Origin of the sequence: Gluconacetobacter diazotrophicus PA1 5, from assembly GCF_000067045.1 — a bacterium.
Taxonomy (GTDB): domain Bacteria; phylum Pseudomonadota; class Alphaproteobacteria; order Acetobacterales; family Acetobacteraceae; genus Gluconacetobacter; species Gluconacetobacter diazotrophicus.
In genome coordinates this window covers 3,582,331-3,692,550 of record NC_010125.1, presented here as the reverse complement: position 1 = coordinate 3,692,550, position 110,220 = coordinate 3,582,331, and the positions used below count along the sequence as shown (strand labels likewise).

113 protein-coding genes, 2 tRNA genes and 5 pseudogenes (2 of these 120 cut by a window edge) are annotated in these 110,220 nt (G+C 67.1%); 65 read left to right on the top strand and 55 right to left on the bottom strand.

Annotated elements, in window-relative coordinates; translation table 11 throughout:
* The 17 genes from GDI_RS17065 to GDI_RS16990 all read right to left on the bottom strand — a co-directional run.
* Positions 1–387: the start of a hypothetical protein gene (locus tag GDI_RS17065; RefSeq protein WP_012228296.1), read on the bottom strand. It extends 831 nt beyond the left edge of the window; 387 of the gene's 1,218 nt are visible here — the first part of the coding sequence; its start codon is at positions 385–387; its stop codon lies beyond the left edge, outside the window.
* Positions 380–2,953, bottom strand: coding sequence for a hypothetical protein (locus tag GDI_RS17060; protein ID WP_041249574.1), 2,574 nt, complete (start codon positions 2,951–2,953; stop codon positions 380–382). Before GDI_RS17060 ends, GDI_RS17065 begins: the two co-directional genes overlap by 8 nt.
* Entirely contained in the window at positions 2,953–5,190 is a 2,238-nt protein-coding gene (locus GDI_RS18675) for a hypothetical protein (protein ID WP_157871076.1), read from the bottom strand. The genes GDI_RS17060 and GDI_RS18675 overlap by 1 nt, the downstream gene beginning before the upstream one ends.
* A gap of 383 nt (positions 5,191–5,573) precedes the next feature.
* Complete coding sequence (locus GDI_RS17050; RefSeq protein WP_157871075.1) at positions 5,574–5,861, bottom strand: hypothetical protein; 288 nt, start codon at positions 5,859–5,861, stop codon at positions 5,574–5,576.
* A 66-nt stretch (positions 5,862–5,927) separates the two neighbouring features.
* Entirely contained in the window at positions 5,928–6,725 is a 798-nt protein-coding gene (locus GDI_RS17045) for a hypothetical protein (protein ID WP_012228286.1), read from the bottom strand.
* The gene (locus tag GDI_RS17040; RefSeq protein WP_157871074.1) at positions 6,722–7,366 is read right to left on the bottom strand and encodes a hypothetical protein; all 645 of its coding nucleotides are present in this window, start codon (positions 7,364–7,366) and stop codon (positions 6,722–6,724) included. The genes GDI_RS17045 and GDI_RS17040 overlap by 4 nt, the downstream gene beginning before the upstream one ends.
* Positions 7,367–7,660: 294 nt before the next feature.
* Entirely contained in the window at positions 7,661–10,189 is a 2,529-nt protein-coding gene (locus tag GDI_RS17035) for a DUF927 domain-containing protein (RefSeq protein WP_012228284.1), read from the bottom strand.
* A complete protein-coding gene (locus GDI_RS17030) occupies positions 10,186–10,500 on the bottom strand; it encodes a hypothetical protein (RefSeq protein WP_012228283.1) in 315 nt (104 codons plus the stop codon). The genes GDI_RS17035 and GDI_RS17030 overlap by 4 nt, the downstream gene beginning before the upstream one ends.
* Complete coding sequence (locus GDI_RS18670; RefSeq protein ID WP_012228282.1) at positions 10,497–11,366, bottom strand: hypothetical protein; 870 nt, start codon at positions 11,364–11,366, stop codon at positions 10,497–10,499. The genes GDI_RS17030 and GDI_RS18670 overlap by 4 nt, the downstream gene beginning before the upstream one ends.
* Positions 11,363–11,695 carry a hypothetical protein gene (locus tag GDI_RS17020; protein ID WP_041249572.1) on the bottom strand — a complete coding sequence of 111 codons (333 nt, stop codon included), beginning with the start codon at positions 11,693–11,695 and terminating at the stop codon, positions 11,363–11,365. The genes GDI_RS18670 and GDI_RS17020 overlap by 4 nt, the downstream gene beginning before the upstream one ends.
* A gap of 333 nt (positions 11,696–12,028) precedes the next feature.
* Positions 12,029–12,286, bottom strand: a complete 258-nt coding sequence (locus tag GDI_RS17015) for a helix-turn-helix transcriptional regulator (RefSeq protein ID WP_041249571.1) — start codon at positions 12,284–12,286, stop codon at positions 12,029–12,031.
* Positions 12,287–12,698: 412 nt separating this feature from the next.
* Positions 12,699–12,914, bottom strand: a complete 216-nt coding sequence (locus tag GDI_RS17010) for a hypothetical protein (RefSeq protein WP_012228279.1) — start codon at positions 12,912–12,914, stop codon at positions 12,699–12,701.
* Positions 12,911–13,111, bottom strand: a complete 201-nt coding sequence (locus tag GDI_RS17005) for a helix-turn-helix domain-containing protein (protein ID WP_012228278.1) — start codon at positions 13,109–13,111, stop codon at positions 12,911–12,913. Before GDI_RS17005 ends, GDI_RS17010 begins: the two co-directional genes overlap by 4 nt.
* The gene (locus tag GDI_RS17000) at positions 13,111–13,380 is read right to left on the bottom strand and encodes a hypothetical protein (RefSeq protein ID WP_157871073.1); all 270 of its coding nucleotides are present in this window, start codon (positions 13,378–13,380) and stop codon (positions 13,111–13,113) included. The genes GDI_RS17005 and GDI_RS17000 overlap by 1 nt, the downstream gene beginning before the upstream one ends.
* Positions 13,377–13,505, bottom strand: coding sequence for a hypothetical protein (locus GDI_RS20520; RefSeq protein WP_269446537.1), 129 nt, complete (start codon positions 13,503–13,505; stop codon positions 13,377–13,379). Before GDI_RS20520 ends, GDI_RS17000 begins: the two co-directional genes overlap by 4 nt.
* On the bottom strand, positions 13,502–13,777 hold the full coding sequence (locus GDI_RS16995) for a hypothetical protein (protein WP_041249569.1): 276 nt from the start codon (positions 13,775–13,777) through the stop codon (positions 13,502–13,504). Before GDI_RS16995 ends, GDI_RS20520 begins: the two co-directional genes overlap by 4 nt.
* On the bottom strand, positions 13,774–14,001 hold the full coding sequence (locus tag GDI_RS16990) for a hypothetical protein (RefSeq protein WP_012228275.1): 228 nt from the start codon (positions 13,999–14,001) through the stop codon (positions 13,774–13,776). The genes GDI_RS16995 and GDI_RS16990 overlap by 4 nt, the downstream gene beginning before the upstream one ends.
* A 357-nt stretch (positions 14,002–14,358) precedes the next feature.
* On the opposite strand from GDI_RS16990, the gene GDI_RS16985 reads away from it, so the two are divergent.
* Both GDI_RS16985 and GDI_RS19875 read left to right on the top strand, forming a co-directional pair.
* Positions 14,359–14,571 (top strand): helix-turn-helix domain-containing protein, encoded by a 213-nt coding sequence (locus tag GDI_RS16985; RefSeq protein ID WP_041249568.1) that lies wholly within the window; start codon positions 14,359–14,361, stop codon positions 14,569–14,571.
* Positions 14,568–14,837, top strand: a complete 270-nt coding sequence (locus tag GDI_RS19875) for a hypothetical protein (RefSeq protein WP_012228272.1) — start codon at positions 14,568–14,570, stop codon at positions 14,835–14,837. The genes GDI_RS16985 and GDI_RS19875 overlap by 4 nt, the downstream gene beginning before the upstream one ends.
* A gap of 821 nt (positions 14,838–15,658) precedes the next feature.
* Here GDI_RS19875 and GDI_RS16980 read toward each other — a convergent pair.
* The 3 genes from GDI_RS16980 to GDI_RS16970 form a co-directional block, all read right to left on the bottom strand.
* Entirely contained in the window at positions 15,659–16,441 is a 783-nt protein-coding gene (locus GDI_RS16980; protein ID WP_041249567.1) for a hypothetical protein, read from the bottom strand.
* Positions 16,442–16,867: 426 nt separating this feature from the next.
* Entirely contained in the window at positions 16,868–17,881 is a 1,014-nt protein-coding gene (locus GDI_RS16975) for a hypothetical protein (RefSeq protein ID WP_041249894.1), read from the bottom strand.
* A 579-nt stretch (positions 17,882–18,460) separates the two neighbouring features.
* Entirely contained in the window at positions 18,461–19,690 is a 1,230-nt protein-coding gene (locus GDI_RS16970) for a tyrosine-type recombinase/integrase (protein WP_012228256.1), read from the bottom strand.
* A gap of 286 nt (positions 19,691–19,976) precedes the next feature.
* On the opposite strand from GDI_RS16970, the gene GDI_RS16965 reads away from it, so the two are divergent.
* Positions 19,977–21,266, top strand: a complete 1,290-nt coding sequence (locus GDI_RS16965; RefSeq protein WP_231854149.1) for a tyrosine-type recombinase/integrase — start codon at positions 19,977–19,979, stop codon at positions 21,264–21,266.
* Here GDI_RS16965 and GDI_RS20665 read toward each other — a convergent pair.
* Positions 21,214–21,393 (bottom strand): annotated as a pseudogene (locus GDI_RS20665) (helix-turn-helix transcriptional regulator); the annotation flags it as partial. The gene GDI_RS16965 and the pseudogene GDI_RS20665 sit on opposite strands and share 53 nt — an antisense overlap.
* 100 nt (positions 21,394–21,493) lie before the next feature.
* Here GDI_RS20665 and GDI_RS16960 point away from each other — a divergent pair.
* A pseudogene (locus GDI_RS16960) lies at positions 21,494–22,551 on the top strand (IS481-like element ISGdi10 family transposase).
* Positions 22,552–22,667: 116 nt separating this feature from the next.
* On the opposite strand, the gene GDI_RS16955 reads toward GDI_RS16960, so the two are convergent.
* The 6 genes and pseudogenes from GDI_RS16955 to istA form a co-directional block, all read right to left on the bottom strand.
* Positions 22,668–22,910 (bottom strand): hypothetical protein, encoded by a 243-nt coding sequence (locus GDI_RS16955; RefSeq protein WP_157871072.1) that lies wholly within the window; start codon positions 22,908–22,910, stop codon positions 22,668–22,670.
* A complete protein-coding gene (locus GDI_RS16950) occupies positions 22,903–23,565 on the bottom strand; it encodes a hypothetical protein (RefSeq protein ID WP_041249565.1) in 663 nt (220 codons plus the stop codon). Before GDI_RS16950 ends, GDI_RS16955 begins: the two co-directional genes overlap by 8 nt.
* Complete coding sequence (locus tag GDI_RS16945; protein WP_157871071.1) at positions 23,562–24,029, bottom strand: hypothetical protein; 468 nt, start codon at positions 24,027–24,029, stop codon at positions 23,562–23,564. Before GDI_RS16945 ends, GDI_RS16950 begins: the two co-directional genes overlap by 4 nt.
* A gap of 5 nt (positions 24,030–24,034) precedes the next feature.
* Positions 24,035–25,099, bottom strand: a complete 1,065-nt coding sequence (locus GDI_RS16940; protein ID WP_012228247.1) for a DNA cytosine methyltransferase — start codon at positions 25,097–25,099, stop codon at positions 24,035–24,037.
* A gap of 89 nt (positions 25,100–25,188) precedes the next feature.
* A pseudogene (gene istB / locus GDI_RS16935) lies at positions 25,189–25,967 on the bottom strand (IS21-like element ISGdi17 family helper ATPase IstB).
* A pseudogene (gene istA / locus GDI_RS16930) lies at positions 25,957–27,475 on the bottom strand (IS21-like element ISGdi17 family transposase). The pseudogenes istB and istA overlap by 11 nt, the downstream one beginning before the upstream one ends.
* 113 nt (positions 27,476–27,588) lie before the next feature.
* Here istA and GDI_RS16925 point away from each other — a divergent pair.
* A complete protein-coding gene (locus GDI_RS16925) occupies positions 27,589–27,951 on the top strand; it encodes a hypothetical protein (protein WP_041249563.1) in 363 nt (120 codons plus the stop codon).
* 19 nt (positions 27,952–27,970) lie between these two features.
* Here the strand turns inward: GDI_RS16925 and GDI_RS16920 are convergent, their stop codons facing one another.
* Positions 27,971–28,276, bottom strand: coding sequence for a BrnA antitoxin family protein (locus tag GDI_RS16920; protein ID WP_041249562.1), 306 nt, complete (start codon positions 28,274–28,276; stop codon positions 27,971–27,973).
* Complete coding sequence (locus GDI_RS16915; RefSeq protein ID WP_041249561.1) at positions 28,254–28,520, bottom strand: BrnT family toxin; 267 nt, start codon at positions 28,518–28,520, stop codon at positions 28,254–28,256. The genes GDI_RS16920 and GDI_RS16915 overlap by 23 nt, the downstream gene beginning before the upstream one ends.
* 71 nt (positions 28,521–28,591) lie before the next feature.
* On the opposite strand from GDI_RS16915, the gene GDI_RS16910 reads away from it, so the two are divergent.
* The 19 genes and pseudogenes from GDI_RS16910 to GDI_RS16825 all read left to right on the top strand — a co-directional run bounded on the left by GDI_RS16910 (position 28,592) and on the right by GDI_RS16825 (position 42,367).
* Complete coding sequence (locus tag GDI_RS16910) at positions 28,592–29,899, top strand: DNA circularization protein (RefSeq protein ID WP_012228236.1); 1,308 nt, start codon at positions 28,592–28,594, stop codon at positions 29,897–29,899.
* Between the two features lie 62 nt (positions 29,900–29,961).
* Positions 29,962–31,164 (top strand): phage baseplate assembly protein, encoded by a 1,203-nt coding sequence (locus tag GDI_RS16905; protein WP_012228234.1) that lies wholly within the window; start codon positions 29,962–29,964, stop codon positions 31,162–31,164.
* A complete protein-coding gene (locus GDI_RS16900) occupies positions 31,161–31,673 on the top strand; it encodes a phage baseplate assembly protein (protein ID WP_012228232.1) in 513 nt (170 codons plus the stop codon). Before GDI_RS16905 ends, GDI_RS16900 begins: the two co-directional genes overlap by 4 nt.
* Before the next feature lie 11 nt (positions 31,674–31,684).
* Positions 31,685–32,185 (top strand): phage GP46 family protein, encoded by a 501-nt coding sequence (locus GDI_RS16895; protein ID WP_012228230.1) that lies wholly within the window; start codon positions 31,685–31,687, stop codon positions 32,183–32,185.
* Between the two features lie 21 nt (positions 32,186–32,206).
* The gene (locus GDI_RS16890; protein ID WP_050935084.1) at positions 32,207–32,914 is read left to right on the top strand and encodes a baseplate J/gp47 family protein; all 708 of its coding nucleotides are present in this window, start codon (positions 32,207–32,209) and stop codon (positions 32,912–32,914) included.
* A 15-nt stretch (positions 32,915–32,929) separates the two neighbouring features.
* Positions 32,930–33,916: pseudogene (locus GDI_RS16885) on the top strand (IS481-like element ISGdi9 family transposase); the annotation flags it as partial.
* A gap of 9 nt (positions 33,917–33,925) precedes the next feature.
* Positions 33,926–34,387, top strand: coding sequence for a baseplate J/gp47 family protein (locus GDI_RS19870; RefSeq protein WP_157871070.1), 462 nt, complete (start codon positions 33,926–33,928; stop codon positions 34,385–34,387).
* 3 nt (positions 34,388–34,390) lie between these two features.
* Complete coding sequence (locus GDI_RS16880; protein WP_012228225.1) at positions 34,391–35,038, top strand: YmfQ family protein; 648 nt, start codon at positions 34,391–34,393, stop codon at positions 35,036–35,038.
* Between the two features lie 10 nt (positions 35,039–35,048).
* Positions 35,049–36,065 (top strand): glycine-rich domain-containing protein, encoded by a 1,017-nt coding sequence (locus GDI_RS20395; protein WP_012228223.1) that lies wholly within the window; start codon positions 35,049–35,051, stop codon positions 36,063–36,065.
* Between the two features lie 17 nt (positions 36,066–36,082).
* Complete coding sequence (locus GDI_RS16870) at positions 36,083–37,993, top strand: glycosyl hydrolase family 28-related protein (RefSeq protein ID WP_041249560.1); 1,911 nt, start codon at positions 36,083–36,085, stop codon at positions 37,991–37,993.
* Between the two features lie 57 nt (positions 37,994–38,050).
* Positions 38,051–38,320, top strand: coding sequence for a hypothetical protein (locus tag GDI_RS16865; protein WP_041249559.1), 270 nt, complete (start codon positions 38,051–38,053; stop codon positions 38,318–38,320).
* Positions 38,317–38,808, top strand: coding sequence for a hypothetical protein (locus GDI_RS16860; protein WP_012228217.1), 492 nt, complete (start codon positions 38,317–38,319; stop codon positions 38,806–38,808). The genes GDI_RS16865 and GDI_RS16860 overlap by 4 nt, the downstream gene beginning before the upstream one ends.
* Positions 38,805–39,176 (top strand): hypothetical protein, encoded by a 372-nt coding sequence (locus GDI_RS16855; protein ID WP_012228215.1) that lies wholly within the window; start codon positions 38,805–38,807, stop codon positions 39,174–39,176. Before GDI_RS16860 ends, GDI_RS16855 begins: the two co-directional genes overlap by 4 nt.
* 78 nt (positions 39,177–39,254) lie before the next feature.
* Positions 39,255–39,548, top strand: coding sequence for a hypothetical protein (locus GDI_RS16850; RefSeq protein ID WP_012228213.1), 294 nt, complete (start codon positions 39,255–39,257; stop codon positions 39,546–39,548).
* A gap of 81 nt (positions 39,549–39,629) precedes the next feature.
* Positions 39,630–40,145, top strand: coding sequence for a hypothetical protein (locus tag GDI_RS16845; RefSeq protein WP_041249558.1), 516 nt, complete (start codon positions 39,630–39,632; stop codon positions 40,143–40,145).
* 79 nt (positions 40,146–40,224) lie between these two features.
* The gene (locus GDI_RS16840; RefSeq protein WP_012228209.1) at positions 40,225–40,791 is read left to right on the top strand and encodes a hypothetical protein; all 567 of its coding nucleotides are present in this window, start codon (positions 40,225–40,227) and stop codon (positions 40,789–40,791) included.
* 39 nt (positions 40,792–40,830) lie between these two features.
* The gene (locus GDI_RS16835) at positions 40,831–41,076 is read left to right on the top strand and encodes a hypothetical protein (protein WP_041249557.1); all 246 of its coding nucleotides are present in this window, start codon (positions 40,831–40,833) and stop codon (positions 41,074–41,076) included.
* Positions 41,073–41,600 (top strand): hypothetical protein, encoded by a 528-nt coding sequence (locus GDI_RS16830; protein WP_041249556.1) that lies wholly within the window; start codon positions 41,073–41,075, stop codon positions 41,598–41,600. Before GDI_RS16835 ends, GDI_RS16830 begins: the two co-directional genes overlap by 4 nt.
* The gene (locus GDI_RS16825) at positions 41,597–42,367 is read left to right on the top strand and encodes a hypothetical protein (RefSeq protein ID WP_012228206.1); all 771 of its coding nucleotides are present in this window, start codon (positions 41,597–41,599) and stop codon (positions 42,365–42,367) included. The genes GDI_RS16830 and GDI_RS16825 overlap by 4 nt, the downstream gene beginning before the upstream one ends.
* 285 nt (positions 42,368–42,652) lie before the next feature.
* On the opposite strand, the gene GDI_RS16820 is transcribed toward GDI_RS16825, so the two are convergent.
* Both GDI_RS16820 and GDI_RS16815 read right to left on the bottom strand, forming a co-directional pair.
* Complete coding sequence (locus GDI_RS16820) at positions 42,653–42,976, bottom strand: hypothetical protein (RefSeq protein WP_012228205.1); 324 nt, start codon at positions 42,974–42,976, stop codon at positions 42,653–42,655.
* Positions 42,977–43,032: 56 nt separating this feature from the next.
* Entirely contained in the window at positions 43,033–43,500 is a 468-nt protein-coding gene (locus GDI_RS16815) for a hypothetical protein (protein ID WP_012554535.1), read from the bottom strand.
* Between the two features lie 265 nt (positions 43,501–43,765).
* On the opposite strand from GDI_RS16815, the gene GDI_RS16810 reads away from it, so the two are divergent.
* Both GDI_RS16810 and GDI_RS16805 read left to right on the top strand, forming a co-directional pair.
* Positions 43,766–44,893 (top strand): hypothetical protein, encoded by a 1,128-nt coding sequence (locus GDI_RS16810; protein WP_012228201.1) that lies wholly within the window; start codon positions 43,766–43,768, stop codon positions 44,891–44,893.
* Complete coding sequence (locus GDI_RS16805; RefSeq protein WP_041249555.1) at positions 44,886–45,119, top strand: hypothetical protein; 234 nt, start codon at positions 44,886–44,888, stop codon at positions 45,117–45,119. The genes GDI_RS16810 and GDI_RS16805 overlap by 8 nt, the downstream gene beginning before the upstream one ends.
* A gap of 52 nt (positions 45,120–45,171) precedes the next feature.
* On the opposite strand, the gene GDI_RS16800 is transcribed toward GDI_RS16805, so the two are convergent.
* Positions 45,172–45,363 (bottom strand): hypothetical protein, encoded by a 192-nt coding sequence (locus tag GDI_RS16800; protein WP_012228196.1) that lies wholly within the window; start codon positions 45,361–45,363, stop codon positions 45,172–45,174.
* A gap of 186 nt (positions 45,364–45,549) precedes the next feature.
* On the opposite strand from GDI_RS16800, the gene GDI_RS20515 reads away from it, so the two are divergent.
* The 4 genes from GDI_RS20515 to GDI_RS16790 all read left to right on the top strand — a co-directional run bounded on the left by GDI_RS20515 (position 45,550) and on the right by GDI_RS16790 (position 46,903).
* Entirely contained in the window at positions 45,550–45,681 is a 132-nt protein-coding gene (locus tag GDI_RS20515; RefSeq protein WP_012554538.1) for a hypothetical protein, read from the top strand.
* Between the two features lie 17 nt (positions 45,682–45,698).
* The gene (locus tag GDI_RS20100; protein WP_012228192.1) at positions 45,699–45,836 is read left to right on the top strand and encodes a hypothetical protein; all 138 of its coding nucleotides are present in this window, start codon (positions 45,699–45,701) and stop codon (positions 45,834–45,836) included.
* A 14-nt stretch (positions 45,837–45,850) separates the two neighbouring features.
* Positions 45,851–46,570 carry an SH3 domain-containing protein gene (locus tag GDI_RS20510; RefSeq protein ID WP_012228190.1) on the top strand — a complete coding sequence of 240 codons (720 nt, stop codon included), beginning with the start codon at positions 45,851–45,853 and terminating at the stop codon, positions 46,568–46,570.
* A 93-nt stretch (positions 46,571–46,663) separates the two neighbouring features.
* A complete protein-coding gene (locus GDI_RS16790; RefSeq protein WP_012228188.1) occupies positions 46,664–46,903 on the top strand; it encodes a hypothetical protein in 240 nt (79 codons plus the stop codon).
* A 27-nt stretch (positions 46,904–46,930) separates the two neighbouring features.
* On the opposite strand, the gene GDI_RS16785 is transcribed toward GDI_RS16790, so the two are convergent.
* Positions 46,931–47,209: a hypothetical protein gene (locus GDI_RS16785; RefSeq protein WP_012554541.1), complete on the bottom strand. Its 279-nt coding sequence runs from the start codon at positions 47,207–47,209 to the stop codon at positions 46,931–46,933.
* A gap of 131 nt (positions 47,210–47,340) precedes the next feature.
* Here GDI_RS16785 and GDI_RS16780 point away from each other — a divergent pair, with 131 nt between their 5' ends.
* Positions 47,341–47,646 (top strand): hypothetical protein, encoded by a 306-nt coding sequence (locus GDI_RS16780; RefSeq protein ID WP_012228183.1) that lies wholly within the window; start codon positions 47,341–47,343, stop codon positions 47,644–47,646.
* A 118-nt stretch (positions 47,647–47,764) separates the two neighbouring features.
* The gene (locus GDI_RS20095; RefSeq protein ID WP_173363388.1) at positions 47,765–47,932 is read left to right on the top strand and encodes a hypothetical protein; all 168 of its coding nucleotides are present in this window, start codon (positions 47,765–47,767) and stop codon (positions 47,930–47,932) included.
* A gap of 25 nt (positions 47,933–47,957) precedes the next feature.
* On the opposite strand, the gene GDI_RS16775 is transcribed toward GDI_RS20095, so the two are convergent.
* Both GDI_RS16775 and GDI_RS16770 read right to left on the bottom strand, forming a co-directional pair.
* Positions 47,958–48,034: transfer RNA gene (locus tag GDI_RS16775), tRNA-Arg, on the bottom strand.
* Positions 48,035–48,101: 67 nt separating this feature from the next.
* Positions 48,102–49,211, bottom strand: a complete 1,110-nt coding sequence (locus tag GDI_RS16770) for an alpha/beta fold hydrolase (RefSeq protein WP_041249554.1) — start codon at positions 49,209–49,211, stop codon at positions 48,102–48,104.
* 58 nt (positions 49,212–49,269) lie between these two features.
* Here GDI_RS16770 and GDI_RS16765 point away from each other — a divergent pair, with 58 nt between their 5' ends.
* From GDI_RS16765 to GDI_RS16705, 13 genes are all read left to right on the top strand, one after another.
* Entirely contained in the window at positions 49,270–49,506 is a 237-nt protein-coding gene (locus GDI_RS16765; RefSeq protein ID WP_012228172.1) for a zinc-finger domain-containing protein, read from the top strand.
* A 9-nt stretch (positions 49,507–49,515) separates the two neighbouring features.
* Entirely contained in the window at positions 49,516–52,347 is a 2,832-nt protein-coding gene (gene polA / locus GDI_RS16760; protein ID WP_012228171.1) for a DNA polymerase I, read from the top strand.
* Positions 52,347–52,958, top strand: coding sequence for an SCO family protein (locus tag GDI_RS16755; protein ID WP_012228170.1), 612 nt, complete (start codon positions 52,347–52,349; stop codon positions 52,956–52,958). Before polA ends, GDI_RS16755 begins: the two co-directional genes overlap by 1 nt.
* Positions 52,958–54,649 (top strand): ABC transporter substrate-binding protein, encoded by a 1,692-nt coding sequence (locus GDI_RS16750; RefSeq protein ID WP_012228169.1) that lies wholly within the window; start codon positions 52,958–52,960, stop codon positions 54,647–54,649. The genes GDI_RS16755 and GDI_RS16750 overlap by 1 nt, the downstream gene beginning before the upstream one ends.
* Positions 54,646–55,659 carry an ABC transporter permease gene (locus tag GDI_RS16745; protein ID WP_012228168.1) on the top strand — a complete coding sequence of 338 codons (1,014 nt, stop codon included), beginning with the start codon at positions 54,646–54,648 and terminating at the stop codon, positions 55,657–55,659. The genes GDI_RS16750 and GDI_RS16745 overlap by 4 nt, the downstream gene beginning before the upstream one ends.
* Entirely contained in the window at positions 55,656–56,636 is a 981-nt protein-coding gene (locus tag GDI_RS16740; RefSeq protein ID WP_012228167.1) for an ABC transporter permease, read from the top strand. The genes GDI_RS16745 and GDI_RS16740 overlap by 4 nt, the downstream gene beginning before the upstream one ends.
* Positions 56,626–57,651, top strand: coding sequence for an ABC transporter ATP-binding protein (locus GDI_RS16735; RefSeq protein ID WP_041249553.1), 1,026 nt, complete (start codon positions 56,626–56,628; stop codon positions 57,649–57,651). Before GDI_RS16740 ends, GDI_RS16735 begins: the two co-directional genes overlap by 11 nt.
* Positions 57,648–58,619: an ABC transporter ATP-binding protein gene (locus tag GDI_RS16730; protein ID WP_012228165.1), complete on the top strand. Its 972-nt coding sequence runs from the start codon at positions 57,648–57,650 to the stop codon at positions 58,617–58,619. The genes GDI_RS16735 and GDI_RS16730 overlap by 4 nt, the downstream gene beginning before the upstream one ends.
* Before the next feature lie 220 nt (positions 58,620–58,839).
* Positions 58,840–60,771 (top strand): cellulose biosynthesis cyclic di-GMP-binding regulatory protein BcsB, encoded by a 1,932-nt coding sequence (locus GDI_RS16725; protein ID WP_012228164.1) that lies wholly within the window; start codon positions 58,840–58,842, stop codon positions 60,769–60,771.
* Positions 60,761–61,636: a hypothetical protein gene (locus tag GDI_RS16720; RefSeq protein WP_012554619.1), complete on the top strand. Its 876-nt coding sequence runs from the start codon at positions 60,761–60,763 to the stop codon at positions 61,634–61,636. The genes GDI_RS16725 and GDI_RS16720 overlap by 11 nt, the downstream gene beginning before the upstream one ends.
* A gap of 19 nt (positions 61,637–61,655) precedes the next feature.
* Positions 61,656–63,524 carry a glycosyltransferase family 2 protein gene (locus GDI_RS16715; protein ID WP_012228162.1) on the top strand — a complete coding sequence of 623 codons (1,869 nt, stop codon included), beginning with the start codon at positions 61,656–61,658 and terminating at the stop codon, positions 63,522–63,524.
* Positions 63,521–64,975: a hypothetical protein gene (locus tag GDI_RS16710; protein WP_012228161.1), complete on the top strand. Its 1,455-nt coding sequence runs from the start codon at positions 63,521–63,523 to the stop codon at positions 64,973–64,975. Before GDI_RS16715 ends, GDI_RS16710 begins: the two co-directional genes overlap by 4 nt.
* Positions 64,957–65,937 carry a glycoside hydrolase family 113 gene (locus GDI_RS16705; RefSeq protein WP_041249551.1) on the top strand — a complete coding sequence of 327 codons (981 nt, stop codon included), beginning with the start codon at positions 64,957–64,959 and terminating at the stop codon, positions 65,935–65,937. The genes GDI_RS16710 and GDI_RS16705 overlap by 19 nt, the downstream gene beginning before the upstream one ends.
* An 84-nt stretch (positions 65,938–66,021) precedes the next feature.
* On the opposite strand, the gene GDI_RS16700 is transcribed toward GDI_RS16705, so the two are convergent.
* Positions 66,022–66,486, bottom strand: coding sequence for a hypothetical protein (locus GDI_RS16700; protein WP_041249550.1), 465 nt, complete (start codon positions 66,484–66,486; stop codon positions 66,022–66,024).
* On the opposite strand from GDI_RS16700, the gene GDI_RS16695 reads away from it, so the two are divergent.
* A complete protein-coding gene (locus GDI_RS16695; RefSeq protein ID WP_012228158.1) occupies positions 66,452–67,579 on the top strand; it encodes an SDR family oxidoreductase in 1,128 nt (375 codons plus the stop codon). The genes GDI_RS16700 and GDI_RS16695 overlap by 35 nt on opposite strands.
* Positions 67,576–68,745: a zinc-dependent alcohol dehydrogenase gene (locus GDI_RS16690; protein ID WP_012228157.1), complete on the top strand. Its 1,170-nt coding sequence runs from the start codon at positions 67,576–67,578 to the stop codon at positions 68,743–68,745. Before GDI_RS16695 ends, GDI_RS16690 begins: the two co-directional genes overlap by 4 nt.
* 25 nt (positions 68,746–68,770) lie before the next feature.
* Here the strand turns inward: GDI_RS16690 and GDI_RS20090 are convergent, their stop codons facing one another.
* The 3 genes from GDI_RS20090 to purD form a co-directional block, all read right to left on the bottom strand.
* Positions 68,771–68,938 (bottom strand): hypothetical protein, encoded by a 168-nt coding sequence (locus tag GDI_RS20090; RefSeq protein ID WP_173363387.1) that lies wholly within the window; start codon positions 68,936–68,938, stop codon positions 68,771–68,773.
* 89 nt (positions 68,939–69,027) lie between these two features.
* Entirely contained in the window at positions 69,028–69,534 is a 507-nt protein-coding gene (locus tag GDI_RS16680) for a YciE/YciF ferroxidase family protein (RefSeq protein ID WP_012228155.1), read from the bottom strand.
* Positions 69,535–69,828: 294 nt separating this feature from the next.
* Positions 69,829–71,109, bottom strand: a complete 1,281-nt coding sequence (gene purD, locus GDI_RS16675) for a phosphoribosylamine--glycine ligase (RefSeq protein WP_041249549.1) — start codon at positions 71,107–71,109, stop codon at positions 69,829–69,831.
* A gap of 81 nt (positions 71,110–71,190) precedes the next feature.
* Here purD and xseA point away from each other — a divergent pair, with 81 nt between their 5' ends.
* The 3 genes from xseA to GDI_RS16660 all read left to right on the top strand — a co-directional run bounded on the left by xseA (position 71,191) and on the right by GDI_RS16660 (position 73,690).
* Complete coding sequence (xseA, locus tag GDI_RS16670; protein ID WP_012554629.1) at positions 71,191–72,651, top strand: exodeoxyribonuclease VII large subunit; 1,461 nt, start codon at positions 71,191–71,193, stop codon at positions 72,649–72,651.
* A 13-nt stretch (positions 72,652–72,664) separates the two neighbouring features.
* The gene (locus GDI_RS16665; RefSeq protein ID WP_012228152.1) at positions 72,665–73,060 is read left to right on the top strand and encodes a BA14K family protein; all 396 of its coding nucleotides are present in this window, start codon (positions 72,665–72,667) and stop codon (positions 73,058–73,060) included.
* Between the two features lie 156 nt (positions 73,061–73,216).
* Complete coding sequence (locus GDI_RS16660) at positions 73,217–73,690, top strand: helix-turn-helix domain-containing protein (protein ID WP_012554630.1); 474 nt, start codon at positions 73,217–73,219, stop codon at positions 73,688–73,690.
* 111 nt (positions 73,691–73,801) lie between these two features.
* Here the strand turns inward: GDI_RS16660 and GDI_RS16655 are convergent, their stop codons facing one another.
* Positions 73,802–74,200: a hypothetical protein gene (locus GDI_RS16655; protein ID WP_012554631.1), complete on the bottom strand. Its 399-nt coding sequence runs from the start codon at positions 74,198–74,200 to the stop codon at positions 73,802–73,804.
* Between the two features lie 144 nt (positions 74,201–74,344).
* On the opposite strand from GDI_RS16655, the gene GDI_RS16650 reads away from it, so the two are divergent.
* Positions 74,345–75,178 carry an OmpH family outer membrane protein gene (locus GDI_RS16650; protein WP_231854146.1) on the top strand — a complete coding sequence of 278 codons (834 nt, stop codon included), beginning with the start codon at positions 74,345–74,347 and terminating at the stop codon, positions 75,176–75,178.
* A gap of 46 nt (positions 75,179–75,224) precedes the next feature.
* Here the strand turns inward: GDI_RS16650 and GDI_RS16645 are convergent, their stop codons facing one another.
* A complete protein-coding gene (locus GDI_RS16645; RefSeq protein WP_012554633.1) occupies positions 75,225–76,697 on the bottom strand; it encodes a carbohydrate porin in 1,473 nt (490 codons plus the stop codon).
* A 207-nt stretch (positions 76,698–76,904) separates the two neighbouring features.
* Between GDI_RS16645 and GDI_RS16640 the strand changes: the two genes are divergently transcribed.
* A complete protein-coding gene (locus tag GDI_RS16640; RefSeq protein WP_012228147.1) occupies positions 76,905–77,474 on the top strand; it encodes a DsbA family protein in 570 nt (189 codons plus the stop codon).
* On the opposite strand, the gene lepB is transcribed toward GDI_RS16640, so the two are convergent.
* On the bottom strand, positions 77,475–78,212 hold the full coding sequence (lepB, locus tag GDI_RS16635; RefSeq protein WP_012228146.1) for a signal peptidase I: 738 nt from the start codon (positions 78,210–78,212) through the stop codon (positions 77,475–77,477).
* 185 nt (positions 78,213–78,397) lie between these two features.
* Here lepB and GDI_RS16630 point away from each other — a divergent pair, with 185 nt between their 5' ends.
* The gene (locus GDI_RS16630; protein ID WP_012554634.1) at positions 78,398–79,171 is read left to right on the top strand and encodes an MgtC/SapB family protein; all 774 of its coding nucleotides are present in this window, start codon (positions 78,398–78,400) and stop codon (positions 79,169–79,171) included.
* Positions 79,172–79,200: 29 nt separating this feature from the next.
* Here the strand turns inward: GDI_RS16630 and GDI_RS16625 are convergent, their stop codons facing one another.
* The 9 genes from GDI_RS16625 to metH all read right to left on the bottom strand — a co-directional run bounded on the left by GDI_RS16625 (position 79,201) and on the right by metH (position 93,086).
* Positions 79,201–79,665 (bottom strand): hypothetical protein, encoded by a 465-nt coding sequence (locus GDI_RS16625; RefSeq protein ID WP_012554635.1) that lies wholly within the window; start codon positions 79,663–79,665, stop codon positions 79,201–79,203.
* An 84-nt stretch (positions 79,666–79,749) separates the two neighbouring features.
* Positions 79,750–80,379: an invasion associated locus B family protein gene (locus GDI_RS16620; RefSeq protein ID WP_231854145.1), complete on the bottom strand. Its 630-nt coding sequence runs from the start codon at positions 80,377–80,379 to the stop codon at positions 79,750–79,752.
* A 91-nt stretch (positions 80,380–80,470) separates the two neighbouring features.
* A complete protein-coding gene (locus GDI_RS20505) occupies positions 80,471–85,087 on the bottom strand; it encodes an autotransporter domain-containing protein (RefSeq protein ID WP_050935081.1) in 4,617 nt (1,538 codons plus the stop codon).
* Between the two features lie 381 nt (positions 85,088–85,468).
* Positions 85,469–85,969, bottom strand: a complete 501-nt coding sequence (gene ybaK, locus GDI_RS16610; RefSeq protein WP_012228141.1) for a Cys-tRNA(Pro) deacylase — start codon at positions 85,967–85,969, stop codon at positions 85,469–85,471.
* Between the two features lie 31 nt (positions 85,970–86,000).
* Positions 86,001–86,720: an SDR family NAD(P)-dependent oxidoreductase gene (locus GDI_RS16605; RefSeq protein ID WP_012228140.1), complete on the bottom strand. Its 720-nt coding sequence runs from the start codon at positions 86,718–86,720 to the stop codon at positions 86,001–86,003.
* Positions 86,717–88,177 (bottom strand): amidophosphoribosyltransferase, encoded by a 1,461-nt coding sequence (gene purF / locus GDI_RS16600; protein WP_173363425.1) that lies wholly within the window; start codon positions 88,175–88,177, stop codon positions 86,717–86,719. Before purF ends, GDI_RS16605 begins: the two co-directional genes overlap by 4 nt.
* A gap of 169 nt (positions 88,178–88,346) precedes the next feature.
* On the bottom strand, positions 88,347–88,895 hold the full coding sequence (locus tag GDI_RS16595) for a CvpA family protein (protein ID WP_012228138.1): 549 nt from the start codon (positions 88,893–88,895) through the stop codon (positions 88,347–88,349).
* Positions 88,896–89,062: 167 nt separating this feature from the next.
* Complete coding sequence (locus tag GDI_RS16590; protein WP_012228137.1) at positions 89,063–89,509, bottom strand: phosphoribosyl-ATP pyrophosphatase; 447 nt, start codon at positions 89,507–89,509, stop codon at positions 89,063–89,065.
* Positions 89,510–89,579: 70 nt separating this feature from the next.
* Entirely contained in the window at positions 89,580–93,086 is a 3,507-nt protein-coding gene (gene metH, locus GDI_RS16585; RefSeq protein ID WP_012228136.1) for a methionine synthase, read from the bottom strand.
* A gap of 217 nt (positions 93,087–93,303) precedes the next feature.
* Here metH and GDI_RS16580 point away from each other — a divergent pair, with 217 nt between their 5' ends.
* From GDI_RS16580 to GDI_RS16545, 9 genes are all read left to right on the top strand, one after another.
* Positions 93,304–93,681 carry a hypothetical protein gene (locus tag GDI_RS16580; protein ID WP_041249548.1) on the top strand — a complete coding sequence of 126 codons (378 nt, stop codon included), beginning with the start codon at positions 93,304–93,306 and terminating at the stop codon, positions 93,679–93,681.
* 60 nt (positions 93,682–93,741) lie between these two features.
* A complete protein-coding gene (locus tag GDI_RS16575; RefSeq protein ID WP_012228133.1) occupies positions 93,742–95,967 on the top strand; it encodes a peptidase domain-containing ABC transporter in 2,226 nt (741 codons plus the stop codon).
* Positions 95,964–97,403: an HlyD family type I secretion periplasmic adaptor subunit gene (locus GDI_RS16570; protein ID WP_012228132.1), complete on the top strand. Its 1,440-nt coding sequence runs from the start codon at positions 95,964–95,966 to the stop codon at positions 97,401–97,403. Before GDI_RS16575 ends, GDI_RS16570 begins: the two co-directional genes overlap by 4 nt.
* A gap of 99 nt (positions 97,404–97,502) precedes the next feature.
* Positions 97,503–99,284, top strand: coding sequence for a tetratricopeptide repeat protein (locus GDI_RS16565; protein ID WP_012228131.1), 1,782 nt, complete (start codon positions 97,503–97,505; stop codon positions 99,282–99,284).
* A gap of 3 nt (positions 99,285–99,287) precedes the next feature.
* Positions 99,288–99,932: a tetratricopeptide repeat protein gene (locus GDI_RS20365; RefSeq protein ID WP_231854144.1), complete on the top strand. Its 645-nt coding sequence runs from the start codon at positions 99,288–99,290 to the stop codon at positions 99,930–99,932.
* Positions 99,929–102,514 carry a glycosyltransferase gene (locus tag GDI_RS16560; RefSeq protein ID WP_012228129.1) on the top strand — a complete coding sequence of 862 codons (2,586 nt, stop codon included), beginning with the start codon at positions 99,929–99,931 and terminating at the stop codon, positions 102,512–102,514. Before GDI_RS20365 ends, GDI_RS16560 begins: the two co-directional genes overlap by 4 nt.
* Before the next feature lie 39 nt (positions 102,515–102,553).
* Complete coding sequence (locus GDI_RS16555) at positions 102,554–103,675, top strand: hypothetical protein (protein WP_012228128.1); 1,122 nt, start codon at positions 102,554–102,556, stop codon at positions 103,673–103,675.
* 23 nt (positions 103,676–103,698) lie between these two features.
* On the top strand, positions 103,699–104,976 hold the full coding sequence (locus GDI_RS16550) for a glycosyltransferase family 4 protein (protein ID WP_012228127.1): 1,278 nt from the start codon (positions 103,699–103,701) through the stop codon (positions 104,974–104,976).
* An 8-nt stretch (positions 104,977–104,984) separates the two neighbouring features.
* A complete protein-coding gene (locus tag GDI_RS16545; protein WP_041249546.1) occupies positions 104,985–105,323 on the top strand; it encodes a YnfA family protein in 339 nt (112 codons plus the stop codon).
* 38 nt (positions 105,324–105,361) lie between these two features.
* Here the strand turns inward: GDI_RS16545 and ppa are convergent, their stop codons facing one another.
* The gene (gene ppa / locus GDI_RS16540) at positions 105,362–105,886 is read right to left on the bottom strand and encodes an inorganic diphosphatase (protein WP_012228125.1); all 525 of its coding nucleotides are present in this window, start codon (positions 105,884–105,886) and stop codon (positions 105,362–105,364) included.
* A 127-nt stretch (positions 105,887–106,013) separates the two neighbouring features.
* On the opposite strand from ppa, the gene GDI_RS16535 reads away from it, so the two are divergent.
* From GDI_RS16535 to GDI_RS16525, 3 genes are all read left to right on the top strand, one after another.
* Positions 106,014–106,087 (top strand) — tRNA-Ile (locus tag GDI_RS16535).
* 87 nt (positions 106,088–106,174) lie between these two features.
* Positions 106,175–107,854, top strand: a complete 1,680-nt coding sequence (gene ettA, locus GDI_RS16530; RefSeq protein ID WP_041249545.1) for an energy-dependent translational throttle protein EttA — start codon at positions 106,175–106,177, stop codon at positions 107,852–107,854.
* Between the two features lie 163 nt (positions 107,855–108,017).
* Complete coding sequence (locus GDI_RS16525; protein ID WP_012554648.1) at positions 108,018–108,578, top strand: GNAT family N-acetyltransferase; 561 nt, start codon at positions 108,018–108,020, stop codon at positions 108,576–108,578.
* Positions 108,579–108,584: 6 nt separating this feature from the next.
* Here the strand turns inward: GDI_RS16525 and cowN are convergent, their stop codons facing one another.
* The 3 genes from cowN to GDI_RS16510 all read right to left on the bottom strand — a co-directional run.
* Positions 108,585–108,860, bottom strand: a complete 276-nt coding sequence (cowN, locus tag GDI_RS16520) for a N(2)-fixation sustaining protein CowN (RefSeq protein WP_012228122.1) — start codon at positions 108,858–108,860, stop codon at positions 108,585–108,587.
* Between the two features lie 93 nt (positions 108,861–108,953).
* A complete protein-coding gene (locus GDI_RS16515; RefSeq protein WP_041249544.1) occupies positions 108,954–109,628 on the bottom strand; it encodes a Crp/Fnr family transcriptional regulator in 675 nt (224 codons plus the stop codon).
* Positions 109,629–109,703: 75 nt separating this feature from the next.
* Positions 109,704–110,220, bottom strand: the 3' portion of a protein-coding gene (locus GDI_RS16510; protein WP_041249543.1) for a YqgE/AlgH family protein. The gene runs 68 nt beyond the window's last position; only the last 517 of its 585 coding nucleotides appear in the window; its start codon lies off the right edge, out of view; its stop codon occupies positions 109,704–109,706.

The window sequence follows — 110,220 nt, the reverse complement described above, 5'->3', positions numbered from 1 at the left end:
CACCTGCTTCGCAAGCTCCGGCACCTTGGCCAGCGCCGGGCCATATTTCTTCTTCCAGCCCTGGAAGGCCGCCTCACTCCACTCGCCCCCCTTCAGGGCGTCCTGGCGCAATGTGCTGGCCGCGAAGTCCCTGAGCACTTCCCGCGCCGCCGGCGTGCTGCCGGTGTTCTTCAGGTAGGACTGGACGGCCTCGCCGCCCTTCGGGCCCGTGGTCCAGCTATGCGTGGCGATATCCGCATAGGAGCCGAAGCTGCTCAGCGGATACCGCGCCTCCAGATCCCGGCGCCGCGTCTGGGCCGCATCCAGTTCCGCCTGCGCACGCCCCAGCGTCTCGAACCGGGCCCGCAGGTCGGGGAACTTGTCCAGGATCGGCCTGTAATCAGCCATCCATTTCCGATACTGGGGCCGCGCTCAGGGTTCCGTCCTTCTCGGCTGCCAGGCGCAGGGAATAGGCAGGCCCTTCCCCCAGCACCTGCTGCGCCGCCTCGACCGATTTCGTCGCCCTGATCAGGCTGTCAGCCGCTTCGGCGCCGGCCGGCCCTTTGACGAACAGCGCGGCCGGCACCGCGCTGGACGCCAGGCGGAAACCATCATTGGGGCCGGAGGCCATCACCCTGCCGACGGCGCCCTCGCGGAACGGGATCACATTGTTCCGGTAGAACACATTCGCCCGGCGCAGTGCCAGCCGGGCGGCCTCGTTGAAATTGGCCCGAAGCTGCGGCTGATCGGTCATCTGCGCCACCGCCGCCGCTGCGGCCGGCGTCGTGCCGTGGATCGCCTCATGCGCTCCTACGGCGGCGGCTTGACCTTCCCCTCCGCCAGAAGCTTCCGATAGGCCTTGATCTCCCTGAGCAGCACCAGATCCCCAAGCCTGCGGTACTTCCTCTCCAGATCCCGCAGGAAGGATTCGTGATCCCATCCTGGCAGCCCGCGCGTTCGGATTGCCGCTGCCAGCGATTCCCCCGGCGGCAGGGACGACGTCAGTTTGGAGTGGTGCGGCGGTTCGTCCTGCGGCATTGCGAGCGTCAGTATCTCCCTGAAGGTGCCCCATGATAGAATCCTCGGGCGCCATCCGACCAGAGGCCACTGCCTCGGCATCACTGGCCGCCCGTTCGCCGGCTGCATCGCTCAGCGTCCCATGGATCGCGTCCTGCAGCATCGACATCCGGCGATAGGCCGGCGCTTCCACCCCCTCGCTGTCCCGGATGGTGCGCAACGCATGGCCGACATTGCTCGCCAGTTCCCGCACCCGCTTGAACGGAAAGACCCCGCTGGCGACGGCAGCGCCGGCGAGGGGCGCATGTTCCGGTGCCGACAGTTCGCCGCCCAGCCCGATTTCCTCGTCCTTGATCTGCCTTGCCATCCTGCCGATCGCCGAGGCGTCCAGCATCAGCTTTCCCTCGGGATCGATCGCGTCATAGATCTGCTTTGCCTGTGCCTTCAGATCCTGCCTCTGCCCGACCATCGGGTCGCGCTGCTGACGCCCGAACGCCTGCACATCGGTCGTGTCCGGATTACCACCGACCGCATCCAGCCCCTGTCCGACACCCTCGCGCGCCGCGGCGATCTCGGCATCGCTCTTCGCGAAGGCGGGCGCAAAATGGCTGGCAATATGCTCCTGCATCGCCTGGCCATAGTTCATCGGCTGATCGGTACCCCCGATCTTGTCCCGGGCGGCCTCTGCCGTGCCCTGCGCATCGGCTGCCTCGTCGTCGCCCTGGCGGTGCAGCGCATCCAGCCGCGACCGCACGAAATCCCGCATGGCATTCCCGGCATCGGCCGGTGCCAGCCCATTCAGTGTGTCGCCGATCGCGGTGTTGTTCCGGGCCTCAGCATCCGTGAACGCGGCCCGTCCGTAATCCAGGCCGCGCAGCTTGCGCTCATAGGCCAGGGCAGCCGTGTTTCCGGTCACCTGTCCCGTCGTCGGCATCGCGCCGGGCAGAGGGCTGGGCTGCTCGGGAATCGCGTCGGCCAGTTCCGCCGGAGACTTCCCCGCCTTGGCGGCATATTCCCGCGCGGCGGTCTGCATCACCCACGGGCTGGCGGTGCGCGGCGCGCCATCGGGCCCGGCGCTGACCGGCAGCCCAGTCGCGGGGTCAACGATCGGCTCCCTGCGCGTGAGCGGCGTTCCCTCCATCGCCAGTCGCCCGGCATCGGAAACGGCGCGCCCCACGCCATGCGATGCAGCGATACCGCCAGCCCCCGCACCGACGCCGGCGGCCTGCCCGACCATTTCCGCTGTTGGGCGCCAGATCGAGGATTCGGGGACTGCCTGGTCGGCCACATGACCACCGGCCATCCCGGCCGCGCCGGCGACAGCATCGCCCAACGCCCCTCGCACGCCGGCCCCGGGCCCGAGCAATGCGGCGCCCGTCGCCGCCCGCGTGAGGTCCCGCGCCATCGCCGCGCCGCCTGTCGAAGGTGACACCTGATCGGGCGTGGGCGCGCCAATCGCACGCGCGCCGGCATTCACCGCCCGCGTGCCAACCTGGTCGCCGCCGTCATCCAGAAGCTCGGCACGCTCCTGCGGCGTGAACGCCTTGCCGCCGAAGTGTGGGGCCACCAGATCATGCGCCAGCACCCCGACAGTCGCCAGGGGGCGCCCGATCAGGTTCCCGAACGGATCGGACAGCACGTTCAGGGCGTCGCCCGCTCCTTCGACCATGCCCACGGCGATGTTCTTTCCGGTTCCGGATGGTGCAGCAGCAGGGGCGGACGCCTGGGGCGCCGATGTCGTTGCCGCTGAGGCATGCGCGCCGCTGCCGTACTGCCGGTCCAGCGCCATCATCTGCGCGCCAAAGACCGGGTCAGCCCAGCCGGAAAGGTCTTCTGTGCCACTCGTGGGCGTGGAGACCGCGGTGGGGACAGGCGCGGCCGCATCCGATGCTGTCGCCGGGGATGGGCCGGCACCATATTTCTGGTCGAGCGCCAGGATATCATCATACCAGGGCATCAGCGCGTTCTCCAGTTGAGGGTGCCATTGTCGCCGATCTGTTGGGCCTGCCCGACGATCGACCGCCATTCCTGTCGTCCTTCCGGGGTGGCGGTCAGGCGCTGGGCAAATGATGCGCGCTGGTCAGGCGACATGTGCCGCAGCATGAACGGCACTACCGAGACGGCGGTGTTCCAGTCGCTGTCGAAATCATCCGACTTTCCGGTGAATTTCGATGCCGCGCGCTCCTTCGCCATCAGCCAGTCGTTCATGCCCTGCATCTGCGAGAACATGTCACGAAGGGCCGTAGGCGACATCGAGGCGTTGGGGCTGCCACTTTCCATCGCTTGCGTGATGTGGAAGCCACCAGCCTGATTGTTCATATGAACCGCTGCTGAAAGAACCTGTTTCTCGTTCTTGACGAAATCCTGATAGCGACCGAGGCCGGGGTCAGGCTTGCCATACCCCAGGCGCTGGGAAATATCGTCCAGCACCGCATTCATCTTCCCGACAGACGCCGCGTTCGGCCCTGATGTCCAGCCAGGCATTTCGTCCTTCATCTGATCGATGAGGAAGTTCTGGCTCTGCGCCGCCTTGGACTGCTTCGTCAGGTCAGACCGGTAATCCTTCATCAAGCCGATATCCGCGTCATTCTGCGCCTTGGTCCGGGCTGTCGCGATCTCCAGGTCCTTCTGCGCCTGCGGCGTAAGCTGCGGCATCCCGGCAATCCCCGGCATCGCGGCGCCGCCATCCTGCCCGGCGGCCGCCGCCTGATCGGGACTTCCGGCCGGGCCACCCGACGGCTGCTGGCCAGGCGCCTGCACCATCATGAATCGGCGGCCGGCATCGCCAACGATGCCCCCGACCGTCAGGCTGGCCAGCGCCGGGTTCTTCTGTGCTGCCGCCGGCAGCACCTGCTGCAACGTCAGGCCCGGATTCTGCTGCGAGGCGCGCAGGATCGCGGCCGCGCCATCGGCGCCATAGCGATGGGCCAGCGCCAGGGTGGGCGCGTTCGCCGGCACGCCAAGCTCGGAAAACCGCTGAGAATTGCGGCCGGCGCGGGCCTCGATCATCTGACCGCTGATCTGCGGATCGGTCCGTAGGGCCGCGATCTCGGCATCCGTCTTGCCCTTCGCCAGATCGGGCCGCATTTCGCGGACATCCTGAATCCAGCCTGCCCGCGTGAACTGACCATTGCCGACCGCCGTTGATGTCGAGGTTCCCCCGGGCCCGCTTGTGTTGGCCTGAGCCGGATTGCCCCCGGCATTCTCCCACCCGGTGATCGCTGCCGAATATGACGGCGCGGCGCCGGGTTGCCCGCGCAGATAATCGGCCGCCTGGCTCTTGGTCATGGTCTGCGGCGAATAGGTGCCGTCCTTGTTCTTCACGGTCAGGGAGGTGGTATCCAGGTCCCCCCGCGCCCGCGCTTCCGCTCCGGCCACCGTACCCTTCTGCGCCGCCTGGGCCGCGACGATGTCCGGCGCTGCCACGGGCGTTCCGGTCGTTGTGTCCTCGCGCATCCCATCGCGGGTCAGGCCCGCGCTATACGACAGCGCGGAATCGGGCCCGGCGTAAGACTTCAGGATCATCGCCCGGTATTCCGGTCGATTATAGAGCCGTTCCCCCATGGATGGAGAGATGTCACCGGCCTTCACTCCGTCAGCGATCGCGGCGTTCCAGGCGCCATCCGTATTGGCCTGTGCCGCCCGCTGATAATTGCGGTGATCGCGCGCGGTGCCGGCGTCGTTCAAGGCTTTCCCGAAGTCTGCCTGCGACATGGCGCCCCAGTACTGGTCTTGCGGCAGGGACAAGCCATCGACCTCTCGGCCGCCATAGCTGGGGAAATGAACCGTTCCGGCAGGCCCGATCATGACGCCATTGTCATCCGCCTTGGCGCCGACCATGCCCAGAGGATTGCCAGTGTAGGACGAACCGGGCTGCTGTCCCGACTGCGCCCCTGGAGCGCCTTGCTGTGCAGCCACCTGCGCCAGGGGATTTTGCCCAGCCCCTTGGGGAGCGCCGGCCTGTGGTGCATAGGACGCCAGCGCATTCGGCTGCGATGCGCCCTGCATCCCAGGAACCGCCATGGCCTGCTGGCGGGCTGCGAGCATCAGCATGTTCTGCTGATTCGCGATCTGCTTGGCCGCCGTCTCCTGGTTCGACTGCCTGATGGCTGCCGCCGCAGTCTCTGCCTCATTGTTGGCCTTGATGACCGGCATGGGGTCATAGACGTAAGCTTCGAAGGGATTATCAGACATCGCAGTCATTCACCTTTGGTGTGGGCGTTAGGAATCAGGAAATGCAGATAGGCATAGTCTGCCAGGGCGTTTCGTCCCGCATGGCGTGGCCTCCGGGCATCAGGGAAATTCTTGCCGACATCATGGATTTGGTGAGGGGACGAAACCGCGCAACCCGATGATTCCTGCAACAAGCGCGCCGTTTCGGGTGAAATCGGCCGGCTGAGGGAAAGTCGAGGTCTATTGGCGAATTTCTGAACGGACATGGCACCTGTTCTCGCGCACGAATCCCGCCATGGGATTCCGTGTTCGGATGATGGGCGGTGCCTATGCCCAATATAAACAATCTAACTGAAAAATAGAAAATTTCAAGTTGAATGCTCTATATTGCACAAACTATTGGGTCAGGCACTGCCCATCCCTGGCAATGCCCTTTGCATGAGATATCTCCATCGTCTCATGGCAGACACCGAAATGAGATATTCCCTATATTCCGCGAACTGCTGAGGCTGCCGTTGCCCCAAGAAAAATCCCCTTTCGATCGCGGCCTCTCTGGTCAGGCCATGGCTAAACATTTCGAATGAAAAACTCAGCGCAATACATTTTTCTGCAAAATCAGCACCGACCTTTTCTGCCTCCGCAATGCTGTCAGGACTCATTCCATCGGGTCGTGTCATAATGATATTGAGCATCGTCATTCTCCTGCGAGGCTTTTATTTGGTCAGAACACTGCTTCCGGCGAGAGCCACGCTCTCCACTCACCCGGCCACCGCCTTACCCTTCAGCCGGAACCAATGCCGGATTGCAGCGTCCATCGTCACGTCCGCCCTGGCCTTGGCCACAGGCTCGCTCTCGCCCCTGCCGGTCCAGACAGTCAGTGCGATCGTCAGGGCGGCAATCATCCCATGTTGGAACTGGTCATCGGAGCTGCTCTTGCTCTGGTGGTAATCGGCCAACATCACGCCCAGCGTATCAGGGGTGACAGTGGCAAGATCTGGGCCGCGACCCTCGCCAGCGTAGATCTCGTTCAGGCGGGCGAAGGCTCCTTCGGCGGCGCGCCTGGCGTTTTCCTTGCCGTCCTCGTCGGTCATGGCGCCTTGGTCGACCATCGCGGCGATGAAGCTTCCGACCCGTTCGGTAATGCGGTGAATGGCGACGCCCAGCGGCAGCCGGTATTCCCGGCACATGTCGGCCATCATGAATCCGATGCCTTCCATGTTCACGCAGGTCTGGTCATCGATCCGCGTTTTGTATTCCGGCGGCATCGTGGCCCAGATCTTCTCAGCCGCGACCTCCGGGCCGATATCCTTGGGACGATGGTCCATCACCGGCCAGTCGTGAATGGCGCTGATGCGCTGGCAGAACTGGCGGGCGTGCAGTTCGTCCATTGCGCAGGCCAGCGGGCAATCCGTGCCGTCCCTGAAGATGACGCTGGGCAGGAACCTGCCATCAATCGGGCGCGCCCACAGGCAACGAACGGCGTCGGGCGCCAGCGCGGCGGGGTCGGCGACGATACCAGGAATGGCGTTGGCGGTACGGTAGGGCTGATTCGTCATGCTCGGAATTCCAGGTTCTGATGTGATGGTTCGGACGTGATGGTCGAGATTTCCGGTAGAGGCGGGTGGCAGTTCCGGCAGCGCCATCCCTGGGGATCGACTGCCTCGCGCCACCAGGTCGTGCCCCGGCAACAACGGCAGACAGTGCCATCCGGCACCGGCAATCCGTCCGGATCGACCCATGGCGGCGAGCGCAGGTGTGAGCGCGCTTCGATCAAGAATGGTGTGACGTCGATCCGCTCCGCCTCGTGAGGCGACAGGAGGTGAAGACGGCCTTCCACGTCCGACCAGGCGACGCGCCATCCGTGCTCCAGACTGTCGGCGGCGATCGCGACGTCCCGGCGGCACAGCGCCAGCCGTTGTGGAAACTCCGCCTCGATCGCCTCGGGCGTCAGCTTGCCCGACAAGCGGGGGCGGCCTGCATCGACCAGAACCCGCACCCCGTAATGGGCTGCCTCGGCCAGCAGCGCGTATGCCGGACTTCTCAGGGCGGCGCGGCGTTCGTCGTCCGTCACCGCCGACAGGTCGATGGGATCAGCGGAGGGTATCGGTGCTGGAGCGGAGGCAGCCGGCGCGGTGTCGTGGGACACCACGACAGGCTCCGGATCGGACGCCCAGCGCTGGAGGTTTGGGCTCACCATGAGCCGATTCCCCACCGGGTATCATGAAAAGCGGTGTAACCGGTGTAACCGGTGTAACCAGCGCAGAAAACCGCCGATTTTTCGGTTACACCGGACAGAAGGATGGGTGTAACCGGTGTAACCACCACCTTGGGATGGCTGGCCCCGGTTGCACCGGTTACACGTCGCCCTCTACGAGGTGTAACCGGTTCCATATCAGAAAAATGGCAGTTTTCTGCGACCTTCGCGCGCTGGTTACACCGGTTACACCGGTTACACCCAAAAATGACATGACCCGGCGTGGGCGCGGCGATCTCACGCATCGTCGCCTCCCATGATGCTGCCGCTCACCACATAGGCGCGGGACGGCCCTTCGCCGGGGATTTTCACGACACGCGCCCCCTTGCCGTCACTTCCCGGGGTCAGATAACCGGCATCACGCAGCACCTTGGCGACGTTCGCGGCATCCAATCCCTTGCAGACTTCCGTCTTCCACATCACCGGTAGGATCAGGTATTCCCAGCGCCCTCCATCCTGGGTGGTCACACGCCGCTTGAAGCCCGCGCGGTTGATGGTCCGGACCCGATCGTCCGTCCGGTCATCCCCTGTGGTGGGATCGGGAGTCAGGTTGGTGAACCGGCTTTCGCCATGCTGCTCAATGAAGGCACGGACCTGCTCGATCGCCTTCACGTCTTCGCTGGCCCCGACGCTGCCACGCTCGGACAGCCACGCCTGGAAGCACACGCCGGCAGCCTTCATGGCTTCACCCCGCGCCCAAGGCAGCACGCGATAGTCGGTCGCGATCTCGCCCGCCGCGGCAATCAGGGCGAACCGGGCCGCGACACTGCGCACCTGCCCATCGACATTGCCGGCCGGGACATACGCTTCTTCGAACCGCGACCGGATGGCACGGATCACCGCTTCCAGTGCTTTCGGATCGGCGGCCCGGTCCCGCACCAGCGCGTCGAGGAAGTGCCGCGATGCCACCCCATAGAAGGTGCGGGACGCCACCCGAAGATGGTCCGCCAACGCGCCGGCCGAGCGCATGCCGTGCAGTTGCTCGAAGGCGCCCATGCCCGCGCCCGCATCGGCGGGAACATTGACCAGGCGCACCTCCTGGCCCGCCATGGCGCGCTTGCCGGCCTCGCCCATCTTGGCGGCCAGCGTGACCTCGCCGGTCGAAAGGAACAGAACTCGCCATGTCTTGCGCGCCCGGGCATCGCCATTCCGCCCAGCGCGCTGCTTGCCGGTATTGTTCGCCAGCATGTAGGCGATCTCGCCCACCTCGCGCGGTTCGGCCTGGCCCATCTCGTCCAGGATCAGGACCGTGTCGGAGGTCTCGCTGGCGATGCCTTCCAGCCCGTTGGCGGTGCCGCGCCATGCCCGGATCTGGCCGTCACGATCACCCTTGCCCCACACGCTGCCCGCCACGAACGCGGCCGTGCTTTTGCCGGACTGGGACTTGCCGACAAGATGAATGCCACCCGACTGCTCCCCCATGATGTCGAGCAACGGACCAGCGAAGGCGGCCGACAAGAACAGGGCCAGCCGGCTGTTGCCCACCGCATAGGCTGCCACCTGCTTCTGCCAGTCCGCAAGCGTACCGCCGGGCGTGAACTCGCGCCCGACAGTGGCCCGGCTGGACTGGAACACGACCGAGCGTCGGCCGCCGCCGATGGTGAAGCCACCCGGCAGGATGAAGGCGTGCCCGTCGTCGGTTCGGTGCCAGCCCGCCCGATCGACACACCTCAGTCGGATTATTGTGCGGACTGAAGCAATGAGCTGACGAAGAAGACGTGTCGCAGCAATTGAACAATTCAGACCGGCATCTTCCAGATCGCCGGCGATATCTTTTCCTTCTCCGTGGACCATCCTCTTTGGGATCGACCACTCATGCATCCTTCCGTCTCTATCCCACCAACGGATCAATAAGCCCCAGCCGAATCCATCTCCGTCGTTTGTTTCAGCAATAATTTCGAAATATTCCGATATCCAGATGTCCGGCTTAATATCCTCCCCTGTCTGTTCCGGCCGGTAATAGAGGCCGTTCGATTTCATCAGATAGCCTTTGGGCATCGTGACATTCGGAGCAGCAACCTGTGCCCGGTTCAGTGCGGTCAGCAGCGGCTCGGGGTCCTCACTCCATGAGGCGATCCCCTCCGGCACATCGTCAGCCACATCCCAGCCATCCGGCAGTCCGGGCGGTAGCTGTACCTGTTTGATGACGCGCGCACCGACTTCACGCAGCGCCGCGACGACGGAGTCCGCATAGGCCAAGCCTGGCTTGTCGTTGTCCGGCCAGATCGTCACCTCGCGCCCGGCCAGCGGTGCCCAGTCATTGTTGCCGACCGCCTTTCCACCGCCCTGTGACGTCATCACCACATAGTCGGGAAACAGGCGCTGGGCCGCGTCCGCCGTCTTCTCGCCCTCGACCAGCAGCACGGATGCATCAGGCTGGGCCGCCAGCCGATCCAGACCGTATAGCGGCAGAGGCTTGGCCGCCTGTTTCCAATGCCAGCCGGTGATATCCCGACGTTGGCCCGTCCGATCGATCCAGACCCGACGTCCATAGGTCAGCGGCAGGATGTCCTTCCCACCGTCCTCACGATCCACGCGGAACCGGGCGCAAAGCGGCCGGCCCTCTTCGTCGCGATAGACCCATATGGCCGAGGCCCCGCGCGGCAACTCCGGCTCGGACGGTGCCGGGGAAATCGGCTCCCAAACCTCATCCTTGCCGCCAGCGGACGCTGCATTCCGCCGCTCAGTCGGGGTCAGTGGCTGGAACGGGTCAGCAGGAATTCCTGCCGGCAGGGTGACTGGCGCATTGGGTGGCACCGCGTTCATGCCTCACCTCCCAGGCCAAGCATGACGGCCAGCCGCTGGGCGGCTTCCCCCTGCTTCAGGTCGAACAGATAGGCAGCCAGGGACACGGGATCGCCACCGCGATCGCCGGTCGCGAAGTCGGACCAACGGCAGTTATTCATGTTGACCTTGAAAGAGCCGGGCGAGCGGTCGCCGCGGCGAGGATTGCGCGCCACCCACTCGTGGCCCTGGCGCCGGCCGTCGGGCAGCCAACGTGCCAGAAGGGACGGCAGCACGGAAACGGCGGCGCGGTTGATGTGGTCGAAGTCGAGGCGGGGAGTGGAGGCGCTCATTCCAGGCCTCCCATCGCCTGCCGCACCAGGACGTCGGTCGCGAAATAGGTCAGCCGGTCTGCGCCGGCCTTCATGGCCGTTCTGGCACGCGACGCCGGGCTTTCCTTCCGGGCCTCCTGCGCAGCCTGATACTTGTAGTAATCGAGAATATCGTCGGCCAAACGCGAAAGGGCCTCGTTCAGGGTGACGTTGCCCCGTCGCACTTCGTCCGCCATAGACCGGCCAAGGTCTTCGTCTGTTTCGAGGGCATCGACCGCATCCATTTCGGTCAGCCAGAAAACTGCAGCCTCGCGAACCCGAGCTAGCCACGGCGCCACATAATGAGGCTGGATCACGCCACACGCTCGAAAGATGCTCTCAATGTGTGTCAGAGCCGGGCCGAGGGCATCGACCAATTGCGCGAGAGATCGATCTTCTCCGAGGACGTCATTGGCGATATTAATGCCCAGGGCGACGAGATTGAGGCGAAAGCGATCAATCCTTTCATCATAGGACCAAGGGTCGCCCGGAAGATCCGCATCAAGCTCGGACGGCTCGATATCGACGGTGGCTTCTGCCTGTGACATGATCTGCCGACGGGGGCGCGCCATGTCCCGGACTGTGCTGTCATGGATCGCCGCCCACCGATGGCAGGTCTGCCGCGCCGCCTCCAGCGATGACACAGGCCCAATCTTTGACCAGGTGTCGTCGAAGAAGACTACGCAAGGCGCATAGACCGGCCCGTCGTCACTTTCCATTTCCAACACCCAGAGATGCGAAACTACGCCCCAGTGGATGATCCCCTCGGGGACGATATCCGACGGCGCCTCTTTCCCGCTGGCCAAGTAGGGCATCGGCAGCTTTGTCTGGAGGACGTTGTCCATCATGCGCGCCCCGGCACATGGCCGCCCCCACGATAGAGTTCCTCCAGGCGAAACTCGCCGCCGGCCAGGGCATCGCGCATGATCTGATGCGCCTCGGCACGGCCAGCCTGCCCCGTGACGAACGCGGCATAGAGAAGCTGGGCCGCGCAACCGATCACATGACGACGCGCCTCTGTCCGGCTCATTCCGGCGGCGTACGCCACATTGGCGAAAATCACGCCGGTATCATGGCAGGTAACAAAGGGGCGGCCGTCGATCTCTGTCCGACGCTCGGACCCGATCGAAGCCATAGCCTCCCCGATCGAAACGTCCGTGAGATTGCGATTTTTCATCGTCCGGCCCTCCGATCCATCGCAGCCACGGCCGCGGACACGGAACTGAACACCACCGGCAGGCGGCACCCAGGCATCAGCAGCGCGGCGCGCGGCTCACCGTCAGGGCGGCAGGCATCGGACAGGAGGATCAGGCGGGGCATACGCCCCACACTGCGGACGCAACTCGGGCGCCCGCGCTCATTCAAGCTCGGCATTGGATATTCTCCATATGCCAGCCGCGATTACCGGTAGACAGCAGACCCGAAAATGACGTAGAAAATGGACGTTCCAGCCATTTTCCACGCCTTTCGGATCGCCGGTCTGCCTAACCGCAGGCTGGCGTTTTCCGTTTCAGGCGCGCGATTTGGACACGCGCGGCAGGCTGTCGAAATAGGCCTCGACACTGGCGATCCGCACCCGCGTTGCCGATCCGAACTTCACAGCCTCGAACTTGCCCTCGTTCATCAGACGATAGAACATGGTGTTACCCATTCCGAAACGACGTTGAATTTCCTTCGGACTGGCGAAAATCTCATTGTGATGCTGGACGACTTCACGAAGATCGGCGCGCGCATCATCGTGCAGGTTCGTTACGGCGGTATTCTGCATGTTGCAGGTCCTATACTGGCGAATGCGGCATGCTCCAGGCGCGCAAAAGACAAGCGCCCACAGCACGACATCGCATTCGCAATGGCGGAAATCGGGCGCGTGAATGCACTCCGATTGTGGATTGAATTTTTGCCTGTATTGACGCGATGCCTATGCGCCGGATCGATCGGGCGTTGCCTTTGCCCGCAGGCCTGCCCTCTAGTGACCCGGTCGATGCCTATGACCTGTCTGCTAGTGGCGTATCCACGGGGGCGATGCTTACGCCCATTCGCGTGAAAACCTATGAATGAATCATACTGTCCCGTCGATGTTCCGCGCAATACCGCATGCGGAAAATTTTTACTTGGCCACATAATGGCCGCCCCTGCGCCGCCTGTGCCCGGATCAACTGGGCCGCCGTCGTTGAACCGCTTCACGACAACATCTCCTCAATCGCCGCCACGCGCCGCTCGATCTCGTCCCCGACCCACTCCATGGCCATCGCATAGGTATCGGTATTGACCTGGCCGCCCCGCAGCGCCGCCCGACTTGTGCCGATCATCAGAACCGACAGCATGGAAAGGTCGCGTGTCTGTTGGGTGATTGCAGCGATGCGATCAGGCGTCGCCACGGGAAGCTTGCGACTCATGACCAGTCCTCCTGCTGTTGATGCTGACGGGTCACCCGGAAAGCCGGGAGACCCAATACCTCCTGCCAGTAACGGGAGCATGTGACGCGCGGCAGGCCGAGCCGCGCGCCGATTTCCTTCCAGGTGCGTCCGGCCTCGCGCAGCCGGATCAGTTCCTTGACCTGCGCTTCGGGCCAGACTTTGCGGGGGCGGCCCATCAGGCCGCCCTCTCGTCGCGCAGCAGCATGGCTTCGAGGATCTCCAGCCGCTCAAGCTGGCGCTTCGCGAGCCACTTGATGGCTTCCGGTTCACTGTCCTCGGGCTGCCGATCCCCACAATTCAGCATCACCATCAGCTCGGAGATGCGTCGGGCGTCCTGCGCCAGGATGACCTTGTCGCGCAGGGCGTCGAGGATATCCCGCTCTTGCTCCGTGACCTTTCGGTCATGCCCCCGATTGAGGATGAACGCGCGCATTCCCTCGTTCATAGCGCGCCCTCCCGTCGGGCCAGACGCACCGCCAGCCGGCCGAGCGCTTGCCCGACGCGGATAGTCCAGGCAGACAGCGGGATCAGGATGAATAGCGCTGCCTGGCGCATGAGGGAGCGGCTCATGCCGCACCGCCTTTCCGCAGGGCAGCGGCATCCTTGTCGGCGTTCTGAGCGATCCGCTCGGCATAGGCTGCCATCCACTGAACCGCGCCGATCCAGTCCGAGACCATTTCCTCGGTAGGGGTGCGCACCAGATCCATGTCGCGGCCAATCGCAAGGGCGACGTCGCGCAGGTCGCGCGTGTGGATAGCCTGCCATTCGAGGGCGTAAGGATGGGCCAGGACGTCCTTCGCTCCGTTGGCGGCGCTCAGGCGGTGGTCGATCGTCCGTTTCATCGTGACCACTCCCCCGACAGGTCTGCGGCGTCGGTGATTTCCCCTGACAGCCGAAAGAGTTCCTCCCCAGCCTGCTGCATGGCGAAACCGAGATGAGACAGCCGCTCCTGCGTCGCCTCGAAGCAGGTCTGCCCGGCCGCGTTTCCGGCCCAGATCAGGAGTGTCGCAAGGTTCTGAACCCTGAATCCGGCGGCCGCGATGGCGCCCATGCGCTCGGGGCTCATCGGCCGCCCTCCGCCAGCACCAGCGGCGCATGAGCGGGCCGGGCCGTGTGGGTAGCCAGCGTTTCCGGCTGGGCGAAACCTGCCAGCGCGACGAAAAAGAGGATCGCCATTGCAACCGAGGTCCCGGTTGCGCGTACGAGTGTCCATGCCCACGATCGTGGGTGCGTGCTATAGGCACGATCAGCCATTGCCTGCTCCTGGTGTGAGCGGTTGTGGTTAGGCCGGATTGGAAGGCTCCTACCCCTTCCGTCCGGCCGCCTTGTCACAAGGTGACAAGGTCGCGTCAATGTGCCACCCTTCTTCTTGAAGTCAATAACTTTGTCACAGGGTGACACTTTGAACGCTGCACAATGCAGGATGGCGCGGGCAGCACTGCAGATTAGCGTCCGCGATTTGGCTGCCGCAGCGGAGGTATCGCCAACCACGATCACCCGCCTTGAGCGCGGCGAATCCCTCTATCTCAGAACCATCGACGCGGTCCGCGCAGCTTTAGAAGTGGCGGGCATAGAATTTATTGCCGAAAACGGCGGCGGGGCTGGGGTAAGGCTGAAAAAGGAGATCACGACGTGACCGAGAATGTTCCGAGGGAACTGAAAGCCCTTCTTCGTGAGAATTTTTTGGCAACGAGCCACCCTCGCAAATCAAGCACCAAGTCCATTCGTTCAAAGATGCATCTTGATAGAATATATCCAACAGGAGGAAATGAGATATTTATAGAATTTTCGAATGGGCCTGATAAACATCGTGGGAATTCAATAATAATATGCCTATCGGAGAAATTTATTTCTTCTGAAACGGCCATTATTGATTTTCACAAAAATAAAAACATTACTTGAAAAATAAATACGCAATAAAACATTAAACTGTCATAAAGCGCCATGATATGATTTTACTCGTCGGTCCAAATGGGGAAATTTTCTATCCGAACAGCAAAGAGTTTCTTAACTATGTCGGATAGTTTGGCCATGATATTGATTTAATCTCTTACGCGATCAAAAATCTTGGATTTGCTGCCACAGCGACATTCCCACGCTATACACGCATCCGTTTCCAGCCAACGCTGTTTCCGAAACAATGCCTCCAAACAATACTCGAGCTTATCCTTTATCAAGGGACGCCGAACATCGTCCTCGAACGCGTTGGCACGCTGTATGCTCCGCTGGAGGTAATAAGAAATCTCAATGATGCCGTCGCTCGTCTGAATGCGCTCCAAGTCGCAACACCGAACGAAAACGCGGCGCCCGGAACACCCAACATCATCGGCCTGTCCCTGGACCGACTTCAAGATCCCAAGCGTGCCAATATGCGAATGGCATTTGAGATTTGGAAAGAAGCAAGGCGATATGTCACAACGCGGAACATCGGCGGGATTTCCGACAACCCCGCGTTTGGAGGTGGGGCAGTGGCGTGGATGCCAGGACGTGATCGATGCCTGATCGAGTCATGGCCGCAGACCTACAGCCTATACAGCGATTCTCCATATGAAAATCTCATTGGTCGCGACGTCAGAGACCTGCCTGACGCTGCCTATATCCTGCCGACCACGCGCAGCTATTTTGCCGCCGCCCATGATCAAGTCCCGCGTTTAGAACTCATCGAGGCGCTGATGACGCGCCTCGATGGTTCCCAGTTTTGGTGTCGCTATGAGCGGCTGGTTTTACCGTGGCGCACCAGCGCGGAGGATGTTTTCGTCTGCTCTGTACCGTTGGTCAGGTTGGTTCGGAGCCGCTAGATTTTTCAGCACATGATTGGTCAGGACATCCGGTGTTTCCCAACTAAGAAGGCATTCGAAGGTGCGCCACGCTCCGAGGATTTTCATGCCTGGCTGCACGGGAGGATTTCCATATAGCGGCAGCAGGGTGCGCGCCAATGGCCCAGCCTCGATCATGCCAATGGCGAAGTCGGGGTTCCATGCAGCCAGTGAAATGCTTCGCATCATGGCGACGGTCAGGATAGGCAACCGCTTGCGTCGAAGGCTGGGGTGGCACCAAAGGCCACCAGCGAATACGACGCGCCCATTGATTTCAGAAGCCATTGGGGCCTCGGCAACCCATTTCTCGTTCGGGTCCATCTGCGTTTCTGGATCGCGATAGGCAAATCGCCCTGATTCCCACTCCGCCTGCAGTGTGCTCGTCGGCCAATCATAGCGGCGCAGAATCAATGTCACCACCGGCTCTCCGCTGGCTTGGCCCTCGATATAGATGACGTTGTCTCGGTTGATATCTGACAATTCCGGGTCATAAATCGGCGACAGCGGCTCCCACGTGTCCTGATGTCGCCGATTTACTTCGACCAAGCGGTCGAAATCACGCCCCATGTGCCATGATATGCCCAGTCGGCGCGCAGACTCGGCAAGTTGAAGGAAATATCGGCCGATTTCCATCTTGGGGCCGTGGTTGATCTCAATCGCGTCCAGGAATGGACGGAGTTGCGTTCCCATATAAATAGCATCCCTCTTGGGCGAGATTGCCCGAGGAATTTATTACTTATTTCCTAAAATAATGATTTGATCTGGTTAATTTGTTCTTTTATTATTATGTACTATGCACACACATACGATATAATTAGTTAACATTTAGTAAATGTAGATATTTTTAAAATAATAATCTGGTCGATATTTATGTATTAAGATGTCCGGATTGGAAATAGTATTTATATATATACCAATTAGGACATGTAATTTATTTGTTTGTTATACAGACCTCTGTCCGCATGGAGACCGCTTCAGCCCAAGAATCCGTCACCACCGGTCTCACGGTGCCCCACTGCTTTAACCCTGGTGCGGCCGGACCGACCAGAAAATGCAATGTCGGACGCGCTTGGCGCCAGTAGCTGTATGAGAGTTGCGATCACGCCGCCATTCCGCTCAGGCTGCCCTCCGCTTCCGCGCCGCCATCACGGTGGCAGGGGAGACGCCGGCCATGGCTGCAATGGCGCGTAAGGACAGGCGCTGCCCCTCGGGCGTGTTCAGGATGCGCTCCACCGCCGCCCGGCGCTGGGATGCCGTGTTCAGATTGAACGGGCGGCCATCGCCGCCGGCCGGGCCATCAGGGGCCGCGCGTCCCTTAAAGTCTATGCGGCAGGAATCTGCCTCTTGGGCGGTCTTTGTTCCATTGCCAGATTTCCCGGCATGGGCGGCCTGTAGCCGCTCAAGATCAGCCAGCACGGCCTCAGTGGCATCATAGGTGCCTTGGCTGTCTACCTGAAAGCGCAGCCGGGTGATCACGTCAGACAGGTTACGGGCCGGCAAGTCTTTGTTCACCATGTCGCCCAGCGCCCACCGGCGAAAGTCCGCGCCCTGGCTCAGGTATTCACGCTGCCTGTTCCCGTCCGCCGTGTTGCGGTCGTCCTGTAGGCGTTCCCATGCCTCAAGCTCGGCCAGAGCATCGGGGATCGTCGTCGGCCATGGCTTTGCGTTGCCCAACGCGGTGCGGACGCGCGACGTGGGGCCGAAAAGCTCGCCATCGAACGTATCCGCATTGTCGCCGCCGCGCTTCTCGCGGAAGGGCTCGATAGCATCGTCGAAGGCCCGCTCGTCCGGCGTGGGGGCAAAAACGGCTTCTTCCGACCCATACCGGACGATGACTTCCGCGATCTCGACGGCATGTTCGGCCATCCACCGACGGCATTTGGCCCGTTCCTGCGCGGCATAGGCCCGCACATGGGCCGGATTGCTCATGTTGTAGAAGGTGAAGCCGCCAGCACCAGGCTCGGGGCCTGCCAGACCCGCGATCAGGTCCGGCACGTCCTCAAGCGCATAGCCGTGCGGTTCGATCATAGCCGCCGCCCTGGCGCGCGCCGCCTGCGCCTCCCCTCCGGCTCCGCGCTCGGCCAGCGCCCAGACCTTCGCAAGCGTTTCGATGTTCAGTGCCGCCGCCATGCCCATGCTCCCTGTTCAAATTGAACATAGCAGAAGCCGGAGGGGCCGTCAGTCCACTGAGAGTCGGGTTTCCTCTGTCCGACCTGTCCGACCCGATTTTGTCCTGTGGCGTTCAGCCGATCCCGGCCCGATGTCTTGGGGTGGCCGTTCATCCAGGGCCCGAGTGTACGGGTGGTGCTGAGCCCGAGCGAAATATCCCAGCCCGCACCCAAAAAACGGCAGTCTTCTGCGGGTTCTACGGCGGGCGAGCGCGTGTACGCCCGCCGGGTCCGAACTTGGACAAATCAGGTAGGGGGCGCCCCAAAAGTGGCGGTATTCTGCGGATGATACCTCGGATTCGCTCTGCCGGGCGGCGGGGGGCTTTCTGCTGCTCCCAGCAAGGTGGAGCACGCGGAACACCGAAAAGATGACAGGTCCGCACAGCAAGCGGTCGGTTACACCGGTTACACCGCCCATATCGATAGGTGTAACCGGCACCACCCTCAGAAAAATGGCAGCATCCCGCCATTCGGAGCGTCCCGTTACACCGGTTACACCGGTTACACCGGAAAAAAGTATGTCCCCGTCGATTCCCGGCCCTTACGACTGCCGGTCAGCTTCGCCGTTGCCCGCTGCCAGCACCCAGCGCGCCCAATCCTCCATCATCTGCCGGCGCTTCTCGAACAGGTCGCCGCGGCGATAGGCTGCCTCGACCTTGTCGCCGATCGCGTGCGCCAGGGCCATCTCGGCCACCTCGCGGGGATAGTCGGTTTCCTCGGCTGCCCAGTCGCGGAAGGTGGATCGCAGGCCATGGACGGTGACGGCCTTTGTCCCGGCCGCCAGGTGAAGGGCCTTGGACAGCGCGACATCGGACAGAGTCTTGCCGCGCTTCTGGCCCGGGAACACGAAGTCGGCGCCCTTCGGATCTCGCAGCGGTTCGACCTCTCTCAAGATCGCCAGCGCGGATCCAGACATCGGCACGCGATGCTCCTGCCCGGCCTTCATCTTGTGCGCCGGCACGATCCAGATGCCGGCCTTCATGTCGATTTCCGACCAGACGGCCGATCGGACCTCTCCAGATCGGGAAGCCGTCAGGCAGGCGAAGCGGACGGCCTTGGCAGCAACGCCCTGGGATGCGCCCAGGGCGGCCGTCACCTTGCCGATGTCCTTCCGATCAACAGCCGCATGGTGCTCGACCTTCGCGACGGCCGAGGGCTTCGGCAGGATCGCCGCCAGGTGCCCCTTCCACCGAGCCGGATTGTCGCCGTCACGCCAGCCATGTGTCCGGGCATAGTCCAGCACGCGCTCAAGGCGCCCGCGCAGCCGGTCGGCGGTTTCGGTCTTCGTGGTCCAGATTGGCCGCAGCACGGCCAGCACGTCGTCGGTGTCGATCCCGACCACGGCCTTGTCTCCACAGAGCGGGAATACCAGCCGCTCGAACGAACTGATCCAGATATTCGCAGCCCGCGGGTCACGCCAGCCCGGGGTCTGTTCCTCGATGTAGCGAGTGGCAGCCGTCTGTAGAGTCACGCCGCTTTCTTTCTTGCGTTCGGCCAGGTCACGGTCCCGCTGCACAATCGGGTCGATGCCGTCCATCAACAGATGGCGGCCGTCAGCCGCGAGACGCCGGGCCTGCGCGAGGCTGACGTCCTGGACCGGTCCTAGGCCCATTTCGCGGCGCTTGCCGGTCGTCGGGCTGGTGTAGCGGAACGTCCAGACCTTCGATCCACCCTTCGCGACCACCCAGAGATTGCCGCCGTCTGCGAGCGCCCCATCCTTGAGGGCGCCGACCTGACGGACGGTTAGACGATGCGGCGCGACCCGACTCATAACCTTCGCTATCCCTCTTGCTATCCCTCTTAGAAACCGGGCTTACCGGGAACAGATGCGAACGCCCGCGAACAGGCGCTTCCCTATATCTATGTGAAACACAGACTTTTTGGGATGGTCAAGGACACACAGGAACGTGAGTTAGGTGGAAACCCCCTCCACCAATTCTCCATATCAAACAATCGCATAACGTCTCTCAGGGCTGGTTTTCCGCGCCCTGTTGCGTCATTCTTCATCTCACTTGTTCTCGTTTTGTCTCACGTTGTCTCATCGGATTGTGGGCATCGTGTGGGCATCGTCGAGGGTGGAATGTGGGCATCGGAGAATCGGCGTGCTGACAGATACTCAGGCTCGGGCGGCGAAGCCTCGTCAGAAGGGATACAGGCTGCCGGATCAGGGCGGCCTGTTCCTGTTTGTGACCCCTGCTGGCGGGAAGATCTGGCGGCTGCGCTATCGGCAGGCGGGGCGGGAACAGACCCTGACGTTCGGTGCTTATCCGGAGATGTCCCTGGCTGACGCGCGCGAGGCCGCGGTGATGGCCAGGCGGCGCATTCGCGCCAACGAACCCGCCGCTATGGTGGCCCCAGCCGGGGCCGTGCCGGCGCCGGCGTTCGAGCTTGTGGCTCGCGAATGGCATGAGAACCGGCGCGACCTGTGGACGGCGCAATATGCCCTGGACGTCATACGAAGCCTGGAGCGCGATGTGTTCCCCGCGATCGGACGCCTGCCGATCGCTACGCTGACGCCGACTGCCGTTCTGGACGTGCTGCGGGCCATACAGGAACGAGGGGCGATCGAGACGGCCCATCGCGTCCGCCAGAGGATCAGCGATGTGTTCGTCTATGCGATCGCGTCTGGGATAGCGACATCGGATCCTGCGGCCATTATTGCATCCGCATTGCGGCCCGTGGTGCGCGGCAGGCAGCCGGCGATCACCAGCCTGCCTAAGGCCCGCGACATGATCCAGGCTGTCGAGCGCGAAGACGCCCACCCCGTGACCCTGTTGGCCTTGCGCCTGCTTTATCTGACCGCCGTACGGCCCGGCGAACTACGGGCGGCCAGGTGGTGCGAGTTCGAGGGGCTGGATGGCGAGCGGCCGATCTGGGTGATCCCCGCTGCCCGGATGAAAATGAAGCGGGAGCATCTGGTGCCACTGTCCCGTCAGGCAGTCGAGGTTATCGACGCCCTGCGCCCATTCAGTGCGCGGTGGCCGCATTTGTTCCCCAACACGCGGCGTCCGGCCCAGATCATCAGCGAAAACGCGCTTGGCTATCTGCTGAATCGGGCAGGCTTTCATCATCGCCATGTTCCGCACGGGTTCCGGTCCACGTTTTCGACCGTGATGAACGAGGAATATCCGGACGACCGGCACATCATCGACGCGATGCTGGCGCATGTGCCGCCGAACCAGACGGAAGGGGCGTATAACCGGGCGCTCTACCTGGCGCGGCGGCGCGAGCTGGCGCAGATCTGGGCCGACCTGATCCTGGCTGGGCAGGTCGGCCTGGATGATTTGACCGCGTCTAGGCGCAAAGAGGGGCGCCCTGAGGCCTATCGTGAGAGCCGGCCTGCGTAGCCGGGTCATGCTGCCGCAGCCAGTTCTGGATTGTGCTGTTGCGCCAGCGTATGCTGCCGCTGCCAAGCTTGAGCGGTCGGGGCATGTGGCCGGCACGCATGTAACGATAGATTGTCGGGCGGCTGAACTGTAGAAGTCTCGACTAAATCTGACGGATGGTGTCTGCTGAAGCTCAACCAGGGCTCGGGGGCAGACAGGCCGGACCCGCCGCATCGGAGGATATCCTCATGACCCGTGACCAGAAGATCATCCGCGCCAAAGTTGGCCTGCTGGAACTATCGAAGCAACTGGGCAACGTCTCCCAGGCCTGCAAGATGATGGGGTATTCGCGCGACAGCTTCTACCGCTTCAAGGAGCTCTACGACAAAGGCGGCGAAATCGCGCTCCAGGAACTCTCCCGCCGCAAACCCTTGCTGAAAAACCGCGTCGAGCCGGCGGTTGAGGAAGCAGTGGTCGCGATCGCCATCGAACAACCGGCCTGGGGCCAGGCCCGCGTGGCCAACGAACTGCTCAAGCGCGGCGTCACCGTCTCTCCTTTCGGGGTGCTCAGCATCTGGCGTGCGCCACGACTCGCTACATGAAGCTCCGGCTCAAGGCGCTCGAAGCCAAGATGGCCCAGGAACGGCTGATCCTCACCGAAAGCCAGCTTGCGGCCCTGGAGAAAGCCAAGGCCGACAAGGAGGCCTGGGGCGAGTTCGAGACCGAATGTCCCGGCTATTGCGGCGCCCAGGATACCTTCTATGTCGGCACCCTGAAGGGCGTCGGTCGCGTCTACCAGCAGACCTTCGTCGATACCTACAGCAAGGTCGGCTTCGCCAAGCTCTATGACCGCAAGACCCCGGTTACCGCTGCCGACCTGCTCAACGACCGCGTCATCCCCTTCTTCGAGCTGCACGATCTCCCGCTCCAGCGCGTGCTGACCGACCGGGGCACCGAATTCTGCGGCTCTCATGACCGCCATGAATACGAACTCTATCTGGCGGTGGAGAACATCGACCATACCCGCACCAAGGCGCGCAGCCCGCAGACCAACGGCATCGTCGAGCGCTTCCACAAGACCATGCTCGACGAGTTCTATCGTGTCACTTTTCGCCGCAAGATCTACGACAGCATCCACGAACTCCAGGCAGACCTCGACGAATGGATGGATGACTTCAACCGCAATCGCACCCACCAGGGACGATACTGCTTCGGCAAAACCCCGATGCAAACCTTCCTTGACGCAGCCCACCACGCCCGCGAAAAAGATATCGGGCGCCACGTCGAACACCACATGAACGCGTAGCATCCACGCCGGCCACTTCAAGCCGTCCGTCAGATTAAGTGCAAACTTCTACAGCTGAACCCGGTAATCTCGATTACCTCGCGCATCGTCAGCAGGTGGTCAATCGGATCGGGCATTCATGCCTCCTTCAACATCGTAGATTGGGCCGGGGTCGTCAGATACCCGGTCAGCTCCAACACGCGCTTGCCATCGACCGTGACCAGGCGACCGACATGCGCGATCGCGCAGGCGCCCCCGTCCTCTCGCGTGGCCCCGACATAGCCCCCCTTCCCGTCCCCATAGAGGCGCGTCTTGTAGGCTTCCTTCCCGATTGTCAGGTCCGAAAGGCAGGAATGGGAGAGCATCGGGTGATCAGCCATCGTCCCGGCCCTCCGGTGCACACTCGCGCCACCCGGGCCGGACCGTGTCCAGCGCTGCCACCAGCGCGTCCATCTCGGGCCACGGCTCGAACGCAAGCGGATCGCCTCCCGCCAGCTCGGCCTCGACGCCACGCTCGGACCGGGCAACCGCGATCGCGGCCGAGATGACGGACTGCGCCTGGTGCCGGCCGATGGTGATGCCGGCCTCGCGGCAGTCCAGGCGCTCGATCTCGGCCTGAAGGTCGGCGATCCGTTCGAGAAAAGCCGTGCTCGCTGCCCGACTCGCCGCTCGATATGCAGCGAGTTGCGTGCCTGTCCGGACGACTTCTTTTCCCTGTTCCGCGATCAGCTTATCGCGACTAGCGATCTGGGCTTCGGCGTCGGTGCGGCGGACGACAGCATCTGGCCATGCGTCTGCGCGGCGCTGGTAGATGTTTCGCATCGGCCACATGGCGCCGTTCTGGAAAATATCGCCCGGTGCCACATAGCCGACTGTCGCCAAGTCACCCGCTTCGACGCGCGTGCCGATGGCGCGGATGGCAGCCTCTGTATCGGCCTTGACCGACGGAGGTGTTCCAGTCTGGGCCACCACAATGGCGCGTTCCTGCTCATCCGTCAGCGGTAACCTCACCAGGTATTGTGTCGACTTGATCATGCGCAATACTCCGGCACCAAGCTCATAGCGATCTGCTTTCCACGATCCGTCATGATGAAATAGGTCATCCCATCCTCCCATTTATCTTGGGAATTGGGTGTCATCAGTCCACGCTGGGCCAGGGCGCACAGGACAGGATCGTTGCGACTGGTATAAAAATAATCTCGGTATCCGGCTTTCGTCGGATCGTTTCCGTTCGCGCCAAAAGCATGCAGGAGACAGTGGATTTCGGCATCGGACATTTCGTCCGCCATCGGGTCGCGCGCGGGCAGATGCACATCGGACGCTTTCTGTCGCCGGACGGTTATGTGCACGACAGAGACATCTTCGGCCCGATAAAATGCCATCATTCGCGCCTTCCCGGCAGTCGGGGCGAAATAGGTCTCTGTATGGTCATATCCGCGCACCGACACATTCCACGCCTTCCGAAGGCGTGTCGCTGGCGAAGAGTTGGTATCACTCATCATCATCACTCCGCAGCGATCACCGTCGCCCGATCGAGGGCGGTGACACGGTTTGCGTGGGCCAGCAGGGTGGCCATTCGTTTGGGGACGCTGTTGCCGATCAGGCGCATGCTTTCGGACTTGGTCAGCCGCCGGCGCTTGCCATCGATCTCGATCCATTCCGGCAGCGTCAGTTCATGCGCAGCGGCCGCCTCGGACGGTGCCAGCATCCGCATCAGGATGTCGGACAGCGCGTGCGGCTCGCCCCGGAACTGGACGGTGACGACGCCGAACCGCGCGAGCGTGGTCAGGGAGTGCAGCGGATCATCCGCGCCCTGGGCGACGCCGCCCTGCCCGTAATATTTGGTCAGGAACGCCGCGACGGCCGCGATATGGTTACCGCCGGCGGACAGGGTCGGCACCGGCTCACGAATATCGGCCGCCGTGCTGGTGCCGCGCAGCTTCGCTAGGCTGGCCGCCGCGACATATTTCTGCGTGCCGCGCGTGACCAGTGTCGAAAGCGGCTGGTCCATGCCGGCGCCGATCACGCCCTCGGCCACGGTGAAATTGTGCTGGACCATCCAGGCGGCGACCACAGAATGGTGCTGGATCTGCGTCTGAGTGCCCAGCGGCTGGGCCAGGTCCTGCCCTACGCTATTGCCGCGCCGCTCCTCCACGAACGACGGCACCACGACTGCAAACCCGCCGCCACGCTCTGTCGTGATCGTCCGGAGCGGCTCCAGGCCATCATGCGCCGTGATATTCGATGAATGGCAGACCGGGATGATGAACGGCCGGGGAGATTCCAGCACGAATTTCCGCAGGCCGACCGCGATCCGGTGATTGGTATTCGCGGCCAGTGGCTTGGCCCGGTCGAAAATCGACTGCATTGGGATCGACCAGTCGATGATCGTATGCGCCCCGACCCACGGCCGCAGACCCCGGGCCTTCGCCTGGTCCGCCGGCGCATGCGTCTGCTCGGGCCATTCGATCGGCTGGCCATCCCGCCGGGCAACCGCAAACCAGCGCCGACGGCTGGTCGGAATGCCGTGATCGGCGCAGCAGATATCTCGGTCCTGGTAATCCCCCATCAGTGTTAATTTCTGCTGAGATTTGACCCTGGGTTTTCATCGAGAACTGACCCGGCCTTTGGTTATCTCTGCTATGTTTTATGGGCTGGTCAAGCGGTTGCCTTTTCCTTCCGGTTCCTGGGGGCGGCGGAGCTTGCGCGGAACCGGTAGCTGTCATTTCCGGTTTCGAGGATATGACAGTGGTGGGTAAGGCGATCGAGCAGGGCTGTCGTCATTTTGGGATCACCGAAGACTTCGCCCCATTCGCTGAAGCTCAGATTGGTGGTGATGATGACGCTGGTGCGCTCGTAGAGACGGCTGAGGAGATGGAACAGCAGGGCACCGCCTGATGCGCTGAACGGCAAATAGCCAAGTTCGTCCAGGATCACGAGATCGAGGCGCAGGAGACGTTCCGCGATCTGTCCTGCGCGATTGGCGGTTTTTTCCTGTTCGAGGGCGTTGACGAGGTCGACCGTGGACCAGAACCGTATCTTCTTGCGGTGATGTTCGATCGCCTGCACGGCAAGTGCGGTGGCCAGATGGGTCTTGCCGGTTCCTGGTCCACCAATGAGGACGACGTTGTCGGCACGGTCGATGAAATCCCCGGCATGGAGTTGACGGACCATGGCCTCGTTGACCTCGGCGGCCGAGAAATCGAACCCTGCCAAATCTTTGTAGGCCGGGAACCTGGCAGTCTTGGTTTGATAGGCGATGGAGCGCACCTCTCGCTCGGCGAGTTCCGCCTTCAAAAGCTGGGAGAGGACGGGGATGGCGGCCTCGAATGCCGGCGCACCTGTTCGGTCAGTTCGGCCGTGGCCTGGGCCATGCCATACATCCGCAGGCCGCGCAGCATGACGACGAGGGCACCGGCCGCGGGATCATGACGCATGACGGGCCTCCCCGCGCAGGGCGTCATACCGTCCGGTATCGGCCTGAGGCTCGCGTTCGAGCACCAATGCCTGCGGCGCGTCGAGCCTGGGTGCTCCTGTTTTCTTGGCGTCCGTCAGACGATGCAACGTATTGAGGACGTGTGTCTTGGTGGCTACTCCCTCCTCGAGCGCGAGTTCAACCGCGCAAAGCACGGCCTGCTCATCATGCTGCAGCACCAGGGCGAGGATCTCGACCATTTCCCGGTCGCCGCCCGTGCGCCGGAGGAGGTGCGTCTGCAGCGTCCGGAACGCCTCGGGCAATTCAGAGAAGGGTGCGCCATTGCGCAAGGCCCCGGGTTTGCGCTGGAGCACCGCCAAGTAATGCCGCCAGTCATAGATCGTGCGACCGGGCACGCCGTGGGACCGCTCGACGATCCGGGGATGTTCGCATAGGATCCGCCCCTCGGCCGCGATCACCAACCGGTCGGGATAGACGCGCAGGCTGACCGGCCGATTGGCAAAAGAGGCGGGCACACTGTAGCGGTTGCTTTCGAACTGCACGAGGCAAGTCGGCGAAACCCGTTTGGTATGTTCGACGAACCCGTCGAACGGGCGCCCTGGAACCATCAGGTGAGGCACTTCCGCCGCATGGGCCTCGGCGAGGCTGCCGGGCAATTCGACATGCCTCAAGATAGTCCAACGTTCCCGGCAACGCGCCTCGAGCCAGACGTTCAGGGAGGCCAGATCAGGAAAATGCGGCATCTCCTGCCAGATCTGCCGCCGGGCGTCCTGGACGGTCTTCTCGATTTGACCTTTCTCCCAACCCGCTGCCGGATTGCAGAACTCCGCCTCGAACAGATAATGGCTCACCAGGGCCGAAAAACGCAGATTGACCTGGCGGACCTTGCCGGGCCCAACCCGGTCCACGGCGGTTTTCATATTGTCAAAAATACCTCGACGCGGCACCCCGCCCAAAACGCGAAAGGCTTCCGTCAGCGCGTCGAACAGCATCTCGTGAGTCTGGAGCGGATACGCCCGCAGAATGAAGGCCCGGCTGTAGGACAGCTTGGTGTGGGCGACCTGCAGCTTGACGCGCCGCCCCCCGATCACCGCCCAGTCCTCTCCCCAGTCGAACTGGAAGGCCTCTCCGGGTTGAAAGCGCAACGGAACGAACACGCCGCGTCCCGTCGTCTGCCGCGCCCTTTGCTGTTCCGCCTTCCGTTCGGATAAGCCGCAACCGTCCAAACGATCCGTCATAACCCGGCGCTACAAGATCCACATGCAGGCGCCGCCCCGTGCGGCGCTGCTTGCGCGACTTTGACGTCTCCAGAGCAAGCCAGGTCGCCAGTTTCTCCGCAAACGGGTCCAGCCGGCTCGGACGCTCGGCAACCTTGAACTGCGGCTCAACCGTCTCCGCCCGGAGATACTTGCGGATCGTGTTGCGCGACAATCGCGTCCGACGCTCAATCTCGCGGATCGGTACATGATCCCGGTAATGCCACCGCCGGATCACACTCAACAATTCCATGCTGATCACTCCTTTAACCCCCGGACAGTTGCTCCGGGGAAGTGTCAGACACGGGTCAATTCTCAATGAAAATTTCCGCCCCTACAGGGTCAGTTCTCGCTGGAAATCAACAAATGACGGACCAGCAAAGGCTGGAGGTTCTGGGCTACGCCCACAACCAAGGCGCCGGGGCGGCGCTGACGTTCCTCAGGACCGGGAAGGTCGGTTCTGATGCGAATGGCACGCCGGGAACAGCCTATTCCGACCTGATCGCCAGAAATTTTGCGGCGTCCGCACCGCCCGTCACTGTCCCGTCAGGAAACGTCAACGGGCCGCCGCCGGACGCGGGGCGGCAGCAGGTGGACGTCGTGATCCGTCACGAGAACGCCCCGCCGGGATCGACGGTCCGTGCGGAATCCAGAGGCCCCGGGCTGCGCGTGTCGTCCGTCACGCAAAGCCGGGCGATGACTCCGGAATTGTCCGGGGCAGGGCTATGACGCAGTCCTGACGGTGCGCTCAGGCTTTTCGAAGCGCCTCATTGATGCGCGTCTGCCAGCCTGGTCCGCCAGAACGGAACTTGTCCAGCACGTCAGAGTCAAGGCGCAGCGAAACGGATATTTTCTTCCCGGGGTCACGCGGCCGGCCGACAGGCCGCTGGACCATGCCGGCTTCCATCCTGGCCGCAAGGGCGGGAAGGGCATCGGTGAAGCGGCGGCCCTGGGCAAGTTGTTCGTCCGTAGCCTCGGGCGCATCCGGGTCCGCGGCCATCATCGCCTGGACCTGATCTTCCGTGAGGTCCTTAAGAGATTTCAGCTTCTTCATAACGCTTCCGCTCCTTCCGGCTCGCGGGCCGCATCGAAATCACCGATATCGCCTCGGTGCCCAGTTCGACGAACACCACGGCAATCGTCCCGTCGAGAAAGGGCCCGATGGCCATAAGGCGATCATTCTTGGCCGGAACCACGACCGAAGACATGAAAAACGAGACGGTCAGGTCGGCGAAATCCAGACCCCGTTCCTCCAGGGTTTTCAGCCGCTTCGGTTCGTCCCACGTGATCACCAGCATGGTTTATGTATATACAAAAATTAGGAACGGCGCAAGCGGCGATCGCCCTGCGGTGTCGGGAAGGATCATGAATGTCCGGTGCCCTATCATCCCTGGTCAGCACGGCGGCCGAATATCTGCAATGCTCGTTCCGTGGCGTCCCGTTCGCGGTCGTAGGAAGCGGGGGGCAGCCGGGGCGGAAATTCGCGGTTCATGACTATCCCTACCGCGACACGCCCTGGGCGGAGGATCTGGGGCGCAAGGGACGGCTCTATCGCGTCCGGGGCTTCGTCACCGGCGCGTTGGCGGCGACCCAGCGCGACCTTCTGGTCCGCGCGGTGGAGACCAAGGGCCCGGGACTGCTGCTGCATCCGTCGATCGGCGCGGTGCAGGCTGCGTGCCTGCGCTTCGAATGGCGGGAGCGGGACGGCTATTCCGGGGTGATCGACCTGGAATTCGAGTTCCTGGAGCAAAAAGACTACCTCGGCGGGCTGGTCCTGACGGCATTGCACGCCGCGATCGGGGTGGCGACGCTGGCGTTCAATGCCGCATCGTCGTCCGATTACGGCAATGCCACCGCGGCGCCCATGGCGGTCGGCGCCTCGGTCGTGGGCGCGGCGGTGGACACGGCCACCAGCTGGGCGGCCGGCGCGGTCGCGGCCCTGTCCTCGCCCGCTGCCTTCGGGGCGTCGGTGGCGACGGTGCCCGGCAATAACGGGCGCTATGCCAGCCTGAATGCCGGCACGGTCGACCCGTCGGCCACGGTGTCCACCGCTCTGGCGGCCCTGGGCACCAGCCAGCAGACGCTGGCGGCCACGGCGGCGGCGATCGCGGACCAGGCCAGCGCCAGCACGCTGGCCGCCGCCATCCTGGCGGTGCCGGAGGCCCTGCGCTCCGCCATCCCGGACCCGGGCACCCAGATCGCGCTGCTGATGCAGCTGACGTCGTACGGCCCGTCAGTGCTGGCGTCGTCGGCGCCGATCGGCGCGGCGATTGCCACGGTGCAGACGGCCACGGCGGCCCTGTGCCGTCAGGGGGCACTGCTGTCGATCGCGACAGCCTGTTCCGACTGGCAGCCGACATCGTCCAACCAGGCCGAGGCCCTGCGCCAGCAGGTCGGCATCCTGCTGGATAACGAGGCCACGATCGCCGCCGACGCCGGATATGACGCCACCTGGCAGGCCCTGCGCGCATTGCGCGCCGATGTATTGCAGGACCTCGCGCAGCGGGCCAGCCAGTTGCCCGACATCATCACGGTGACGCGCAACGCCCCGCTGCCCGCCCTGGTGCTGGCCCAGCAGGTCTATGCCGACGCCACGCGCGCCCCGGATCTGATCCAGCGGGCCAACCCGATTCATCCGGCCTTCATGCCGACCAGTTTTGATGCGTTGTCCAGCTGACCGGATGAATTACGCGGCGATCCGTTGCGGAACCAGCAGGTCGAATTTTGAAGGGCCATCCCATGGCAGGAACCACGTCATCCGTCGGCAATGAGACACTGGTCGTTGTGGGCACGGGCAATATCCAGAATGAGGCTGCGCTGGCGGTCCGGGGCGTCAAGATCACCGGCTGGACCGAGGTGCAGATCCGCTGCGGCGTGGAGACCATGCCCTGGTCGGCCGACCTGATCGCGACCGAGTGGCAGCCGGACCGCGCGACCGAGGTCACGATCAACGAGGGCGATGCGTGCCAGATCCTGATCGGCAGCGACCCGGTCATCACCGGCTATGTGATCACGGTGGACCGCGAGATGACGCTGGACAGCCATTCTGTCCACGTCGCCGTGGCGTCGAAATCGATCGACCTGGTGGAATCCGCGGCCGAGATCGCGACGTATCAGCTCAACAGCATGAACGCGCTGGCCATCATCCGGAAGCTGGCGGCGACCGCCGGCATCTCGGTCTATCCGGTGAATGGCGCAGGCAACGTCGATATCCAGATCTTCTCGATCATCCTGTCGGAAACGGCACACGAGGCGATCGAGCGGGTGTGCCGTCTGGCCAACTGCCTGTTCTATGACCGCCCGGACGGGAATATCACGCTGGCGCCCGTCGGCACGACAGTCATCCAGGGCGCATTCGCCCAGGGCCGGAATGTCGAGGCCGCGCGGGTGCGCGCCAGCCAGGCGGGGCGCTTCGCGTCGATCCAGGCGATCATTCAGGGCACGATATTCCTGACGCAGCCGCCGACCAGCAGTGATTATGTCAGCGAATTTGTGGCCAAGACCAAGCCGGTCAATGCCATTGCTTACGATCAGGGCGTCACCAATACCCGCCCCTGGCGCAAGATGCTGCTGCCAGTCGAAGGCGGCGACGACGCGAATTACGATTACGCCAAGCGTCGCGTGCAGTGGGAATCTAACCGCCGCTACGGGCGGTCACAGGTCATCGAACTGACCTGCGACAGCTGGCGCGACAGTAGCGGGGCCCTGTGGTCGCCGAACACGGTCGCACAGGTCAGTCTAAAGGCCCTCAAGCGTGACGGGATCGAATGGCTGATCGTGGAACTGGTCTTCCGCCGCGATGAAGGCGGCACGCATTGCGATGTGACCCTGATGCCGCCCCAGGCCATGACGCCCGAGCCCATCCTGCTGCCGCTCATGCAGAACGAGGCGAACCGCGCCATCACCAGCAACGACGCGGCGCCGTTGCCGGGGGGCAGGTGACCGCGCCTCTGCGGCGCCTGGGCCAGCGTATCCTGATGGCGCTGGGCATCGCGCGCCAGCTGGCCGATACCGACGAAAGCCTGACCGTCTCGCGCCTGCAGGTGGTGCTGCCGGGTGGCGAAATCCGGTCGGACGTCCCGCTGATGCAGGACTACGGGCTGGCCAGCCGTCCGGTGCCGGGATCGGATATCGTCGTGATCTTCCAGGGGGGCGACCGGACGCGCGGCGTCGCCGTCGCCAGTGGGGACCAGCGCAACCGGCCGGATTATCTCCAGGGCGGCGACGTGGCTCTCTACCACCCCGGGACCGGGTCGCGGATCTGGATGAAGGCGGACGGATCGATCCAGATCGACCCGGCCGGCGGCAAGGGCACGATCAGCGGCGACTGGACCTTCTCCGGTACGATCACGGCGGCCGATGTCATCGCCAACGGCATCCATCTGACGGATCACAAACATAGCGGCGTGCAACAGGGCAATGACCAGACCGGCGGCCCTGTCGCCACCTGACGGGTAGACGCATGGACATCGCAATATCATGGGACCCGACCACGGGAACCGGAGACTGGTCGATCGTGGGCGGCGACCTGGCGCTGGGCGACGACCTGACATCGGCGGTGATGATCTCGATCTTCACCGACCGCGTCGCGCCGGCCCAGCCCGACACGACCGATGTCGCGGTCGGTATCACCGCTCCATCCGGGCCGACCGGCAGCGCGCAGGACGATCGGCGCGGCTGGTGGGGTGATGCCTTCGCCGACGTGCCGATCGGCTCGCGCCTGTGGGAACTGGCACGGGCCGTGAAGGCCGGCGCGACGGCGATCCCGGCAGAGGTCAAGGCCGTCCTGGCCGAGGCCCTGCAATGGATGGTCGACGACGGCGTCGCGTCGTCCGTGGTCGTCGATGCGTGGTGGGACCCGGCGAACCGGCAGGCCATCGCATTCAGCGTGACGGTGACCGAGGCCACGTCCTCGACACCGATCACATTCCGTTTTTCCTGGTCGTGGCAGGAACTGTCGTAAATGCCTTATGCACGTCCTACCTTGACCCAACTGCGGCAGCAGGCGGTGCAGGATGTCGTCAATGGCGGCATTCCCGGCGTCGTGGCCCTGCTGCGCTTCTCGGTTCTCTATGTGCTGTGCATGGTGCTGGCCGGCCTGGCATGGCTGCACTACGGCTATATCGACTGGGTGTCGCTCCAGTCCGTGCCCTGGACGGCCGAGGATGAATTCCTCGCCGGATGGGCGGCGCTCAAGAACGTCTTCCTCAAGCCCGCGACGGCCGCGTCGGGCCCGGTGTCGTTCACGGCGAGCGGCACGTCGATTATCCCGGCCGGTACGTCGATCACCCTGACCGGCGGCTATGTCGCCACCACGACGGCCGACAGCGTCACGGCCAATGGCACGACGGTGGCCAACGCCACCATGACCACAACCGGCGCGGCGGGAAACCTGCCGGCCGGCACGATCGCGACCCTCAGCAGCCCGGTGCCCGGGATCCAGACATCCGGTGTCGTCACGACCTCGTGGACCGGCGGCGCCGACATCGAGGACCAGACCTCGTTCCGCAGCCGCATGATTGCGGCCTACCAGGCGGGCGGCACGAACGGCAAGGTGGCGGATTATATCGGCTGGGCAACAGATGTGCCCGGCGTCACGCGGGCGTGGGTCACGCCCAATGGCTTCGGGGCGGGCACGGTGGTGCTCTACATGTTTGGTCCCGGGATTTGGTGGTGCATTATTTTCACATGAGTGGAAGGATGCGCTATGGGCCAGGTTCACCACGGAAGCGCCACGACGACAGCGGCAGTCCGTCGAGCGATACAACATAGTCAAGAGAGCCTGAGGGTTCTGGCGAAACGCTACGGGATCAACCCGAAGACGGTCGCCAAATGGAAGGGGCGGACCGATACGTCGGATCGACGCACCGGTCCGAAGGTCGCATCCTCAACCATCCTGTCGACCGAAGAAGAAGCGATCGTTGTGGCCTTCCGTCGCCATACCCTGCTGCCTCTTGATGATTGCCTTTATGCGCTTCAGGCGACGATCCCGCATCTGACGCGATCTTCCCTGCACCGTTGTTTTCAGCGCCATGGGATCAGCCGCCTGCCCGAGACCGAAGGCGACAAACCGAAACGGTCGAAGTTCAAGAGTTATCCGATCGGCTATTTTCACATCGACATTGCTGAAGTCCGCACTGAAATGGGGCGCCTTTATCTTCTGGTGGCGATCGACCGGACCTCGAAATTCGCTTTTGTCCAATTGCACGAGAAAGCGACACGTCGCGTTGCCGGTGACTTCCTGCGTGCTCTGGCCGCTGCGGTTCCCTACCGCATCCATACCGTGCTGACCGATAACGGCACGCATTTTACCGATCCGGCCGGCAATGGATGGACACCCGAAGACATCAAGGCCATGCGGGCGGATGGTGTCCTGTTCCGGTGCCACTCTTTTGAACTGGCCTGTGCTGATCTCGATATCGAGCATCGACTGACAAAGCCGCGACATCCCTGGACGAATGGCCAGGTCGAGAGGATGAACCGCACGATCAAGGACGCCACCGTCAAGCGCTTCTACTACGAAACACATGACCAGTTGCGTCAACACCTCGCCGACTTCGTTACCGCCTACAATTTCGCCCGCAGGCTCAAGACCCTGCGCGGCCTCACTCCATATGAATTCATTTGTCAGCAGTGGGAAAAAGAACCATCACGGTTCATACATAATCCGCACCACCAAATCCCGGGACCAAACATCTACATCATGCTGGACGAGGCCGAGGCTGAATATGGCGGCTTCCCACAGGGCACGAACGGGGCTGCGCCGTCCGACCCGCGCTACGCGGCCGCCACGGGCGACCAGGTGACGGTCGCCAACGCGATCGTCACCGAGCAGACCGTGACCGCCCTGGTGATCGTCTGCGCGCCGGTCGCCCAGCCGACGCCCTTCACCGTCACGGACCTGGGCACCGCGAACACGGCGGCCAACCAGGCAGCCATCACCGAGGCCCTGCAGGACATGTTCACCCGCCTGTCCTCGCCGGCGGGAACATGGCAGGCGCCCGGGGCGGCGGTACTGAACGGAACCATCCACCCGAATATGTGGGAGGAGGCGATCGGCGCGCTTGGCCTGCCCACCTTCACTGTCGCCTCGCCGTCGGGCCCCGTCGTCGGGGCCACGAACGGCGCCATGCCCACGCTGGGCCCCATCAGCTTCGCGTCGTGAGCCATGGCCGCACCCTCCTTTTCGCTGTCGGATTTCCGATCCGCGCTCCTCCGCCTGCTGCCCACCGGACCGATCTGGTCCCGCGAGCCGGGTAGTCTGCCTTACTTGATCGCCGCCGTCTGGGCCCCGACATTCCAGCGCAATGGCGACCGGGCGAGCAACCTGCTGGCCGACGCCTTTCCGTCCACGGCGGTCGAGCTGCTGCCGGAATGGGAATCCACGCTCGGCCTGCCGGACCCGTGCGCCGGGACCAGCCCGACAATCGAACAGCGCCAGGCGCAGGTCGTCGCGCGCCTGACCGATAACGGCGGATCGTCGATTGCCTATTACACGGCGCTGGCGAAATCGCTTGGCTACGACATCACCATTACGCAGTACGTCCCCAGCCGGTTCGGAAAGACGTTCGGCGGCACATTCGGCGGTGACGCCTGGGCCTACGCCTGGAAGATCAGCGCTCCACAATTCACCATCCAGCAACGGCAGTTCGGAAACGCCTTCGGCGAGCCCTACGCGACATGGGGTAACACCGTCCTGCAATGCGAAATCCGCACCCGCGCGCCCGCGCACACCGTCCTCCTGTGGGATTATGGCGGCCAGGGTAATCCGGCGGTTCTGGGAACTTTCGAAATCGACTTCAACACGCTGGAATGATAGGACTCGCATGCAACTGATCATCGCACCGAACACGGTGGCGAAGGCCAATCGGGACATCATGCCCACGACCGGCACGCCCGGCTGGGCCACCGATGGGAATCCCGCGCTCGGCATCCCGGCAACGGGCGACCTGGCCTGCCATTACAACATGATGATGGCGGAGGTGATGCAGCCGATCCTGGACGCCGGCATGGATCTGGACGCCACAAACTGGGGGCAGCTATCAGCTGCGATCCAGGCGTTTGTCGCAAAGGAGACGCAGCGCGCCACCACGGTCGAGAGCAACCTGCAATCGGGCAAGGCGGCGGCGACGGACCTGCAAAGCGAGGTCACGCGAGCGGAACAGGCGGAGACGGCTCTGGCGGCGTCGATCCAGGACGCGTCCGGCCCCTGGAACACGGCGACCGCCAGCGCAACGGTGGCGGCGCCCGCCTGGGCGACCCGCCTGGAACTCTGGATGACCGGCGGCGGCGGCGGCGGTGCAGGCTGCCAGGGCACGTCGACCAGTGGCGCGATATCCGGCGCCGGGGGTGGATCTGCGGCAACCGTGTACGCGATGCTATCGGTCGCGAGCGGGGCGTCGGTCGCGCTGTCCGTTGGCGCCGGAGGGGCCGGAGGCATCGGCACGGCGGCCGCTGCGGCAGGAGGGGCCAGCGCCGTCGTGGTGAGCGGCACTACCCTTGCCACGGCGAACGGGGGTGGCGGGGCAAGCTGGTATTCCGCCAATGGATCGGCTGGGGCATCCGGCGGAGATTACGCCTCGGAGGCATCGGCCGGTGTCCTGCAGATCACCCAGATCAAGGGGGGCAGCGGCGGTGACGGGCAGGGACAGAATTACGTCTTCGCCGGGAACGGCGCGGCCTCTCATTGGGGCGGCGGTGGCCGTGCGGGGGCAGGCGGCGGCATTGCCGGCGTGGCCTGGGGGGCCGGCGGTGGGGGTGCGTACGACGTGTCCGGTTCGGGCACCGTATATTCGGGGGGCGCCGGTGCCGGCGGCGCCATCATGTATCGGTTCCTGCCATGAGAAAGAATATCGTCCTGATGCGTGTCCTGCCCATCCTCCTCTGCGTGGCCGCCCTGCTGCCGGTGCGCGCGCCTGCCCAATCGACCGTGCCGCAATTTTCGCCCGGCCAGATCCTGACCGCCGCCCAGCTGACGGCCATGCAGCAAGCCAAGGTCGATGTCGCGGGCGGGTCGTCCACCGGCCAGAAGCTGACGACGCCGTCGGTGACCGGCGGGATGCTGGACGGGGCACAGACGGTTAACGGCATTGTCGCCAGCACCCAGTCCCGCACGCTGGCCGCGCATCTCGGCGATGTGGTCAACGTGCTGGATTATGGCGCGGACAATACCGGCGCGACCGACGCGGTCGGCGCGATCAATCAGGCGATCGCGACCGGGCGGAATGTGTATATCCCGCAGGGCAGATATACGATCACGGCCGGCTGGATCGACATGACGACGCCGGGCCAGCGCGTCTATTGCGACGGCCCGCAGACGACGCTGACCGTCGCGCGGGCGGGCTATGCGCCGTCACCGGCCCTGGTCATCGAGGCCGGCGCCGTCGGCGCTGAATTTCTCGGCTGCACCATCGACCACAACGGCGCGCAGTTTCTTGGGACCGGGCCCTTTGTTCCCCTCGCCTGGAACAACACCACGAACGGCACGCACACCAATGACGGCCTGGGAATCGCGGTGCTGGTCATGGCGGATTACGCCCGCTTCGAGGGTGCGGTGACGCGCGGCTGGGACACCTGCATCGGGCTGGGCCGGTTCGATTTCCAGACCGGCCAGCAAACCGCGTCGCCCGCGCCGAAAAGCCCCGTGGTGACGCACGCCTACACGTCGTATTGCGGCATCGGATCGCACAGCTACACCCCGATTTTCCGCCAGGGACCCGGGGTCGACGTGCTGACGGCCACCGGGGCGATCGTCTCCGACAGCGTGGACTACATGTCGTATGGCGGGTTCTGGATCGACACCTCCGGCGGGGCCAACGCGCAATTCGTCAATCTGACGTCGTGGTATGCCCAGCGCTCGCCGACGCTGTTCACGGGCGGCTGGGGATATACCCCCGGGGGCGTGGCATTCTATCTGTCCGGCAGTAATGAGGCGTTCGACGGATCGACAGGACCGCTGCTGGCAGGCTCGTCCTGCACGAACTGCACCGCCATCCAGCCGCAGATGCAGGGCCTGGTCACCGATCTGCACTCCAACGGGCTGACGATCACCAATTTCCATGTCTCGCGATCCGGCATGCAGTGCATCTGGCAAAAATCGGGCCACACCGTTTACAACAACGTGCAGTGCGATACGCCGAATTACCTGGCAGGCCAGACAATCGCCGCAGGCGAGACACCGGCCCCGCAGGTCGCGGCGGTCCAGATCGACGCCAGCAACACCAGTGACGTCACTGCCCCCGATATCCTCCACACACTGGCCGAATTCCACGCCCTGTCGGTCACGTCGGCGGGATCGCCCTCCTATATCTACACCTTGTCTTTGGGATCATACGGCAACAACCCGGCCGTGAAGCTGAACGGTGTCAGCCTGACGCCCGGCACGGCCGGCACGTTTTACCGCGGGGCCGGCGCGCTCAGCATCCTGGACCCGTCGCTCTATGCCGCCTCGTCCCTGGTCAGCAGCTCGACAGCCCCTGTCATCGCCAGCGGGTTCGGAACGGGGCCGACGCTTCAGACAAACGGATCGGCCGCGTTCTCGGTCACGGTCGGCACGTCACCGGGATCGTCGGGCGTCCTGACGCTGCCGGCGGCCTACCACGGCTGGGTCTGCGACGCGGCGGATATCACCACGCAATCGGCCACGGTGTTTCAGACCCGGCAGACCGGATCGACGACGACGACCGTGGCGCTGGCCAATTTCACCACGTCCGGGGCCCAGGCACCGTGGCTTGCAGGGGATACCCTGTTGGTCAAGTGTTCGGGATATTGATGACCCCCGACCAGACACCATGGCCGCCTCCGGGCGGCTTTTTTTTTGGAGGGCCGGATGGCCGACGAGACTGCCGATTACATCCGGCGGCCCGAATACGAGGCACTGCGCGACGACGTGCGCGATATCGACCGCCAGATCGCCATCCTGAAAAACGAGGTCAGCAGCACCAAGGCGGACCTGCAGGACCTCAAGCAGGGGCTGCGGGACCTGCTGGCCGAGGTCAAGAAAGGCCAGTCCCTGCGCGGCGTCGTCAGCGGCGGATGGGCGGCTCTCGGCACCGGGTTCGCCCTTGGCCTGGCCAAGCTCCTGAAGCTGGAATCATGACCGGCCTGATCAGCGACCTCAAGGCTCGCATCATCCTGCCTGTCCTGACAGCATTGGCATTGCCCGGTGATCCGGTCGCGCGCCTGCAGCTGGCGACCGGTATCGGCAATGCCGAGACCGGATACCGGACCAAGGTGCAGTCCGGCGGTCCGGCCCTCGGGTTCTGGCAGGCCGAACCCGCCACCCACGACGATGTCTGGCTCCGGTCTCTGCCGGCCCACCCGGATATTGGGAGGGTCCTGCTCGGCTACCTGCCGGCGCGGTTCGGCGGCCGACCGATCGGCGCCGCCGAGGCGATGGTCGAATGCGATGCCTATGCGGCCGGCGTGGCGGCGGTCGTGTTCTTCCGCAGCCCTGTCCCGCTGCCGCCGCGCGACGATCCCGTCGCACAATGCGCGGCCTGGAAGCGTGGCTACAACACCGCGCTGGGCGCCGGCGCGGTCGACCGCGCCCATATCGCACTCTTTCAGCAGGCGATCGATGCATGACCGATCCGGCTTCCTTCCTGGTGACCGTATGGTCGCTGGTCGCACCGATGCTGCCCGAACGCTGGCAGCAGGCGATTCCGCTGCTCGTGGGCGCGTGCTGCTTCGGCGCGGGCGTGATCCTTCAGTTTTGGACCCCCGCCGCGGGCTCGCGTCTGGCGTGGCTGTGGCGGCTTCTGACCTGGCTCAATGCCGCCCGGGGCCGCAACGCCCCGGTCATCCAGCCCGGCATCAAAAGCCTGGCGATCCCCGCCGATGCCGATCGTGGCGTCCTGGCGGCCCGGATCGGCCTGGACCCGGACCGGGCCAACCCTCGCCGGCTGCTGCGGACGCATGGGGTTCCCGGCCTGCCGCCGCCCGATCCTGGCTGACTGCGCGGATCCGGCGCGCACCCCTCGTTTCCTCAACCCGCACCGCCCCCTGGGCGGTGTTTTCATACGGAGGCCCCTATGGCCGATCTGAGTTCCGTCTCCACTCTGGAGACCCTGATTTCCGAAATCGCCGGCAAGAGCGAAAGCGCCGCCGTCAAGGCCGACATCGCCATCGCCGGCACGGCCGTGTCCCTGCTGGCGCAGACGCTGGTCCCGCGCCTGGACCCGGCGCTGGATCTGGCGTTCGTGGATGCCGCGCTGACCAAGGTGTTCGCGGGCCTGGCCGACCTGAAGGCGGCGCTCGCCTCGACTGCCGCGCCTTCGGCGGCACCGGCTGAAACCGACCCGGCCACTCCGGCGCCGACGGCCTGACGGCTTCCTGCCGTCCAACCCGAAATCTTTCTCGATCTGTCACCCAGGCGCCGTGTGGCGCCTTTTTTAGGACCTGAACACATGACCTGTATCTTTCGTAGTCTCGCCGCCGCCCTCCTCGCCGTGGGCGTGTCCGTCCCGGTCGTCGCCTGCACCACGACCGGCGGCACCGCCACCATCAGCACCGCCGAACTGAGCGCCGATGCCGGCGCGATCGCGTACGCCGCGCAGGCGATCGAAGCGATCCCCACGCTGTCCTCGCACCTCAGCACGGACCAGGTCGCGCAGGTGAATGACGCGCTGGCCCAGATCAAGACCATCACCGCGCAGATCAGCGCGGCGTCGGGCGGCACGATCGACATCAACACCGGTAAGGGCTGGGCATCGTCGCTGGCCACCGAATTCCAGGTGGTCCTGACCGTCGCCGGCACGGTCGCCTCGACGCTGGATCCCGCCGTCGCCGGCTACATCAAGACGGCCGAACAGATCATCCCGCTGATCGAGGCGGCCGCCGGTCTGACGCCGGCGACTGTCTCCCTGGTGGCCACCGCGCCGTCGGCTCCCGCCATCCGCGCCGATCTCTATCGCGGCATCTGACCGGCCCGGCGGCGCATCCTGTGGTGCGCCGCCGGTAACGGGCTGATCTGGCGCCACAAATCACTCGGGAAAAATTAACATGTCGAATCTCTCCCGCCGTTGCCTCCTGCGCGGTGCGTCCGCGCTCGTCGGCGCCGGCGCCCTGGGTGCGTGTACGGTCACGACCCGGAACGGTGTCACCACGATTGCGATCAACGTGACTGAATTCACCGCCGACGCGACGGTTGCACTGAATGTGGTCAAGACGGTGCTTGGCTTCACCGGCGTCCCTTCGGCCGTGGTGACGGCAACGAACGCGGCCATTGCCGCGATCGAGGGCGGTCTGGCCGCGCTCAAGACGACGGCGGGGGCGTCCGTGACCCTGACGTTCGATTCGACCAGCGTGCCCGGCGCCGTGTCGAGCCTGATCGCGGATATTCGCCTGGGGGCGTCCGACATCTCGGCGGCCGCCGCGCTGGAAGGCTCCGCCATCGGTACCGTTCTTGCGGCGGAGATTTCGAGTGTATCAGCCGACGTGGCCAGGATCGCCAGTCTGCTGCAGGGCATCGTCACCGCGACGGTCGGCATCTCCCTCGCGCCCGAGGACGCCGCGCGCGACCGGGTGGCCCGGATTGCTGCCATCAAGATGCGGCATGGGATCGCGTAGCGCCATCTTCCCCACCAGAAACAAATTTGGAGAAATACCATGACCACCACCGTTACCGCGAAATTCCGCTGCGATAACATCGAGAAAACGGAATATAGCACTAACGTATATATGTCTCCGGACTGCTCCGGGAACTATTTCGAACCGAACGTCGATCACCCGAACAAGTCATTCTGGGAGGCCACGCCTTCAGGCAGCTTGTTCATGTGTATCACCAATAAGGAGGCTGCAGCAGCCTTCGAGTGTGGCGCAATCTACACGCTGACGTTCGAAAAAGACGAATGACGGCGCGCATACGTCTCTACCGGCCGGACGATCTGTTCGGCCGGGCCATCTGCTGGCGCCTCGAATCGCAGTGGTCGCATGCGACGATCGAGTTCGACGGGACGATCTACAGCGCTACGGCACCACGGATCGTCGCAGTGCCATTGGACGATCCGTCATTCGGCCTGCCGCCCCGGTCCGGTGAGGTATTCGACGTGCGGCTGTCCGCGGCCGAGGCTGCTCAAGCCCTGGCCTACTGCCGATCGATGGTCGGCAGTGGGTACGACGTCCTGGCCATGCTGGGTTGGGCGTTCCGGGTGCGCGGGCTGCAATCCAGGCATCGTGTCTACTGCTTCGAGCTGGTCTACGACGGCCTGGCCGCCGCCGGCGTCTTCCCCGCCAGCAAACGTTTGCTGACCGGCGACCAGCTGCTGGTCGACCTGTTCGAGGCCGGCCGGGTCGAGCGCCTGCCCGGCGGCACGCACGCCCGCGCCGCCATGCAACGCCAGCCCGCCATCGTGCGGGCCCCGAGGATCACGATATGACTGCCCGCAAGCTCGGTTGTCTCCCCGCCGCAACGCGCCCTGGCCAGCCCGTCTTGACTGGGCTGCGCATGATGGCTCGGCAGTCGCCCCCGCGCCTGATCCGCGATCACATCGACCCGGCGCCGCTGATGCTGGGCAATGACGTCCTGGGCGACTGCACGGCCGCCGGGATCGGCAACCACATCCGCGCGACGGCGGCGCTGGCCGGCTACCAGGTCGCGGTGCGGGCCGAGGACGCCGAGGCGTTCTATACGGCCTCGACCGGTTATGTCCCGGGCGATCCGTCCACCGACCAGGGCGGCGTGGAAGTCGATGTCCTGACCCATGCCGCACGCAATGGTTACGCGCTGGCCGACCAGACGCTGTATCCGGTGTGGGGCTCGGCCGATCCGGAAGACCTGAACGGGCTGCGCAACATCATGGCCGGGCTGGGCGCGGCGTATCTGGGGGTGCAGCTCGCGCTGGCCGACCAGCCGGAGGACGGGGTGTGGGATACGACCACGCCGGGCGACCAGACGCCCGGATCGTGGGGCGGGCATTGCCTGCTGGCCTGGGCCTATGACGGGACGGCCGAGGATTCACTGGTGTCGCTGCTAACCTGGGGCGGCATTCGCAAGGCGACCTGGCGCTGGGTGCGGTCGCGAATCATGGAGTGCCATGGGCTGGCCTGGCGGCAATTGATGCCGGCCGGCGGCCTGGCGCCGGCCGGCGAGGACTGGGACGCGCTGGTGGGGGCTAACCGAGATTATCTGACTATGGCAATCTAGCGGCCACGACCTTTCGGCACCTCTGAAGGTAGGTCGGATCGCGTTGCTTCTCGATGCTATAGATTAACTTATTGTAACAAGAGTGTGGGTATCTATGGGGGCATCACCACAATCATGCGCCCATAATATCTAATAATATCATAAAAATAACCTTCACTTGTGAGGGAAACCCCCTCCACCAATTCTCCCGATCAATCAGTATCATGACGTTTCACGCGGCTGGTTTTCCGCCTGCGTACGCCATTCTCCGTCTCGCATTCCGAATGAGGTCCCGCCCTCGACGCGTCAGATGACCTCGTAGGCGAAGAAGGTCGAGATCAGCGCGATCGCGATCAGGCCCAGCAGGAAGCATATGTCGGCCGCGGCTTCGCACAGGGGGCTCAGGCGTGGGCGGTTGGGGTGGCGCATCGCGATATAGGACCACAGCGCGCTGGCGAGGAACAGCAGCGAGGTCAGGGCGGCGTATTCGTCGACATGCGAGGGACCGGTGCGGGCCTCGACGATCTTGACCAGGCCGATCAGCGTCACGCAGACGCCGATCATCGTTCCCGCGCTCGGCAGGATGTGGTGCGACAGCGTGCGCCTCTGGGTGGCCGGCGGGTCGTTCATGGTCTCGCCCTCTTTTGCCCGGTCCTGGTCGTGGGGTCTGGCCGCCGCGGCGGACCTTATTCGGCGATCCCCTCCTTCTTCTTCTCGCGTTCGGCCCCGATGCTGATCCGCTGGAAGGCGGCCAGGGCGAGGACGATGATCGTCGCGACGACCAGCAGCGATGCCGGATACAGGATATCCACGGGGTGCTTGTTGCTGGCTTCGAACACGCCGACCAGGCCTTCGATGAAGACGGCGATCACGATGGTGGTGATGAACTTGGTCAGGCTTGCGCGGGCCTGGCTGAGGCTCTGCTTTCCCCGGGCCTCGATCACTTCCTCTTCGACGAAATACTTGGCGACGTCGAAGACCGCGACCGAAATGACGACGTAGCTGATGGCTTGCAATACCGCGTCCCGCCCGTCATGCCACGATCGTCCAAGGGTCGCGAGCAGGTCGAACATACCGAACGCGATGAGGAGGAGTGCCAGAAGCATCAGCATGATACTGGCAAAGGCGAAGGCCAGGCGTGACAGATGTTGCATGTCGGGGATGATTTCTCCTCTTTTCCCATGCTGGAGGCGGAATGCGGAGCGGCCTGACGTGCCGGCCATCCGTCGTCAACGCGTCGGGCGCCGGGAAGGTTTCTGATGCGCGACCCAACGGTTCCCGATGGACCGGAGAGGTTTTGAAACAGTCTTTCACACGCATGGGCTTGCCCCATCGGGAAAGGCGGGGATATCTGTCCGCACGGATAAGGATGCGACGCCCCGTCGGGACGGCGTGTCGGGGCGACGACGGGAATGATACGTGACAGGTGATGTCATCGGCCGGGCACGCGCGTGGTGGCCTGGCCTGCGGCGGGACGGTGCGGTGTGGATTGTTCCGCTGCACGTGCTGCTGCTTCTGATTCTTGCAGTACAGGCCTGGCCCCAGGGTGGCGTGGCGAATGCGATGTGCCACTGGGACTGTGCCTGGTACGAGCAGATCGCCCGGCAGGGATACGATGTGCCGCCGCGCGTCGGTCCGGCGGATTTCGGCCAGGCCGCCTGGGCGTTCTTTCCGCTTTATCCGCTGATGCTGCGCGGGGTGATGGGTGCGACCGGGCTGGGGGCGCACGGGGCGGGATTCGCGATCAATGCGGTGCTGTTTCCCGTACTGGTGCTGCTGGCGGCGTCCTATATGCGCGGGCGGGTCGGCGACGGCGGGGCGGACGGCCTGTTTCGTATCGTAACCTTCATGGTCCTGCCGACAGGTTTCTGGTACCGCCTGCCTTATACCGAATGCCTGTACGGGGTCCTGCTGCTGGGCTGCGTGATGGCGATGGCGCGGGGGTGGACGATGGGGGCGGCCCTGCTGGCCTGCGCCCTGTGCCTGACGCGGCCGACGGGCCTGTTCTGCGTCATCATCGCCGGGGCCTGCCACGCGCTGGCGCCGTGCCCGGACGGGAAGGCCGACCGGCCCACCCGGCTGGTCGAGGGCGCGGTTGTCGTTCTGGCGGGGGCCGTGGGGCTGGCCCTGTTCATCTTCTTCCTCGACGCTTTGGTGGGGGACGGCCTGGCGTTCGCGCATGCGCAGGTGGCCTGGGGCCATCAGGCACGCCTGCCGATCCTGTGGATATGGAAGGGCTTCACCCACACCCGGACGCTGCATCTGAGCATTGCGGCGCTCCTGGAAATCGCGTTGATCGCCTGGGGGTTCAGGATCGGCTGGAGGATGGAGAGCAGCCTGCTGCTGGTGACGTTCCTGCTGGCCTGCAGCACGAGCGTGATGTCCATCCACCGTATCGTCCTGGCCAACCCGTTCGCCAACATGCTGATCGTGCTGCTGGCCTGCCGGGCGCCGCCGTCCTGGCGGCCCAGGCTGATCCTGCTCTGCCTCGGGCTGGATGCCACCCTTGCCGAGGCCTGGATGCATGGGGGCCGCTTCATTGGCTGACCGGCGCGGCAAGGCGTCCGAAGGGCGACCGGGGAATTGGCGGTCCGGACGGCTGCGCCTGCTGGGGCTGGCCGTCTTCGGTGTGTTCTGCGCGATGATCGACATGGCGGGGGTGTGGCGAGCCGGGCATCCGCACGTCAGCGATGCCTATCGTCGCCTCTATCTGGTGCCGGGCGGGATCGTGAACGGTGCGACCCGCACGGGGGCCCCGCCCCGCTGGCCGTGAAGCGCGGGGAGCCCGTAACCGGGCTCCCCGCATCCGGCCGTGGAGGGTGAGGTCAGCCCGCGGCAGCCGAGGGGGCAGGGCATTTCGTGAATTTACCCTTGGCGTCGCGGCACTTCGTGGGGGCCGGCTTGGGGCAGGTCGTGAACTTGCCCTTGGCGTCGCGGCACGGCGCGGCCGAGGCGGGGGTGGCCATGCCGGCCAGGACGACGACGGACAGGGCGGACAGGAACAGGCGGACGCGCATCGGGACCGAATCCTTTGCAGGGGTGGACGTCCAGCATGCCAGTCCCGGCCCGTGCCGGACAAGGGGCGACGAGGGGGCGGCAAGGGAAGGCGGATCGTGCGGATGTGATCGCGCGGCGGTCCTTGCCGCCGGGTCGGGGGTGCCTATGTGCTGGGGGTGAAAACCGCTTCGGAAGAAGGGGCATCCATGAACCACATGACCGCACCCAGACCATCCCCGCCCGGCCATTCGATCGGCTACTGGGCCGTCATGGTCGCCGGCATCACCATCATCGTCGCGCTGTACGCCGGTATCCTGGTCTTCGGACAGGCCTGGTAACAGGCAGGAGGGCCGCCATGTCCGGCCACACAACCGGTGCGCCCCGGGATTATGACCTGTTCTACTGGATGGTCGCGTTCGCCGCCGCCGTGGCGTGGGTCACGCTTTATGCGCTGTGCGTCGCCATCCTGTTTCACGTGCATCTGCTTCTGTAGGATCGGTGGTCCGGATGACGAAAGGCAGGAAGGTCTCGCGGGTGCTGCTGATCCCCGCGGCCCTGGCGCTGACCATCGGCGTGGCGGTGCCGGCCCTGGCCGCGCCAGGGGTGGTGGTGGGCGGCACCGACATCTTCGCCGGGCCGTCGCCCGCCTATCCCGTCGTGGGGTCGCTGCCGCCCGGCACGCCGGTCGAAATCTTCGGCTGCGAGTCCGGCTGGGGATGGTGCGACGTGGCCGAAGGGCCCTATCGCGGCTGGGTGCCGGCCGGTCAGGTGCAGGTCGTGTATAACGGCGTGGCGGGGCCGTTGAGCCAGTATGGCCCCATGGTGGGGCTGCCGCTGGTCGGCTTTGCCTTCGGCAATTACTGGGGCGCGCATTATCGCAACCGTCCGTGGTTCGCGACGCAGGATCGCTGGGGCGGCGGCGGGCGGCGGCCCGGCTTTGTCGGACCTGTCCGGGGCCCCGGAGGCGGTGGAATCGGCAGGCCCGAGGGCGGGCCTGGAAATAGGGGCGGAGGTGGCCGCTCCTGGCAGGGCGGTCCGCGCGGTGGCGAAATGCGCGGGGGCGGCATTCCCGGCGGGCAGCATGGCGCCCCGGGCGGGGGTGCGCCGCGCGGTGGGCCGCCGCATGCCCCCGGAGGAGGGGGCCGTGGCGGGGCCCCCGGCGGGGGGCATGGAGGTGGCGGTCATGAAGGCGGGCATGGCGGTGGCCACGACAACCATCGCGGCTAGCATTCTCCGGCCAGTGTTCTCCCGTCCGTGTGTCGGAACTTTGCTGACGTCCACGGGTTCCGTGTGGGATCCCTGCGATGGAGGGCCAGGTCCATGACTCATGCTGCTGGAATTATCGGCCACATTCTGGTCAATGAATGGATGACCGGCAGGGTGCACCCCGGCGCGGGGGGCCATGGCGCGGAAGCGGGGCAGCGCGGGAGCGGACCCGATGCCCTGGGCCTGCGTCCCGTCTGGTCGGTGCGGCTGGGCGGCCGGGTGCCGTCATGGCCGGGCTATGTCGCCTCGGTCCGCCATATGTCGCGGCGTGTGGTGTTTCGACGGCATCGGTGACGAAGCCCCGGAACGGCATGTGCCGGCTCAGTGCAGCGGCACGCCCGCCGTCGCCAGAAGCGCGTGAAGCAGGATCAGGATCAGCACCAGGCTGATCAGGACGGAAAACGCGCCGCCGAAGACCCGAAAGGCCGCGACGATCATCCCGACCAGCAGGATGACCAGCAGGGCGGTCTGCAATTCCCCGACGATGCCCATGCTGGCCAGGATCTGGCGGGCCATATGTTCGATCGTCGCGATCGCGGTGACGATCAGGCCGAACAGGCCCAGCGCGATGCCGGTGACGAGGGCGATGGCACGATCCATGCGAGGGTCCTTACGGAAGAGATGACGCATGATACGCGTACGTCCGGCGACCTGTCGCGTCCCTGTTGCGGTTGCCCGCCGCTTGGCTGGATAATGGCCCTGCAGTTCGCGGCGCGAGGGGAGAAAGCGGGATGGCCGTCTACATGATCACGTACGACCTGAAGGCGTTCGAAAAGAGGAATTACACCGGCCTGTACGACGCCATAAAAGGATACGAGCACTGGTGCCGTCCCTTCGAAGCGGTCTGGTTCGTGGACACGGTCACGAAAAGCGAGGCGGATATCTCGATGGAGTTGAAGCCCCACCTGCAGAGCGAAAACGGCGATACGCTTCTGGTGATCCGGGTCATCCAGGAGCGCTCGGGCTATTACAGCGCGAAATGCGTGGACTGGATGCAGTCCGATTCGCGGACGTGGCGGACGCCTGCCGTCAGGTAGGACGGACCCCCGCCACGCCCTTGCCCGGCGGGGGTACCGGGTCCTTCGTGACGGCAGTTTGTCGAAGCGATTGAACTTGCAGGGAATCATCGCGTTATCCTCAAAACAGGAGAACGAGATGAAGAGAATTGTTTTGGGCGCCGTGCTGCTGGCGATGGTCTCCGGCACGCTTGCGGCCTGCGAGCAGCACCGGACGTTCGGACAGAAGGTCCAGGATACGCTCGACCCGCCCAAGGGCCCGGGTGAACGGGCAGGACGATCGATCGATCGCGCGACCGGAAATTGAAGATGGCGCCATGATGATGGGAGAATGGCGGACTCGAAAGGATTCGAACCTTCGACCTTCGCCTTCGGAGGGCGACGCTCTATCCAGCTGAGCTACGAGTCCAGTGACGCCTCCATACCCTGAACGGCCAGAAGACGCCAGCCCCGTGGCGGGATTTATTTGGCCAGGATTATTTGGCCAGACTGTCCAGTGGGGCGAGCAGCAGGGGCGGGGCGTCGCTGCCGTCATGGGGCTGGGCGGACCATGTGGCGGCGGCTAGGTCGCCGCCCGAGGGCAGGGGCTGGTCGGGCGCGGTGATCCAGTCCGCCACGTCGCCGATCACCGCGTCGCGGCTGCGGCCGCGCATCAGCAGATGATAGCCGCCGGGCACGTAGTCCCGCCGCACGCCCGGGGGCAGGCGGCGCCACAGGTCGGCCATCGCCTGGGGCGGGACCAGCTGGTCGTGGCCGCCATAGACCACCAGCGCCGGGCCGCGCAGGCGCGGGGCGTCGTCCGCCGCGTGCCGCATCAGCGCCGCCAGGCCGGACAGGGCGCGCATCCGGGTCGCGCGCAGGGTCAGCGGGTCGTAATACAGCCGCCGCATCGCAGCCAGATCGTCGCCCGCGACGACATGCACGGGCAGTTCGTGCCCGGTCATGCGCCAGTCCGGGGCGGTTGCGGCCAGCAGCCGCAGCACGGTCTCGGCTTCCGGGCCCAGTTTCCACGCCGCCGGGGCCAGCAGGATGGTGCCGGCAATGGGTGGCGTTCCGGGCGGGGCATCGGGCTGGGCCATCAGGCAGGTCAGCACCGCGCCGCCCATGCTCTCGCCCATCAGGTAGAGCGGCACGCCCGGGTGGCGCCGGGCGATGATCCGGGCTTCGTCGCCCGCGTCGCGCACCATCTGCCCGGCCCCCGCCCAGCCGCCGCGATCGCGCATGCCGCCGAAGCCGCGCAGGTCGGGGGCGTAGAGCGTGATGCCGCGCGCGGCCAGGGCCGGAGCCGGGATTTCCCAGGCGTCGCGGCTGTCGTCGAATCCATGCAGCGCCAGCACCACGGCGCGTGGGTGCCCGCCCGCGGCCGGCCACATGCGCGTGGGCACGCGCGTGCCGTCGGGCAGGGTCAGGGTCAGGTCCGGGGGCACCAGCCGGCCGTCCGCCGCCCAGGCCGGCGGCGGGCGCGGGATCGGCGGATCGTGCAGCGCGCATCCCCCCGCCAGGGCGGCGGGGAGCAGGGCCATGAGGAGGCGACAGCGCAGGCGTGAGAGGCGACGGTTTGAAAGCACGGCAATCCTGCGTATCATCGCGCGTCATTCCTGGCCACCGGCCGATACGGCCACAGTACGACGCGGAGCGCACATCATGCAGGCCCAGACCCAGACCACGCAGCCCCATCCCCAATACCCGACGCCGCACCCCCGCCTGGGCCATGTCGAAACGGTCATCGTCCAGTCGCGCGTCCTGTCCTGCGACGGGGGGCTGGGGGCACTGGGCCATCCGCGCGTCTGGCTGCGCATTGCCGATCATCAGACGTTCTGCCCCTATTGCTCGCGCCTGTTCGTGCTGAACCCGGATGCCGGGGACGACAGCGCGCACTGATTCCATCCCATGTCCGGCGACGCCCCGATTCACCTGATCCTGGTCGACGGATCGGGGTTCATCTTCCGTGCCTTCCATGCCCTGCCGCCGATGACCGCGCCCGACGGCACGCCCGTCAACGCGGTGTTCGGCTTCACGAACATGCTGGCGCGCCTGCTGCGCGACCATGTGGGCACGCATCTGGCGGTCATCTTCGATGCCGGGCGGGTGACCTTCCGCAACGGGATCTATGACCAGTACAAGGCCCACCGGCCCGAACCGCCCGAGGAACTGCGCCCGCAATTCGCCCTGGTGCGCGACGCCACGGCGGCCTTCGGCGTGCCGGGGATCGAGGAAGCGGGGTGGGAGGCCGACGACCTGATCGCGGCCTATGCCCGCCTTGTGACCGACGCGGGCGGGCGCTGCACCGTCGTATCGTCCGACAAGGACCTGATGCAGCTGATCCGCCCGGGCGTGGAGATGCTGGACCCGATCCGCCAGAAGCCGATCGGCCCGAAGGAGGTCGAGGCGAAGTTCGGCGTGACCCCGGACAAGGTGATCGACGTGCAGGCGCTGATCGGCGATTCGGTCGACAACGTGCCGGGCGTGCCGGGAATCGGGCCCAAGACCGCATCGGCGCTGATCGCGGAATATGGCTCGCTGGACGCGATCCTGGACGGGGCGCCGGCGATGAAGCCGTCCAAGCGGCGTGACAGCCTGATCGAACATGCCGAGCGCGCGCGCCTGTCGCGGGTGCTGGTGACGCTGCGCGAGGACGCGCCCTGCCCCCTGGGGCTGGAAGACCTGATCTGCCGCGATCCGGACGAGGTGAAGCTGGGCGAATGGCTGCAGTCCATGGGCTTCCGCTCCCTGCTGCACCGGATGGGGATGAAGGAGTCGGCCGCCGCCGTGGGGGTGGCCAGTTCCGCCCCGGCGCCTGCCGCCGCTGTTGCCGCCGCGCCGACGCCTTCGCCCGACCGGGCGCCCTATGGCCCCTATGAGACCGTGAGGACGGCCGGGGCGCTGGAGACGTGGGTGGCCGAGGCCCGCACGGCCGGGTTCTGCGCCATCGACACCGAAACCGACGGGCTGGACCCGCTGCGCGCCGGGCTGGTCGGGATTTCGCTGGCCGTGGCGCCGGGACGGGCCTGCTATATCCCGCTGGCGCACACGGCCGAGCCTCCGCCGCCGCAATTGCTGCCCGACCTGCTGCTTGAGCCGGCGCCGCAGGACGACGCTCCGGACCCGGTCGGGCCGCAACTGGAAACCGGCCTGGCGCTGGCGATCCTGGGGCCGCTGCTGGCCGACGCGTCGGTGCTGAAGATCTTCCAGAACGCGAAGTTCGACCTGCTGGTGCTGACGCGCGCGGGCGCGCCCCAGCCGGCGCCGGTCGACGACACCATGCTGATCTCCTACGCCCAGTTCGCGGGGCGGCATGGCCAGGGCATGGACGAACTGTCGCGGCTGTATCTGGGTCATACGCCGATCCCCTATGACGAGGTCACGGGGACGGGACGCAACCGCGTGCCGTTCGCGCGGGTCGATGTGGCACGCGCCACCGCCTATGCCGCCGAGGATGCCGACGTGACGCTGCGGCTGTGGCTGTCGCTGCGCCCCACCCTGCGCATCCATCATGCCCTGGCGCTGTACGAGGAACTGGAACGGCCGCTGGTCGCCGTGCTGGCGGACATGGAGCGCGCGGGCATTGCCATCGACGTGGTGGAACTGCGCCGCATGTCGGCCGATTTCGCGACCCGCATGGCGCAGATGGAGGCCGAGATCCAGGCCCTGGCCGGCCGGTCGTTCAATGTCGGCTCGCCCAAGCAACTGGGCGAGATCCTGTTCGACGAGATGGGGCTGCCCGGCGGCAAGCGGATGAAATCCGGCGCCTGGGGGACCGATTCCTCAGTCCTGCAGGACCTGGCCGACCAGGGGCACGACCTGCCGGGGCGCATCCTGGCGTGGCGGCAACTGGCCAAGCTGAAATCGACCTATGCCGACGCGCTGGTCAAGCAGGCGGACCCGGACACCGCGCGGGTCCATACCTCGTTCCAGATGGCGATCACCTCGACCGGCCGCCTGTCGTCCAACGAGCCGAACCTGCAGAACATCCCCATCCGCACCGAGGAGGGCGGGCGCATCCGCCGCGCCTTCGTCGCAGCACCCGGCCATGTGCTGCTGTCGGCCGATTATTCGCAGATCGAACTGCGGCTGCTGGCGCATGTCGCGGACATTCCCGCCCTGCGCGAGGCCTTCGCGCTGGGGCAGGACATCCATGCCCGCACGGCGTCCGAGGTCTTCGGCATTCCGATCGAGGGCATGGACCCGCTGACCCGCCGGCGGGCGAAGGCGATCAATTTCGGCATCATCTACGGCATCAGCGCCTTCGGCCTGGGGCGGCAGCTCGGCATTCCGCCGGGCGAGGCGCGGGCCTATATCGACGCCTATTTCGCCCGCTATCCCGGCATCCGCGCCTATATGGAAACGGTGAAGCAGGAGGCGAAGGACCAGGGCTACGTCACCACGCCGTTCGGCCGGCGCTGCTGGGTGCCCGGGATCGCCGACCGCAGCGCCGTCCGCCGCGCCTATGCCGAGCGGCAGGCGATCAACGCGCCGCTGCAGGGCGGGGCGGCGGACATCATCAAGCGCGCGATGGTGCGCCTGCCCCACGCGCTGGCGTCGGCCGGGCTTGACGGACGGCTGCTGCTTCAGGTCCATGACGAACTTCTGTTCGAGGTGCGGGCGGGCCAGCAGGACGCGCTGTCCGCCCTCGTGAAACAGGTCATGGAATCCGCGGCCAGCCTGTCGGTGCCGCTGGTGGTGGAAACCGGGACCGGAGCAAACTGGGCGGACGCGCATTGATGCAGGAAACGGATAAACGCCGGCTGAAGATCGGGCTGGTCGTCGCGGCGTTGGGACTGGCGGGCACGTATGCCGGCTATCGGGTCATGGACCGGATCGGGCCGGTCCTCTCGACCCATGGCAACGAGATCGGCGGGTCGTTCCGCCTGGTCAGCGCGGCCGAGGGCACGGTGTCGGACACCGATTTCCAGGGACGGTGGATGCTGGTCTATTTCGGTTCGACCCATTGTCCCGAAAGCCAGTGCGCGGCGACGCTGAAGGCGATGGCGGGGGCGATGGACCGGCTGGGCCAGCGCGCGCGGCTGGTGGCGCCGCTGTTCATCTCGGTGGACCCGATGCGCGACACGGCGGAGGAGATGCGCGCCTATACGCTGCGCTTCGGCCCGCACATCTTCGCCATGACCGGCGCGCCGAACATGATCAAGGCCGTCACCGCCGAATACCACGCCCCCTATGTGCGGCATGAGGGCCATGACGGCGACTACACCATGGAACCCTCGCCGCGCATCGTCATCATGTCGCCCGAGGGGCGCTATGCCGGCACGATCCAGTCGGATTCCTCGGCCGAGCAGATCGCCGACCGCCTGACCGGCCTGATGAAGGCGCAATAGTGCCATTCCCGGCGCGATCCGTTTGCCTGGCGATCGGGTTGCTGCTGGCGGGGCCGGCCCGGGCCGGGGATGGGCTGGCCGGGGACGGGGACACGCTGGGCAGTCCGCATCGGGGCGGGACGCTGCGGCTGACGGCGGCGTCGTCGGGCGGGACGGTCGATCCGCAGATCAACTATACCTCGAAATACGCACAACTGTTCGCGGTCCTGTATGACGGGCTGCTGGCCTCGCGCAAGGCGGATGACGACAGCAGCGACGACGTGGTGCCCGACCTGGCCGAATCGGTGCCGGTGGCCGAGGACGGGGGCCGCACCTGGCGCATGGTGCTGCGGCGCGGCGTGCGGTTTTCCACCGGGCGGGAGGTCACGGTCGCGGACGTGGCGGCGTCCTTCCGGCGGCTGTTCCAGGTCGGCAGTCCCACGGCGGGGTCGTTCTACGGCGCCATCATCGGCGCCGATGCCTGCCTGCGCGACCCGGCGCGCTGCACGTTGCAGGGCGGGCTGGAGGTCGATGCCGCGACGCGGGCCGTGACCTTCCACCTGAGCCGGCCGGATGCCGAATTCCCGCAGAAGCTGACCTTTCCCCACGCCGCGATCCTGCCGGCCGATACCCCCGTCCGCGACCTGGGCAACGTGCCGGCGCCCACGACGGGGCCGTACATGTTCGCGTCCTACGATCCCGACCGGGGGATGCTGCTGGTGCGCAACCCGTATTTCCATGTCTGGAGCCCCGGTGCGCAGCCCGACGGCTATGCCGATCGCATCCAGTACGATTTCGGCCTGCCGGACGAGGCCGAGGTGACGGCGGTGGAAAACGGCCAGTACGACTGGATGTTCGACATGAAGCCGCTGGACCGGCTGGGCGAGCTGGGCGGCCGCCATACCGCGCAGGTCAATATCCGGCCGCTCTATGGCCTGTATTACGTGCCGATGAACGTCAACATCCCGCCCTTCGACAACCCGCTGGCCCGGCAGGCGGTGAATTTCGCCATGGACCGGCGGGCGATGGCCATCCTGTATGGGGGCACCGCCGTGGCCACGCCGCTGTGCCGCATGGTGCCGCCGGGCCTGCCCGGCGCGCTGGCGGATTGCGCCTATACCGCAGGGGGGAATTCCGACCATCCGCTGCCGTCCTGGCGGGCGCCGGACCTGGACCGCGCGCGGCGCCTGGTGGCGCAGAGCGGCACCGCCGGCCAGAAGGTGACGGTGGTGGTCCTGAACACCGCGGTCGATCTGAGCATGGGGGTGTGGCTGCGCAATATGCTGCAGTCCCTGGGCTATGACGCCAGCGTCAAGCCGATGGCGGAATCGGTGCAGTTCGGGTACGTCCAGAACACCGCCAACCATGTGCAGATCAGCGTCCGCGACTGGTTCGCCGATTATCCGTCGGCCTCGAACTTCCTGGACGACCTGTTCGGGTGCGAGAATTTCCACCCCGGCACCGACAATTCGATCAACATCTCCGGCTACTGCAACGCGGCGGCCCAGGCGGCGATGGACGCCGCGAAGCAGGAAACCGATCCGGCGCGGGCGGCCATGCTGTGGACGGAGGCGGAGCGGACCATCGACCGGGATTCCCCCGCCGTGCCGACCGTCCGCATCAATTACATCGATTTCGTGTCACGCCGGCTGGGCCATTATTTCTACACCAACCTGTATCACATGATCTTCTCGCAGGTGTGGGTGCAATGACCGGGACCGGAAGCGGGACGGGCCCGTGGCAGCGGGCGGGGCGGCGGCTGGCGCGCAACCGCGGCGCGATGGGGGCGCTGGCGGTGCTGCTGGCCGTCACCGCGGCGTGCCTGCTGGCGCCGGTCTATGCGCGCGACGTGGCCCATACCGACCCGTTCACGTCGAACGTGGCCGGCACGCTGATGGTGGACGGGCGGGCGGTCGATATCATGCAGCCCGACGACAATCCGCTGCATCTGGGCCTGTCGCCCATCGGCCCGACCTGGCGCCCGTCGGCCGACCTGCTGGGGGCGGACAGCCAGGGGCGCGACGTGGCGGCGCGGCTGCTGTACGGCGGGCGCAATTCGCTGCTGATCGGCGCCAGCGCCGCGTTGCTGTGCATCGTGCTGGCGGGGGGCGTCGGCATCGTCTCGGGCTATATGGGCGGGGTGGTCGATGCCGTGCTGTCGCGGATCATGGACATCATGTGGGCGGTGCCGGTCTATCTGTTCGCGATCTCGCTTTCCATCGTCACGGTCAGCCAGGGGCTGCGGCTGGGGCCGGTGACCCTGGCCAGCGACAACCTGCTGATCCCGATCGGCATCATCGCGCTGGTCTACGTGCCCTATGCGGCGCGGCCGGTGCGCGGGCGGGTGATGGCGCTGCGGCGGTCGGAATTCGTCACCGCCGCGCGGGGGCTGGGGGTGCCGGGATACCGCATCGTGCTGCGCGACATCCTGCCCAACGTCACGGATACGCTGGTGGTGCTGGCACCGCTGATGATGGCGCTGTCGCTGATGGCAGAATCGGCGCTGTCGTTCCTGTCGATCGGCGTGCAGGCGCCCGCCGCGTCGTGGGGTACCATCATCCAGGATGGTGAGGGCCTGATCTATACCCGCCCGATGGTGGCGGTGGCCCCGGGGCTGGCGATCATGGTCGTGGTGCTGGCGCTGAACGTCCTGGGCGACGGGCTGCGCGACGCGCTGGACGTGCGGGATGCCGAAGGACGTGATGCCGGGGGCCGGGCATGAGGGCGCTGCGGCGCGCGGGGCAGCGCCTGGGGCAGATGCTGTTCGTGCTGGCGGGCATTTCGGTGCTGGTGTTCCTGGTGTTCTTCGCCACCCCGGGCAGCGACCCCACGGCGCGCATCGCCGGACGCAATGCCTCGCCCGAGACGGTGGCGCGGGTGCGGGTGGAATACGGGTTCGACCGGCCGCTGCCGGTGCAGTACCTGCGGATGATGGACAAGCTGTTCGTCACCCGCGACCTGACATCCTACGTCAACCGGGGCGAGCGCGTGGTGCCCGAGATCCTGCAGGCCGCCCCCGTGACGCTGTCGCTGGTGTCCGGCGCGGCGGTGATCTGGGTGGTGGCGTCGGTGGTCATGGGCACGCTGGCGGCGGCGCTGCGCGGCGGCTGGGTGGACCGGCTGCTGATGATGCTGGGGCTGGTCGGGATTTCCATCCCGGTCTTCTGGCTGGGCCAGGTGGTCAACCTGGTGACGCAGAGCCGCTATCACGACCTGTGGCTGTTCCGCTGGGTGCCGGGGCTGGGCTATGTGCCGCTGACCCAGGACCCGGCCGGCTGGTTCCGCGCGCTGGTCCTGCCGTGGTTCACGCTGGCGGTGCTGTTCATCGGCATCTACAGCCGCGTGCTGCGGGCCGACCTCGTCGCCGTGCAGGGCGAGGATTTCATGCGTACCGCCCGGGCCAAGGGCCTGTCGCCCGCGCGGGTGCTGGTGGTCCATGGGCTGCGGACCTCGATGATCACCTTCGTGTCGCTGTTCGGGCTGGATTTCGCGCAACTGGTGGGGGGCGGCGCGCTGCTGACCGAAGTGGTGTTCGGCCTGCAGGGGGTGGGGCGGCTGACCTATCAGGCGCTGGCCAACCTGGACCTGCCGCTGATCATGGCGACGGTGATGTATTCGGCGGTGTTCGTCGTCATCGCCAATGCGGTGGTGGACCTGCTGTACCTGCTGCTGGACCCGAGGCTGCGCGATGGGCGCTGACGCCACGCCCCTGCTGGCGGTGCGGGACCTGACGATCGCGCTGCCGGTCGGCGGCCGGATGGTGAACCTGATCGAATCCGTCACCTTCGCGCTGGGGGCGCGCGAGATCATGGGGATCGTGGGTGAATCCGGGTCGGGCAAGAGCCTGACGGCGCTGGCGATCATGGGGCTGATCGACGTGCCGGGCGCGCGCATCGCCGGGTCGGTGCGCTATCGGGGGCGCGAACTGGCGGGATTGCCGCAGCGGGCGTTCCGCGCCCTGCGCGGGCGCGAGATCGCGATGGTCTTCCAGGACCCGATGACCGCCTTCACCCCGGTCTATACGATCGGCTGGCAGATCGACGAGCAGATCCGCGCCCACCGGCGTGTCGGCCGTGCCGAGGCCCGCGCCCGCACTGTGCGGCTGCTGGGCGACATGGGCGTGCCGGACCCCGAGCGCGTGGCCGGGCGGTATCCGCACCAGCTTTCGGGCGGGCTGCGCCAGCGGGCGATGATCGCGATGGCGCTGTCGTGCGACCCGTCGCTGCTGATCGCCGACGAACCGACGACCGCGCTGGACGTGACGGTGCAGGCGCAGATTCTGGACCTGCTGCGCGGCCTGCGGCGGGATTTCGGATCGTCGGTGCTGCTGATCACCCATGACATGGGCGTGGTGGCGGAAACCTGCGACCGGACGATGGTGCTGTATTCCGGCATGGTGGCCGAACACGGGCCGACGGCGGCGCTGTTCGTGCAACCGGGCCACCCCTACAGCGCCGCCCTGCTGGATTCGATCCCGCCGCTGCATGGCCCCCGCCCGGCGCGGCTGCCCGCGATTCCCGGCAGCCCGCCCGCGCCGGCGGACCGGCCGGCGGGCTGCGCCTTCGCGCCACGCTGCGCCCATGCCCATCCGGCCTGCGCCGTGCGGCCCGCGCTGATGGCGGGCGGGGCGGGAGAGGTCGCGTGCGTGCTGCCCGCCGAGGGGCGCCCGCTGCCGCCGCGCGGCGGCAGTGCGGTGGCGGGGGGCGGGGCATGACCGGTCCGCTGATGTCCGCCCATGGCCTGCGCATGGACTACCGCGTGGGACGGGGGCAGGTGCTGCGCGCGCTGGATGGCGTGTCGCTGGAGGTCTGGCCCGGCGAGGTGCTGGGCGTGGTGGGCGAATCCGGCTGCGGCAAGTCGACCCTGGGGCGTTGCCTGCTGCGGCTGGTCCGGCCCGGCGCGGGGCGGGTGGTCTTCGACGGCACCGACATCACCGCCCTGTCGGAGCGGCGGCTGCGCCCGCTGCGGCAGGGCATGCAGATGGTGTTCCAGGATTCCTATGCCGCGCTGAACCCCAGGCGGCGGATCGGCGAGCTGATCGCCGAGCCGCTGCGCGTGCATCGCGCGGCGGACGGGCGGCGGCGCACGGACGCGGACATCGCGGCGCGGCTGGCGGAGCTGATGGACCTGGTCGGCCTGCCGCAGGCGGCGCTGGCGCGCTACCCGCACGAATTTTCCGGCGGGCAGCGGCAGCGGATCAACATCGCCCGGGCGCTGGCGCTGTCGCCCCGGTTGGTGGTGGCGGACGAGCCGGTGTCGGCGCTGGACGTGTCGATCCAGGCGCAGATCGTCAACCTGTTCATGGATCTGCGCGACCGGCTGGGCCTGACCTATGTCTTCGTCGCCCACGACCTGGCGGTGGTGCGGCAGATCTCGACCCGGGTCGCGGTGATGTATCTGGGGGCGATCGTCGAACTGGGCGCGGCCGACACCGTGCTGCACCGCCCGGCCCACCGCTATACCGCCGCCCTGGTCGCGGCGGTGCCCGAACCGGTGGTGCGGGGGGGCGAACCGGCGCCGCCGTTGCGCGGCGACGTGCCCAGCCCGATCTCGCCCCCGCCGGGGTGCCGGTTCCACACCCGCTGCCCCGTGGCGCGGGACCGTTGCCGCGTGGAGCCCCCCGTGCTGCGCCCGTTGTCCGACGGGCGCGATGCCGCCTGTCATTTTCCCCTGGCGGATTGACGAAAATTTTTTGGGAACTCAGGGCCATGATGGGCGCTAGCCATTACATGGCCATTGAATGGCCATGTAATGTTTGTAACGATTCGGCATCAGTTTGACATCGTTTGAATCGTAATCGCATGGCTTTCGGAACAAAAATTTCCGGCACAAGTCTATTTTGCTTTACTTTAAATAAAACATTAAGTTATAGGGAGCGAAGCTGTTTCCTGGGGCCGGCTTTATGAGAAAATCAGTTATTTTTGTTAATTTTCTTGCTGTTTTCTGCGCTTCTGCACACGGTTTCAGTAGTTCTTCTTATGCGCAGACACTAACGAGCAGCCTTTACCAGCAGGGCCTGACGGATGGGGTGACGGTCCTGAACGGGACCGATGCCGCGTCGTTCTATATCCGCGTACCGGCCGATACGCCGATCGCCGGGGCACGGCTGCGGCTGCATATGGCCATTTCCCCGGGGCTGCTGAAGCCGTCCGTGCTGCAGGTCTTCGTCAACGGCCAGCCGCGCGACCAGCTTTCGATCGGGGACGTGGACGAAAGCGCCGCCGAGCGCACCGTCACGATCCCGCTTTCGGCGCGGGACCTGGCCGCGCATTACCTGGCGGTCCGCGTCAGCCCGGTGTTCGTGACCTCCGCCAACCCCTGCGAGAACGCCAATGTCGGCCGGGGCTACGTGCATGTGCTGGCCGACAGCGGCGTGTCCTTCGACACCGCGCTGGACGGACTGAAAAGCGCGCGCGGCTTCCTGGACATGCTGGGCGGCACGGTCCGGGTCTGGGCCCCCACGCCCGGGCGCGATGCCGCGCAGTTCCAGGCCATGCTGGCCGTGGCGACCTATCTGCAGGCGCAGGGCCGCGACGTCACGTGGGTCGACGGCGCCGGCGCGGCGGACATCTATATCGGCCGGGACGAGGATTTTACCGCCCTGAACCTGCCGCCCCTGAAGGGCGGCGCCCTGCGCCTGCTCCGGGGGGGCCCGGGCGTGGCCCCCCGCCTGCTGCTGTCCGCCAGTGCCAGGAACATGCTGCTGCTGCGCCCATGGACGGATTTGCTGGCCGCGGACAGCTACGCCGCCAGCACCGGGCTGCCCGGCACGGCGCGGACGATCATCCCGTTGGGGTCGCTGGGGGTCACGGATTCTCCGTTGCCGATCAGCAGCAATGCGGAATGGACGCTGTCGCTGCCGGTCGATGCCATGCGCCGGCAGGTTTCCAGCAGCCTGCACCTGAACATGATCGTGCCGCCCAGCCTGCCGGGCAATCCGCTGCTGCTGCACGTGTTCCAGAACGGCAGCCTGCGCGCCGTCAAGGCCCTGCCGGAGGCCGGGGGCGCCCTGACGGAAAACGTGCCGCTGGTCGAATCGCAGGCCGCGACGGCGGAAACCCTGCGCGTGCAGGTCGTGCGGCAGACCAGCCTGGGCGAGTGCGCCGCCCCGCTGGCCCCGTCCTATGTGCAGCTTCTGCCGTCTTCCTTCCTCCAGGCGCGCGGCATCACCACGCCGTCCGGGACACTGGATGGTTTCGGCCGCACGCTGCCCGACCAGGCTGCCGTGTACCTGTCTGACGACGCGTTCAGGATGCCGGCACGGTGGATGTCCGTGCTGGCGGGCCTGGCCAACGGGCTGGGGCTGAACCCCTATCTGCTCAGCCTGCGGACCGGTGCCGCCGTGCCGGAGGACGGGCAGTCCTTCATCTGGCTGCGCGACGACGTGCCCGCGGGCTTTTCGTCCCCGGTGCGGTTCGATCGCGGGCGTATCCGCGTGGCCGAGAGCAACGGCAGGGTCATCCTGGACGCCCCCCCGCTGCCCGGCATCGAACTGGCCGCCATCGTCAGGCGCGGCAACCAGCGCGGGCTGTGGCTGAAATCCGGCGGCGACGACGCGCCGTTCCGGCCGCTGGGCTTCTCGGCCGTGGCGGCCGACCTGGCCTTCATGGACGCGCAGGGGCAGGTCAGCGCCCTGGATACGCGGACGGCCGACGCCGCCGCCACCGGGCCGGACGGCGCCGCCGTCAGCTATCCGGATTACCAGAGCTGGCTGGACCGGCTGAACAGCGTGCGGCTGTGGCTGTTCGGCGCGGCGTGGCTGGTGGTCACCGTCGTGTTCCTGTCCATCATGCGGCGTCTCTACGCCCGGCGTTCCTCCAAGCATGATTCGTAAGATCCGTGCCCTGGCATGGGGGATGGCGTGTGCGGCCCTGCTGTTGTGCGGGGCCGTGGACGCCGCGCGCGCGACGGCCTGGGTGCAGCGCAAGGGGCATGGCATCGTCATCGTCCAGCATGACCGCTGGGACGGCACCAGCGGCTTCGCCAACGATCACCAGCTTTTCCGGTTTCCGTATGGCGGCAACAGTTACGTGAACCAGACCAATGTCTATGCGGAATATGGCGTCACGGACCGGCTGACCGTGATCGGCAATTTCTGGCTGAACGAGGTCGGGTACAAAAATATCTACAGCAGCCAGAGCAATTTCGGATTCGGCGACCAGGAGGTCGGCGTAAGGTACAAGGTGCGGCCCCTGGGCTTCCTGCCGGCGCCGTGGGTGGGGGCGGTCCAGCTTCTGGTCGGCATGCCCACCTATAACGTCAATGCCGCCCAGCGGCTAGGACCGGGCGGGGAGTCGGTCGAAATCCGCCACGCCATCGGCCGCCCCTACAGGCTGCTGGGACGCTGGTCCTATATCGACATGAGCGGCGGCATACGCTTCCGGACCGGCCAGGCCGCGCACGAACTGCGGTTCGACGCCACCCACGGCACCACCCTGTGGTATGGTTTTACGGTCATGGAGGAATTCAGCCATATCCAGTCGCTGAATAACGGCCTGGTCTACAATTCCGGCAACCCCATCGGCAGCACGAATTACGACCTGACGAAGTTCCGTGCGTCGCTGCTCAAGCGCCTGGGCCCCGTCAGCATCCAGGCCGGATACGAGCGTGACCTGGCCGGGCGCAATACCGGCGCGGGCGGCGGCCCCTTCGTGGGGTTGTGGATACCGTTTGGCGGCCCGGAACACTGGGCGCCATAGGAGCGGGAACGGATTGGCCATGGTCACGCAGCCGGACAAGCGTCTTTTCGGGCAGTTCCTGGTCAGCCGGAACATCCTGACCGAGGCGCAGCTCGACGAAGCCATCCAGACGCAGAAGCTCTGGAAATCCCGCCTTGGCGACATCATCCTGGCCAAGGGGTGGCTGAAGCCGCGTCGTTTCTACCATCTTCTGGCCACGTTCTTCGACCTGGAGTTCGTGGACCTGATGGGCCACCCGCCGGACCCGGACCTGTTCGACCGCGCGATGATCGACGAGTATGCGCGGCGTTCGTTCCTGCCCTGGCGGCGCAGCGCGGACGGCGCCATCATCCTGGCGCTGGCCGACCCGTCGGAAGACACCTTCAACTGGCTGCGCGCCCGGTATGGGCAGAACGCGCGCTTCGTCGGCACCGGGCGGTTCGATACGGTGTGGCTGCTGCAGAAGATGGGCAACGCCGCCCTGTCCGACGACGCGCTGAATGCGTTGTCCACCATGACGCCGCAGCATTCCGCCCGTCAGGTGTTCACCCGGGGGCAGATCGCATTCTTCTATATCACGGCGATGGTTTTCCTGCTGTTCCTGTACCTGGCGCCGGAACGCACGCTGTTCGCGGCCAACCTGGCGGCCGGACTGGTCTTCTTCGCCAGCTTCTTCCTCAAATTCATGCTGTCCTGCGCGGCGGTGCGGCAGGAGGTGGACGTCAAGGTCAGGGACAGCGAGATCCGGTCGCTGGAGGACAGGGATTTCCCCGTCTATACCATCCTGGTTCCGATGTACAAGGAACCGGACGTGCTGCCCATCCTGGTCAATGCCATCCGCAACCTGGAATACCCCCAGTCCAAGCTGGACGTGAAGCTGGTCCTGGAAGAGGACGACATCGAAACCATCGCCGCCGCCCGGAAGCTGGCGCTGGAGGCGACGTTCGAGATCATCTGCGTGCCGCCGTCTGAACCGCGCACCAAGCCCAAGGCCTGCAACTATGCGCTGCGCTTCGCGCGGGGCGAGTACCTGACCATCTATGACGCCGAGGACAAGCCGGAGGCCACGCAGCTTGAAAAGGTCCTGGTCGCGTTCCGCAAGCTGCCGGACAATGTGGTCTGCATCCAGGCGCGCCTGAACTATTACAACGCCACCGAGAACTGGCTGACGCGCATGTTCACGCTGGAATATACGGCGTGGTTCGATTTCTACCTGCCTGCGCTGGAATATATGCGCATTCCCATACCGCTGGGCGGTACCTCGAACCATTTCAAGATCAGCGCGCTGCGCGCCGTCCATGCGTGGGACCCGTACAACGTGACGGAAGACGCCGACCTGGGCGTGCGCCTGACCCAGCGGGGCTGGAAGGTGGCGGTGGTGGATTCCACGACCTTCGAGGAAGCTAATGTCAGCATCCCGAACTGGATCCGCCAGCGCTCGCGCTGGCTGAAGGGCTACATGCAGACCTATCTGGTGCATATGCGCAGCCCGCTGGCATTCTACCGCAAGACCGGGGGCACGGGCTTCTGGGGCTTCCAGTTCTTTATCGGCGGTACCTTCATGACGGCGCTGCTGGCCCCCATCTTCTGGGTCTTCTTCATCCTGTTCACGCTGTTCGGCCTCAAGGCCGGAAGCGGCGTCTTCTCCGGCCGCATCATGGCCCTCAACGCTCTCAACCTTCTGCTGGGAAACGGATTTCTGGTCTATACCTATGTGCTGTGCTCGTTCAAGCGGAACTACCGCCATCTGGCGCTCTATGCGCTGACGACGCCGGTCTACTGGGCGCTGCAGTCGATCGCCGCCTACAAGGGGCTGTTCCAGCTTCTGTACAAGCCCTTCTACTGGGAAAAGACCCAGCATGGCCTGAGCAAGCACACCGCAGCGGAACTGGAAGAACTGAAATCATGACGCCGCGCGCCTATGCCGCCGTCCTGTTCCTGCTGGTCGCATTCTGGTTCGGGGCCGCCGCCTTCACGCTGCTGCAGGAGGGGTATGTCAGCGATTCCGTCCTGAGGGAGATCAGCACCTATCTGGTGTTTTCCACGCATGCGACGGCGGCGCGGGACCTGGGCTTCCTGCCCATCAGCCTGCCGGTGCTGGGATATGGCGCGCTGGCCCCGCTGCTGGGGCCGCTGCATCCCGTCCTGCCCTATGTGCTGGGCGTGGTGGGGACGGCGCTGCTGGTCCTGGCGGCCGTGCCGTCCATCCAGCGCCAGATCGGCCGGGCCGGCACCCTGCTGATGGTCGTCTGCGTGGCGCTGAACCCCATCGTGCTGTGGTTCGCCACCGCGGGCGGCGGCAAGAGCATCGCCCTGTTCCTGTTTTACGGCATGTGCGTCTTCCTCTGCCGCATCCATGACCGGCACGACCTGAATGCCTATGTGAAGTTCGCGTTCTGCGGCGTGGGCTTCCTGCTGGCGGACCCCACCGCCACGCCGGTCTGCCTGGCCATGCTGCCCTGGATTCCCTTTGCCGCCCGGCCCGCGTTCGTGGTCACGCAGCCGCTGGCCTTCTATCTGATTACCTGCACGCCGGTTGCGATGACGCTGTGCGCGCTGGTCTATCTGAACTGGTCGGTGTTCGGGTATGTCGCGCCGTTCGTGACGCCGCTGAATGGCGGGCCGGGGCAGGATTTTCCGTGGAACAGGGTGCTGCCGACGGCCGGACTGTCCTACCGGATGGCGGAATTGCTGCGTTTCCTGCTGTATGCGGTGGTGTTCTTTCCCTCGGTCGTCATGTTCTCCGGCCTGGCGCGCGCGTCGCGGGACATGCCGTACCTGGCCATCGTGCTGTCGCTGGTCACCGCGCCGTTCCTGGTGCTGGTCTGTGGCCTGCCCTATCATCCGCTGGATTACCTGCCGTACCTGGCCGCCCCGCTGCTGGTCCTGGCGCAGCGTGTCACGCCGTCGCGGCGCATCGCGCTGCTGGGGGTGCAGATACTGTCGGTCGGGGTGGGGTGGGGCGCGCTGGCGCTGCCCGGCTGGTCCAGCGGCCATGGCTGGACCGAGGCGCTGGGCGGTACGCCGGTCGCCCTGTACCGTGACGAGATGAAGGTGGGACAATGGATCACGCAGCGCGACCGCACCACCCTGCTGGACCCGCTGGCGCATTATCGCGTGATTGCGTTCTGCGGCCATGTCGGCAAACTGGTCTTTCCCCCGGGTGACGCGGGTGCGATCCAGGGGCGGCTGCCCGCGGCGGATCACCTGCTGGTCACCCCGCCGGACAGTTCGGACGCGCAGGACGCACAGGTGGACCGCATCAGCCAGTCCCACCCCGACCTCTGGGCGGATGGCCTGCCACATTACAGTCTGGCCCTGGAACAGGGAGCTTACCGCATATGGGAACGCGTAAGGTAAAATGGGCGTGGCTGCTGCTGCTGATGGTGCCGGTTCTGGTCGTGGCCCTGTTCCTGCTGCGCCCGGCATCGTACTGGACGGGTGCCAACGTCAAGATGTCGGCCGACGCGCCGTGGGGCAGTCCGGCGGCGCGTGAATCCATGGCGCGACTGGCCCATGCGGGAGCCAGCGTGGCCATGCAGGTGGCCTTCGCCTGGCAGCCGACCCCGGAGTCTGACACGCCCGTCCTGGGGGCGGACAGCCAGCCGGATGTCGTGCGGGCCGGACTGAAGGACATCAAGGCGGCGGGGCTGGAGCCGATCCTGAAGATCCATCTGTGGATTCCGTGGCACTGGGCCGGGCAGGTCGCCCCCGCGCACCCCGCGCTGTGGTTCCGCAATTACGCGCGGACCATCCTGCCGCTGGTCGCGGTGGCGCGGGAGGAAGGGGTCGCGACCATCGTCATCGCCACGGAACTGCGCGGCGTGGAAAAGGCCGAAGGCTGGCCCGATTTCGTGAAGACCATTCGCGCGGCCTATCCCGGCCACCTGGCCTATGACGCGGACAATCCCGAACAGGCCGAAGCCTTTCAGCACTGGGACCTGTTCGACGTCATCACCACCAGCCTCTACACCGCCCTGCCGGACGACCGGCCGGGGCGCCTGCGCGTGATGCGCGACACCGCCGGACACCTGCGCGCGCTGGGCCAGCGGTGGCAACGGCCGGTCTGGGTGGCGGAACTGGGCCTGCGTTCGGGGCAGGGCGTGCTGTCGCGCCCGTGGATGAGCCCCGAGGAACTGAAGGTGCCGGTCGACCTGAATATCCAGCGGGACGTGCTGGAAGATTGGCGGACCGTGCTGGTCCGTCACGGCGTGCGCGGCATTTCCTTCTGGTGCTGGTACACCGACCCCAGGGCGGGCGGCCCCGACGACAGCGATTTCACGCTGCAGAACAAGCCTGGCGAGGCCGTCCTGAAAAAATAAGGCAGCGAGTGCCGGCATCGGAAGAATGGCCCCAGGGACCGGAACTGCGGGGGCGGCCTGCCGTTGAGGCATCCACAGTGGCCATCAGGAGGCTTCCATGTCCCGTGTCACTTCCCTAGCGCGGATTGCGCTCGTCGGCTTGGTGGCATCCGCGTGGTGCGCGGGGCCGGCCGGGGCGCAGCCGGACGTGTCGTCACAGCCGGGAACGACGTCGCGGAGTCCGATCCCGCCCACGACCTCGAACCCCGGTACCCCGTCGACCGGCCAGACCGGCCCGACCGGCGCCCCGGCGGGGGTGCCCCCATCGGAAAAACTGCCCACCGGGCGGAACATGCAGCGCGAGCAGGTCTCGCCTACGCCGGCGTCCCCGATGCTGCCGTCGTCCCACACCGGGAAACAGAAGAAGATGCACCATCCCGGCACCGGTGCCATGACCCGGCCCAGCGCCCCGTCTTCGCCGGATTGAGCTGATCCGACCTGATCGGGGCCGACAGCCGCGGGGAGGACCCGGAAGATGTCCGAGTTTCCATCTGCGAACGTCGTGGTCATGGGGGCGTCCAGCGGCATCGGTCAGGCGGTGGCGGAAACGCTGGCCCGGCCCGGTGCCGCGCTGGTCCTGGCCGCCCGCAATGCGGACGCCCTGAATGCCGTCGCGGCACGATGTCGCGACGCGGGGGCTCGGGTGACGGTGGTCCCGACCGATGTGACCGATGCCGCCGCCGTGCGGACGCTGGCCGAACAGGCGCGCCTGTTCGCCGGCACCATCGACATGTGGGTCAGCAATGCCGGGGTCGGCGCCGTCGGCAGGTTCCAGGACGTTCCCATCCAGGCGCACGAGCAGGTGGTCCGCATCAACCTGATCGGACACATGCACGATGCCCATGCCGTCCTGCCGATCTTCCTCGCCCAGGGGTTCGGCACGTTCGTGAACGTGATCTCGGTCGGCGGGTTCTGCGCCGCCCCCTATGCCGCCGCCTACAGCGCCAGCAAGTTCGGCCTGCGGGGGTTTTCCGAAGCCCTGCGCGGGGAATTGTCGGCACACCCGCATATCCATGTCTGCGATGTCTATCCCGGCTTCGTCGATACGCCCGGTATCTCGCACGGCGCGAATTATACCGGGCGCCGCCTCTCGGCGCCGCCGCCCCTTCTGGAGACGCGGCGGGTCGCCGCCGCGATCGCCGAACTTGCGGCCCACCCGAGGGACACCGTCATGGTCGGGTCCGGGGCCTGGGGGCGGCGGTTCCCCCCACATGCTGGCGCGGGCCCTGACGCGCGGGATCATGAACCGCGTCTTGACCGAATATTCCGCGCGCGCCGATGCCGCGCCGGTGACGGACGGCAACCTGTTCGCCCCGGCCGCCGACGAGGGCCATGTCGACGGCGGCCTGCGCACCTGGCCGCGGAGCCGGGAGAAGAGGCAGGTGCTGGCTGTCGTGACGATCCTGATGGTGCTGGGGCTGACGACCTTCTTCCGGACGCATCGTCATACCGATGGAGAAGCCCGATGACGGAAAGGAACGACGAGCGCTTTCCCGCGCAGCATCAGGAGCCGCCCGGCCGGACAGCCGGCCGATGTTGTGACGGCCGGACCATGCGTGCCGGCCGTCGTGCCGCCGCCCGCGAAAAGGGAGACGATCCATGAAAGCCCTGGTATGGCACGGCAAGAGCGATATCCGCTGCGAAAGCGTGCGGGACCCGATCCTGGAAAACAGCCGCGACGCGATCATACGGGTGACCGCGTGTGCGATCTGCGGGTCGGACCTGCATATCTTCGACGGGATGATCCCGGAAATGCACCATGGCGACGTCCTGGGCCATGAAACCATGGGCGAGGTGGTGGAGGTGGGCAAGGACGCCGGAAACCTGAAGGTCGGCGACCGCGTGGTGGTACCGTTCACCATCGCATGCGGGGAATGTTTCTTTTACAGCAAGGGATTCTTCTCGGGCTGCGAGCGGACCAACCCCGATCATGCCAGGGCGGAGAAGCTGTGGGGCCATTCGCCGGCCGGCCTGTTCGGGTATTCCCACCTGCTGGGCGGCTATGCGGGCGGGCAGGCGGAATATCTGCGCGTTCCCTATGCCGATGTCGGGCCGATCAAGGTTCCGGACCATTTGACGGACGAACAGGCGCTGTTCCTGTCCGATATCTTTCCGACGGGCTACATGGCGGCGGAGTTCTGCAATATCCAGCCCGGACAGACGATCGCGATCTGGGGCTGCGGGCCGGTGGGACAGATGGCGATCCGCAGCGCCTTCCTGCTGGGCGCCGAACGCGTCCTTGCGATCGATACCGTTCCCGAGCGGCTGGCCCTGGCCGAGGCCGGGGGAGCCGAGATGATCAATTTCAGGACCGAGGACGTCTATCCCCGCATCCAGGACCTGACGGCGGGCCGTGGCGCCGATGCCTGCATCGATGCCGTGGGCACCGAGGCCGATACCTGGAGCGGCATCGACGCGGTCGTGGACCGCATCAAGACGGCGACGTTCCTGGGTACCGACCGGCCCCATGTGCTGCGGCAGGCCATCATGTGCTGCCGGAATTTCGGGACCGTCTCGATCGTCGGCGTCTATGGCGGCCTTCTGGACAAGATCCCGATGGGGTCCGCCATCAACCGGGGCCTGACGTTCCGCATGGCCCAGACGCCCGTGCAGCACTACCTGCCGATGCTGATGGACCGGATCGTGAAGGGCGACATCGATCCGTCCTTCGTCATCACGCATCGGGCCTCGCTGGAAGAAGGTCCCGAACTCTACAAGACGTTTCGCGACAAGCGGGATGGATGCATCAAGGTCGTCATGAAACCCTGAATGAAGCCCCGAGCCGATGCTCCGCTCAGTTCAGCGGGTTTCCCGGGTCCTTGGGCATCGGCGGCGGCTGGTCGGGCGACGGGGGCGGGGCCGGCTGCTCCGGCGGATAGGGGGCCGGCGGGTCGGACGTGACGGCGTTGCGCCATGTGGGCGATGTGTGGGCCGGGATCTGCATATCCGTATTCAGCGTCATGTTCGGCGCGATCCTTCGCATGATGGTGATAGCGCGACGCGGGGAGCCGCCCGTCGGGCGACCCCCCTTCGTCCCTGGTGTCGGGTGGGTCAGGCCGTCTGGCGTTGGGCCTGCGGATTGCTTTCCCGTTCCGCGATCTCGGAGAGCAGGGCGTCGGTCCGCTTCTCCTCTTCCAGGGTTTCGGCCAGCAGTTTTTCCGCATCGTCCAGGCCGAGATCGGCGGCCCACGCCCTGAGCGTGCCATAGCGCGCGATCTCGTAATGTTCGATGGCCTGGGCGGACCCGATCAGCACGGCGTCCGCCGCCTTGGTCGAGCCGAATTCCTCGAGGTCTTCCTCCATTTCGGCCAGGATGCCCTGCGTTGCCTCGCAGGTCTTGGCCCGGGGGGCGCGGCCGATGATGCCGAAGACGTCGTTCAGGCGTTCGACGTGGGTGGCGGTCTCGGTCGCGTGGGTTTCGAACGCCTTCTTGAGATCCGGCGCCTGGGCGGCGTGCACCGACCTGCGGAGCGCCTTCAGGATCTGCTTTTCGGCGAAATAGATGTCCTTCAGCGTTTCGTAGAACGCGTCGGACAGAGTCTTGTCCTGGGTTGCCATGATGATTGCCTTTCCATTTTATGGCCCCGCACGGGGTCGGCAAACGTCGTCCCGGAAAATCAGCCTCTACACGTGCAGGTTCTGCTGGAGAGGGCGGCGTTGCGTCCGCGGGATATCGGTGGTCCACGCGGCGTCCTGTCGCGCAGGGAGCGTTGGCCCGTATCCGGGATATCCTGGCGATCGGAATCGTTACGCGCATACGCGGATATGACTCCCCCAATGGAAAGCCACATCCGAAAATACGCGTTTTGGTCTGGATGGTTTCCGGACGGCGGGAATTTCTCCCGCCGTGGCTCAGGACGAGGCGCGCAGCGCCCGCTCGCCGATGTCGCGGCGCCAGACCGCGTCGTCCCAGCGGATGGCGGCCACGCCGTCATAGGCGCGGGCGCGGGCCTGGGCCAGGGTGGGGCCGGTGGCGCAGACCGTCAGCACGCGCCCGCCCGCCGCCACGATCCGGCCCTGGTCGTCGCGCCTGGTGCCGGCATGGAAGACGTGCACCCCCGGAAGCGCCCCGGCCTGTTCCAGGCCCGCGATCACGCCGCCGGCGGCGGGCCTGCCGGGATAGCCGCGCGCGGCCAGCACGATGCTGACGGAATGGTCGTCGGAAAAGCGGATGTCCGCCGCGTCCAGCGTGCCGTCCGCGACCGAGGCCAGGGCGGGCAGCAGGTCGGATTGCAGGCGGATCAGCAGGGCCTGGGCCTCGGGGTCGCCGAAGCGGACATTGTATTCGATCAGCTTGGGGCCGTCTTCGGTCAGCATCAGCCCGGCGAAGATCACGCCCCGGAACGGCGTGCCGCGACGGACCATCTCGGCCAGCATCGGGCGGACCAGCAGGTCCAGCGCCGCTTCCTGCCGCGCGCGGTCGAACCCGGCGGGGGGTGACACCGCGCCCATGCCGCCGGTGTTCGGGCCGGTATCGCCCTCGCCGATGCGCTTGTGGTCCTGCGCCGCGCCGATCAGCACGGCGGTATCGTCGGCGCAGAAGGCGAACAGCGAGATTTCGTCGCCGGTCAGGCATTCCTCGATCACCACCGACCGGCCGGCCTCGCCCAGGGCGGCGTCGTCCATCATGGCGCGGATCGCCTCCTCGGCCTCGGCCACGGTCTGGGCCACGACGACGCCCTTGCCGGCCGCCAGCCCGTCGGCCTTGATCACGATCGGCGCGCCGCGACGGCGGACGAAGTCCAGCGCCGGGGCGGCGGCGTCGAACCGTTCCCACCGCGCGGTGGGGATGGACGCCGCGTCGCAGATTTCCTTGGTGAAGCTCTTGCTGCCTTCCAGTTCCGCCGCCGCGCGGCTGGGGCCGGCGCAGGGGATGCCGGCCTGGGCGCAGGCGTCGGCCAGGCCCGCGACCAGCGGGGCCTCGGGGCCCGGCACCACCAGGTCGATCCGCTCGGCCCGGGCCAGGGCGACCAGGGCGGGTACGTCGTCGGCGGCGATGGCGACGTTGGTGCCCAGCGCCGCCGTGCCGGGGTTGCCGGGGGCGATGAACAGGGCCTCGAGCCTGGGCGAGCGCGCGATCGCTTCCGCCATCGCATGTTCCCGTCCGCCCGATCCGACCAGCAGCACCCGCATCCCATCCGCTCCAACAGTTCACGCCCGGCCTGGTTCATACTCAGGCTTCCGGGGACGCCGTCTCTATCATACCCTGTGGCGATGGACGAACCTCTTCGCGACTCCGGCACGGCCGGGGCGGGCAACGTGCCCGAATATTCGGTCTCCGAGATTTCGGGGGCGATCCGGCGCACGCTGGAGGGCACGTTCGGCCGGGTGCGCGTGCGCGGCGAGATCACGGAATTCAAGCGCTATCCGTCCGGGCATCTCTATTTCTCGCTGAAGGACGAGGGGGGGAAGATCTCCTCGGTGGTGTGGCGCGGGTCGGTGTCGCGGCTGGGGCTGAAGCCGGAAAACGGGGTCGAGGTCGTGGCGACGGGCAAGATCTCGTCCTATGGCGAACGCTCGTCCTACCAGTTGATCATCGACCGGCTGGACTACGCGGGCGAGGGCGCGCTGCTGGCGCGGATCGAGCGGCTGCGGCTGAAGCTGGCGGCGGAGGGGCTGTTCGACGCGGCGGGCAAGCGGGCGCTGCCGTTCCTGCCCGACGTGATCGGCGTGGTGACGTCCGCCCAGGGGGCGGTGATGCACGATATCCGCACCACCATCGCGCGGCGCTTTCCCCGCCGGCTGCTGGTCTGGCCGGTCGCGGTGCAGGGCGAGGCGGCGGCCGCGCAGATCGCCGCCGCCATCGCGGGGTTCGACGCCATCGACGGCAGGGGGCCGATCCCGCGCCCCGACGTGCTGATCGTCGCGCGCGGCGGCGGGTCGCTGGAAGACCTGATGGCCTTCAACGACGAGGTGGTGCTGCGGGCGGCGGCGGCGTGCCGCATTCCGCTGATTTCCGCCGTGGGGCACGAAACCGACACCACGCTGATCGATTTCGTGTCGGACCGGCGCGCGCCCACCCCCACGGCGGCGGCCGAACTGGCGGCCCCGGCCAGGGCCGAGCTGGTGGCCGATCTGGGGCATCGCGCGGCCCGGCTGACCAGCGGGCTGGCGCGCCTGACGCAGACGCTGCGGCTGCGGCTGGACCGGGCGGCGGCCCGTCTGCCCGACCTGCCGTCGCTGCTGGGCACGGCGCGGATGCGGCTGGACGATCGCGGCCACCGGCTGGACATGGCGCTGCCGGCGCTGGTCGCGCGGCGGCGCGCGGCGCTGCTGGCGGTGGAACGGGCCATGCCGTCCGCCAGCCTGCTGACCGGCCCGCGCCGGGCCAGGCTGGCGCTGGCGGCCAGCCACCTGCAATCCGGCCTGCGCCAGGCCCTGCGCGACGGGCACGCGCGGGCGGACAGGACGCGCCTGCGCCCGGCCCCGCTGGCGGCGATGCTGCGCGAGCGGCGTGCCCACCTGGCCGGGCTGGCCGGGCGGCTGGAGTCGTTGTCGCCCATGGCGGTGCTGGAACGCGGCTATGTCCTGGTGCGCGACCCGGCGGGGGTGCCCGTCACCCGCGCCGCCGACGTCCGTCCGGGCGGCCGGCTGGTGCTGATCTTCGCGGATGGCGAGGCGGCGGTGCGCGCCGACAGGTCCGGCGAGGCCGCCCAGGGGCGGCTGGATATCTGAAAGGCAGCGGATCTTGAAACAGCTTCTCCTCTCGCCGTCCGGGCGTGCCCGGCCGGCCCTGTTCCTGCCGGTGCTGCTGCTGCCCGTGCTGTGCCTGATGGGGTGCGCGGCGCAGCCGGTGCCGCCCACGGCCCGGACGGCGCCGGCCCGCCGGCCGCCGCTGCAATTCGCGCCTGGCACGGTGGTCGAAACGCCCCCGCCGGCGAACGAGGCGCAACTGGTCAACGACCCCTCCGCCCCCGCCGACACGCCGCTGTGCGGCGCCGCGGCGCGCGAGGGGCTGGCCATGGCCGCCAGGGTGAACCCGGCGCCCCTGGCCTCGGGCAATGCCTGCACCGCCAATGCCTGTTTCGATCCGCTGACCGGGACCTATATCGGGGCCGACGGAAACCGGCACGTGTGCCGGTAGACGCCTGTTCCGGGCCGCTCCCGCCTGTCCTGCCCGCATTCGCGGAGCAGGCCCGAAGGCGCGAAATCCGGCCGGTCGCACAACCGTTATCGGGAAACGGCCGTGCGGCGCAGGTTCTGATTGACAGTCGGCGGGGCGGGGCAACATCGTTCCATCATGACCGGCCATTCCCCTGTGGATGGCGCCGATGACGGTGCGGCGACCGTCCATCACTTCCCCCTGCGGCGCATGTTGCCGCTGGAGGATGCTGCGCTTTACCTGGGCATTCCCGCGCGGCGGCTGCGGATCCTGGGCCTGCTGAATGCGGGCCCGCGTCCGGCGGCACGCCATGGCAGGAATGCGATGTACCGGGTCGAGGACCTGGATCGCTATGTGGCCACGCTGTATGCGGAGGCGCGGATTTCCATGGCCGAGCAGGCGCGGCAGCGGCAGGAATGGCGGGTCCGCGCCGCCACGACGGTCGATTTCGACGCGCATGGCCGGCGGCGCGGGCCGGTCGATCCCTGCATGCAGATCCTGACCCTGAACGCGCTGGTGTCGGTGGGCAGCCCCCTGGTGCTGAAGATGCTGTTCGTATCGGGGCTGGGGGTGATCTTCCTGTCGCATACGCCGCTGGTGTGGCGGCTGTAGGGAACAGCGGGCGTGACGCCGGGAACATTGGCATCACGCACCGGCGTCACACCTGCCTGTGTAGGATTGAATTGTAACCAAATTATGACCCGCGTTCCGGCATTCGGGCCTTCAGCACGATGATGTCGCCGCGCAGGGGGGAACGGGCGGCCCCATCGGCGGCAGGGGCGCGCGTTCGCCCACCGGTGGCGGGGGCACCACCTGCGGCACGGTGGGCGGCAGCGCCTGGACGTCCGTGGGCTGGGCCGGGGGAATCGCCTGGCCGGGATAATAGATCGGCCCGCGATAGTTCGGGGCCGTCTGCGCCGCGTTCAGGCGGTCGATGAGCGAATCGCCGGTGCCGTCGGGATAGGCGGAATGCGGCTGTGCGGCCCGGGAGGGCGCGGCCGGCGGCGGGGCCGCCCGGGCAGCCAGGGGCGCGACCCAGGGGATGGCCAGGGCGGCCGGCAGCAGGACGGTCCGCAGCAGGGCGGCCCGTGGCGTCCGGGTAGGGCTGGAGTGCGTTGTCATCGGGGCTGTCTTTCGCGTGGTGATGGGTGGTGCCGGAACGCGGCCCGGTGGCGCATGGTTTTGTGTCCCGTTCGGCATCGCGCGCCCCGCTTTCCGGCGGTCGAGGACTGTTCAGGTCCCTGGCGATCCGCTAGGCAACAAGACATGTCCTTTCTGCTTCGCGCCCTGCCGCGCCCCATGCAACTGTCACGGACCGCGACCATGATCGATTTTCCCCGTGTTCCTGGCCATCGGACCGGGATGACCCCGCTTGGCCGGCGGATTCTGGCCGGCCTGTGCGTCGCGGCCGCGATGGGCGCGGGCCTGGCGCCCGCCGCTGCGCCGGCCGCCCCCGCCCCGGCCGCGGCCAGCCAGGACGGTGTGGCCGGCGGTGGGCCCCCGCCCGTGCTGCCGGCCCCCCCGGTGCCCGATTTCGGCCCGCTGCCCGCGGGCGCCCGCCCGCCGCAGCCGGTGATCGGCGTGTTCGATACCAACGAGATCATGCGCCAGTCCGTCGCCGTCCAGCAGGTCGAGCAGGAAATGGGAACCCGGCGCGAGGCGCTGATCCACGATGTCCGAGCCGAGGAGGAACAGATCCAGGCCCTGCGCCAGCGCATGCTGAATGCCCCCCGCGACCAGGCCGAGGCCCAGCAGCGCGCGCTGCAGCAGCGCCTGGCGGCCGACCGGCAGAAATTCGGCAACCGCAACCGTATCCTGCAGGAAGACACCCAGATCGCGCTGAACCAGGTCCAGCGCGAGGTGGACCAGGTTCTGGCCACGGTGGCGAAGTCGCGCGGACTGACGATCGTGGTGCAGTCCAGCGGCACGGTCCTGCATGGGCCGCAGGTCGATATCAGCGAGCAGGTTGCCAGCCGGCTGAACGCCGTGCTGCCGCATGTCTACCTGCCCGCGGCGAACGAGGACCCGGAAGTGATCGCGAAATCGGGCAAGTTCCCCACCGCGCCCGTGCAGATGACCGACCCGAACCAGCAGGGGTAAAGCCTGTCTCTGCGGAGGCGCGCCGACGACGAACCGGCGCGCCCGGTCACAGGATTTCGATATGGCTCTTGAAGCCCAGCAGCGTGGCGTTGCGCAGGTTGGACTGGGCGTTGGGGTTGAAATAATATTCGAACACCGGCTGGAACACCACGCCACGGCAGACATGGATGGCGTAGTTCACTTCCAGCACCTCGGCATGGCCCTGGATGCCGGTCGCGTGGTTCGGCAGGGACTTTCCCACGTTCATCAGGTACCCGTCGGTCAGCGACACCCCACGGTCGATTTTGGTATAGGTAAACGCGGCGCCGATCGTGTCGAAGGGGCGCGAGGGCCAGAAACCCCGGTCCAGGAAGGCGACATAGCCCACGTAGTTCCGCAGTGACGTATGCGGATCGTTATAGGTGATGCCGGTCAGCATCGTGATTCCGGCATCCTTGCCGCCACCTTTCGGGTGATAGAGCCGCTGGTCGAACATCGCCCAGCTTTCCCATCCCGCGCTGTGCATGCGCGGCGCGCGGCCGCTCAGCGCGTAGGGCCGCCCGTCGTTGTCGAACAGGTTGTCGGGCATCGGTTCGTCCAGCGCCGCCGCCCCGACCTTGTAATGTCCGGGCAGCGTGCCGTGCCCGAACACGGGTTCCCATCCCGTTTCGACGGGGATGGTGTAGCCCAGGATGTTGGACCCGTTGAACTTGAACCCGGTGCGGTGCTGGGCCACGGCATAGACGCCGTTTTCCATCGGATAGACACCGGTCTGGATATAGGTGGCGCGGGTGGGTCGGCCCCGGACGCGGAACCCCCAGGTCGAGGCCGGATAGCCTGGCATGTAGTTCGAATCCGTAATGCCCTTGGGGCGGCCGCACATGCTGCCGTTCATGAAATTGCAGAACAGCGGGCTGGCCGCGAAATCCGACGCCAGGGGAATACGCCCCGCCGCGATGGCCAGGCGGCCGCCGAACAGGGTTTCCTCGCCATAGGCCAGCACCAGATGCACCGCGACGTTGCCGCCGCCGCCGTAATCTTCCGACGCGTGGTCCAGCCAGTCGCCGAACATGCGGTTGGCGGTGGTGCCGTACCGCCCCACCGTGATGACATGGGTGGCAAAGCCGGCCAGGCCCGCCAGCTTCTCCCAGTTGATGTCCAGTTCGTTGGCGTACTGACCGGCATTGCTGGCGCCCTGGCGATAATTCCGGAATCCGGGGGTCGGCTGCGTCAGCGCGCCCGCGAATTCGTTGGTGTTGTCGAACAGGAAATTGATGCCGCGATCGCGCAGGTATCTCGTCAGCCCGAACGGGTTGGGAAACAGCGCCTCGGGCTGGGAAAAGGGCGGAACGGATGTCGTCAGCGACGCCGCCGCGGGCAGCGGCGTGCTGACGCGGATGCTGGGGGCCGAGCCGATATCGTTATCGAGCACCTGCGCGTGTGCGGCGGGGATGCAATGCGGCAGAAGGGTGCTGAGCGCGCAGGCCGTCAGTCCGCGACGAAAGGACCGGTCGATGCGCCGGACAGAGAGGAACCGCATTGAGGGGGCAACTGACCGCTGAGTCGAAAGGAAAAGGCGCACCACGTATCACGTTTCAGCATGGCTGTCCCCGCATTGCCGCGTCAATACAAGAAAATTATCCGGTTTTGCCTGCCCGGGCGCGGCTTGCCTGTTCCGGCGTCAGGATGGAGATTGGACCGCGAACCCGGGACGGAACCGGGACCACGGGAAGCGGGAGCGAAGGGAATGACGACGAAGACATGGCATGCCGACCCTCTGACCTGGGGCCATGGCCCGAGAGTGTTCGAGATGTTCCTGGAGCCGACCTGCCCGTTTTCCGTCCGCGCCTTCGGCAAGCTGGACGACCTGCTGGCGCAGGCGGGCATGGATCGGATTACCGTCAGGCTCCGCCTGCAATCGCAACCCTGGCACATGTATTCCGGGGTGATCGTGCGCTGCATCCTGGCGGCGTCCACCCTGCCGGGGGGGCGGGAGACCGCCCGGGCCGTGATGGCGGCGGTGGTGGCTCATCGCGAGGAATTCGAATTCGCGCATCATTGCGCCGGCCCGAACATGGACGCCACGCCCAACCAGATCATCGCGCGGATCGAAGCCTGTAGCGGCGTCGCGCTGGCCGAGGCCTTCGCCATTCCCGACCTGGACCGGGAAATCAAGTGGCACTGCAAATATGCCCGGCAGAACGGCATCCACGTCTCGCCGACCTTCATGATTGACGGACTGGTGCAGCCGTCCATGAGCAGCGGCGACACGGTGGCGGAATGGGTGTCGCACCTGCTGCCGGCATCGGGCGCGTGATCAGCGCACCCATTTCAGGAACCGGTCCGGACGGACCGAAGCCAGATACTGGCCGACGCTACCGACCGGCGCCGCGCTGTCGCGCGAGGCGGTGATGACCTCCACCTTGCCCTGAAGGTTCCAGAGCGGCAGCAGGCCCACGCCGCCTTGTGCCTGCGGCACGCGGCTGTCGGCCGAATTGTCGCGATTGTCGCCCATCACGAACAGATGCCCGGCGGGGATCGTGATATCCGCCATGTCGTCCAGCGGCGTGCCGTCCGGCGTCTTCAGCAGAAGGTGCCGGACGCCGCCGGGCAGCGTTTCGGAAAAACGCTCCGCCGGGGCGGTGCTGCCGTCGGACAGTTCTTCCCGCGCCGGTCCCTCGTCCGTCCACGGCAGTTCGGCGCCGTTCAGCCGGACCCGCCCGCCGGAAAGGCCGATCCTGTCACCCGGCAGCCCGATCACGCGCTTGACGAAGGTGGTGCCCGGTTCGGCCGGGCTGCGAAAGACGATGACGTCGCCACGTGCCGGCATACGGCCGAACAGCCGGGCGCCCTGCGGCAGATGGTCGCCGAACGGCAGGTTGGCGGTGCTGAAGCCGTAGGCGAGGGGCTGGGCCATCAGGCGATCGCCGATCAGCAGGGTGGGCTGCATGGAGCCCGACGGCACCACATAGGGCGTCGCGAGGGCGACGCGGCTGAGGAGAATGAAGCCGGTAAAGAGACCCCAGCCTTTGACCCATCCGAACCTGTCGCGCACCGGTCTGTACTCCTCGCTTGGAGTGAGGACTGTAATTTGCCGGTATTTCTTCTGTAAAGTTAAAGATCAGAAAGCGGGATGACGTCGGCAACGGCATCGTTCCCGATATGTTGCGTTGTGTGCCGCCCGCCGGCACGGCAGAGGCTGTTTCAAAGCCCCGCGGTCCTGGGGAAGGGAGGGTTCCAATGGCGATATCTGACCTGCCGGGACAGGGGTGGTATCAGTTCGGGGAACTGACGCTGGCTTTCGTCCTGTCCGGCCTGGTCGGGCTGGAGCGGGAGATACGCCAGAAGAGTGCCGGGCTGCGGACCTACAGCCTGGTCGGCGTGGCGGCGGCCCTGTTCATGCTGGTGTCCAAATACGGGTTTACCGACGTGCTGGCGAACGAGAGGGTGGTCCTCGATCCGTCGCGGGTCGCGGCCCAGATCGTCTCGGGCATCGGGTTCATCGGCGGCGGCGTCATCTTCATGCGGCGCGATGTCGTCCGGGGGCTGACGACGGCGGCGTCGCTGTGGGTGACCGCCGCCGTGGGGATGGCATGCGGGGCGGGCCTGCTGGCCCTGGCCGTGGCGGCGACGATCGGGCATTTCGTCATCATGCTCGGCATTCCCCTACTGCTTCGCTACCTGCCGCGCGAGCGGCGGACCGTGGCGACCCTTCGGGTGTCCTATGACGACGGAAAGGGCATCCTGCGGGCGATCCTGGTGGATTGCTCGCGCCTGCGCTTTGCGATCGACCATGTCCGGATCGGGCATAACGGACAGTATGAAGAGGTGCCGGAGGCGATCCGGGACCAGGCCGACGACGAGGGTACGGACCTGTCGCCGCGCGCTCCGGCCGGGGTGACGCTGTCCATGCAGGTCAAGGGAAAACGGCCGATTTCCCACCTGATTTCCAGCCTGTCCGATATTCCGGGGGTGACGGCCGTGGGGACCGTCGGCCATGACGAACTGGATTAGATCGGCTTAAAGGCTTTTGAAACAGCCTCTTACCATCCAATCGGCCCCATGCCCGGGTCCCAGTTCCCCCAGGCGGGATTCCAGCCATACCAGCCGCCGCCCATACCGGGCCCCCAGGTGCCCCAGTTCCACTGGGCGTCCTGGTAGTCCATGGCCGTTTCCTGCTGTTCGTCCGCCAGGGCCTTGGCCTGCCGGTATTGCTGGTACTGGGCATAGGCCGCCTGGTCGCCGACATAGAGGCAGTCGCATACGGTCGGGTCGGAATAGACGTAGAACACCTGTCCGCCCTGGACCCGCCGCACGAAGTGATGGGCCGGCAGCCGGTTCAGCATCTTCTGCCGGGCCGGGGTATCGGCCGGCTTGAACGCGAAGCCCGCCGCCGCGAGGTGGTCCTCCTTCTGCGCGATCGCGGTCGGGCTCTGGCAGGATGCCAGCAGTGTGAGCGACGCCAGGGCGGCCCAGCCGAAAGATCCTGTCCCGTATCGTGTTGGCATGACTTTCCCTTCCTCCGATGTTCGGCAATGTTTTGACATATTCGAACGTCGGGTGCCCCGCGCGCAAGGGGCGCGGGACGTCGATCATGACGGACTTTGTCGATGCGCCCAATTGTCGAGGGTATTCAGGGCCGTATCGAGGTCGGCGAGGGCGAAATTGATCGTGATCGATGCGCCCTGAATGGTGCCGATCTGTATATGGCCGATCTTGCCGTGCCGGGCGTCGACCAACCAGGCGTCGGGAATGGCCGGCACACTGGCGATGCATCCCCTGGTGGAGCAGACCTGCCAGGTCAGGGGCACGGGGGTGCCGTCGTCGACGGCGATGGTGGGGGGCCGGACCAGCGAGACCATGAGCGGCATCTGCACAGCGACGCGATAGGACGTGGGGAAGCCCGTGGCAGTCCGCTCGCGGCTGAAGGCCACGACTCCTACCGGTACCGCTTTCTTCTGCGGGTCCTGCGTCGTCAGGCGCTGCTCCGCCGAACACAGGACCGGCCCGCCGGCTGGCGGTCGGCCATACAGGCAGCGATAGGCCCACGGTCCGGACGACTGGGAAAGCTGCGCCAGGGAGGAGGTCGTGTCCGCCGGTGCGGCTGGGGCCGCTGCGGCGGTATGGGGCGTGGCATGGGCGGGTGCCGGAAAAGTCGGATTGCCGCCATATACCTCGACCAGGGCGAATGCCGCTGCCGTGCACCCCGCGCCGATGGTCATGAGTTTGATCGTGGAGATTTTCATTTCTGTCTTTCAGGCGTGACGCCATGGCCGGCTTCGGCCATGGCGGTAAAAGCCGGCGGGGACCGGATCAGAACTTCAGGCTGAGGGTGCCGGTGACGCCGCTGTCCGTGGATTGGTCGCCATACTGGCCGATATAGGTGAGACCGACATCCAGCCGGTCGGTCAGCCTGGCCTGCAATCCGGCCTTGAGCAATGCGGCGTCGGTGGACAGCGGTACGCCGGCCACGTCGAATGCGCCGCCGTTCTGCACGAAGGATTCGCGCGTGGTCGGGGTCGTCAGGCCGAAGGCGTGGCGATAGCCCAGGGTCGCGTTCGGTATCAGCGTGACGCCGCCGACCTTCAGGCGGCCGGCCAGTCGTGCCCCGAAGGTCGCATAGGTCGTGCCGGTGTCCATGGCACGGCCGGTCAGTGCTGCCGCGCCGCCATGTTCGGTAAAGCGGTCGGTGTGCAGGTTGACATAGGCCACGTCAGCAAAGGGCTCGACCATCAGCGGCCCCAGGTCCATGCGGTAGCCCAGGTCGCCGAATGCCTGGGCGGTGCCGCCGTCATAGCCGCTGTTCAGCCGGTCCGAATATCCGGTGAAGGCGACGTTGCGCGTCATGGACAGCATGTTCCAGCTATAGGAAACGCCCGTTCGCAGGGCGAGGCGCCCCCAGTGGGTGCCGGCATAGCCGCCCAGGCTGATCGTGTTGCCATGGCCGTACGATGCCGCGGCGCCGCTGTCGAATGCGCTATGGCCGTAGCCGACCAGCCCGCCGACATGCCAGCCCACTACCGGCGCATCCGCCCCCATCACGAAGCCGCCTGCCGAATGGCTCATGGCCGAGGCGTTGCCGTTGGCCGTGTTGTGCCCGAAGGTGCCGTAACCCTGCATCCACAGCGATGCGTGGTCGGGCCGGCAGGTGCCGTCGGTGCGTGTGCCGTCGGACGCGGCGGTCTTCATGCCGCTGTCCGCGCCGGGCGCGCATTCCGTGCCGCGCAGCCGCTCGACCGCCGCGTCGCGCACATAGAAGCTGTCCTGGATCAGCGCGGTGCGCGCCGAGGCATGCAATTCGCCCGACAGCGCGCCCAGGGCATGGCGGGCTGTGGCGGCATCGGTCTGCACCAGTTCGTTATACAATTGTCCCGAGGTCACGTTCTGCAGTGCGACGCCGACGGCCGTCTGGTTACGCGTAGTGCTGACATCCGCGAAATTCAATTCGTTGCGCTGCAGATTGACGACGATGCCGTCCGCTCCGGCGGTGATGTTCGACGTCAGGAAGGCGAAGTTCGACACCACGGTGCCGAACGTGCCGGACACCCCGCCGGTCGCGGTCATGATGGTGTTAGGGTGGGTAATGTTCCACGTTCCATCGGCCGCCAGGACGGTGATGGCACCGCTGCCCAGCGATACGTGACCCGATACCCGCACGGAATCATGGTCGCCGGCGGTATTCACGCTGACGATGTAGTTCGATCCCGCTGCCATCGTCAGGTTGCCGTTGACGGTCAGCGTGCCGACCGCTCCACTGCCGGCCGGCGACAGGGTGGCGCCGCTCCTGATCGTCGTCGTGCCCACCGAACCATTGCCCGACAGGGTGGTGCCGCTATCGGCCACCACGGAACTGGCCAGGCTGCCATCGACCTGCAGCGTGCCGCCCGATATTTCGGTGCCGCCGCTGTAGGTGCTGTTGCCGTTCAGGACCAGGGTGCCCACGCCCGTCTTGACCAGGATGCCGGCGGTCGAACCGTCGACAAGCGTGCCGGTCAGGCTGTCGGTGCCGCTGTCGACCTGGACCGTGGGGTCGCCGTTCAGGACGATGGCGTTGCCCAGGGCCAGGTTGCTGCCAGCCAGGACCAGCGTCGTGTTCTCGGCCATGTTCAGCGCGCCGGTGCCCAGGGCCGACGCGTTGGTCAGCGTCAGCGTGCCCGACCGCAGCAGCGTGCCGCCGGCATAGCTGTTGACCCCGGCCAGCGTCACGTTGCCCGCACCCGATTTCGTCAGGATGCCCGAGCCGCTGACGGTATTGGTCAGTACGCCGTCGCTGTTCTGCGCCAGGTTGAAGATGCCGTTATCCACGATGGCACCGCTGCCGAAGCTGGTCGTCGTGCCGGTCAGCGCACCCGCGCGGATCGTGGTGCCTCCAGTATAGGTGTTGGCGCCGGTCAGGGTCTCGCTGCCGCCGGCGATGGTCAGGCCGCCGGAGCCGCCGAGGGTGCCGGCGAAGCTGTCGGCGGCGTTGCTCAGGGTCAGGGTGCCGGCGAGGGTGCCGGTGCCGGTGCCGGCCAGCGAGGCGGCGGTGCCGCCGCTGGCGGTGACGGCGAGGGCGCCGCTGTCGGTGAGGGTGCCGCCGACCGTGCCGCCGTCGAGGGTCAGGCTGCCGGCATTGGCGAGGGCACCGGCGACGGAACCGCCCTGGAGGTCGAGTGCGGCGCCGGCGTCGATGGTGGTGGCGCCGGTATAGGTGTTGGCGCCGGTCAGGGTCTCGCTGCCGCCGGCGATGGTCAGGCCGCCGGAGCCGCCGAGGGTGCCGGCGAAGCTGTCGGCGGCGTTGCTCAGGGTCAGGGTGCCGGCGAGGGTGCCGGTGCCGGTGCCGGCCAGCGAGGCGGCGGTGCCGCCGCTGGCGGTGACGGCGAGGGCGCCGTCGTCGGTGAGGGTGCCGCCGACCGTGCCGCCGTCGAGGGTCAGGGTGCCGGCATTGGCGAGGGCACCGGCGACCGAGCCGGAAAGGTTCAGTCCGGCGCCGGCGTCGATGGTGGTGGCGCCGGTGTAGGTGTTGGCGCCGGTCAGGGTCTCGCTGCCGCCGGCGATGGTCAGGCCGCCGGAGCCGCCGAGGGTGCCGGCGAAGCTGTCGGCGGCGTTGCTCAGGGTCAGGGTGCCGGCGAGGGTGCCGGTCCCGGTGCCGGCCAGCGAGGCGGCGGTGCCGCCGCTGGCGGTGACGGCGAGGGCGCCGCTGTCGGTGAGGGTGCCGCCGACGCTGCCGCCGTCGAGGGTCAGGCTGCCGGCATTGGCGAGGGCGCCGGCGACGGAACCGCCCTGGAGGTCGAGTGCGGCGCCGGCGTCGATGGTGGTGGCGCCGGTATAGGTGTTGGCGCCGGTCAGGGTCTCGCTGCCGCCGGCGATGGTCAGGCCGCCGGTGCCGCCGAGGGTGCCGGCGAAGCTGTCGGCGGCGTTGCTCAGGGTCAGGGTGCCGGCGAGGGTGCCGGTCCCGGTGCCGGCCAGCGAGGCGGCGGTGCCGCCGCTGGCGGTGACGGCGAGGGCGCCGTCGTCGGTGAGGGTGCCGCCGACCGTGCCGCCGTCGAGGGTCAGGGTGCCGGCATTGGCGAGGGCGCCGGCGACCGAGCCGGAAAGGTTCAGTCCGGCGCCGGCGTCGATGGTGGTGGCGCCGGTGTAGGTGTTGGCGCCGGTCAGGGTCTCGCTGCCGCCGGCGATGGTCAGGCCGCCGGTGCCGCCGAGGGTGCCGGCGAAGCTGTCGGCGGCGTTGCTCAGGGTCAGGGTGCCGGCGAGGGTGCCGGTCCCGGTGCCGGCCAGCGAGGCGGCGGTGCCGCCGCTGGCGGTGACGGCGAGGGCGCCGCTGTCGGTGAGGGTGCCGCCGACGCTGCCGCCGTCGAGGGTCAGGCTGCCGGCATTGGCGAGGGCGCCGGCGACGGAACCGCCCTGGAGGTCGAGTGCGGCGCCGGCGTCGATGGTGGTGGCGCCGGTATAGGTGTTGGCGCCGGTCAGGATGAGCGTGCCGCCGGTGCCGCTGTTCGCGATGGTCAGGCCGCCCGGAACGCCACTGGACTGGTCGGATATGGGATTGGAGATCGTGGCGCTCTGACCGGCGAGGTCGATCGTGCCGTTGTTGCCGGTAATGGAGAAGCTATAGGGCGTGATGTTCGTGCCATCGAGCGTCAGCGTCCCGCCATCCAGGATCGGCAGGATGGTCGCGGGGCTGGAGGCCAGGCCGGATGCGTTCTGGAGGGTGGTAATGGGCGTTGCGGACGAACCGGCGTTGATGGTCTGCTCCGGCGTCGCGGCCGCCGTAAATCCGGAACCGCCCGCGGGCGTGCAATTTGCGCCTGAAGTCAGGGAGGTACACGGGCCGGTATAGACACCGAGTTGGACGCCGCCATCGGTTGCTGTCGATGCAACACCCGAGGACGTCGTGAATGAGATCGTGTAGGTATCGCCGGCGACCAGGTTGATCCCCTGGTAGATGCCGTCGAAGCTGCCTACCGCGCCGTCAAACCAGGTGCCCGCCGTTCCGGCTGCCAGCGAGGGTGTGGATGCCCCGGCCGAACTGGAAGGGGCTTGCCAGGCGCCGGCAGCGTTTGGCGGGGTTCCGGTCTGATAGACGACGCCCCAACTGGCGGGCGCCTCGATTCCGTTCGTGCTGCCGCTGACCGTCCCGCCGGAGAGAAAATACGGATCGGTGAGGAGATTGGTCGTGCTGCCCTGGACGGCCAGGCTGACATCCCCGAAAGTCCAGTAATTCGGATCATTGCGGAAGGCGAAAAGGATATAATTCGTGCCGGTCGTCTGCGCGGTAAAGCTGACTGTATAGGTCTGAAGAGTACCTGTCGTGCTGTACGCAGTCGTATTCGCCCCGCTCCCGTCGGTCAGGGCCAGCAGGTAGTCCGTCGGCAAGGTCTGGGCGAACGATACGGAGGTCACGGCCGTGAATGGCGATGCGATCAGGACCAGGCGAAAGATCCCGGCCATGGCAGGGCGGTATTTTTTTAATAGTGAATAATATCCCTGATTTGTCACGGCGGCTCTTGAATTGTTATTTGTATATTTGGAAATACGATCGGCATTTTCCAGAGTGACGTGATATCGTTTCTTTGTCGTAATTTTCATGGATGCAGGCCTGGTGGAAGGGGAGCAGCCGGAAGCGTGGTGCTGATTTTCCAAAATATACAAAAATTAATTAATGTCTATGCGGGTTTGAATAAGTCAGCCGACAAATCCGAATGGTCATAAAACTTAAAAAGAGCAGAAACGGCGGTTTGTGTCCGTTTTGTACCATTTTCTTTTCGGAATCATGACATCGCGCCACCGGATGGTCCGGGGGAGACGCAAAGGCGTGGGGCCGCCGATGCTTTATGCGGCCGTCAGGTCCGCCAGGGTGGCATCGCAGGCGCGCAGCGCGTCGTCGGGGGCCAGGCGGACCTGGAGGCCGCGCTGGCCGCCGTTGGTGTAGAGGTAGGGCAGGTCCGCCGCCTGGCGGGCGAAGGCGGTGGGGACGCGCTTCTTCTGGCCGAAGGGACTGATGCCGCCGACGCGGTAGCCGGTGACGCGTTCGGCGTCGGCGGGCTTCATCATCTTCGCGCTCTTGCCGCCGAAGGCGGCGGCCAGCTTCTTCATGCTGACCTCGTGGTCCGACGGGACGACCACGCAGACCGCGCGGCCGTCGATCTCCGCCATCAGGGTCTTGTAGACGTGGGCGGGCGGTTCGCCGATGGCTTCGGCGGCCTGCACGCCCAGCCGGTCGGCGTCCGGATCATAATGGTAGGTGACGGCGGTGAAGGCGATTCCCGCACGGGTCAGGGCCTGGGTGGCCTGGGTGCCGGTTGCCTGGGGATGGGAATTTTTCTTGGCCATGCCGGTGTTATAGCAGGGCGGGGCGGTCGCGTCAGGATGCGCGGATACGCTGCCCGTGCCGGGTCTCGTCCGGCCGGCACAGGGCGGCGATGGCCGCGCCCGCCGCGTCCGGGCGGGGCAGGGCGGACAGGTCGGCGGCCGGCATGGCCTGCACGCGCAGGCGGGTGGCCACCGGGCCGGGGTCGTACAGATTGACCCGCAGGGGGCTGCCGGGGGCGATTTCGTCGGCCCAGGTCAGGACGACGGCCTCCATCGCGGCCTTGGACGCGGCCATCATGCCCCAGAAGCTGGCGGGGTGCGTCGCGTGCCCGTCGGTCAGGAACACGGCGCGGCCGGCGGGCGCGCGTTCCAGCAGGGGCGCGGTGGTGCGGATCATCCGCCAGGCGGCCGTGGCGTTGACCGCCAGCGTGGCGGTCCAGTCGGCGTCGCGCATATGGGTGACGGGGGTCAGGACCCCCAGCATGGCGGCGCAATGGACCAGCACGTCCAGCCGGCCGAAGCGGGCGGCGATCGACGGGCCCAGCGTGTCGATCGCGTCCCCGTCGCGCAGGTCCAGCGGCAGCAGGGTCGCGCGGCGGCCGGTGCGGCGTTCGATCAGGTCGTCGGTTTCCTCCAATCCGCCGGGGGTGCGGGCGGTCAGGATGCAGTGCGCCCCGCCCGCGGCCAGGGCCAGGGCGGTGGCGCGGCCGATGCCCCGGCTGGCCCCGGTGACCAGTGCCACCGGGGCCCCGGTCACTGTGGCTGGAGTCATGGAGTGCCGGGACGCGCGTCGTCGCCTGCGGCTTCGTAATCCACCAGGGGGATCGGGTAGTCGCCGGTGAAGCAGGCGTCGCAGTACCGGCCGGCGGCGGCGGCGCGGTCGGCGTGGCCCAGCGCGCGGTACAGCCCGTCGAAGGAGATGAAGGCCAGGCTGTCCACGCCGATCAGTTCGGCCATTTCCTTCAGGTCGTGCTGGGCCGCCAGCAGCTTGCTGCGCTCGGGCGTGTCGATGCCGTAGAAGCAGGAATGCGTCGTGGGCGGCGAGGAGATGCGCATGTGCACCTCGCGCGCGCCGGCGGCGCGGACCATGTCCACGATCTTGCGCGACGTGGTGCCGCGCACGATCGAATCATCGACCAGGACCACCCGCTTGCCGTCCAGCACCGGCCGGTTGGTCGAATGTTTCAGCTTCACGCCCAGATGGCGGATCTGGTCGGTCGGTTCGATGAAGGTGCGGCCGACATAATGGTTGCGGATGATGCCCAGTTCGAAGGGAATGCCGCTGGCCATGGAATAGCCCATGGCCGAGGGCACGCCGGAATCGGGTACCGGGACGATCACGTCGGCCTCGACCGCGCTTTCGCGCGCCAGTTCCACGCCGATGCGCTTGCGCGCCTCGTAGACCGGCTTGCCGTCCATCACCGAATCCGGGCGGGCGAAATAGATGTATTCGAACACGCAGAAGCGGGATTTCCGCTCGCCGAACGGCTTGACCGAACGGACGCCGTCATTGTCGATGATGACGATTTCGCCCGGTTCCACGTCGCGGACGAATTCCGCGCCCATGATGTCCAGCGCGCAGGTCTCGCTGGCCAGGACCCAGGAGGGGGCGGCGCCGTCGGTCTCGCCGGGGATGCGGCCCAGGATCAGCGGCCGCACGCCCAGCGGGTCGCGCACGCCCATCAGCGCGTCGCGCGACAGCACGACCAGCGAATAGGCCCCCAGCACCTGCTTCAGCGCGTCGATCAGCCGGTCCAGCACCGTGGCGTAGAGCGAGATCGCCAGCAGGTGGATGAACACCTCGCTGTCCGTCGTGGACTGGAAGATGCAGCCCCGGCGCACCAGCGCGCGCTTCAGCGTCTCGGCGTTCGTCAGGTTGCCGTTGTGCGCGACCGCCAGACCGCCGAATTCGAAATCCGCGAACAGGGGCTGCACGTTGCGGATCAGCGTCGCCCCGGTGGTGGCGTAGCGGTTGTGGCCCACCGCCCGGTGGCCCGGCAGGGTGGCCATGACCCGGGCGTCACCGAACACGTCGCCCACCAGGCCCAGCCCCTTGTGGGTGTGGAAGCGCGTGCTGTCATAGGACACGATGCCCGTCGCCTCCTGCCCGCGATGCTGCAGCGCGTGCAGGCCCAGCGCGGTCAGCGCCGACGCGTCCTTGACGTTCCAGACGCCGATGACGCCGCATTCCTCGTGCGGCTTGTCGTCGTCATGCCATTGCAGCGGCATGTCGTCCCGCGCGTGGCCGGTGGCGCACAGGGGGCAGGAGCAGGCGGCGCTGTCCGGGGTGACGGCCTGCGGGGCGGTGGGGCGGGTCGACATGGTCAGCTACCTCTTTTCCTCGACGGGCGCCCGGGTGGTGCTTCCCGGGCAGGCACAAGGCGGCCCCGCGAAGGGGTCAGATCGGGGCGTCATGGCGCGTCTGCATCAGTTGCGCAAGGCTGGGCTTCATGGAAATGGGCAGGACGCGCTGCAGAAAGAAGGCCCCCTGCGACACAAGCGGCAGCAGGCGTGCCGTCTGCACCGCCAGCGGCCATTCGGCGGGCGCGGCAACCAGGCCCGCGACCAGGTACGCCGCGACCAGCACGCCATAGCCCCGCACCCCGCCGAACAGCAAGCCCAGCATGCTGTTCAGCCCGCCCAGGGCCGAGTCCCGGACCACGCGGCCGATGGCCTGCGTGACCAGGGTGAAGACGACCAGCAGCCCGATGAAGGGCAACGCGAAGGCAACGACACCGGCCACCAGCGGGTTGGTGATCGACGGCGCGATGGCCTGCAGCACCGGCCCGGTCAGGCGCGTCGCCAGCACCGCCGCCCCGATCCAGCTTCCCAGCCCCAGCAATTCGCGCACCAGGCCCCGTCCATAGCCGAACAGGGCCGAGACGACCACCACCAGGCCCGCCGTCACGTCGATCCAGTCCGCGCCGATCTGGGTTCCGCCGGTCATGCGGCCGCCCGGTTGTCCATGGAAAGCTGGGAGGGGACCCGGGTCATGGGGTCGGGGCGTTCCTTGTGCTGCGGCCGGTCAAGCGATGGGGTGATTTCGGGCCGGTTATGCCATCACCGGAGGCGCCGCGACAGGGGAAAGATCGCGCGGGGCGCCGGGACGCCGCGTCAGGGCAGCTTGGTGGTGCGGATCTTCCACGGTCGGGCGATGGCGCGTCCGGCCCGCCGCGTGGGCGTGTTGTTCAGGGTCAGCAGCAGTTCGCCCACCTGCGTGCGGCGGTCCAGTTCGGTCCACACGGCGTCGGCGGATACGTTCCGCGCGGCCCAGATCTGCATCAGGCGCGTCAGTGTTTCGGCACTTTCGCGGATCAGCGCCGCGCGGTCATCGGCGATCAGTTCCATGACGCAATGTTCGGCATGCAGCCCGAACGCCCGCGCGATGCGGCGGACATGCTGCTCGGCCCGCGGGTCGGGCGGCAGGGGGGCCGACCCGGCGGCGGCAATGGTAGTGGGAGACGCGACGAGTCCGGCCCACAGCGCCGCCAGCACCGTCCGCGCATCCGGCACGGACGGTGCATCGTCGTCGCTTGGCGGCGGGGGGGCGGATTCGGACATTCCGCCATGATGCCGGGGCGCGGTTCACGCGGTCAACGCCGCGGCAGGCGCCGCCGCCCCGCAAGTGGGCTCAGACCGAAAAATATTTCGCTTTCGGATTGAGAACCACCAGCGCCGAGGTCGATTGCTCGGGGTGCAACTGGTAGCCGTCGGTCAGCGAGACGCCGATCCGTTCGGCGTCCAGCAGCTTCAGAATGGGGTCCTGGTCCTCCAGCCGGGGGCAGGCGGGGTAGCCGAAGGAATAGCGCGAGCCGCGATAGCCCTGCTGCAACAGCTTGTTCATGTCGCGGTCGTCCTCGGCGGCGAAGCCCAGTTCGGCGCGGATGCGCTTGTGGGTGTATTCGGCCATCGCCTCGGCCATTTCGACCGACAGGCCGTGCAGGTACAGGTAGTCCTTGTAGCGGTTGGCCTCGAACCATTCGCGCGCCATGTCCGACGCCTTCTGCCCCACGGTCACGACCTGCAGGCCGATCACGTCGCGCCGGGCGTCATCCACGTCGCGGACGAAATCGGCGATGCACTCGCCGTCCTCGCGCGGCTGGCGGGGCAGGGTGAAGCGCGCGGCCTCGGTGGTGCCGTCGGCTTCGAACAGGATCAGGTCGTTGCCCTGGCCGGCGGCCTTCCAGTAGCCGTAGGCCGCCTGGGGGCGCAGGATGTCCTGCTCCGCCGCCAGGGCCAGCATGCGGCGCAGCACCGGGCGCAGTTCCTGCCGGGCCCAGCCCATGAAATCGTCCAGCGAGCGGCCCTGCTTGCGGAAGCCCCACTGGAATTGATACAGCGACCGCTCGTTCAGGAACGGCAGCACGGCGTCCGGCGCGGCCTCGATGACCCGCGCGCCCCAGAAGGGCGGTTCCACCGCCGGTTCGTCCTGCGTCAGGCGCGCCCGGCGGGCGCGGGCGGCGGCCACGTCCACGGGGGCGAAGCCGCGAGTGTCGGCCTGTTCCATGTCGCGGGGGCGGGCGCGGGTGGCCTTGCCGGCGCGGCGGGCGCGGGTGGCGGCCAGGTAGTTGTCGAATTCGCCCTGCGCCACCTGGTCCATCAGCGACAGCCCGTCGAACGCGTCGCGGGCATAGGCGACGCGGCCGTCGGTGCCGTAGGCGGCGGTACAGTCTTCCTCGACATAATTGCGGGTCAGCGCGGCACCGCCCAGCAGCACCGGGACGTCCAGCCCCTGGCGGGCCATTTCCTCCAGGTTCTCGCGCATCACCACGGTCGATTTCACCAGCAGGCCGGACATGCCCACCGCGTCGGCCGCGTGTTCGCGGGTGGCGGCGATCATGTCGGCCACCGGCACCTTGATGCCCAGGTTGACGACGCGATAGCCGTTGTTGGTCAGGATGATGTCGACCAGGTTCTTGCCGATATCGTGCACGTCGCCCTTGACCGTCGCCAGCACGATGGTGCCGCGCGTCTGGCCCTCGGCCCGTTCCATGTGCGGTTCCAGGTGGGCCACGGCGGCCTTCATCGTTTCGGCCGACTGCAGGACGAAGGGCAGTTGCATCTTGCCCGCGCCGAACAGTTCGCCCACCACCTTCATGCCGTCCAGCAGGATGGTGTTGATGATGTCCAGCGGCGGGATGGTCCGCATCGCCTCGTCCAGGTCGGCTTCCAGCCCCTTGCGGTCGCCGTCGACGATGCGCTCCTTCAGCCGTTCGTCCACGCGGTCCGACCGGGTCTTCTTCACCGCGTCGCTGGCCTTGCGGTCCGCGAACAGTTCCAGCAGGCGCTGCAGCGGGTCGTAGCCTTCCTCGCGGCGGTCGAAGATCAGGTCTTCGGCGACCTTCACCTCTTCCTCGGGGATCAGGTGCAGCGGGCGGATCTTGGAGACATGGACGATCGCCGCCGTCATGCCCGCGCGCACCGCATGGTCCAGGAACACCGAATTCAGCACCGCGCGCGCCGCCGGGTTCAGGCCGAACGAGATGTTCGACAGCCCCAGCACGATCTGGATGTCGGGGAAGCGGTCGCGGATCTGGCGGATGCCCTCCAGCGTCCACAGCCCCAGCTTGCGGTCGTCCTCGACCCCCGTGCCGATGGTGAAGGTCAGCGGGTCGATCATCAGGTCGGATTGCGGCAGTCCATGCCGGTCGCAGGCGAATTCGACCAGGCGGGTGGCGATGCGCAGCTTGTCCTCGGCGGTCTTGGCCATGCCGACTTCGTCGATGGTCAGCGCCACGACGGCGGCGCCGAACTTGCGCGCCAGAAGCATGCGGTCGGTGGCGTGGCCCTCGCCGTCCTCGAAATTGATCGAGTTGATGATCGCCTTGCCGCCGTACAGCTTCAGCGCGGCCTCGATCACCGGGGTTTCGGTGGAATCGATGACCAGCGGCGCGTTGACCGAAGAGGTGAAGCGGGTCACGACCTCGTTCATCTCGCGCATTTCGTCGCGGCCGACGAAGGCGGTGCAGAGGTCCAGCGCGTTCGACCCCTCGGCCACCTGTTCGCGCCCGATGGAGACGCAGCCGTCCCAGTCGCCCTCTTCCTGCAGGGTGCGCCATTTCTTCGACCCGTTGGCGTTGCAGCGCTCGCCGATCGAGAAATAGCTGTTTTCCTGGCGCAGCGGCACCTGGGTGTACAAGCTGGACACCGACGGAATCCAGACCGGGCGGCGCGGGACCGGGGCGGGGCGGTGGCGGCCGGTGCCCTCGGCCCGGCGGCGCAGCATGGCGTCCAGCGCCGCGATATGCGGGGTGGAGGTGCCGCAGCACCCGCCGACCAGGTTCAGCCCGTCCTCGGTGATGAAGCGGTCCACCCAGGTGGCCATGTCGGCGGGCGAGAGCGGGTAGTGGGTCTGCCCGTCCACCAGTTCCGGCAGGCCGGCATTGGGCTGGATCGAGATCAGGCCCGGCCAGTTGCCGGCCAGCCAGCGCACGTGCTCGGCCATTTCCTGCGGGCCGGTGGCGCAGTTCAGGCCCATCAGCGGCACATCCAGCGCGTGGATCGCGGTGGCGGCGGCGGCGATGTCGGGGCCGACCAGCAGGGTGCCGGTGGTTTCCACTGTCACCTGGACGAAGATCGGGGTATCGGTGCCCAACTCGGCGCGGGCGATCTTGGCACCGTTGACGGCGGCCTTGATCTGCAGCGTGTCCTGGCAGGTTTCGATCAGCAGCGCGTCCACGCCGCCGTCGATCAGGCCGCGGCACTGCTCGGCCAGCCCGGCTTCCAGCGTGTCGTAGTCGATATTGCCCAGCGACGGCAGCTTGGTCCCCGGCCCGACCGATCCGATGACGTAGCGGTGGCGGCCGTCGGCGAAGCTCTCGGCGGCCTCGCGCGCCAGGTGGGCGGCGGTGCGGTTGATCTCGCGCGCCCGGTCGGCCAGCCCGAATTCGCCCAGCGTGATGGGCGTGCCGCCGAACGAATTGGTCTCGACCATATCCGCCCCGGCCTCGAAATAGCCGCGATGGATCTCACGCACCAGTTCGGGGCGCGACAGGTTCAGGATCTCGGTGCAGTTCTCCTGCCCCCAGTAGTCGCGCTCGACATCCAGGTCCAGCACCTGCACGCGCGACCCCATGCCGCCGTCACACAGCAGCACCTGGTCGCGAAGGGCGTCGAGAAGATGGGGACGTGCGGTCATCGTGGTCCTGATGGCTGGTGCAAAAGCGGGAGGGTAGCTGTTATTCCCATGCCACCGTCACGTGTCCAGTCCGATGTGACTGATTGGCCGGCGAGATGGTCTGGAGTGGACTATCTGGTGTTTCGGGCCGCAATCAGTAAGCCGAGCAGGCGATCGACGCGGCGGCGAAGGATGGTCTTCCGTTGCGGTGATGCCATGTGTCGGAACGGGGGACTTCATGCAACGGGATGACGGGCGGATCGCGCTGGACCTTGTGGAGGATGCGGCGTTTTCCCGGATGCCGGGCGACGGGGGGACGCTGGTGGTGCGCGTGGGGGCCGCCGAGGGGGCTGGGGACAATGGGGGGTGGCTGGACGTGGTCGGGGTGCCGGCCATCACGCCGTTCGCCCATTGCGCGGGCTGTGTCTGCTGTGCGCCGGATGGTGCGATTGCCGCCGTGCTGGCCGACCTGTTTCGTGCGCGGGTGACCGGGCGGCGTCCCTGGTTCGACCGGGTGATGGTGGTGGTGCCGGCCGCGCTGCATGCGGGGATGCGGCAGGCGCTGGAGGGCAATAACGTGGTTGCGGCGCGTTATCGCCCCGTCTGGCGGCGTTAACCGTCCTTTCGTCTTTGCCTTCCTAGGGTTGCTGCAGCGGGACCTAGTGAAGGACGATCCGTGGCGCAGCCAGACCCTGTGGAAGACACGCGGCCGACCCCGACGACGATCTGCCTGCATGCGGCCGCGGCGGCGGCGCGCTATCACGGGCTGTCGGTCGATGTCCGCGATTTCGTGGCCGAGCCGGGCGAGGTCTCGCCTTCGCCGGCGGCGCTGGCGCGGTGGCTGAACGACCAGGGGGCGGTGGCGCGGGGCATGCGCCTGTCCTGGCGGGCGCTGGTGCGGGTGCGGAGTGCGCCGCCGGTGGTGCTGATGTTCCGCGACGGGTCGGCGGGACTGATGGTGGCGGGCGATCCGGCGCGCGGCGTCGTGTGGCTGCGCGACCCGATGGGGGACGAGGGCACGCCCCCGGTGCCGCTGGACGAACTGCGCCTGTCGCAGGTCTGGACGGGCGACGTGCTGCTGGTCAAGCGCCGCCGCGACCAGTCCGAGGCCGACGCCCCCATCAATGCCGAATGGCTGGGCCGCATGGTCCTGCGCGAACGGCGCGCGCTGCGCGATATCCTGCTGGCCTCGATGGTGCTGAGCGTGCTGGCGATCTTCCCGCCGCTGATCGTCATGCAGGTGATCGACAAGGTGGTGAACTACCGGTCCATGTCCACCCTGGTCTCGATCACCGCGATCCTGGGCGTCATGAGCTTCTATGAAATCCTGCTGACCTATGCCCGTCGGGAACTGGCGCTGGTGGTCACGACGCGGCTGGACACGCGGATTTCGCTGCTGGTGTTCGACCGCCTGCTGGCGCTGCCGCTGGAATTCTTCGAACGCCAGCAGGCGGGGCAGGTCATCGGCCGCGTATCCGCCATCTACCGGGTGCGGGACTTCATGACCGGCCGGCTGATGAACACGGTGCTGGACCTGTTCACCCTGGTCGTGGTGCTGCCGTTCCTGTTCTATTTCAGCGCCACCCTGGCGTGGATGACGCTGGCGGCGGCAGGGGCGATCGGGCTGGTGGTCGCCGGCTTCATGCTGCCGGTGGGGCGGCTGGTCGCGCGCAAGGTCCAGGCCGACACGGCGCGCGGGGCGGCGCTGTACGAAACCGTGGCCGGCATCCGCACCATCAAGACGCTGGCGCTGGAACGCACGCGGCGGGAATTGTGGGACGACCGGTCCGCCCAGTCGGCGCTGTGGGGACTGGCGGCGGGGCGGATGGGCAACGTGGCCGCGACGGTCGCCCAGCCCTTCGAACTGTTCATCAATCGCGGTATCCTGCTGGTCGGCGCGTACCTGGTACTGACCAAACGGGGGGACATGGCCGGCGGCGCACTGATGGCGTTCATGATGCTGGGCGGCCGCGTCGCGGCCCCGCTGGTCGGGCTGGCGCGGCTGCTGGACGATGCCGGCGAGGTCCGCACCGCCCTGGCCGAAGCCGGAACGGTGCTGAACCAGCCGACCGAGCGCCTGGCCATGACCACCGGCCTGCGGCCCCGCATACGCGGTGCCCTGTCCTTCGCCGATGTCAGCTTCAGCTATCCCGGCGCCACGACGCGGGCGCTGGCCGATGTCAGTTTCGAGGTCCCGGCCGGCAGCATGCTGGGGCTGGTGGGGCGCAGCGGATCGGGCAAATCCACCATCACCCGCCTGCTGCAGGGCGTCAGCCGGTCCTATACCGGGTACCTGAAGCTGGACGGAGTGGACCTGCGCGAGATCAACCTGGTGCATCTGCGCCGGTCGTTCGGCGTGGTGCTGCAGGACAATTTCCTGTTTCGCGGCACCGTGCGCGACAACATCACCGCCGGCCGGCCGGGCCTGACGCTGGACGATGTGGTGCGTGCCGCCCGGCTGGCGGGGGCCGAGGAGTTCATCGAGCGCATGCCCGCCGGCTACGAGACCTGGATCGAGGAAGGATCGACCAACATCTCGGGCGGCCAGCGGCAGCGCCTGGCCATCGCACGCGCGCTGATCTGCGACCCCAGGCTGCTGATCCTGGACGAGGCGACATCGGCCCTGGACCCGGAAAGCGAGGCCGTGGTCAACGCCAACCTGCAGCGCATCGCGCGCGGGCGGACGATGGTGATCGTCTCGCACCGCCTGTCCTCGCTGGTGGACTGCGACCAGATCTGCGTCATGGACCAGGGACGGGTGGCCGATATCGGGCCGCACGCGGCGCTGCTGGACCGCTGCGCGATCTATCGCACGCTATGGTTCCAGCAGAACCGGCACGAGGCCCGGGGCCGCGAGCCCGCCCATCCCGCCGCCATGCTGGCCGAGGGGCAGGAGGCATGAGCGCCGGAATGCTACCGCCCGGCGAGGGCGGCGCGATCGAGGGCTACATCCTGCCGGCGGCGGAGGCGTCCACGGGCGACATGCCGCGCGCGCTGCTGGAATTCCATTCGCCCAGCGCGGCGCTGATCGACCTGCCGCCCAACCCCGCCGCGCTGTATATCACGTGGCTGATCTCGACCCTGGCGATCGCGGGCATCGTCGTGATGTCGGTCTGTCCGCTGGACCAGGTCGTGTCCGCGCAGGGGCGGCTGACTTCGACCGACACCACGCTGGTGGTCCAGCCGCTGGAAACCGCGATCATCCGGTCGATCGACGTGCAGGAAGGGGATGTCGTCCACAGGGGCCAGGTGCTGGCCCACCTGGACCCCACCGTGACCGACGCGGATGTCGAGAACATGCGCCAGCAGCAGGCGGCCTATGCCGCCCAGGTCGCGCGCCTGACCGCCGAGGCCGAGGGGCGGGACTATATCCCCGACCCTGCCGACCCGGCATCGGTGCAGGAGGCGGCGGCCTTCCAGCGTCGCCGCGCGGAATTCACCGCCAAGGTCGAGAATTTCGACAAGCAGGCCGCCGGCGCGCGCAGCGACATGCAGGGCAGCCTGGCGGATGCCGCGATGTATGGCGCCCGCGCCCGCGTGGCGGCGAACGTATATGCCATGCGCCTGCGCCTGCAGCGCGACCAGGTGGGCAGCCGCCTGTCCACCCTTTCGGCCCAGAACGACCTGATGGAGGTCGAGCGCGCGCAGATCGCGGCGCAGCAGGCCGCCGGCAGCGCCCGCGCGAAGCTGGAGGGCGTGACAGCCGCGCGCGACGGCTTCATCCAGAACTGGAAGGCCACGGTGTACCAGGACCTGGGCACGGCGCAGCACCGGCTGGCCGATGCCGGGCACGATTACCGCAAGGCGGGGCTGCTCCGCACCCTGATCGGCATGCACGCAGACCGCGATGACGAGGCGCTGAACATCGTCAGCCTGTCCGTAGGGTCCGTCATGCAAGCGGGCAACCTGTTGATGACCCTGGTGCCGGTCGATGACGAGCTGGAGGTCGATACGGCGGTGCGGGGATCGGATGTCGGCTTCATCATGCCGGGGGACCCGGTGCTGCTGAAATTCGCCACCTTGCCCTACACCCAGTATGGAGGGGCCGAGGACACGGTCCGAATCATCAGCGCCGATTCCTTCGCCCCCGATGATGGCGGGCATGCCGCCCCCGGCACCGGCGCGCAGGTGCCGCGCCCCGACGCGGGCGGGATGGAGGCCTATTATCGCGTGCGGGTGCGCGTCGACCGCTACACGCTGCACGGCGTGCCGTCCTTCTTCCACCCGCATCCCGGCATGCCGGTCGAAGCCGACATTCATGTCGGCCGGCGCACCATGATGCAGTACCTCCTGAATCGGCTGGTGCCGACGCTGACCGATGGCATGCGCGAACCATAGTGCCCGTCCGGAGACGCGGCCTGGTGGCGATCCGACGCGCGTTTCCGAACGGAAACCCGTGTTCATGACTGGATTTTTTATAACTTTTGGTGGGTCCTGATGCGGGTCTTGTCTGCTTTGGGGGCGCGGTTGTCCCTGCGGGGGCGGCTGGCGCATGGCGTGCGGCTGATCGAGGCGGGCGACGCGGTGGGGGGTGTCGCCCAACTGGGCATGGTGGCCGAGGCCGGGGTGGCGGAGGCCCAGTTTCGTGTCGGGCGGGCCTATCTGGAGGGGACCGGCGTGCCGCGCAGCCTGGTCGAGGGCGCGCGCTGGATGCGCCGCGCGGCCGAGGCCGGGTGGGTCGAGGCCCGGCTGGTGCTGGGGACGCTGTATCTGTTCGGCCTGCCGCGCGACGCGGCATCGGACCATGGCGTGCGGCTGGCGGCCGAGGCGCCGGGCGATCGCGTGCCCGACCCGGACGAGGCCGCGTACTGGACGCACCTGGCGGCCGAGGCGGGCTCCCCCGACGCGCAGGCGCTGTACGGCTACATCCTGGCCGATGGCCCCGTCGGCCTGCGCGACCGGGTGGCGGCCGAGGGCTGGTTCGCCCGCGCCGCCGCCGCCGGCTGCGCGCAGGGTCATCTGGGGCTGGGCCTGACCTGGATGCGCGCGGCGCTGCGGCACTCGCCGGAGGCCGCGTCCTCGGGCGAGGCCGACCGTGCGCGCGCCGCCGGCGCGCTGCGCGTGGCCGCCGAGGCCGGGCTGGGCTCGGCGCAGTTCCTGCTGGGGGCGCTGACCGAGCAGGGCAGCGGCGTCGCCCGCGACGTGGCGGCGGCCACCGCGCTGTATGCCAGCGCCGCCCGGGCCGGGGTGTGCGCGGCGCAGGCGCGCTACGGCCTGGCGCTGCTGGAGGGCAGGGGCTGCGCGCGCGACGCCGTGCAGGGCGAAAGCTGGCTGCGCCGCGCGGCCCTGGCCGGCGACCGCGAGGCCGCGTCGCTGCTGGGCGACCTGTATGCAAGGGGCGGCGACCTGCCGCCGAACGACGTGGAAGCCGCGTCGTGGTACCACCGCGCGGCGGCGCTGGGCCATGCGGCGGCATGCCGGGCGCTGGGGCTGCTGCACCTGGCCGGGGGCGGCCTGCCGCGCGACGCGGCCGAGGCCGCGCGCTGCTTCCGGCAGGCCATGGCGCTGGGCGACGCCCGGGCGGGTGCCGATCTGTGCAACCTGCTGCTGGCCGACCCGACGCTGAGCGCCGCGATGTCGGACGACGAGCGGCGCGAGTTAGGCCGTTCCTTCGCCCGCGCGGCGCAGGAGGGGGATGCGGTCGCGGCGTTCAATTTCAGCATCTGCCTGGCGCAGGGGCTGGGGGTGGATGCGCGACGAAAACGCCGCCGCGTCGTGGAGAAGCGGGCGGCCGACGGAGTGGTGAACGCCCGGTACTGGTATGGCCGCATGCTGCTGGAGGGCCGGGGGCACGCGCCCGACCCGGTGGCCGGCCGTGCCTGGATCGCGCGGGCCGCCGAGGCCGGCATGGCCGAGGCGCAGGTGGCGCTGGCGCAATTGCTGCTGACCGGCAACGGCGGCGCCCGCGATCACGTCGGGGCGGCGGACTGGTATCGCCGGGCGGCGGAGCAGGGGCAGGTGGATGCCATGTTCTCGCTGGGCGCGCTGCTGGGCGGGGGGCATGACATCCCGATGGACCGTGTCCAGGCCCAGCACTGGTTCCGCATGGCCGCCGAACGCGGCAACGCGCTGGGGCAGTTGATGCTGGGGCGCTATCTGCTGCGCGGGCTGGCCGGCACGATGGACGGCGCGCAGGCCCGGCACTGGCTGGACCGCGCCCGGGCGCAGGGCGTGGCGGACGCGGCGGCCGAACTGGCGCACATGGATGGGGCGGGCTGAGCGGTGGTGGGGCGGTTCCGGCCGCAGGGGGTGACGGGTGCCGATCGGGCCGCGTGGCAGGCGTGGGCCGATGCGCGTGCCCAGGCGGCCTTTCGCCGTGCGCGCCTGCTGGAGGATGCGGGCGACCCGGACGGGGCCTGGCGATGGTACGAGCGGGCGAACCGCCTGGCTCCCGACAGCCCGAACGTGATGTTCCCGCTGGCGGTGGCGCGGCTGCGCGGCGGGGACACCGCCGGCAGCGTGCGTCTGCTGCGTGAACTGACCCGGCGTTTCGATTTCCCCGAGGGCTGGGCGGCCCTGTCCGGCGCCCTGCTGGCGGCGGGCGAGGACGCGACGCCATCGCGGCGGCGCAGCACAGCCTGTCCCGCCACGCGTACCGCCCGGCTGGATGCGCTGTTTTGGTCCGTCGGGCTGGCCTGTCTTTCCGCGGGCAGGCTCATGGACTGCCTGGTCCGCATGGAAGATCTGCGTCAGGATTTCGGGCTGCGGGAAGCCGCGTTTCTGGAAGCCGTCTGTCTGGCGCGGCTGCAGCGCATGGAAGATGCCACAATCCGGATGCAGGCGGCCTGTCCGCCTTTCATGCGACCCCGGAAACCTATCCTCTGGCGGAACAGATCGCAGTTTCCGCAGGGCTGCCGGGATGGATGACGGCGTCTAATGCGGGCATCGTCCATATCGGGACGTCCCGCCCAGTCCGTCTGTTTCTTGATGGGCGGGAAATCGCACAGGGTGCCACGGGCGGCCGGTATGACCTTCCGGAAGGCTGGCGCTCAGCACGGCATCTGGCGGTCCGCGTCGGCCGTCGGCATGTTCTCGGCAGCCCGCTGGATATCGCCGCCCTGACCCGGTGCGAGTCCTTTGTGGAAGCGGCGGCGGATGGCCTGAGGGGCTGGATCTGGACGCCGGCCGAACCCGAGCATGTCCCGGTGATCACACTCTGGAACGGCTCCACCCTCCGGGCTGAGGACTTCGCGCAGGATGTGGACAGCGATGTCCCCCTGGCGCGCTACCGGGTGTTTCACGTTCCGGCCAAAGAGTGCCCCGAACGCGATGAGGGTCCCCTTGAGCTGTGGAACGAAAACGGCCGTCTTCTGACGGGTGCTCCCGTTGATCCTCTGGTGGGGAAACTGGTTTCGGGGCAGACACGGGGTCTGCCGGCACGGTTACGTCCTGTGAAGATCCAGCCGGGCAGGATGCGTCCGCATCTTCCGCGCCAGAGCCCAGGCTGTGCGGTCGTGATCCCGGTCTATGCTGACCGGGTCCGGATCACGCTGCTTGCGGAATGTGTGCGCGACAGCGCCGGGCCGGACGTGCCGGTTGTCGTGGTCGATGACGCGACGCCGGTCGCGGCCCTTGCCGCCGACCTGGACCGGCTGGCGGCGGCGGGGACGATCCGGCTGGTCCGGCACGCGCGCACGCTGGGCTTCCCGGCCTCGGCCAATGACGGGATGCGCGCGATGGCGGGGCACGACGTCGTGCTGCTGAACAGCGATACGCTGGTGGCGGGCGGCTGGCTGGCGGAACTGGCCGACGTGGCCTATGGCGCGGCGGATATCGGCACCGTGACCCCGCTGTCGAACCAGGCCAGCATCTTCTCGTGGCCCGGACCGGACCGGGCGCCGGACGCGGAATTCTGCCCGGCGTTCGACCTGGCCCGGGTGCGGCACGTGATGGCGGCGGCGCGGGCGGCCAATCGCGGGGTGGCGGTCGATGTGCCGACCGGGCACGGATTCTGCCTGTTCATCCGCCATGACTGCCTGGATGCGTTCTGGCGGCTGCAGCCCGGCGCGCCGGATTCGGGCCCCTTGCGGGCCGACCTGTTCGCCCAGGGCTATGGCGAGGAAAACGATTTCTGCCTGCGCGCCGCCGCCGGGGGGTGGCGGCATGTCGCCGCGCCCGGGGCGTTCGTCGGCCATGTGGGCGGGGCCTCGTTCGGTGCGGCGCGGCCGGACCTGCTGCGGCGGAACCTGGACATCGTGAACGCCCTGCACCCGGGCTATGACGCGCGGGTCGCCGCCCATGTCGCCGCCGACCCGCTGTTCGCGGCACGGCGGCGGCTGGACCTGGTGTGCTGGCGGCGCGGCGGGGCCGGGTGGGATGGGGCGGTGCTGCTGGTCACGCACGACCAGGGCGGCGGGGTGGAACGCGTGGTGCGCGCCCGCGCCGCCGCCTGGCGCGCACAGGGCGCGCGGCCGGTGGTGCTGCGCCCCGCCCCCGGCGGCTGTCGGCTGGAGGACGTGCCGGACACGGCGTCCGGGCCGTCCGCCGCGGCGTTCGCCAGCCCGCGATTCCGCCTGCCCGGGGAAGGGGACATGCTGCTGGCCGTGCTGCGCGCGTCGGGGGTCGATTCGGTGGAATGGCATCATTCGCTGGGCCACGGGATCGATGTCCGCACGCTGGCCGCCTCGCTGGGCGTGCCGTACGAGGTGCATGTCCATGACTATGTGTGGTTCTGCCCCCGGGTGGCGCTGGTCGGGGCGTCGGGCCGCTATTGCGGCGAACCGGGACCGGCGGGATGCGCCGCCTGCCTCGCCCCCGGCGGCAGCCTGCTGGAGGACGGGGAGGGGACGATCCCCGATCGGCTGGCGCGCCACCTCGCGCGGTCCCGCGCGGACCTGCTGGGCGCGCGCGCCGTCATGGCGCCGTCGGATGACGCGGCCCGGCGCATCGGGCGGCATTTTCCCGAAATCGCGGTCCGGGTGACGCCGCTGGAGGACGACCGGCCCGGGATGGACCTGGCATCCTTCGTCCGGATCTATGGCGGGGTGGCTTGTGGCGGGGCGGCGCCGGCGGGACGCGCGCGGCCCGCCGGCCGGGTGCGCGTGGCGGTGCCCGGCGCGATCGGGGTCGAGAAGGGTTATGGCATCCTGCTGGAGGCCGCGCGGGACGCGGCGGCGCGGGACCTGAATCTGGAATTCGTGGTGGTGGGCCACACGCCCGACGACGACGCGCTGATCGGCACCGGCCGGGTGTTCGTCACCGGCCCATACCGCGAATCCGATTCCGTCGCCCTGCTGGCGGCGCAGGGGGCGGACCTGGCGCTGCTGCCCTCGGTGTGGCCGGAGACCTGGTGTTTCGCGCTGGGGCTGGCGTGGCGGGCCGGCCTGCGGGCCGTGGTCTTCGACCTGGGGGCCATGGCCGAACGGGTGCGGCGCACGGGCCGGGGCCGGGTCCTGCCATTGGGTATGCCGATTCACGAATTGAATACGTTTTTGCTCTCCTATGCCTGAAACGGGGCGTACGGGCCCACGGGGAAAAGGGAGAACCCGATGCCGGACAGCATGACCGAAAGCCAGGGCCGGATCGTGGATCTGAAGGTCGCGGGCCACCTGATGACCCTGGACCCTGGGCTGTACTGCGTCTTCCACGCGCCGCAGCCCGATCCCGGCCCGGGATTCGACCGGGGGACGTTCCATCAGGGCGGCGCGGAGGACCTGCCGGGGGTGCGGATTTCGCGCGCGCCGGGGGCGGCGGGCGCCGGGGTGGCGATCGTGACCTTCGACGCCGATGGCTGGCTGGGCGCCGCGCGCAATGCGGCGCTGGTGCGCGTGCCGGCCAACGCGGCGCAGGTGCTGGTCACCTTCTACCAGGACCCGATCCTGGCGTCGGAGATCCCGCGCCTGAAGGTCGTGCGCCTGGCCGATATGCCGGGGCCGACCCCGGTGCCGGTGCCGCAGGGAGTGGAATCCACGCCCGGCCTGGTCCCGACGCCCTCCGCACCCGCGCCGGCACAGCCCGGCGGGGGCATCACGGCCAATATCCAGCGCCGGGGGGATGTGGTGTCCGCCATGGAGGAGGGGCATGGGCGTTCCGGCAGCAAGGCCTGGATCGAGGGGTTCGCCGTCGTGCCCACCCGCCTGATCGCGGCCGAGGACATCGAATACCAGGCGGTGCTGGGGCGCGGCTGGCTGTCGCCCTGGTCGGCGGGGGGCCAGTATTGCGGCAGCCGGGGCATGGCCCTGCCGATCCTGGGCCTGCGCGTGCGGTTGAAGCCCGAGGCCGCGCGCCGGTTTTCCTGCCGTGTCTCGGCCAGCTTCACCGACGGCACGCGGGCGGGGCCGACCGGTGACGGCGCGGTGGTCGAGGCCGAGAGCCTGGCCCCGCTGGAGGCCTTTCGCATCGATATCGCGCCGCTGGACGTCGCCGAAACCCCGGACGCGGAGGAAGAGGCCCTGCTGGCGATCGTCTCCGCCCCCGATCCCGCCCCCGCCGTGCCGAAACCGGCGCGACGCGGGCCCGCCGCGCGAAGGCCGAAGCCCCCTGGCGGAAGCCCCGCCGATCGATCCGGTGCGCCCCGGCCGGGCCCGCAAGGCGCCGGGGTCGCGGGTGGAACTGTGAAGGCGCGCAGGCAGAGGGCCGCGCGCCGGAAGACGTCGCGCGGAGGGTCGTAACCGGCGCGGCGCGGGATGGCGTTTTGAGATATCTGTTCGTCCACCAGCATTTTCCCGGTCAGTACCTGCACCTGCTGCGCCACCTGCGGCAGGACCCGGGCAACGAGATCGTCTTCATCAGCGAACCGAACGACAACCACCTGCCCGGGGTGCGGCGGGTGGCCTATCGCCCGCCGCGCGGCGGGGCCCCGGGGGTTCATCCGGCGGCGCGGGATTTCGACCTGGCGATGCTGCGGGCCGAATCGGTCGCGCGGGCGGCGGCCAGCCTGCGCGACCTGGGCTATCGCCCCGACATCGTGATCGGCCATCACGGCTGGGGCGAGTTGCTGAATATGGGGGACGTGTTCCCCGGCGTGCCCGTGCTGGGCTATTTCGAATTCTTCTACCATGCCGACGCGCTGGATGTGGGCTTCGACCCCGAATTCCCGTCGCCCCGCGGCAGCCTGCCGGTCATTCGCGCCAGGAACGCCATCAACCTGCAGGCGCTGGCGGGCGGCGGCGATGGGACTGTCCAGGGCCAGACCCCCACCCGCTTTCAATGGATGACCTATCCCGCCTGGGCGCGCGGCGGGATCGAAATCCTGCCCGAGGGCGTGGACCTGGCCGCCTGCTCGCCCGATCCGGCGGCGTTCCGGCGGACGCTGCGGATCGGCGAGATCGCCATCGCGCCGCGCGACCGGCTGGTGACCTATGTCGCGCGTGACCTGGAACCCTATCGCGGCTTCCATGTCTTCATGCGCGCGCTGCCGCGCATCCTGGCGGCGCGGCCGGACGTGCGGGTCGTGCTGGTGGGCGGGGATGGGGTCAGCTATGGCGCGCGCCTGCCGGCCGGGTCGTGGCGGGCGCGGATGCTGGCCGAACTGGCGGGGCGGATCGACCTTGACCGCGTCCATTTCCCCGGCAAGGTGGAGTACGACGTGTTCCGCGCCCTGCTGCGCCGGTCCGACGCGCATGTCTACCTGACCTATCCGTTCGTGGCGTCCTGGTCGTTGCGCGAGGCCATGGCCATGGGATGCGCGATCGTCGGCAGCGATACGGCGCCGGTGCGCGAATTCCTGTCCGACGGGCGGACGGGCCGCCTGGTGCCGTTCCTGGACCCGGACGGCATCGCGGCCGGGGTGCTGGAGGTGCTGGAGGACCGCGCGCTGGCCACCCGCCTGCGCCGCGCCGCCCGCCGGCAGGCCGAACGGACACTGGATATGGGGGAGTACATGGCACGGTATCGGGACCTGATCGACCGGATGGTGCGCCAGGGGCGGCGGGGCCGCGCGTCCCTGCGGATCGCGGCGCGGTCGGCCTGACGGTGCGGATGCTGCTGGGGTCGTTCGCGGTCTATGCCGCCGCCGCGCTGTGCGAGATCGGCGGATGCTATGCCTGGTGGTGCTGGCGGCGGGCCGGGGCGGGGGCGTGGGTGCTGCTGCCGGGCATGGCCAGCCTGGCGCTGTTCGGCTGGCTGCTGACGCTGGTGGACAGCGACACGGCGGGCCGCACCTTCGCGGCCTATGGCGGGATCTATATCGTCGGCGCCATCGTCTGGCTGCGGCTGGTCGAAGGGCGGCCGGTCACGCTACGCGACGCGGCCGGGGTCGCGATCTGCCTGGCGGGCGCCGCGATCATCCTGTCCGCCGGACGCGGGGCGGAACGGTAGGGGCGGGAAAGGCCGGGGCGGGGCCCCGGCCCACCGGCTTACTTCTCGGCCGCCGCCAGCGAGGCCTTGATCACCTCGCCCGCTTCCTCGCGACCGGCCCAGCCGGCCACCTTGACCCACTTGCCCTTCTCCAGGTCCTTGTAGCGGGTGAAGAAATGCTCGATCTCCTGGATGACGATTTCGGGCAGGTCCTCGATCTTCTCGACCTTGGAATAGTACGGGTGCACCTTGTCGTGCGGCACGCAGACGATCTTTTCGTCCTGGCCGCTTTCGTCTTCCATGCGCAGCATGCCGATCGGGCGCGCGCGGATCACGGCGCCGGGCACCACCGGGGCCGGGATCAGCACCAGCGCGTCGGCCGGGTCGCCATCGGCGGCCAGCGTGTTGGGAATGAAGCCGTAGGCGGCCGGATAGGCCATCGGCGTGAACAGGACGCGGTCGACGACGATGGCGCCGCTGTCCTTGTCGATCTCGTATTTCACCGACGATCCCTGCGGGATCTCGATGACGACGTTGATATCGAACGGTACGTCCTTGCCGGGCGAGATTTTCGACACATCCATGGCGGCGCTCCACACTCTACGGAACAGAAAAGAGACCGTCGAACCTATCGAGGCGTGTCCCCATTGCCAAGCATCCCTATAAGGCTTGCCAAACGGCCGAACATGGGCGAAGTGAGGACCGGCCTGCGCGCCCGTAGCTCAATTGGTTAGAGCGGGCCGCTCATAACGGCTTGGTTGCGGGTTCAAGTCCTGCCGGGCGCAGGCTTTGGTCCGGCCCACGCCCCCTTGGACCGGGGATGCGGGCCGGCGTTTTTCTACCTCTTTCTCTGGATACCGGGAGCCCTCGTCATGGCCGCCACGCAATATGTCTATGTGATGAAGGACCTGACCAAGGCGTATCCGGGCGGGCGCGAGGTCTTCAAGGGCATCACCCTGTCCTTCCTGCCGGGGGTCAAGATCGGGGTGCTGGGCGTCAACGGCGCCGGCAAATCCACCCTGCTGAAGATCATGGCCGGGATCGAGAAGGAATTCGGCGGCGAGGCCTGGGCCGCCGAGGGCGCCCGGATCGGCTATCTGGAGCAGGAGCCCAAGCTGGACGAATCGCTGACGGTCGGCGAGAACGTGGCGCTGGGCTTCGGCGCGCTGAAGACCGCCGTCGATCGCTTCAACGAAATCTCGATGCTGTTCGCCGAGCCGATGTCGGACGACGAAATGACCGCCCTGCTGGCCGAACAGGCCGAACTGCAGGAAAAGATCGATGCCGGCGACGGCTGGGAACTGGACCGCAAGATCGACATCGCGCTGGACGCGCTGCGCTGCCCGCCGGCCGAAAGCGCCGTGACCCGCCTGTCGGGCGGCGAGCGCCGGCGCGTGGCGCTGTGCCGCCTGCTGCTGGAAAAGCCCGACCTGCTGCTGCTGGACGAACCGACCAACCATCTGGACGCCGAAAGCGTGGCGTGGCTGGAACGCACGCTGCGCGACTACCAGGGCACGGTGATGGTCATCACCCATGACCGCTACTTCCTGGACAACGTCACCAACTGGATCCTGGAGCTGGAGCGCGGCCGGGGCTTCCCGTTCCAGGGCAATTATTCCTCGTGGCTCGAACAGAAGCGCAAGCGCCTGGCCCAGGAGGAAAAGGAAGAAAGCGCCCGCCAGCGGGCCCTGGCGGCCGAGCAGGAATGGATCGGGTCCAGCCCCAAGGCGCGCCAGGCCAAGAGCAAGTCGCGTATCGCCCGCTACGAGGAAATGCTGGCCCTGAACGCCGAGCGTGCCGGCGGCACCGCCGACATCGTCATTCCGCCGGGCCCCCGCCTGGGCGGCACGGTGATCGAAGCCGAGGACCTGCGCAAGGCGTTCGGCAACCGGCTGCTGATCGACGACCTCAGCTTCAAGCTGCCGCCGGGCGGCATCGTGGGGGTCATCGGGCCCAACGGCGCGGGCAAGTCCACCCTGTTCCGCATGATCGTGGGGCAGGAAGAGCCCGACGCGGGCTCGCTGAAGGTCGGGGAGACCGTCAAGCTGGGTTATGTGGACCAGTCGCGCGACAGCCTGGATGACGACAAGACGGTGTGGGAGGAAATTTCCGGCGGCACCGACGTCATCTATCTGGGCAAGCGCGCGGTGCCGTCGCGGGCCTATGTCGGCGCGTTCAACTTCAAGGGCGCGGACCAGCAGAAGAAGGTCGGCATCCTGTCGGGCGGCGAGCGCAACCGCGTGCACCTGGCCAAGATGCTGCGCCGGGAAAGCAACGTCATCCTGCTGGACGAACCGACCAACGACCTGGACGTGGACACGCTGCGCGCGCTGGAAGATGCGCTGGCGGAATTCGCCGGCTGCGCCGTGATCATCAGCCATGACCGCTGGTTCCTCGACCGCCTGGCGACGCATATCCTGGCCTTCGAGGGCGACAGCCACGTCGAATGGTTCGAGGGTAATTTCCAGGCCTATGAAGAGGACAAGCGACGCCGACTGGGCCCTGACGCGACCGAGCCGGGACGGATCAAATACCGCCCGCTCGCACGCTGAACGGTCCGGCCCGCCATGCGCGCCCCTGACGGCGCCGCCCCGGGTGGCCCACATGGCGCGGCCGCCGTCAGGGTCTGACGCGCCGCCGGTTTCGGCCCTGGCGCATCATCCGCGCCGCGGCCCCTGGGGGCAGCCGGCCGGGCGGACGGGGTGGGAGGCACGCATGCCGATTGCCGGCGGCCAGATCCGCACCCCCCGGCTGGTACTGGAACCGATTTCGTGGCGGGACATGGACGACATGGCCCGGCTGAAGGCCGATGCCGGCGCGTTCGGCATGATGCTGGGCGGAATCCGCAGCCGGCAGCAGGCCGAATCCGACATGGCCGACGACCTGGCCTGCTGGGCGCGGCGCGGCGTCGGGATCTTCGCGATTCGCGAGGACGGACGCTTCATCGGCATGACCGGCCTGCATGAACGCCCCGACGGGCGGGGCCTGGGCCTGCGCTTCGCCCTGTGGCCGTGGGCCGCCGGGCGCGGCCTGGCGCGCGAGGCCGCGTCGGCGGTGCTCAGCTTCGCCCATGATGCGGGGATCCGCCGCGTGATCGCGGTGACGCGCGACACCAACATCGCCTCGCGCACCATCCTGGGGGGGATCGGCATGACCGAATGCGGCAGCTTCGCCCGCGACGGCCATCTGATGCTGGTGTACGAAAGCGTGCGCGATACGGCCCGCGACCCGCTGCCGCCCCTGCCGCCGCGCCGCCCGGTCAGGCTGCCGGAATGATCCGCGCTACATGCACAGGACTTCGAGTTCCTCGAGCCTGGACAGCGTCCGCTCGTCATCCAGCTCTTCCAGAAGGTCCTTCAGGGTGGGCAGGAAATTGTGCAGCACCCGCAGGTCGTCCAGCCCCTGCGCGTGCGCGATGACGCGCTGCCGGAGGAAATAGTCCCAGAACGGGCTGGTGCTTCCGTCGAAATGGGGTTGCAGCAGGGCGAAGACTTCCGCCGTCCTGCGTTCCCATTCCACGTTCCGGAAGCTGACATATCGGTCGATCTGCTCGGTCATTTTCCACGCTTGCCTTCATGAACCGGGGGCGGAGTATGGAACGGTCCGCGCGTGCCGTCTGTCAGCCAGGCGACAGATCCGGTGTTTACCGCCTTACGCCAGCCGCGTTTCTTCTCCGCTGGCCCAGTTCTTCAGCAGCGCGACGTCGCCCAGGCGGAGGTACCCCCGCCGTTCGCGCGAAAACGCGCCCTCGCGGATCATCGCGTTGAATTCGGTCGAGACCGTCTGGCGGGTCGTTCCCAGCAGCGCGGCCATGTCCTCCATGCCCAGCGACAGCGGAACGACCTGGCCACCTTCGATGCCGATGCCGGCATGGGCCGCGCTGCGCAGGATATAGCGGGCGATCCGGCCCCTGGCATGATGGAAGGCCAAATCCTCCAGCAACGTGATGGTCTGGCCCAGGATTCGGGCCAGGCCATGGATCAGCGCATGCTGCAGCGCCGGATGATCGGCCGATATGCGTTCGATCGCGGACCGGCGGGCCATCAGCAGGTGCGTGACCTCGCTGGCTTCCATCTGCACCCGCGTATGGGTGCTGAACATGTCGCCGCGATGCAGGTAGGCCAGGCTCAGCTCCCGGTCGAAGGCCAGCAGAAAGGCCCGCAGCCGCCCCGTCCGGACGATGAATATGGAATCGGTATCCTCAAGGTTCGACAGGCGCTGGCCGCGCTGGAACGTCACCGCCCGAAAGGCAGCCTGCAACGTCCCGGCCTCCGGCCGTTCCAGAAGATCCAGGATGGATGGCGGTCCGTGGCTGTGCGCTGACATGATGCCGTTTCACCACGCAAACCTTGTGCCACGCCGCGCGCGATGGGGTCGGGACCTCTGCCCGGACGCAGCGTCTCAGGCGTGGCCGGCCAGGGCGCTCAGCCGGATCGGGTCGATATTGATCGCGGCCAGGGCCTGCCGCCATTTCGCCCGGTGATCCGATCCGAACAGGATATCGTCGCTGGCCGGGGCGGGCAGCCAGGCATTGCGGTGGATGATCTCGTCTTCCAGCTGGTCGTCCTGCCAGCTTGCATGGCCCAGTGCCAGCAGCGCGCGGCGGGGGCCGGCGCCGTCGGCGATGTCGCGCAGCACGTCCAGGCTGGCGGTCAGGGTGGTCTCGCCGTCGATGGACATGCTGCCCTCGCCCGTCCAGTCCGACGAATGCAGGACGAAGCCCCGCCCCCCGTCCACCGGCCCGCCGGCGCACAGGTCGATCCGTCGGCGCGGCGGCACGGGGTCGATCCCCAGTTGCCCCAGCACGTCGTCCAGTCCCGGCTGCGGCAGGCGCCGGTTCACGATCAGGCCCATCGCGCCCTGCCCGGGCACATGGGCGCACAGGAAGATGACGCTGCGCGCGAAGGGGGTATCGGCC

Coding starts and splice junctions, on each gene's coding strand:
- GDI_RS17060 (WP_041249574.1), bottom strand. CDS start 2,953: ATGCCCTGGTATGATGATATCCTGGCGCTCGACCAGAAATATGGTGCC.
- GDI_RS18675 (WP_157871076.1), bottom strand. CDS start 5,190: ATGTCTGATAATCCCTTCGAAGCTTACGTCTATGACCCCATGCCGGTC.
- GDI_RS17050 (WP_157871075.1), bottom strand. CDS start 5,861: ATGCTCAATATCATTATGACACGACCCGATGGAATGAGTCCTGACAGC.
- GDI_RS17045 (WP_012228286.1), bottom strand. CDS start 6,725: ATGACGAATCAGCCCTACCGTACCGCCAACGCCATTCCTGGTATCGTC.
- GDI_RS17040 (WP_157871074.1), bottom strand. CDS start 7,366: ATGGTGAGCCCAAACCTCCAGCGCTGGGCGTCCGATCCGGAGCCTGTC.
- GDI_RS17035 (WP_012228284.1), bottom strand. CDS start 10,189: ATGAACGCGGTGCCACCCAATGCGCCAGTCACCCTGCCGGCAGGAATT.
- GDI_RS17030 (WP_012228283.1), bottom strand. CDS start 10,500: ATGAGCGCCTCCACTCCCCGCCTCGACTTCGACCACATCAACCGCGCC.
- GDI_RS18670 (WP_012228282.1), bottom strand. CDS start 11,366: ATGATGGACAACGTCCTCCAGACAAAGCTGCCGATGCCCTACTTGGCC.
- GDI_RS17020 (WP_041249572.1), bottom strand. CDS start 11,695: ATGAAAAATCGCAATCTCACGGACGTTTCGATCGGGGAGGCTATGGCT.
- GDI_RS17015 (WP_041249571.1), bottom strand. CDS start 12,286: ATGCAGAATACCGCCGTAACGAACCTGCACGATGATGCGCGCGCCGAT.
- GDI_RS17010 (WP_012228279.1), bottom strand. CDS start 12,914: ATGAGTCGCAAGCTTCCCGTGGCGACGCCTGATCGCATCGCTGCAATC.
- GDI_RS17005 (WP_012228278.1), bottom strand. CDS start 13,111: ATGGGCCGCCCCCGCAAAGTCTGGCCCGAAGCGCAGGTCAAGGAACTG.
- GDI_RS17000 (WP_157871073.1), bottom strand. CDS start 13,380: ATGAACGAGGGAATGCGCGCGTTCATCCTCAATCGGGGGCATGACCGA.
- GDI_RS20520 (WP_269446537.1), bottom strand. CDS start 13,505: ATGAGCCGCTCCCTCATGCGCCAGGCAGCGCTATTCATCCTGATCCCG.
- GDI_RS16995 (WP_041249569.1), bottom strand. CDS start 13,777: ATGAAACGGACGATCGACCACCGCCTGAGCGCCGCCAACGGAGCGAAG.
- GDI_RS16990 (WP_012228275.1), bottom strand. CDS start 14,001: ATGAGCCCCGAGCGCATGGGCGCCATCGCGGCCGCCGGATTCAGGGTT.
- GDI_RS16985 (WP_041249568.1), top strand. CDS start 14,359: ATGGCGCGGGCAGCACTGCAGATTAGCGTCCGCGATTTGGCTGCCGCA.
- GDI_RS16980 (WP_041249567.1), bottom strand. CDS start 16,441: ATGGGAACGCAACTCCGTCCATTCCTGGACGCGATTGAGATCAACCAC.
- GDI_RS16975 (WP_041249894.1), bottom strand. CDS start 17,881: ATGGCGGCGGCACTGAACATCGAAACGCTTGCGAAGGTCTGGGCGCTG.
- GDI_RS16970 (WP_012228256.1), bottom strand. CDS start 19,690: ATGAGTCGGGTCGCGCCGCATCGTCTAACCGTCCGTCAGGTCGGCGCC.
- GDI_RS16955 (WP_157871072.1), bottom strand. CDS start 22,910: ATGGCTGATCACCCGATGCTCTCCCATTCCTGCCTTTCGGACCTGACA.
- GDI_RS16950 (WP_041249565.1), bottom strand. CDS start 23,565: ATGATCAAGTCGACACAATACCTGGTGAGGTTACCGCTGACGGATGAG.
- GDI_RS16945 (WP_157871071.1), bottom strand. CDS start 24,029: ATGAGTGATACCAACTCTTCGCCAGCGACACGCCTTCGGAAGGCGTGG.
- GDI_RS16940 (WP_012228247.1), bottom strand. CDS start 25,099: ATGGGGGATTACCAGGACCGAGATATCTGCTGCGCCGATCACGGCATT.
- GDI_RS16925 (WP_041249563.1), top strand. CDS start 27,589: ATGACGGACCAGCAAAGGCTGGAGGTTCTGGGCTACGCCCACAACCAA.
- GDI_RS16920 (WP_041249562.1), bottom strand. CDS start 28,276: ATGAAGAAGCTGAAATCTCTTAAGGACCTCACGGAAGATCAGGTCCAG.
- GDI_RS16915 (WP_041249561.1), bottom strand. CDS start 28,520: ATGCTGGTGATCACGTGGGACGAACCGAAGCGGCTGAAAACCCTGGAG.
- GDI_RS16910 (WP_012228236.1), top strand. CDS start 28,592: ATGTCCGGTGCCCTATCATCCCTGGTCAGCACGGCGGCCGAATATCTG.
- GDI_RS16905 (WP_012228234.1), top strand. CDS start 29,962: ATGGCAGGAACCACGTCATCCGTCGGCAATGAGACACTGGTCGTTGTG.
- GDI_RS16895 (WP_012228230.1), top strand. CDS start 31,685: ATGGACATCGCAATATCATGGGACCCGACCACGGGAACCGGAGACTGG.
- GDI_RS19870 (WP_157871070.1), top strand. CDS start 33,926: ATGCTGGACGAGGCCGAGGCTGAATATGGCGGCTTCCCACAGGGCACG.
- GDI_RS16880 (WP_012228225.1), top strand. CDS start 34,391: ATGGCCGCACCCTCCTTTTCGCTGTCGGATTTCCGATCCGCGCTCCTC.
- GDI_RS20395 (WP_012228223.1), top strand. CDS start 35,049: ATGCAACTGATCATCGCACCGAACACGGTGGCGAAGGCCAATCGGGAC.
- GDI_RS16870 (WP_041249560.1), top strand. CDS start 36,083: ATGCGTGTCCTGCCCATCCTCCTCTGCGTGGCCGCCCTGCTGCCGGTG.
- GDI_RS16865 (WP_041249559.1), top strand. CDS start 38,051: ATGGCCGACGAGACTGCCGATTACATCCGGCGGCCCGAATACGAGGCA.
- GDI_RS16860 (WP_012228217.1), top strand. CDS start 38,317: ATGACCGGCCTGATCAGCGACCTCAAGGCTCGCATCATCCTGCCTGTC.
- GDI_RS16855 (WP_012228215.1), top strand. CDS start 38,805: ATGACCGATCCGGCTTCCTTCCTGGTGACCGTATGGTCGCTGGTCGCA.
- GDI_RS16850 (WP_012228213.1), top strand. CDS start 39,255: ATGGCCGATCTGAGTTCCGTCTCCACTCTGGAGACCCTGATTTCCGAA.
- GDI_RS16845 (WP_041249558.1), top strand. CDS start 39,630: ATGACCTGTATCTTTCGTAGTCTCGCCGCCGCCCTCCTCGCCGTGGGC.
- GDI_RS16840 (WP_012228209.1), top strand. CDS start 40,225: ATGTCGAATCTCTCCCGCCGTTGCCTCCTGCGCGGTGCGTCCGCGCTC.
- GDI_RS16835 (WP_041249557.1), top strand. CDS start 40,831: ATGACCACCACCGTTACCGCGAAATTCCGCTGCGATAACATCGAGAAA.
- GDI_RS16830 (WP_041249556.1), top strand. CDS start 41,073: ATGACGGCGCGCATACGTCTCTACCGGCCGGACGATCTGTTCGGCCGG.
- GDI_RS16825 (WP_012228206.1), top strand. CDS start 41,597: ATGACTGCCCGCAAGCTCGGTTGTCTCCCCGCCGCAACGCGCCCTGGC.
- GDI_RS16820 (WP_012228205.1), bottom strand. CDS start 42,976: ATGAACGACCCGCCGGCCACCCAGAGGCGCACGCTGTCGCACCACATC.
- GDI_RS16815 (WP_012554535.1), bottom strand. CDS start 43,500: ATGCAACATCTGTCACGCCTGGCCTTCGCCTTTGCCAGTATCATGCTG.
- GDI_RS16800 (WP_012228196.1), bottom strand. CDS start 45,363: ATGCGCGTCCGCCTGTTCCTGTCCGCCCTGTCCGTCGTCGTCCTGGCC.
- GDI_RS20515 (WP_012554538.1), top strand. CDS start 45,550: ATGAACCACATGACCGCACCCAGACCATCCCCGCCCGGCCATTCGATC.
- GDI_RS20100 (WP_012228192.1), top strand. CDS start 45,699: ATGTCCGGCCACACAACCGGTGCGCCCCGGGATTATGACCTGTTCTAC.
- GDI_RS20510 (WP_012228190.1), top strand. CDS start 45,851: ATGACGAAAGGCAGGAAGGTCTCGCGGGTGCTGCTGATCCCCGCGGCC.
- GDI_RS16790 (WP_012228188.1), top strand. CDS start 46,664: ATGACTCATGCTGCTGGAATTATCGGCCACATTCTGGTCAATGAATGG.
- GDI_RS16785 (WP_012554541.1), bottom strand. CDS start 47,209: ATGGATCGTGCCATCGCCCTCGTCACCGGCATCGCGCTGGGCCTGTTC.
- GDI_RS16780 (WP_012228183.1), top strand. CDS start 47,341: ATGGCCGTCTACATGATCACGTACGACCTGAAGGCGTTCGAAAAGAGG.
- GDI_RS20095 (WP_173363388.1), top strand. CDS start 47,765: ATGAAGAGAATTGTTTTGGGCGCCGTGCTGCTGGCGATGGTCTCCGGC.
- GDI_RS16770 (WP_041249554.1), bottom strand. CDS start 49,211: ATGATACGCAGGATTGCCGTGCTTTCAAACCGTCGCCTCTCACGCCTG.
- GDI_RS16765 (WP_012228172.1), top strand. CDS start 49,270: ATGCAGGCCCAGACCCAGACCACGCAGCCCCATCCCCAATACCCGACG.
- polA (WP_012228171.1), top strand. CDS start 49,516: ATGTCCGGCGACGCCCCGATTCACCTGATCCTGGTCGACGGATCGGGG.
- GDI_RS16755 (WP_012228170.1), top strand. CDS start 52,347: ATGCAGGAAACGGATAAACGCCGGCTGAAGATCGGGCTGGTCGTCGCG.
- GDI_RS16745 (WP_012228168.1), top strand. CDS start 54,646: ATGACCGGGACCGGAAGCGGGACGGGCCCGTGGCAGCGGGCGGGGCGG.
- GDI_RS16740 (WP_012228167.1), top strand. CDS start 55,656: ATGAGGGCGCTGCGGCGCGCGGGGCAGCGCCTGGGGCAGATGCTGTTC.
- GDI_RS16735 (WP_041249553.1), top strand. CDS start 56,626: ATGGGCGCTGACGCCACGCCCCTGCTGGCGGTGCGGGACCTGACGATC.
- GDI_RS16730 (WP_012228165.1), top strand. CDS start 57,648: ATGACCGGTCCGCTGATGTCCGCCCATGGCCTGCGCATGGACTACCGC.
- GDI_RS16725 (WP_012228164.1), top strand. CDS start 58,840: ATGAGAAAATCAGTTATTTTTGTTAATTTTCTTGCTGTTTTCTGCGCT.
- GDI_RS16720 (WP_012554619.1), top strand. CDS start 60,761: ATGATTCGTAAGATCCGTGCCCTGGCATGGGGGATGGCGTGTGCGGCC.
- GDI_RS16715 (WP_012228162.1), top strand. CDS start 61,656: ATGGTCACGCAGCCGGACAAGCGTCTTTTCGGGCAGTTCCTGGTCAGC.
- GDI_RS16710 (WP_012228161.1), top strand. CDS start 63,521: ATGACGCCGCGCGCCTATGCCGCCGTCCTGTTCCTGCTGGTCGCATTC.
- GDI_RS16705 (WP_041249551.1), top strand. CDS start 64,957: ATGGGAACGCGTAAGGTAAAATGGGCGTGGCTGCTGCTGCTGATGGTG.
- GDI_RS16695 (WP_012228158.1), top strand. CDS start 66,452: ATGTCCGAGTTTCCATCTGCGAACGTCGTGGTCATGGGGGCGTCCAGC.
- GDI_RS16700 (WP_041249550.1), bottom strand. CDS start 66,486: ATGACCACGACGTTCGCAGATGGAAACTCGGACATCTTCCGGGTCCTC.
- GDI_RS16690 (WP_012228157.1), top strand. CDS start 67,576: ATGAAAGCCCTGGTATGGCACGGCAAGAGCGATATCCGCTGCGAAAGC.
- GDI_RS20090 (WP_173363387.1), bottom strand. CDS start 68,938: ATGACGCTGAATACGGATATGCAGATCCCGGCCCACACATCGCCCACA.
- GDI_RS16680 (WP_012228155.1), bottom strand. CDS start 69,534: ATGGCAACCCAGGACAAGACTCTGTCCGACGCGTTCTACGAAACGCTG.
- purD (WP_041249549.1), bottom strand. CDS start 71,109: ATGCGGGTGCTGCTGGTCGGATCGGGCGGACGGGAACATGCGATGGCG.
- xseA (WP_012554629.1), top strand. CDS start 71,191: ATGGACGAACCTCTTCGCGACTCCGGCACGGCCGGGGCGGGCAACGTG.
- GDI_RS16660 (WP_012554630.1), top strand. CDS start 73,217: ATGACCGGCCATTCCCCTGTGGATGGCGCCGATGACGGTGCGGCGACC.
- GDI_RS16655 (WP_012554631.1), bottom strand. CDS start 74,200: ATGACAACGCACTCCAGCCCTACCCGGACGCCACGGGCCGCCCTGCTG.
- GDI_RS16650 (WP_231854146.1), top strand. CDS start 74,345: ATGTCCTTTCTGCTTCGCGCCCTGCCGCGCCCCATGCAACTGTCACGG.
- GDI_RS16645 (WP_012554633.1), bottom strand. CDS start 76,697: ATGCGGTTCCTCTCTGTCCGGCGCATCGACCGGTCCTTTCGTCGCGGA.
- GDI_RS16640 (WP_012228147.1), top strand. CDS start 76,905: ATGACGACGAAGACATGGCATGCCGACCCTCTGACCTGGGGCCATGGC.
- GDI_RS16630 (WP_012554634.1), top strand. CDS start 78,398: ATGGCGATATCTGACCTGCCGGGACAGGGGTGGTATCAGTTCGGGGAA.
- GDI_RS16625 (WP_012554635.1), bottom strand. CDS start 79,665: ATGCCAACACGATACGGGACAGGATCTTTCGGCTGGGCCGCCCTGGCG.
- GDI_RS16620 (WP_231854145.1), bottom strand. CDS start 80,379: ATGACCATCGGCGCGGGGTGCACGGCAGCGGCATTCGCCCTGGTCGAG.
- GDI_RS20505 (WP_050935081.1), bottom strand. CDS start 85,087: ATGGCCGGGATCTTTCGCCTGGTCCTGATCGCATCGCCATTCACGGCC.
- ybaK (WP_012228141.1), bottom strand. CDS start 85,969: ATGGCCAAGAAAAATTCCCATCCCCAGGCAACCGGCACCCAGGCCACC.
- GDI_RS16605 (WP_012228140.1), bottom strand. CDS start 86,720: ATGACTCCAGCCACAGTGACCGGGGCCCCGGTGGCACTGGTCACCGGG.
- purF (WP_173363425.1), bottom strand. CDS start 88,177: ATGCCGCTGCAATGGCATGACGACGACAAGCCGCACGAGGAATGCGGC.
- GDI_RS16595 (WP_012228138.1), bottom strand. CDS start 88,895: ATGACCGGCGGAACCCAGATCGGCGCGGACTGGATCGACGTGACGGCG.
- GDI_RS16590 (WP_012228137.1), bottom strand. CDS start 89,509: ATGTCCGAATCCGCCCCCCCGCCGCCAAGCGACGACGATGCACCGTCC.
- metH (WP_012228136.1), bottom strand. CDS start 93,086: ATGACCGCACGTCCCCATCTTCTCGACGCCCTTCGCGACCAGGTGCTG.
- GDI_RS16580 (WP_041249548.1), top strand. CDS start 93,304: ATGCAACGGGATGACGGGCGGATCGCGCTGGACCTTGTGGAGGATGCG.
- GDI_RS16570 (WP_012228132.1), top strand. CDS start 95,964: ATGAGCGCCGGAATGCTACCGCCCGGCGAGGGCGGCGCGATCGAGGGC.
- GDI_RS16565 (WP_012228131.1), top strand. CDS start 97,503: ATGCGGGTCTTGTCTGCTTTGGGGGCGCGGTTGTCCCTGCGGGGGCGG.
- GDI_RS16560 (WP_012228129.1), top strand. CDS start 99,929: ATGACGGCGTCTAATGCGGGCATCGTCCATATCGGGACGTCCCGCCCA.
- GDI_RS16555 (WP_012228128.1), top strand. CDS start 102,554: ATGCCGGACAGCATGACCGAAAGCCAGGGCCGGATCGTGGATCTGAAG.
- GDI_RS16545 (WP_041249546.1), top strand. CDS start 104,985: ATGCTGCTGGGGTCGTTCGCGGTCTATGCCGCCGCCGCGCTGTGCGAG.
- ppa (WP_012228125.1), bottom strand. CDS start 105,886: ATGGATGTGTCGAAAATCTCGCCCGGCAAGGACGTACCGTTCGATATC.
- ettA (WP_041249545.1), top strand. CDS start 106,175: ATGGCCGCCACGCAATATGTCTATGTGATGAAGGACCTGACCAAGGCG.
- GDI_RS16525 (WP_012554648.1), top strand. CDS start 108,018: ATGCCGATTGCCGGCGGCCAGATCCGCACCCCCCGGCTGGTACTGGAA.
- cowN (WP_012228122.1), bottom strand. CDS start 108,860: ATGACCGAGCAGATCGACCGATATGTCAGCTTCCGGAACGTGGAATGG.
- GDI_RS16515 (WP_041249544.1), bottom strand. CDS start 109,628: ATGTCAGCGCACAGCCACGGACCGCCATCCATCCTGGATCTTCTGGAA.